Origin of the sequence: Streptomyces sp. NPDC000348, from assembly GCF_042898795.1 — a bacterium.
Classification (GTDB): Bacteria; Actinomycetota; Actinomycetes; order Streptomycetales; family Streptomycetaceae; genus Streptomyces.
Map to the genome: position 1 here is coordinate 228968 of NZ_JBIAZD010000006.1, position 115343 is coordinate 344310.

Here is a 115343-nt window from a genome sequence, read left to right on the forward strand (position 1 = left end):
CGGGAGGGTGGCGGCGAGAGTGGCGTTGGCGCGGTAACCGGCCCAGGTCCACCAGCGCACGTCGCTGCCGACGCGCGTGATCAGGGTGCCGCCCGGGTGCACGGTGTCGGGGGCGTCGGTCTCGCGCTGTTCGGCCAGGCACGCCTCGGCGCGTCGGGTGAGGGAGACGGGCGGGGTCGCGCCCAGCAGTACTTCACGCATGGCGCGGGTGAGGGCGTATGACAGCCCGGCAATGCCTCCGTTCATCCACTTGGCGACGCCTCCGCCGTCGGCGGGTTCGACGAAGACGCGTTTGCGCAGCCAGTCGATGTAGGTGACTTGCCAACTGCGTCCGCCGAGCAGCAGGCGCCGTGGGCCGGGTCGTTCCTCGGTGAGCACGCTCGGGTCGGTGCGGCCGATCTCGGTGCGCCCGGACAGCACGGTGAACTGCGGCGGCGCGGTGAAGGACGCGGTGAGCTCGATGAAGTGCCTCTTGCCGAAACGGCGTTCCGCCTCGGGGCCGACGAACAGCATGCCGCCGTCGCTGTCGAGGAAGCCCTCCTCGGTGAGGAAGCGCAGGATTGGGGTGGCGGACCGGTCGAAGGGGACGAGACCGTTCCACTGCCGGTCCCACAACTGGTCGCCCAGCTTGTGCTGCTGCAAGGTGGCAGCGAGCAGTTGCTGGGCCACGAGGTGACGCGGCTCGGATGGCGGGAGGACCGGTTCGACCCAGCCGCGCGACCACAGCAGCAGCAGCCCTGCCGCTTGGAGCAGCGTGTCCTTGTGGGTGGTGAGGAAGAGGCAGTTGCGTACGGTGCCGGGGCGCCTGCCGGTGCGGCCGATGCGCTGCAGGAAGGAGGCGACGGAGGCCGGGGAGTCGATCTGGATGACGCGGTCCAGGTCGCCGACGTCGATGCCGAGTTCGAGGGTGGAGGTGGAGACGATGACGCAGTCGCGCGCCTCGGCGAATGCCTGCTCGGAGCGGGTGCGTTCGTCGACGGAGAGGGAGGCGTGGGACAGGAAGACGGTCACCTCGCGGACCCGGAGCGCGGCGCCCAGTTCCTCGACCTGGCGGCGCGAGTCGCAGAAGACGAGGCGTTTCTCCCCCCGGTGCAGGGTGGCGATGAGCTTGGCGGCGTTGTCGAGGGAGCCCACGTAGTCGAGTTCCACCTCACCGGCGGGCCTGGGGGAGGGAACTTCGGCGGCTTGTTCCCCGTTTCCGGCCGCACCGGTGGCGGGCAGGTGGACGCCCGGCGCGACGACCTGTCCGGGGCGGTTTCCGGCACCGGCCCCCTGTAGCCAGCGCAGCAGGTGCTCGGGGTTGCCGACGGTCGCCGAGAGCCCGACGCGCTGGATGGGCCGGCCGGTTACCCGCTCCAGCCGTTCGAGCACGGCGAGCAGGTGCCAGCCCCGGTCGTCACCCGCGAAGGCGTGCACCTCGTCGACGACGACGGCCCGTACGCTCCCCAGCAGTCGCGCGTGGTCGGTCTTGACGCCGATCAGCATCGCCTCGAGCGACTCGGGCGTGGTCAGCAGGATGTCCGGGGCCTCGGTGCGGATGCGCTGCCGCTGCGACTCCTTGGTGTCGCCGTGCCAGAGGGCGGCGCGCCGTCCCAGCCACTGGGCGTAGGTGTCGACGCGGCCGACCAGGTTGTTGAGGAGCGCCTTGAGGGGGCACAGGTACAGCACCGAAGCGCCGGTCCACCGCTGTTCGGCCATCGCCGACAGCAGCGGGAAGCAGGCGGCCTCGGTCTTGCCGCCGGCCGTGGGGGCCAGCAGGACGGCGTCCTCGCCGTCCATGAGCGGGGTGATCGCCGCCCGCTGCAGGGGGCGCAGGTCGGGCCAGCCGAGGGTGTTGACGATGTGGTGCAGGACGACGGGGTCGAGCCGGTCGAGTACGTCGGCCTCTCCCCCGGCCGGGCTGTCGGCGTCCCCCATCACAGCTCCAGGTCGATGTCGTCGGCGGACGCGGAACCGCCGGTGACCGTGGCGGCCAGGTTGCGTTCCACATCGGTGAGCTCACTGCTCGCGACCGTCAGCTTGTAATGCTGTCGCGGGTCGAAGTCGTCGAACTGGTCCACGCGGTCGAGCACGTCCCCGACGAGCTTCTTCAGGAAAAGCCTGGGCGCCACCCCGACCTTCCCACCCAGTGCCCCGCCGACGGCCCGCGCGAGGTCCGCGACATAGGCGTCGTCGACGACCGTCCGCACGCGCTCGGGGGACGTGGCGGCGTCCGCGTACAGGTCCCGGATGGTGACGCCGAGGCCGACCAGGGACTCCTGGGTGAAGCCGGGCAGCCGGATCTGCACCGCGCGGGGGTTGTCGAAGCGCGGGTCGGTGGTGAAGTCGGTGGCGAGCCGCTGGGCGAGCGGGGCCAGGCGCTGGACGCCCTGCTGCCCGTCGTAGAAGGCCGGCGTGCCGGTGATCACGAGGTACAGGCCGGGAAAGCGGCCGGAGTGGACCTCGTCGATGAGCTGTCGCAGCGCGTTGAGCGCCTTGTCACGGGCGTCGGAGCGGACGCGCTGAAGCGTCTCCACCTCGTCGAGGACGACGAAGAGTCCGGTGTGCCCGGAGTCGCGCAGCACGGTGAGCAACCCCTGCAGGAAGCCGAGCGCCCCGAAGTGGTCGAGGTCCCCGCGTACGCCTGCGGACCGGCGAGCGGAGGCGGCGACGTGCGGCTGGCCGCCGAGCCACGCCAGCACGGCCGCGGCGGTCGCCTCGTCGCCGTCGGCAAGGGCGGCCCGGTAGCCGCGCAGGGCAGTGGCGAAGGACGGGGCGTGCCGGGACACCTCGGCGAGCCGCGCGACAAGTAGCTTCTCCACCTCGCCGGGCAGCTCGTCCTCGGTGGCACCGGCCGCGAGGGCGTCCTCCTCCAAGGCGTAGAACCAGGCGTCGACGACCGGGCGCAGGGCGCTGGGCGGGAAACTGGAGGTGGTGAGTCGCTCGGTGAGCCGCCGGTAGACCGTCTCCAGCTTGTGCAGTGGCGTCTCGTTCTCGGAGACCTGGATCTCGGCCACGGCGAAGTTGCGACGCTTGGCCCGCTCCCCCAGCCAGCGGGTGAAGAAGGTCTTGCCGGACCCGTACTCACCGCGCACGGCCTTGAACACGGACCCGCCGGAGGCGACGGCGTCCAGTTCCGCGTCGAGGGCCGCCTCGAACCGGTCGAGCCCGGTGGCGAGCAGGTCGAGCCCGCTCTCGGGTACGGCTCCGCGGCGCAGGGCATCGACGACGATGCGACGGCGGGCGGCGCTGACCTGCGCGGGGCGCTGGGATCCGGTGGTGCTCACAGGGACCAGTGTTTCATCTGCCTGTGCACCAATGCCTCGGCGAAGGGTCGTGATGCCCGGTTCGTGACCATGTGAGTCCGAGAGGCCGCCGTACAGCCGTTATCGCGCTGCTAGGCGGTGGGAGGCACACCGTGGTTCGGTGTGCCATCAGACGACCTGGCTGTGAGTTCGATTCGCAGGGAAGCTACGATCCGGCTCAACGCAGTCGGCGGGTCTCAGGAACCCATCCCTTGCGATGGGCCCCCAGGTCCGAGGCTTCTCGGTGCTGATCACACCGGGTGCCGAAGACCGGTCCCTGTGCTTGCACAGGGTGGCGGAGGGATACAGCGGACCGCCCCTGGCTTGCCTGACGGCGCTCAAGGTGAGGCCCACCGACTGCATCTCACACTCAGGGACGGGGCGGTTCGGTGACGGCGGCAGACGACTTCACGGACCTCACCTCGGATCAGTTCCTCGAAGCGGTGGCCAGCGGCTCGATCTACCCGTACACCGAGCACCGGATCCGCAAGCACCGTGGCGGGTTGCGGACCTTGCACGCCCCGGTTCCTCGGTTGTCCCAGATGCAGCAGGAAATCCTGGCCCGCTTGGAAGCTCTTCCAGCCGGGTTCCAGCCGCACCCGGCAGCGTTCGCCTACCGGCGTGGTCGCTCTGTCGTGGACTGCGCCGCCGTCCATCTACGAGCCCACACCGTGATCCGTCTGGACATCGCCGACTTCTTCGGAAGTATCAGGGAACGGCACGTCTACGCCGCTCTGAAAGATGCTTGGCCGTGCCCAACGGAGCACGAGTGCCGAATCGGTATTGTGGCGGACGACGACCGGCGGAAGATCACCCCGCATTATGCCGCCCGCACCCTGGCCACGTACATCACGGCTCGGCTGGTCACCGTATCGCCGCCTGGACCGACCCAGACCTGGGCGAACCGTGGCACCGGGCGTCGCAGCGCGTATCTGACGGCCCAAGGACAGAAGTCCTCCGTTCGCCGACCCGGCCCGGTCTACCGGCTCACCCGCGAGGGGTTCCTGCCGCAGGGCGCTCCTACGAGCGGGTACCTGTCGAACATCGTCATGCGCGACGTCGATGAGATCGTCACCTACCAGGCCGAGTCCTTGGGCCTGCGCTATACCCGCTACAGCGACGACATGTACTTCTCGAGCCGTCGACTCGTCCGTCACGACGACGTCGACCGTCTCGTGGCCGACGTGAAGAGGGCCTTGGAACCGCTGGGCATGAAACTCAACGCGAAGAAGACCTATGTGGCCCGCCCCGGTGCACGCCGCAGCGTGCTGGGCATTCTCGTCGACGGTCCCGCTCCTCGTCTGACGCGCGAGTACAAACGCCGCATCACCAAGCATGTGCGAGGGGCCGCGTCGTTCGGCATCGAGCAGCATCGCCGTCACCAGGACTTCAAGGATCTGGCCGAGCTGGACGCCCACGTGACCGGGTTGCTGTCGTTCGCGCACATGGTCGAGCCCGGCTGGGCCGGGAAACAACTCACGGACTGGAAGCGGCTGCGCGAGATCCCTCTTGAGCACGAGGAGCCGGTGAGCGTGCAGCACGGGCTCGATCTGCCCTGGGACGAGGAGGTTGAGCTCTCCCAGGCAGACCTGGCCAAGGATTCGATCGACGACCTCATCCGCGGTGCCCAGCGCTATCGCTCGTCCTCGGACTACCTGCAGATGCTCGAGTTCGTCGGCCGGTTCAAGCGGTACGCGCCGTTCAACGCGATGGTGGTCCATATCCAGAAGCCGGGGGCACGCTACGTCCTGTCCTCCTTGGAGTGGGAGTCGGCGTACCGGCGGGTACTCAAACCCGGTGCCAAACCGCTGTTGATCTTCCAGCCCCGTGGGCCCTACATGCTCGTGTACGACGTCGGGGACACCGAGGCCCTGCCCGGAGCCCTGCCTCTGCCCAAGGAGATCACCGCCCCGATGTCGGTGTCCTCTCGTGCCGGAGAGAAGGAGGTCTTCGAGGTCTGGCATCACACCGAAGCGAACCTCGCGCCCCTGGGTATCCGGCTCACCTTGGTCGACCACGGGGCATCCTCCGGCGGACGCACGTACCGCAGCAGGTCCGGCGGTTCCGTCAAGCGTCCCGGCAGCAGACGTGGAGACCCCCCGGAGACGTACCCGACGTTGTTCGAGATCGAGGTCAACCGGAACCTGTCGCTGCTGGACCGGTACGCCACGCTCGCCCACGAGCTCGGCCACCTGTTCTGCGGACACCTCGGCGCGGACCCCGGGGAGACTTGGCCTGACCGGTACTCGCGGCCCTTCTCAAACGAGGAGGCCAAGGAGATCCACGCGCGCAACGAGGTCGAGGCCGAGTCCATCGCTTACATGGTCCTCAAGCGCCTGGACCCAGATGTCCGGATGGGCGACTACATCACTGGACACCTCGGCCCCGACCAGCAGGTTCCCGAGACCGTCGCCCTCAACCTCACGTTCAGGGCCGCCGGCCTGATCATCGAGATGGGCAAGAAGCGTATCCCCACCACCAAGCTCCAGAAGCCCAAGAAGTGATCCTCTCGCTCTCCTCGGCCTCACATGCTCAAAAAGAGCAGGGCCGGACTGCGGCTAGGGCATCGCTCAGACTGAGGTCGCAGTCGGGACAATGCACCGATGACATTCAGCCATCCCTCTCAAGGGAGTTATACGACAATGGTGTTGGGAGGCAAGATGGGATCGGCAGGTCGACATCCGCCTTCTCGGAGGACTCTTTGACTCGTTTATCGCGCGCAGTTCAATCAGCAACCGGCTGGTTGCGGGCTCCGTAGAGCTCGTCTGCGCGTCGCGGGGAGGGGCTCTCACTTCGGTGACCCGTGCCCTTTTCCCGCAAGCGAGTCAACAAGTCAATGGAGGATCGGTGTCGACCAACTCGACCCGTCAGGCGTGCCACCACCCGGCGCGTGATATCACCATCGTCACCCTCGTCTCCGGCGTGGTCTCTCTCGGCACTGCCGTCACGACGATGGCGTTCGATGTCAGCCCGTTGGCGACCCTCACGAGCAGCGGCGGTGCGTTCATCGCCGTCCTCAGCGCGGGGATGAACGTGCTCAACCACGTGAAGCGCGACGTGTAGCGCCTTCAGGGGCGGCCTGCTTTCCGCAGACCGCCCCTGCGCGTTCATCGGCAGGCGAACTCGCTTGGTTCAAGAGCAGTTACAGACGGAGCGAACGGCAGCGACTGCGTAGAGGTCGTCGTCGCGCCCGGCGCCGTCCGGGTCCGGGACTCGAAGGCACAGGCGGAAGCGGTGCCGGCCTTTCCCCGGGAGCAGTGGGCCGCGTTCACCGCCTACGCGGGTGAGATCGCCGTCTGACGACGGACCAGTCGGGGGGGGGGGGGGGCGCCCCCCCCCCCCCCCCCCCCCCCCCCCCCCCCCCCCCCCCCCCCCCCCCCCCCCCCCCCCCCCCCCCCCCCCCCCCCCCCCCCGGCGCCCGGGGGGGCGGCGGGCCCGCCGGCGCGGGGGCCCGGCCCCCCCCCCCCGGGGGGGGGGCCCCCCCCCGCCCCCCGCCCCGGGGGGGGGCCCCGGCCCCCCGCCCCCGCCCCACCCCGAGTCGTGTCGTCAGCCCGCTCCGAGGGCGAACTGCTCGCGCAGCAGCGCCTCGTGGAGCCGTAGGGTGCGGCCGTCCGGCAGGGTCTCCAGGACCTGTACGCCGTCGTAGTTGAGGAGTTGCCGCAGGACGGCGGCGAAGCCGTCGCCCCGGGTGACGGGCATGCCGGCGCGCTGGGCGAGCGCGGTCACGGGCAGGGTGCCGCCCGCGTCCAGCAGGGCGGCGAGCGCCTTGTGGACCTGCTCCTGCTGCGGCTTGCGGGCCAGTCCGCCGAGCTGCGCCTGGTACGTCTCCGAGTCGAGCAGCGCCGTCACCAGCGTCTCGGTGCGGGAGACGACGGTCGGGGTGAGCAGGGCGTCGTCTCCCCCGGCCGTCAGCGCCACGTCGAAGAGCGTCTCGTGCGTCCGGGCGACTTCTGCCTGGTCCTTCTTGGCCTTCGCCGTCGGTTTCCTGGGAGCGGGAGCCGTTGCGGTCACCGGCCGGGCCGCGTGCTCGTCCGGCAGTGGTGCCTTCCCGGTCTCCTCCGGAGCCCACCAGGCCGGCCGTTGGTCACCCAGTTCCCGCCATCCCTTGGGGGGTTCCGCGCCGAACGGCAGGAAAGCGAGCACCGGGATGGTGACCTCGGCGAGGGAGGCACCTCCGTGGTAGCCGGCCTTGAGGGCGGTGTAGCGGGAGTCGGCGTCCCACAGGGCGACGACGGACGCGCCGGGCTCGGGCCAGACCACGCGCGGTCCGGAGAGGGCGATCTCCCGTTCGGCGAGCGGGCCCTCGCCGGGCAGGCGGTGGCGGGCGGAGGAGGGGTCGGCGGCGGGGTCGACCTTCGTGCCGTGCCGGTCGACGACGTGGCCGTGGTCGCTGGTGAGGACGACCGCCATGCCCTCGGTGGCCGCCGCCCGCAGCAGGTCGCGCAGGCCGGGCACGTCGTCGATCCGCCAGGCGCCGTCGCCGAGCTTCTGTTCCTTGGCGAGCCGGTCGTCGATGGCGTTGAGGACGACGGCGACATGGGTCCTGCCGTCGCCGAGCGCCTCCGTGAGCGCCGGGCCGAAGGTGTCGCCCGCGGTCTCCGTGCGCAGGTCGTCCTTGTGGAACACGACGGCCGGGGCCCCGCCCCACAGCTTCAGGGCGGGGAAGAGCCGCTTCTCGTCGGTCTGGGTGCCCTTCGTCAGGGTGCCCGCGAAGAGGGAGGTGCGGGACACCGCCGTCACGGTGGGCAGCGCGGCGGCCATCGCCCGCCGGTGCGGGGTGTCGCCCTCGGGCAGCGGGTCGAACTCGGCCCAGGAGCGGCGCAGTTCTTCGCCGAGTTCGTTGGCGATGGCCGCGCTCATGCCGTCGAGCACGAGCAGCAGCACCCGCCGTTCCGCCGTGCGCCGCACGACCGGGCCGACCACGCGGTCGAGGAAGGTCTCGACGGTGAGCATGGAGCCGGGCTGGGTGCCGGCCTGCGTCCAGGCGGCCAGGGTGCGGGCGAAGGACGCGTCGATCTGCCGACGTCGGTCCCGCACACGCGTGCCGAGGGTGTCGTAGGCGGCCTTGAGGACCGGGTCCGGGTCACCGCCCGCCTCGATGTGCTCCAGGGCGAGGTCCGCCCAGCCGGTCTCGGCGACGTGCCGCTGTACGGCGTCGGCGACGGTGAGGGCGTCGACGGGCGGGTCGGTGGCCAGCCAGCGGGCGAGGCGCTGGCCCATGCGGGCGCGTTCGATGCGGGCGGACTCCTCCGGCTCGGCGGCGAGCCGGTGGTCCTCCAGGCGGCGGACTGCGTCCGCCACCGCGGCCGTGTCACCCGCCGCGAGGGCCCGGCCGACGGCGGTGAACCGGGCCTCGAGTCCGCCGCGCAGGACGGGGCTCGCCGCCACGGCCTCCCCCGCACCGAACTGGCGGGCCAGGGTGGATGCCCTGTCGAGCACGATGCCGGTGGTACGGCGTGCCTCGCGGGCGTGGTCGGCGTCGGTGCCGCCGGTGCGGTGTCCGGCCGCCAGCAGGGTGGTCACGCACTCCTCGGCGGCCCGTCCGAAGACGGTCACCAGGGTGTCGAGCTGGTCGCCGGTCGCCGGGGGCTGGTCACCGAAGTAGCGTTCGGCGCGGCCCCGGGCCCGGTACGTCTCTGGGGCGGGTTCGGCGTGCTGCCACAACGCCGCGCACACCAGGCCGAAGGCAGCGGCGTCGGCGCCACGTTCGGCCTCGACGAGGGCGAGCAGGGCGCGGCCGGCGAGGCCCGCCTGGTCCTCCTCTCCGAGGAAGGCGGTCAGCCCGGCGCGTTCGGGGCCGCGCAGGGCCAGGAGCCGTTCGGGGGCGCCGGGCCGGGTCGACCAGTGCAGCAGGGCCTGGGCGTCGAGCCGGTCGTCGCCGGGGCGACGCGTGCCGCCCTCGGTGTCGTAGCGGCCCAGACGCAGGCGGCGCTGGGCGAGCGCGGTGAGGGCGTACTGGCGGGACAGCCAGCCGCCGGGCACGGCCGACCAGCCGCCGGGCGGGGTGGCGTCCAGCAGGGCTTCGGCGGCCCAGTTGACGTCCTTGAGCCGGGGGTCTATCTGCCGGGCGCCGAACGCCTCGCGGACGACGTCCCAGCTGTCGACCGTGTCGATGCGCAGCTTGTGGACGCGGGCGAGGATCGCCGGATCGAGTTCGTGCTGCTCGCGGTCGGTGAGGACGACCAGGACGGCGGGGCCGGGACGGCGGCCCGCCAGGTGGTCGAGGACGAGTTCGTGGACGGCGAGCGGGGACGGCGCCACCGCGACACCGGCCGTACGGCCGTCGCCCCAGACGGGTTCGGCGGGGCCGTCCCACTGGGGGGCGGACCGCAGCAGCACGGCCCGGCGCCTGCCCTCGCCGGCCCCCGTCAGGGAGGCGGCGAGGGAGGACTGCGAGGACAGGTACTGGGTGACGGTCGCGGTGTTCAGCCGGACCGCGCCCGGTGCGACGGTGACGGTGTCCGTCATTCGATGACCTGCCAGGTGATCTCGATGGTCGCGTTCGGGTGGCGGGCGGCCAGTTCGGACAGCTCCGCCTGGAGGTCGGCGGCGGCCCGGGACACGGTCGTGCTGCGACGTCCGGACTTCCGCGCGGCGCCGCCGCTCGCCGGGGAGGGCGTCTCCTGCGGCGGGGTGTAAGGGATGCGCGGGTCGCTGGTCGGCGTGTCCAGGGATTGGCCGTCTGCCGTGGAGGGCTGGGGTGCGGCGGGCGCGGGCGGCGGGGTGGCGGCGGCCTGGGCGCGCTTGATCAGGGCGACGACCTCGCGCTGGGTACGGGCGAGCGCGTCGCGCAGGTCGGCGGTGCGCTGGTCGTCGCGGGCGACGTTGCGCAGCGAGTCGAGCAGCGCCTCGCCCTCGGGGCCGAGCCCGGCGGCGAGTTCCAGGGTGCTCCAGGGGGCGGAGGCGACGGCCTCCGCGACCGCGCGGGCCTTCTTGATGGAGGTGCCGTACCGGTCGGCGCTGGTCTCGCCCAGGTCGAAGGAGGCGAGGGCCTCCACGGTCTTCTTCGCCCCGGCCGCGCCCTTGCCGGCCTCCGCCGTGAGGGCGTCCAGCAGTTCCAGGGAGCGGCGGGCGAGGGCGAGCCGTCCGGTGTCGGCGGTCTGGTCGAGGCCGAGGAAGGTGGCGTGGGCCTCCAGCTGGTGCACCAGGTCGGCCGCGTGGTCCCGGTGGTCGCGGGCGGCCTCGATGATCTGGCGGGCGAACTGGTTGACCATCCGGCCGCGCCGCAGCGCGGGCGGCTTCGCCCCGAAGACCGTCTCGAAGCGCTGCCGTGCGGTGTCCCAGTCGGACTCGGCGGGCAGCGGCTGGCTGCGCAGCGCGTCGTGGTCCTTGATCGCGGTCAGTTCGGGTGCGGGGTCGAGGACGGTGCCGCCGCGCACCCACACCCGGTCGTCCATCTCGGCGAAGGAGGCGACGACGAGCCGGGCGAGGAAGTCGGGCAGGCCGCGCGGGTCGGGCCGGTCGGTCCAGTCGGTGAGGGTGATCAGGGACAGATCTCCGGTGACGCCCTGGGAGCTGGCCTGCTGCCGGAAGTGGTCGGCCCAGTAGCGGGACAGCTCGAAGTACGCCTCCTTCTGCTGTCCGAGGCGCAGCGGCCCGGCGATGCGCTGCATGAGCCTGCGGTCGGCGGCCGGGACCTCGATCCGTCCGTCGCGTGCCTCGGCGGCGGCGCGGACGTGGGTGAACACCTTCTTGGTGTCGGCGGGCTTGACGGCGGTGCCGGTGGCGTCGGGGTCGAGGTCGGGGTGGGCCGGGTACTGGTGGGCGAGCAGCTTGCCCGCGACGTGCCGGATGCCGTCGTGGAGGCTCTGTCCGAAGGACAGGGTGAGGCCGTCGACGTCGGGGAGTGCGACGAGGTGGTCGTCGAAGTCGGGTACGACGTCGGCGGCCTGCTTCTGGGCGAGTCCGTACGCCTGCTTGAAGGCGCCCTTGACCTGCTTGAGCAGGGCCTCGCGCTGGGTTTCGAGGAGGCCCTTGGCGCGGCTGCGGTTGTCGGCGTTGAGGTGGCCGGCGTACTGGGTGTCGAAGCGGTGCTCGTCGGCGAGGGCCTTGTCGATGACGACGAGGCGCCGGAAGTCGGCGAAGCGCGTCGCGGACAGGTGGGCGGGCAGCCAGGCGACGGTGCGGGACCGTTCGCCCTGCTGGCGTTCGCGCAGCCGCCGGATGCGGTTGACGTCCTCGACCGGGCCCCATTCGCCCTCGTCGAAGGGGAGGTCTATGGCGATGCGCCAGCGGCCCTCCTCCTGCGGCATCAGGTCGTGGTCGGGCAGCTCGTCCTCGTCGGCGACGTTGCCGAAGACGATCTCGGCGGTGCGGGCGGTGCCGCGCCAGGTGAAGCCGAGCTGGTCGCTCAACTGGCCGTGTTCGACGCCCAGTTCCTCGGAGAGCAGGCGGCGGGCGAGGGCGACGCGGTTGCCGGGGTTGTCGTTGACCTGGGCGTTGGCGATGACGGAGTCCACGTCGACGCCGGAGAGTTCGAGGCGGACGCCGGGGTTGGCGTCGGTGCCGGTCTCCTTGATCTCGGGGAACCGGGCCGCCCATTCGGCGACCTTGTTCTTGATGATGCCGACCTCGGCGCCCGGGATGGGCGCGAGGACCGACCCGTGGTTGAGCGCGCCGAGCCGCCGGATGGTCAGCTCGGACAGCGCGGGCACGCTGGGCGCGAGCGCGGACAGCAGCAGCGTGCACACGAGCCGGTTGTCGCCGGTGAACATCCGGCAGCCGCCCAGCTTCTTCGGGTCGGTGAGGGACTCGGGCCGGTTGCGGTACTGCTCGACGTCGTCCTCGGTGATGTCGTACGAGCTGAGCAGGTAGGGCCGCAGCTTGGTCTTGTAGAGCTTGTCGGCGGCCTCGAAGACGACCTTCAGGCTGTCGGTGAACGGCTTGTCGCCGCCCTGCGCGATCACCGGGTAGAGGTCGCCGACGGGGACGAGCTGGCCGAGGCGGATCTCGTCGCGGTGGTCGGCGAGGAGCTGGCCCATCAGCTTCAGACCGGTGCGGGAGCGCTGCAGCGCGGACGAGATGTGGACGAGGGTGTCCATGAACGCCGGCGAGAAGGGGTACGTCAGCCGGAACGACTCCGCGTCCGCGCCGGTGGTGCCCTTCTCCGAGCCGAGCAGGGTGTCCCAGACCTGGGGGCCGACCCGCTTGGTCTGCTCGAAGGCCGCGTCGACCTGCTGGGCCGCCTCGGCGTCCTTGGGCTTGAGGAGGCGGGCGTGGGCGATCTGCGGGAGGTTTCGGTCCTCCAGGGTGATCTTGTCGAACCGGCCGGAGGCCAGGTTCAGGGTGTCCTGGATGGACGACTCGGCCGCGCCGGACACCTCCTCGCCGACCAGTTCGCGCAGGTCGCGCTGGCGGGCGATGAACGACACGACGGGGATGGCGCGGCGGGCGTCGCCGCCCTCCACGAAGTTCGTGATCTTGCTGGCCTCGCGTGCCACGAACTTCTGGTCGTGGATGAGGGTGGCCAGCCACAGGATCAGCTCGTCCATGAACAGGATCAGGCCGTCGTAGCCGAGCGACTTGGCGTGCTCGGCGATGACGGACAGGCCCGCGTCCAGGGAGATGAAGCCGTGCTCGTCCTCGGCGGCGTTCTTGGTGAAGCCGGGGAGGAGGTTGGTGCCGGCGTCGTTGACGAGCTTGGCACGCAGCTCGGCCGGGGTGGAGGGGTTGGTGAGGTTGAGGTGGACACCCGCCTCGTGGTTCTCCTCGGCGGCGAGCGCGGTGTCGAGGAGCTGCGGGGTCCAGGCGAAGCCCTCGCCCCACTCGTCCTCCTCGCCGTCGTCCGCGTCGCTGGTGCCCAGGCCGCGGATGACGGCCTCGTCGCCCATGTTGGCGCGCATGGCGCGGATGTCGGCGAAGAGGGAGTCGGTCCGGTACACCTGCGGGGTCGGGGCCTCCGGGTGCAGCTTCTTGACGTGGTGCACGTACCCGCCGAGCACCCGCTGTTCGAGGGCCTTCGCGCCGAGCATGTGGTACGGCACGAGCAGGAACTTCTTGCCGTCCGTGCTCAGCCAATCGTGCCTGGTCAGCACCGGGTCGAACTCGGTGCGGGAGCGGGCGGCCGGGTTGCCGCTGAGCAGCGCGTACAGCACGGCCATGAAGTGCGACTTACCGGAACCGAACGAGCCGTGCAGGTACGCCGCCTTGGAGCGGTGTCCGTCCAGCGCGGACTTGATGAGGGCCAGCGCCTCGTCGAAGTTCTCCAGCAGCCGCTCGGTGACGACGTAGTCCTTGAGCGCGTGCCGGGCGCCCTCGGAGGTCGTCGCCTCGGCGAGGGACAGCACGAAGTCCGAGGTGGAGATGGACTCCTTGATGTCGATGACATCGCGGAGGAGGGGCGGCTGGGCCATTGCGGGTTCTCGCTCTCCCTGACGGTGATCGGTGCTGCTGCTCGTACACGGTGTGTCGTACGGTGTCCGCCGCTGAGGCCCCGGTCCGTTCCGAGGGGGGCCGGGGCACTCAGGGGTACGGGGTGGCCGGTGCGGCGGACCGGCCGTCCTAGCCGGCGACACGGAGGGATCCGGTCGTGCGGTGAGCGGACGGACACCACGCTCACGGCGCTCGACGAATCAAATCGGCTGGATTCGCGTCGTCTGCACTTTTTGTCCCCCTCGCACTGAACCTCACCCATACAGCCTGCGCATAGCACCCTACATCGGTACTCCCTTCCACCGGTGCCGTATACACCCACGCACCGCCCGTGCCCATCTCCCGGGCCGTGCGGTGGGTTGCTACGACTGTCGCCGCCCCGACCAACAGGCGTCCAACAGAATCCGGCTCGCGACCGCGAAGGGACGCTCGGGGCCCAGCCCGCGGTCCCACCGCTCGGCGACGTCGGTCATCAGCGCGGCCCCCTCCTCCATGCGCCCATGCGCGGCTCGAGTCCGGGAGAGGATCTGCCGGGCGGCCGGCACGACGGAGTACTCGGGCCCGGAGCGCCGCTCATACGCCTCGGAGACCATCCGGATCTCCTGGTCCGCCTCGTCGAAGCGGGCCAGGAGGTACAGCGCCCACGCGCGGTTGTGACGGGCGCGAAGACATCCGAACAGATCTCGATCATGCGGGAGATCCTCGGTGAGTGCGGGTGAGAGGCATGCGCCGCAGAGCGGAAAGCCCCGGGGCACTCGCCCCGGGGCTTCACATCAACTCATCGGTCAGCGCGCGTCACGACAGATTCCGGCCGGGCGAAGCCCACGACCACACCCCACCTCACGATCCGTCGATCAGCTCTTGCACCTCGGAGGGGATCTTCTTGTCGGAGCGGAGGACCCTGAAGGCTTCCGCCTGTTCAGGAGACGGCCCGATCGCTATGGCCAGGTCCGGAGAGATGCCGCTCACCGCATAGGCGTTCTCCGAGGTCTCCGGCACTTCGGCGCCTTCGTCATTGGTGTCACGGCACGGCGGACTCGTGGCGGTACCGAGCTTCTGTCCGGCCTCGAACTCGACATTCGAGAGCCTTATGTACGTGCGACCTTCGTAGATGACGTCGCTCGCGCACACACTCTCACTGTTCGCGCCGGCACCTTCGGACCCCTTTGATCCACACCCGACCGCGGTGAACGCCACGGCTGCCAGTCCCACCGCAATCACACGTGATCCGACCCAGCTCACGGAGTCCTCCTAATAGATGCTGCGAAGCCCCATGACGTCGCCCTTACCGAGTGTCCTCTTCTTCACCTCGCAGCGGTCCGCCTTGGTGTACATGGTGAGATTCGAGTGCCCGGAACCCACGTGGCCCAGCCCGAAGACGTGACCGGCCTCGTGCGTGCCGGTGTTGAGTACATCGTGGTACCTGCCGTTGCAGGTGCTCGTCGGATTCCTCGTGAAGTCGAAGTCCGCGGTGTTGAACCTCACGTCCGCTTCCCGGAGGTCGTTCTTGCCGACCGGGTTGGGCCATGTCCACGCGCATGTCGAGGCGACGGCCCCGGCGGCCAGGTCACCGGCGTCCCACGTGCTCTTGCCGTCCCGGGCGGTGCACGTCCCCTTGGCGCTCACATCCGCTTCATACGTGGTCGTACCCGCGTAGTGACTCTTGGCGGGTACCTGGTCGGTCAGGCCACAGTTGTTGGTGCTGGCCGTGATCCGTCCGATCGAGCCTTCGAAGTACTCCAGCGCTTGGGAGCGTGTCATGCCTGCGGGGTAGGCCCCGTCCCCCAGGTACCAGTTGTAGATGCCGTACTCTTTCCGGTCCAGTGTCGAGTAGGCGCCGTCCTGACACTCGCCGGGGGAGCTCGCGGCGTCCACCTCGGCCACTTCGAGGCCGTCGGGTGCGGGCGGCTCGGACACCGGTGAGTCCGATTCCTCCGTCAGATCACCCGCCGTCAGCCGCGGGCTCACGACATCGGCACGGTCCTCGCCTGCGGTGGGCGACTCCGTGTTGGCCTCGGACAGGTCATAGGAGACCTTGCCGTCCGAGGTGACGATCAGCGTGAATCCGTGCTCCGTACCGTCTTCGGCCAGCATGTCGATGCTTACCGCGGTGTCGGCCTCCGGCATCTCTATTCCGGTGCCGTCATAGGTGACGACGAGACCCTCCACATCGCAGGTGTGCACGTTCAGACCAGTCGGCAATTCGTATACCGATAACTCATCCGTGGTCGGACATATCGGTATTGCGCTTGTGCCGGCCTGTGCGTTGCCCCCGGCGACAGCGAGCGATGCGGCCAACGCGAACGCCACGCCGGTTCTACCTACGAGTCCTGGACGGCGTCCAGCCACTCTCCCACCCCCTGTGATTCAGCCCCATTGCGCGGGACGGTAATCGAACAGACATTCTTACATCTGTGATCGGATCGTGAGAGGGTGTTTTCCGGCCAGTGATCCGGATTCACACAGGCATGCTTTCCTGCGTGACGAGCCGTCATTGTGCAGGAAGCCGGACAGGGCGACCGCCTCAACGGCGTGATCGGTATGGACACGGTCGAGCTGGGAGTCATCCCCTTCACGGCGTCCGTCAAGATCGTGCCCGCCAACGGCTTCTGGGCCCTCGACGACCGACTGGTCGTCGCCGAGGACTGGCACGTCGAGCTGTGGCTGGACGACGCCGACAACATCGCCTTGTACAAGAAGGTCTGGAAGACACTCAGCGAGTCGGCCGTGTACGGGGCCGATGCCCACAACCTCATCAACTCGGCCCGCCGGTCTCTGAAACCGCGGTGGTGGTGCTACGCCTGCCCGCGACGAGACACATCACGGGCAGGCATAGCACCGGCCAACCCGGACCCGCACCCTCAGCCGAAGACGGAAGGCCGCCCTCACGGGCAGCCAGGAGGGCACTCGCGGCGTCAGGGCCTGGGGTCCTCCAGCTTGACGGCAGTGGTGTCCGGGGCGTGCAGTTCAGCGTCTGCCGGGGCGAACGTCTCGTGGTCCTCCAGGACTTCGCCGTCCACGACATCCCCGTCCTCCGTCACCCGGTGCGACGGGTCGGCCAGGGGCAGGCCGGCGAGGTGCTTCTTGAGCCTCTTGGCCATCGGAAGGTAGGTCGAAAGAGTGAGTCCGCCGGAGACGACGGCCCCGACGACGGGGATGGCCTTGGAGACGCCCTTCGCGAAGGACTGCTTGGTCAGCTGAACGCCGAGGTAAGCCGCGGACTTCTTCACGATCGGGTAGATGACACCCTTGGTGAGCGCCTTCTGAGGCAGCTTCTTCGCGACCTGCTTCGACATCATCCCGGCGACCTTCCCCACGGCGGCGTTCGCCGACTGGGTGCCGAACATCACGCCGAAGAACAGCGTGAGCACCCCCTTGGTCGCGTCATCGACGTCATCGCCCTCACCGTCGAAGAGATCGGGCCAGCTGTAGAGATAGGCGAGCTTCTGCGCGATGCGCAGCATGTGGCCGACGTACTGGGCCAGGTCGGCGGGCACCGTGGCGGGAAGGGCGAGGATGCCGGGTAGCCCGGCAGCGGCCGAGAGGGCGCTGACCTTGGCGGTCTCGTAGCGGATGGAGTCGTTGGCGACCTTGTCGAGGACCTCGACGGTGATGCCCGCGGCAGCGGGAGTCTCTTCTATCGCGCGCCGGATCTCGTCCTCGGAGCAGTGCCGAGCCAGCGCACTGCGGAGGTACTCCTCCCTGTGGATCCGCACACCCGGAAACTTCGCCGCCGCCAGCAGCACCGTGAAGAAACGCGACTCGGGGTTCTCGACCTCTTTACCCTGCTTCATGGCAGGAACTTACAGTACCTCCGAGCTGCAAGGACCCGCTTGAATCAGCTCCGTTGAGACCTCGTTACGTGAGTGACGGTGGCGTGAGGGCCGGCTCGCTTCACGAGGTCGATCGCCACTCGGGAAGGGTCACTACGTCCGCTTGGCATGTTGGACGAAGATCGTCCAGGTGCCCCGCAGGACGGTCACGGTTCCCCGACTGCGTGCTTTCGTGTCCCGGACCATCACCTTGTTCGGATCGCTGTCGGCCAGTTCAACGCAGTTCTGTGTCTCGGTGTAGGAACTGGTTCGCCAGTTCGGGGTCACGGGCTGCATGGGGCCGCTCTCCTAGTCCGTAGGCATCTGGTCGAAGTGCTGAATCGCTGTGGAGATGAGGCCGCGGACGGCGGTGCCGTAGACCGCTGACTGTTTCAGGAGGGCGAACGCCTTGGTGTACAGCTCGATTTCTCGGGGCTGGGTGACGGAGAGCTCGGCCGAGTAGGTCTCGACGAGGACGAGTCGGCTGTCGAACATCGAGAACGCGTTGCCCGGCCAGATGAAGGTGGGGGCGGACTTGGGGACGATGCCCAGGCTGAGGCGGGGAAGTCTCATCACGGCCAGGAGACGGTCGAGTTGCCCCTTCATCACTTCCGAACCACCGACGTTGGTGTACAGGGCCTGTTCGCCGAGGAGGACGTTGAAGATGCGGTCGCCCCTGTACAGGTACTGCTGGCGCTCAAGTCGCTTGGCCACGGCCGCTTCGGCGTCATCGGGAATCTCGTAGTAGCTGATGCCCTGTCGGAGGACTTCGGCAGCGTACTCAGAAGTCTGGAGGGTTCCCCAGACGAGCGTGGGGTGCCAGATGCGGAAGACCTTGGTCCTGGCGTACACCGGGATCGCCTGGCGCTGTCGTTTCTCGACGCCGTCTGGAGTTGCCTTCGCCATTCGAGCCACAGCTCGTCGACATGGCGGACGATCGCGACCAGGTCACCCAACTGCTCGCCCCGGCCGGTCGTCTCGCACCAGACGCGCATGTCGTCCTCGCTGGGGCGCTGCTTGCCGTTCTCGATGCGGGAGACCTTCGACTCCTGCCACGAGGTGGCACGGGCGAATGCCCGGCCGCTGGTGAACCCGGCGTCCTTACGGAAGCCACGCAGCCGGGCACCGAGCGCCTGCAGCGCCTCTTCCACCTGCTTGCTCACGGGTCGGTCAGGGCTTGTACTCGGGATGGGGAATGGCGTCTGCCCACAGCAGGTCCCGCAGGCGCACGCACTCGGCCACGGTGTCGGGGTCCTCGACGATCTCCGACCCGAGCACTCTGCCGTCCGAGTCGAAGTGTCCGACTGCGAGGAGGCGGTTGTCGTACAGCCACCAGTCGTTTCCCTCCACGGGAAATGTGACGCCCTCGGGCAGGTGGTGTCGGGGCAGCCAGCGGATCTTCTCGCCGGCCTCCTCGTTGAGGCCGGTGGTGGCGTGCTCCCACTGGATGTAGGGGGTGTGGGGCTCGGTGACCACGCGGACGCGTCGGACTGTCTTCCCTTCCCCGGTGACGCGCCTGATGAGTTGCGTCCACGGTTCCATGTAGGAGTAGTCGACGCGCTCGCCGCGGAGCCAGCTCGTGAAGGGGCTGTCCTCGTCGGGGACGGAGTAGTCGTCCCTCAGCTCCAGATGGAACGCGTCCTGTGCGAAGCCTTCAAAGAGCTGGTTGCGCTCGGCGCTGGAGATCAGCTCCATGCGGTTCCTCCAGTAGGGCGGTGATCGCGGGCTTGGGGACCTCGACCACGGTCTCGTAGTCCGGAATCTCCATCTGGGCCAGGGCCTCGATGTCGGTGACCTCCCGGCCCTGGACGACGAACGTACCGCCCGGCGTGAGGATCATGATCGGGTCTTCGATGCGCCTGACCTCCCCGGCCGACAGGCCGTCCTTCACGAGGTGCTCGAACAGCTCTGTGGGGACCTCCACCGCCGTCTCCCCCTCAGGGATCTCAAGCTGCGTCAACAGGTCGTTCGCGAAGATCTTCCAGCCCTGGACAAGGTAGGTGTCCCGGTCTGTGGCGTACAGGGTCGGGCAGTCACCGACCGTGGAGTTCTTACCAAGGAACCTTAGCTTCATGGTCGTTCTCCTGTCTGCTGCCTTGCTCAGGTTTGCGCGACATGACGATGCTCTGCGGGCCGTTCCGGGCCGTCAATCGAGTTGCCGCAAACTCGCGCAATCTCCTGGGGACTTGAGTGACGACTGCTCTACGTTCGTCTCCGTACCCGAACAACCGGCGCAGCCGCCGCGCGTTCCGGTACCGAGGGAGACGCGCTGTGACCATCGTGACCGACAGACGCAGGGCTCCAGCCGTCGACAACCTGCCCCTCGACCCGCATCCGATCGCGGACAGCATCGACGCCACCCTGAGGACGGAGCCGTACATCGTGTTCAAGCACCGAGCATTGAGAAGCGTCGGCAACCAGGCTCTGGTCCGGGTCACGAAGGACCGCACACTCCGGGTCAAGGTCATCGATGCCTGCGGAATGACCTGCACCTTCTGCCACAACGAAGGCACACCCGTCAGCGGCGACAACCACGCTCGGACCGCCGGCGAATTCGGCGCTGTCGGCCGGTCGGGACGGGTCTCCCTCTACCTGGCGACCAACGGAGCGCGCTTCGTGGCAGCTCCCATGTTCCCTGATGACGCCTTCCGCGCCGCCTTGGCGAGGCTGCGTGACGCCCTGGGCTTCGAGGAGGTTCACCTCACGGGAGGGGAACCGACCCTGCACCCCAAGCTCGCGGCGATCGTCGCCGTGGCCAGGGAGGAGGGATACGAGGTGGGCGTCACCTCCAACGGTGAGAACGGCGCCGGAGTCCTCGCCGCGTGCGCGAAGGCGGGCCTGGGCCGCGTCAACTTCTCGATCTTCGGCACCACACCCGAGGAGCTGGCGCAGGTGCAGAACGTCCGGTTCCGGACGGCTTCCCTGGCAGCGCGGAAGATCGAGGCGCTGGAGCGATCGATCCAGGTGGCGACCGACGAGGGAGTCGGCGTGAGCGCGAACGTGGTCATCCCGGACCACAGCCACATCGAGCGCGTCCACCGGCTCCTGGACCGGTACTCTCCGCAGGTGTCGTTGAGGATCCTGTCGTCGCTGGCCGACGGGGACAAGTCACTGGACGCCATCGACGAGCTTCTCGGCGGCCTCGGCGCGGTGCCTCGGGAAGTCCACGTCATCGCTGGAAGCTCCGGATTCCGCATCTCCTACACCCTGCCCGGCGGACGCGTGATCAAGGTCAAGCACATTCGGCCCCTGCGCCTGCCCGAGACCTGCGCGAGCTGCCGCTTCAACAACACGACCGACTGCCATGAGGGTTACTACGGGGTCCGTCTCTACCGCGACCCCAGGGGAACCTTCCACGTAGGCGTCTGCATTCAGCGCATGGACCTCTGTCTGCCCATCGACGAGTTCCTGGACAGCGCCGTGTGCAGCGAGATCAGCACGATGCGCGAGCAGGAGTTCCACGCCCTGACCGCTCAGACCGTCACATGACAAGGAGAACCATGGCGCAGAACGAATACGAAGCGAAGTTCCTGGAGATCGACGTGGAGGCCACCCTCGACGCTCTGCGCACTGCCGGGGCGCAACAGGTCTTCCCCAGGACCATGTTCACGCGCCTGATCTTCGAGAACGACGCCGTGCAGGGCGAGCAGTGGCTGCGGTTGCGCGACGAGGGCGGCAGGACGACGCTCACTCTGAAGCAGGTCACCGACGCGACGCACATCCACGGGACCACCGAGATCGAGATCGAGGTCGACGACCTGGCCAAAACCGCGGAACTCCTCGCGGCGCTCGGCCTGCGGCAGGTCCGCTACCAGCAGAACTACCGCGAGGAATGGCACCTGGACGGTGTCACCTACGACTTCGACACCTGGCCGGACCTCCCCACCTTCCTGGAGATCGAAGGCTCTTCCGAGGCTGCCGTGAAGAAGGCGGTGGCAGGACTCGGCCTGGACTACGACCAGGCCCGCTTCGGCAGCATCGACCTGATCTACAAGAGCGAAGCTGGGCGTGACATCCTCGCGGAGCCCACGCTCCTCTTCGCCTGATCCGGCCGGCACCTCGGCGGTGTGCCCGCGGCAGTGGCCTGACTTCCGACATCACCGCTCAGAGCGGGTGGAGACTTTCACCTGCACACAGGGCCCTCGGCGGGCGAGTGCTCGCCGAGGGCCCTGTCCCGTCAGAGTGCCGCGAACTCGACGAACGCGGCCCACGCCGTGGGTTCTACGGCGAGTGCGGCGCGGGTGGTGTCCTTGGAGTCGCGGATGTGGACTCTGGCGGGGGCAGCGGCGACTTCAACGCACTGGCCGCCCTCGGCGCCGCTGTAGCTGCTCTTGACCCAGACAAGCGCAGGCTCGGGACCGCGCTTTGCTTCAGCGTTCATCTCTCTCCCAACAGCTTCTCGATGAAGGCCAGGGACTCACTCGGGGTGAGAGCCTGCGCTCGGATAATCCCATAGCGTGCGGACAGCGCCTGGACCGCATCTCGCTCCGTAACCAGTGTGCTCCGGCCTTGCGCCTCCATGTAACCGACCTGTTGCCCCTGCCTTGGAGTCAGCAAGGTGAACGCGCCATCCACACCAGCATTGTCCTGGCGGTCGAGCGGCATCATCTGAAGCTCGACGTTCCGCTTCTGTCCGAGCAAGAGCAGCTGCTCAAGCTGTCCACGCCATACCTGCTCACCACCGAGCGGTCGCCGTACAACCGGCTCCTCCATGACGAAGCTCAGCAACGGGGCGGGCCACCTGTCGAAGACCTTCTGTCGTGCGAGCCTCGCTGCAACGCGCTGCTCGATAGTCGCCTCATCCAGCAGTGGACGCCGCATCCCCAGCAGAGCCCGCGTGTACTCCTCTGTCTGCAACAGGCCGTTCACCACATGGGTGTCGTACACGAATAGCTCGACCGCCTCGGCCTCCAACTTGGCCGCATCCCGGAAGAACGCCGGATACTGAGCCCGAGCCACCTCCTCCTTGCTCGCGCTCAACACTCCACCCGCGCCCAACACTTCATCCGCCTGGTCGATGAACTTGGGCTGCGGAATACGTCTCGCCTGCTCGAACGACGCGATTGTCGAGGCCGAATACCCGGTCAGGGACCCGAGCCCCGCGCGGTCCAGGCCCGCCCGCTCCCGGAACAGCTTCAACTGCCGTCCGAACACGCACAGCATGCCCGTCCCGACCTCGTACTCCTCTGGCTGCTGAACCTCGTCGTCCACGCCGCAGCTCCTCTCGTACAACCGCCCAGTCGGCCAACTCGGGGCCTGGGAACCGGTCACGCCCAACACCAGGTACAAGCGCGCCGACCGCATGTACAGCCCGTACCCGTCAGTGCATCGCTCCTGGTCAACGCTACGCAGAGTCCGTGATCGTTGACCCTATGAAGTCGGAAACTCCCCCGAATGGGCATACGCCGCAGCAGCCCGCACCCGAACGCGAGTTCACCATGCGCTTCACCTCGACGTCGCGCGGTGCCCGCCTCGCCCGCCGACTCGTCTCGCATCGCCTGGACGACTGGGGGCACCCCTACACGACCCCGGTCAACGAGACGCTCACCCTCATCACGTCGGAACTCACTGCCAACGCCGTACGCCACGCCCACGTCCCCGGCCGGGACTTCCACGTCCAACTCACCCTGGCCGAGGACACCTTCCGCATCGAGGTGACCGACACCCACGACGAGAAGCGACCCCCGGCCAGTCCCCCGGCGACCGACTCGCTTTCCGAGTCCGGCCGGGGTCTGCTCCTCGTCGCCACCCTCGCGGACGACTGGGGCGTCAGCCCTCGCCGGGCCGCCCCGGGCAAGACCGTGTGGGCGGAGCTGCGCGTACGAACAAAGGGCCACCCGCTCACGCACCGGGTGGCCCCTGGACCGACGGATGTCGATCTACTCCTGGCTACTTCTTCGCTGCTGCGCGACGACCTCGGGTCGCGGCCGGAGGACGCCAGCCACGGAGGTCGTCGTCCGTGAGGCCGTGCTCGCCCTGCTTCTGCTGGCGGTAACCGGCGAAGAAGTCCGCCGGGGAGCCGCTGTAGAGCATATCGAACTCGTTGTGCCACTGGGACAGCCACGGCTGGAGTTCCAGCAGGCCGGCGAGGAACGGCGTGATCTCCTCGGTGGACAGCACGGTGTTGGTGAAGTACGTCGCCAGCGCCTGCGCCTGCTCCTTGTGGTCCCAGCCAGCCCAGCCGTACAGCTCGGGGGTGGCTGCGTTGGTCTGCCCGTAGGAGATGAACCGCTCCTTGGGCACGTCCAGCTTGCCGCGCGCCTTCCAGTAGGAGGGGCGCAGGAAGTCGGCCGAGGTGTACTTCGGCGGCACGGGGATGGAGTCGCGGATCTTCCGCTTGGCCAGCTCGTCGGGCGCGGCGTCCTCCTTGCGCTGAAGGTCCCACACCTCTTCCCAATCTGAGCGCTTCTTCATTCCGGAGGGCTTGTAACGCAGGGAGGAGAGGAACGGCACGTGCTCCTCGACGACCAGCTCGAAGACGGCCTTCGCAAGTTCCTTGCGAGGCGCGTAGAGCTTGGCGACAGATACGAAGTCCTCGTCACGGGAGAGGGCGTCGATGAGGCGGGCCAGGGTAAGGATGGTTGGCTGACCGTTCTCGTCGAACCAGTGGTCGCGATTCTCCATCCGGTCGAGCAGCCAGGACCGCAGCGCCTTCTCCTGAAGGACGTCCCAGCCCTCGGTGGCCCAGCGCCGCTTGTACTCGGGGCGCTCAACCATGCCGATGGCCCGGTTCGACTCGATGGCGTCGATCCGTTTCTGAACGACCTTGCGGTAGGGAGCGGGCCAGTGGGCGGGGATCTCCGTGATGCGCGTGGAGTTGTGCCGCTTGAACCACTCATCACTGGCCTCGCCCGCAGCCACACGGCGGGCGAGCACGATCTCGAAGGCGCGTTCACCAAGGGCGAGTTCGGGGATATTGGGATCCTCGGGGTCCTCGGAGACGCGAAGATCTTCGGAGTGGAGGTCGTAGAGGGAGTAGACCTGCCAGTCTAGCTCCTCTTGGAGGGCGATCATTCGGGCGCGGGTGGACTCCCAGACCCTACGAGCCTCGCGAAGAGTGACGGCACTGGGCGTAGATTCTGCGGCCACCGCAAAGGGCGTGGTAGCGCTCAGTTGCTGGGCACCCATATCGAGTACAGCAGCAAGGCTCGTGGGGCGGGCGGCAGGAAGCGGGAAACCCTTCAGCGGAGTGCTGTTGAACTGGTAGAAGTCGTCAAAGGGAACTGTACTTTGGCGAGCACCTTTTGAGTCGACCGTGCTGCCCATATTGTGACTCACCTGCTTCATCCAGAAACAGGACGATGAACTATTCAATAGCCCCAAAAGGGCGTGGTGATCGGCTTCTGAGGATCCAGGGGGAAGCTTGATCACGGGGGCTGAACGACTGAACACTTTCCCTCCACGATCAAGAACGAAATGATTATGGGTAGCGACGAAGGCGTAGCCGATAGACAGTGGAACCCTGTAACGCTCCCTGAAAAACATGGAGTATTCGAACCATTTCAGGTCACGCTCCAGCTGAGACTTCCCGAAAGCGACACGACTTTGAAGGAGAACCCGATAAGGCCACAGGAACTTAACATCGCAGTCCGACGCGTCTGCAGATAGATCCAATTCGCTATACGGCCATACGGCCATACCGGGATCTTGCAGGGAATAGTCTCGAACCTCAGTGCCCTCCACCAAAAGTCGCTGGTGGGATTTCTCGATACGGTGACGACGCAAAGCTCCGGCACCCACCATGTACGCATGATCCTCACGAGTCACCGCGCCCGCGCCGATGTCATCCATATAAGCGTCGAGGGTGGATTTTGCCGCTTTCTCGAGCGATTCCACCATCTCCACGCCCCCCGCAGCCATCATCCATGGATGCCTTGCAAAGTAGCGATCACGCTCCAAATCATCAACCATGACCCAGGAACTCACAGTACCCGGTTGATCAATTTGCTTAATGATCGCTTCCCACACCAGGCCAAGGCGCCCGGCCTTAGGTGCACCTGGCTCACCCTGGACACCTCGAACGGTACGAATTGTTCGCGACCGCAGCGCGCCAGAGACCGGCCTGCCAACCAAGATCACGGTAGGCGTCCCATGGCCAGGGATATATGCACCCGAAGTGTCAATGATTTCCGTCAATTCGACCCTGTGAGCGAAATACTCCTCAATCAGTTTGGCACCGAACTCTCGCTTCATGAAGGAACTTGCAGTGATCTGACCGACCAGACCGCATCCGTGCCCCTGCTCATCGCCTCGCCGCGCCAGCTCAAAAAAACGCTGAGCAAACGGGACCGACAGGGCATAGGCGCCCGCACAAGCGTCATACAGCTCTCGATAAAGAGAATTGAGCCCTTTATCCTTTACCGTAATATATGGCGGGTTACCGACCACCACGTGGTATCGCCCTTGCTGAAGGATCTCCGGGTAAGCCTGCACATCCTCCGTAGCATAAACGAACTCAGCTAGCTCATCCTCGCTATCAAAGAGACCCAATTGCCGCGCCTTGATAAGCGAGTCCCCTACCGCAAGATTGATTGGCCACTCGTATTTCGACGCTTGAGTCAAGGACCGGACGTCGCTCGCCGCCATAGCCGCAACCAACAACCGGAACCGCGCAATAGCCACCGCGAACGGATTGACGTCCACCCCGTGCACCGAGTTCAGCGCCGCCCGCACCCGCTCGTGCACATCGTGCCCGGGCTGCCCTTCAGCCCAAAGCCGCACCAACCGCCGAAACGCCCCCAACACAAAGTGCCCCGACCCGCACGTAGGGTCGATCATCTTCAGTTCCTCGTACCCGAACTCCCGCACCGCAGGATTCATCGTCCGGTCAAGGATGAACTCCTCCACGAACTCCGGTGTCTGGAGCAGCGCGTACGTCTTCCGTGCGGCCTCGCTCAGGTCCTGGTACAGATCACCCAGGAAGCGCGTGTCCCAGCCCTCGGTCCCGTCTCCGTTCAGCGGGTCGGTGAAGTCGTGGACGAGGACGCCCGCCTCGTCGCGCCCCCGCCAGAACTCGACCAGCTCGCGCGCACCGTCATGCGACAGCGGGATCTGGTACAGCGGGTTGTGCCGCTTGTCGAAGAGGAGGCGGCCCGCCTGCCCCTGCCCCAGCTCGTCGAACGCCTTCTCCAGCCACCCCCGGTACGTCGGATCCTCGTCCGACTCCACGTACGCGTCGTAGCGCGCCTCCGCCAGCTCGCGCCGATCCCCGTCCGGCCCCGTCAGGTACGGCTCCGGGATCAGCCGGTTGTCCTCACAGAACCGCACGAACACAGTCCCCAGTACCCACGCCACCGCGACCTGCGTGACCCGCTCGTCCAGCCACGAGTTCCACGTCGCCGCCGTACGCCCCAGCTTGCGCGCCTGGTCGTACTCGGCCCGCAGCCGCGCACCGACCTCACCGAGCGCCCTCACCTGCTTGCCGAGGTCGGCCTCGACCGCCTTGACCTGCTGCTTCAGGTCGTCCAACAGAGCCTTGCGGTCGATCACTTCGCGTCTCCCTCGACACCACTTGCCACAACCTCGCCGGACCCGCGATGGCGGTTGCCCACCCACGTGTCCGGAAGCTGGATCCACTCCCCCAGGCCGGCCTGGTACGGCACGGCCACCTGCCCGAGCCGGGGCTCGCGCGAGGGGTCGTTCTGCGGGGCCAGGAGCCACAGCCCCCGCCCGCCCCGCCGGGCCGCCGACGCCAGCCGGTCCAGGACGCCCATCGCGTCGTACCGGGCGAACACCCCGGCTTCCGTCAGCAGGACGGGACCCGCACCGCCGCCGCCGTCGCCCAGCAGCTCGGCGATCCGGGGCTCGACCGAGCCCCACGCCGTGCGCGCGTACTCCGCGAACCGCACCGCGCCCTTCGAGCCCGGCTCGGCGGCGTCCGCCTTGAGCAGGGTCTCCCAGGTCGGCTTGGTGCCCGGAGTGACCTGCCCGTGCAGGGCCTCCAGGAACAGCTCGGTCACCGACACCGCCTGCGCGCCCAGCCGTTCGGCGCCCAGTTCCCGTACCGCGTCCCGTACGAGCTGCTGCCGTACGGTCAGCACCCGGTACCCGTCCCGGCGGGCCGAGGCCAGCAGCCGTTCCTCCGCGCGGACCGCGCCCGCGAGCTGCGGGTCGTCCGCGTACCGCGTCACCGTGCCCGTGCGCGTCGACTGCCGCCACGCGCCCGTCGTGAGGTAGCTGGAGGCGTCCTCCACCCGCGTCGGCAGGTAGCGCAGCGTGCCCGTGTCCTCGCGCATGCTCAGCGACAGCTCGAAGCCCGCGTCGCGCAGTGCCTTGGTGAGCGGGCCGCCGGTCGGCAGTTCGTGGGTCGTGCCGCCGCGCCCGTCCGGGACGCCCAGCTCGGGGAAGCGGGCACGCACCCGCTCGTGCACGTCCTCGCCGGTCAGGCCGGGCTGCCGCCCCTCCGGGACGCCCGGGATCCAGCGGACGAGCCCGGCCTGCGTGAGGCGCAGCGCCCGGACGAGCGACAGGTCGCGCGGGTAGATCTCCAGGCGCGGGGTGGCGGCGGCGTTCACGGACGCGGCGGCGGCCAGTTCCACCATGCGCCGCTCGTCCCAGTCGACGGCGCCGGGTGGGACCGTCAGTGCGCCCAGTTCGGCCAGGACGGTCGCGGCCGTCGGCAGGGTGTCCAGCTCGGCCAGCCGGCCGGCCGTCCTGCCGAGGCGCATCGCGTAGTCGAGCAGGCCGGGCGCGGTCGGGGTGTCCGGGGCGTCGTTCTCGCGCACGTCGAGGGCGAGCAGGCCGGCGCCCAGGGACTCGTCGGTCGCCTTTCGGTTCGGCTGGTGCTGGAACTCGGCCTCCTGCGGCACCAGTTGCTCGACCTCGACGACGGCCCGTACCGCCGCCAGGGCCATCGCGCGCCGCTGCTCGCGCCCGGCGAGGTGCGTGCCGCGGCGGACCGCGAGGGCGTCGGCGATCTCCACGGCGGAGGCGACGCGCCCCATGCTCTCCAGCAGGTCGATGATCTCGTCCCGCAGTGCCTGGACGGCGGGCTCCGCCTTCCAGCGCTTGCGCTCCTCCTTGAGCATCTGCGGGATGCGGCCGTGACTGAGGCCGAGCGCGTCGGCGACGTCCTTCTGCTTCGGCCAGACGCCGATGTCGGGCAGGACGCCGCGCTCGTCGGGCAGGCGCAGCAGCAGCCGCACCATCTCCGCCTTGTTGCGGTTGGATCCGTTGTTGTTGACGGCCGGCACGAGGACGGTGGCGAGGGTGTCGAGGCTGACCGAACGCAGGGTGCGGGCGGACAGCGTGCCCGCCGACTCGCCCGTCGCGAGCTGTCCGACGAGCGCGGACTCGGCGGCGGTGAGCTGCTCCAGCTCCTCCTTCGCCTCCGCCCGCCCCTTCGGCGTGAGCGGGGAGACGGGCGCCTCGCGCAGCCGCTCGCCCCATTCCCGCTGCCGCTGCTGGACCTCGTTGCGGGTCTTGGCGCCGAGGCCGGGGGCGTTGACGAGCTTGCGGCGGCTGTAGTCGAGGAGTTCGCCGACCGTCGTCAGGCCCAGGCCGTAGAGGAAGGACTGGGCGGCGGGCGTGAGACCGGAGACGGTCAGCGGGGTGTCGAGGACGGCCTCGGCGGCGAGGCGGTCGCGCTGCTGCTCGGCGGTCTCCGGCTCGGCGTCCGCGATCGCCGCCGCGGCGGCGCCCTCGGCGGGTGCGGTCCCGTCGGCGGGGGCCGCGGGGCGGGTGCGGTGGCTGGAGGGGACGGTCTGCGAGGCGTCGAGGAAGACCTTGCGCCAGGCGTCCCGCATCGGCTTCAGCTCGGGGAACCGCTTGCCCGCGTCGCGATGCAGGGCCTTCTGGAAGAAGGCGACGAGCCCGTCCCGCACGGCCGGGTCGAAGGCCTCGGCCGCGATGGTCGGGTGCGGCCACTCCTTCTGGTCGGTCATGCGGGGCAGGACGCTGCCGTCGCCCCACTTGGGCAGCTCGCCGGAGGCCATCTGGTGCAGGGTGACGGCGACGGCGTACCGCTCGGCGTGCGAGTCGTAGGAGCCGCGTGTGATGACGTCGACGAAGGGGTCGAGGTAGCCGTCGGTGCCCGCGTCGGTGCTCTTGGCCGGGTAGCCGGCCAGCGAGAAGTCGATGAGGACCAGTTCGCGGGTGCGGTTGGGTCGGACGCGGACGGCGATGTTGTCGGGCTTGATGTCGCGGTGCCAGACGCCCTCGCCCTCCAGGAAGTCGACGGCGCCGAAGAGGTAGTCGCCGTACGCCTCCAGCTGGTCGACCGGGAGGCGGCCGTGCTCGCGGAGCTGGCGGGCGACGGTCTCCTCGCGGCGGCGCGGGCGGTTCGCGCCCTCGGCGCCCTGGGCGTCGTCGTCGCGCTCGTCGCCGACGTACTCCAACGCCAGGACGGTGCGGCCTGCGATGAGCAGCGGCTCGGGCTCGACGAGGCGGATGATGCCGGAGTGGGGGCGCAGGCGGCCCATGGCCTCGGCCTCACGGACGAGGATCTCGCCGCGGCTGTCGGAGAGGGCGGCCTTCAGCACGGCCAGCGGGCGCGTCCTGCGGTTCTCCGCCTCCAGGTCGCGGACGAGGAAGGCGCGGCTGGTGGAGCCGGTGCCGAGACGGCGGCGGACCTCCCACCGGCCGGCGAGCACGTCGCCGGCGACGGCCTCCAGCGGGTCCTTGTCGGTGCCCGCCCCGGTCTCGTCCTCGGCGTGCCCGTCGAGGGCGGCGGCGGGGGCGGTGAGGGAGTCCTCGACGACCTCCAGCAACTCCAGGAACTCGTCGACGCTGGAGAGGCGCTGGCCGGGGCGGTAGGCGGTGGCGGCCTGCACCAGCTCGTCCACGTCCTCGGAGAGGCCGTCCACCAGGGAGCTGGGACGCAGGCCCTCGCCCGCCTCCAGGCGGGCCAGCAGTTCGGCCTGGCTGGCGGCGGGAGCCTTGCCGGTGACCAGCAGGTAGGTGAGGACGCCGAGCCCGTACACGTCGAGGTAGACCGGGTCGGGGTTGAGGGCGGTGAGTTCCGGCGCGAGGTAGGCGTCGGCGTCGTCGGACAGGTGCATGGCGGACAGGGCGGTCGGCGCGAACCTGGTCATGCCCTGGCCCTGGGAGGAGTCGCCGCTGCGCTGGGTGGCGATCTGCCAGTCGGAGATCTGCAGCTGCGGGGTGAGCCAGGCGGCCTCCTCCCCGACGGCCTGCCCCTTGCGGCCGCGTGGGCGGGGGACGACGTGGACGGAGCGGGCGGCGAGCGCGCGGTGGTGGATGCGGCTGGCGTGCGCGGAGCGCATCGTCTCGGCGAGCTGGCGCACCAGCGCCATCCGGCCGAGGATGTCCAGCTTCTCGCCGTACTGGACCAGGTACTCGTCCAGCTTCAGGGTGTCCGGGTGGTAGTCGAAGATCAGCGCGGGGCCGGCGGCGTGCCCGGAGGGGAAGTACTGCTTGAGCTGGACGACGCCCGGGTGCTTGAACCGGCCCAGCACCGCGGCCTCGCGCCGGGCGGCGTTCTCCACGGACTGGCGCAGGGAGGCGTCGGAGCCGCGCTCGCTGAGGTAGATCCGCACGCGGGCGGCCTCGGGCAGGTCGCTGTGGCGGGCGAGGTAGTCCGCCCAGGTCTGCCCGGACTCGAAGGACTTCCGCTCCAGCTCGTACGGGCCGACCTTGTACTGGGCGTCGCTCTTGCGGATGCCGATGTTCGCCAGGGCCGCCGCGACTTCGCGCGAGCCGATCGCGGTGATGCGGCGCCGCTCGTCGCGCGCGGGCTGCTTGAGCATGTCGACCAGTTCGTCGACGGTGTAGACGCCGTTCTGGTCGTGGGCGGGCAGCCGGACGCGCAGGCTGTTGTCGGTGAAGCAGACGGCCTCGGCGACCCAGACCCGCCTGGCGCCGGTCTGGGCGAGCAGGCCGGCCAGCTCCTTGGCCTTGCGGTTGACCAGGTGCAGCGGGTTGCCGTGCGTACGGCGGTAGCCGCCGGGCGTGGTCTGCACCCAGGTGCCGTTCTCGGAGGTGACCGAGCCGTGCCAGTCCTTCAGCTCGATCATGCACAGGCCGCCGGGGGCGACGACCAGCAGGTCGACCTCGCGGACGTGGCCGGTGTTCGCGGTGAAGGTGAAGTTCGACCAGGCACGCCAGGGGTCGGAGTCCGGCAGCTTCTCCCGGATCGCCTCCAGGCCGCGGCGTTCGTGCTCGAACTCGGACTCGGTGACCGTGACCCACCGGCCTTCCCGCATGCCTGTTCCCCACTCCTCGTGTCCCTCAAGGACCGCCGTTCCCCATGGTCAGACCCTCGCTGCGCATCCTAGTGGTTGCATGTGACATGAGAAGAGGCGGTGAAGGACGGGACTATAGGACATACGCCCGCACGCTCGGAATCAGGTGTGCGGAACCACGCGACCGACGATGAGGCAGGCCGGCCCTTTTCCTCCACCCTCACGAAAATCACCTCCACCCCGAAAAAGGTGACGCGTCCGACTCCTCCCCCTGCCTGGAGCCACACTGCGACAGGCTTCGCAGGCACGTGACTTCCCCACCGCCTTCGCCCGCGGGTCCACTCGGAAGCCGGGCCGCCCGACATCGGCCGAAAAGAAACCATGTGAACCCACCGCTGCACTAGCGTGGTGGTCCGCTGCGCACCTTCCCGGAGGGTACGTCGGCGGTGTTCAGGTGCCGGTCCCCGGCCGTGACTGACGAGTGGTTTCCGCTGCGTGTCGCACGCGGCGTGACTGCGGATGCCCGGAAGGGCGGTCCCGCCATTCCCAGCTCACGCCAAGGAGTGGACATCCATGAACCCCGTTGAGTACAAGCCTGCACGTCGTCACCGGCTTCGCGAGATCCTGGTCGACGTCGCCGCGGGGGTCGTCACCCAGCTCGTGGTGACGGCCCTGGTGGCGGCAGCGCGCCTGTTCCTCTGAGCAGGCCTGTGGCGGGCCCGGAGAGCCCGCCACTCCGCATGCAGGCGGTGCGCGTCAGAACAGGTACAGGTCGGACGGGTGCGGGCCCGTGCTCTGACGCTTCCGGCGGGAGCGCCGCCCTCGGCGCGGCCGGGGCAGGTGCGGCACGCGTGCCTCCTCCGGGAGGTTCTCCCACGTGGGCCGCAGCCCGTGGACCTGGACCTCGCCGACCATGTCCTTCAGGTAGTTCCGGGTCTCCTCGTCCGTGGAGTAGAGCACCGTCGCCCGGCTCGCCCGGGTCATCAGCACGTGGTAGGCGTGGCGGACCAGCCGGGAGAACTCCTCCTCGTCGACGCTGCCCGCCTTCACCTTGGGGTCGAACGAGCCCGGAACGGCGACGCGCTTGACGCCGGTCTCCGGATCCTTCCGCTCCTTGCCCCGGCGGAAGACCCACCGGCCGTCCCGGCGCACCATGTCCTCCCCCATGATCACGCCGCACCAGTCCCACTCGAGACCCTGGGCCGTGTACACGCAGCCGATCTGATCAAGCCCTTTCTCGTGCACGGCCCAGATCCTGCACGGCGGTGCCCCGTCCTCGCAGAAGGCGGCGCTGTCCGCGTTCCAGGGCCTGTGCCAGTCACCGATCCGCACGTCGGCCTCCAGCCGTCTCTCCTTGCCGATCGGCTTCGTCCACGGCCAGCAGTATCCCGCGACGAGGCGGGCGGACGCTCCGGCGAGCGCCTCGGTGCGGATGATCCGTTCGAGTTCCTCCGGGCTGTCCGCCACCTCGACGTGCATCAGGCCGTCCGGCGTCCACTGCTCCGGCTCCCCGTCCGTCACCCCGAGCACGGCCCGCACCCAGCGGATGTAGGCGTCGCTGCCGCCGCAGCGGAACTGTTCCCGAAGCCGATAACGGACGAGACTGGCGTCGTACCGTTGCGCCGCGTCCCTGATCAGTTCGACGGTGCCGACCTCGTGCGGTCGCACGGTCTGGCCCTCGTCGAGGAAGAACACCGTCAGACGGGACGCGTCGAGGAGTTCGTCGACCTGGGGCTTGGTGCCCTGGTGTTCGGGCTTCCAGAAGCGGTTGGTCGAGCGTTCCCGCAGGCGGTGCGCCTCGTCGCAGATCAGCACGTCCAGGGGCGGTTCCGGCGGGGTGACGAAGTTGCTGAAGTAGGTGAAGCTCTCCCTGAACTCCCGGTCCCCGTAGCCGACGTGCTCCTGGATCGCGCCGTTGAAGGCCCTGCTGCCGCTGGCGTACTTGACCGTGTGGCCGCCCGCCTCCAGCTCCGCCTTGATCTGGAGGCCGATGGCGCTCTTCCCCGTACCGGCACCGCCGGTGACCAGGAAGACCACGCGCCGCTCGTCCGGCAGGAGGGCGGGGCGCCGCGGGTCCGGGAGGACCTTGGCCGCGGTGTCCAGGATCTGGTCGGCGACCTTCTTCTGCCGGCCGCGCAGGGTGAAGACCGTGTCCTCACCGCGGGAGCGGATCATGGCGTCGAGCAGGGGTGTGTTGCGTAAGCCCATGTTCTGCAGCAGTATCTCGGCCGCGGAGGCGCCCCCTGCGTCGGCGAAGTGCCTGCGGAGGTCGGAGAGCAACTGCTCGCGCCGGTCGTTCGTGTAGACGACGGCGTAGGCGCCGGTCGGGGCGTCCACGTCGACCAGGGGCCGGACGGAGGCGGCGGTGGCGTTGTGCAGGTAGGCGAACCCGCCGCATTCGAAGTCCAGTCCGTGCAGCGGTCCCCTGCCGCCCGTGAACGCCTCGTAGTACTCGCGCAACTGCAGGGCGGGGTGCTTCTTCCTGCCCATCCCCGGTACGTGGACCAGTTCCGCCGTGGCTCGCTCCACCCTGGTCACCGTCGACCAGCGCTTCAGCTCGACCAGTTGGACGGACAGCCGCCTGTCGTCGGGATGATGGCCCACGAGGACGACATCGATGAGCCTGGGGTCGCCGGGGCGGTCGGCCTCGTCGAGGGTGGCGGCACACTCGACGATCATCTCCACGTTCCCACGGCCGGCGGCGACCAGGTCCTCCGCGAGGTGGACGAGGCTCTCGGCCCACGCGGACCGTTCCGACAGCGATGCGTCGGCGCCTCGGAAGTGCCGCCATCGGGCGGCCAGGTGCGGCACCATACGGCGCCTCGAGTTCAAGGTCAGCAGATCCTGTGCTGCCAGCCGCAGCAGGAGCATGGACACGAGGTGGGTCCCCCAGAGCACGAGTGATCGTGCGGGTGGGGGCATGTCCTCGTGAGGAAGCCCGTCGGGCCGCAATCAGTACTCGGGATCTTAGGGAGACCAGCCGTCCTACGGACGACGATGCGGCCGTGGCCGACGCGAAGCGTAGCCATCATGGCCGGATCGTGTGCTCCGTGGCGTAGACGGGCCTCGGGTCACACCGTGGAAACTCGCTGATCCAGTCGTCCGCCCGCCAACTCCCTGAGTTTTTCCCGCGTCTCCGGGTCCGTCGAGTACACGACCGTGCCGACCATGCCCCGCGTCAGCAGCACCTTGTAGGTGTTGCGGATCAGTCGGTCCACGTCGGCGTCCGGGGTGGACTTCTTGAAGACCGGGTCCTTCGAGGCGGTGCGGTCCGTGACCCAGCGGTCGCCGCGCCACAGCAGGTCGGGGCCGATGATGACGCCGGACCAGTCGTACTCGAAGCCCTGGGCGGTGTAGACACAGCCGACCTGACCGAAGCCGGCCGGGTCGGTGGCCCACAGGGCGGCCGGGGGCGCACCCGAGACCGAGCGTTCGCCCCGCAGGTTCCACGGGCGGGCCCAGTCGCCGATGACGACGTCCAGCGAAAGCGGATGGCCCGGCTTGGGCTCGGGGGACCAGCGCCAGCAGTAGCCGGCGGACATGCGGGCGCCGTAACCCTGTGCCCGGCGGGACTCGAGGAAGGCCTCCATCTCCTGCGGGCTGTCGGCTACCAGCAGGTGCATGCGGTCGTCGGGTTCCCAGACGACCGGGCCGCCGGGTTCGAGGCCGAGGAGCCGGACGACCCAGCGCAGGTAGGCGTCGCTGCCGCCGCAGCGGAACTGGCTCTCCAGCGGGACGACGTGACAGGGGATGTCCCGTCTGGCCGCCGCCGCCTTGATGTCGGCCACGGTGCCCATCTCACCCGGCCGCACCACCTGGTGCTCGTCGAGGAGGAAGACGGGCACGTGGGCGACGTCGATCAGTTCGTCGATCTGGGCCTTGCCGGTCCGGTGCTCGGCACGCGTGTAGCGGTTGGCCGATGTCTCCCGGATGCGGTGGGCCTCGTCACAGATCAGCACGTCCAGGCTGTTCGCCTCGGCGGTCATGAAGCTGTTGAAGTACTTGAACAGGTCCTGCACCTCCCGCTTGCGGGAGCCGGCGGCCTTCCGCATCGTCTTGGTGAACGACTGGGAACCGGTGGCGTGCAGGGCCGGCATCCCACGCCGGTACAGCTCACCGAGCAGTTGGAGGGCGATCACGCTCTTGCCGGTGCCGGGGCCGCCGGTGACGACGACGATCTCCTTCCGGTCCGCCCGCTTGGCCTTCTCCACCGCGTTGAGCACCATGCGGTAGGCGACCTGCTGCTCGTCGAGCAGCACGAACTGCTGGCGTTCGCGCACCTCCACGGCGGCCACGGACATGAGCTGCTTCGACGGCACCGTGACACCCGAGAGCAGTTCGTCCGCCGCCCGGACACCGGAATGCCTGTCGCTCAGCTTCGAACGGAGGTGGTCGAGGAATTCGCCGCGGCGCTGCCCCGTGAACAGCAGTCCGCGATCGTCGCGCTCGATCTCCCGCAGACCGGCCACGCCGAACTCCGTGGCGTTGTGCAGGAACGCCACCCCACTGACCCGGTGCCCGTGCTCGGCCACCGCTCCGTTGAAGTTCACCAGGTAGTCGCAGTAGCGGCGCACCTGCTCGATGGGGTTGAGGACGGGGTGGGTGTAGCGCTCGACGTGACACAGGGTGGGATCGTCCTCGTGGGGCAGGACCTCGCTCCACTGTTTCAGCTCCACCACGACGTACGACGGCTCCCCGGTGGAGGGGTGCACGCCCGCGAGGACGACGTCGGCACGCTTGCTGTTCAGCGGGAGGGCGTACTCCAGCATCATCTCCACATCGCCCAGACCGGCATCGTTGAGCGCGGCGGCCAGGACGGGAATGCTGCGCTCCCAGGAGCGCGCCTCCGAGGTACCGGGCCGGTAGCCGTGCATGTGGACGAACTGGTCGGTGAGGTGCAGGAACAGCGAACCGTCGAACGCCATGACGGCGACCGTTTTCGCGGACGCGCGGAACAGCAAGGACTTCCCCCAGGCAGCACGAAGTACTCGTGCGGGTGGGGGCGTGTCCTTCGAAACTCCACCGGGGTGGAGCGGAAGCCCGTCGGGCCGCGTTGACGTTGGCTCCGAGGTTACCTGGCGTCACCGAACTCCGTGCGGGTGACCTGCAGGAAGTGCGTCAGGTGTGGGCCTGCCGGAGTGGGGTGCCGGGTCAGTGGTCTGTCCCGGCACCCCACTCACGGGCGGATCACTCCCCGGCGTCCATGATGCTCAGAGCCGTGTGGAGAACCGGCTCGACGCGCAGCCGTGCGCCGTCCCGGTCGAAGACCTGGAGGGTCTCCAGGCAGGTGAGCGCCCATCGTGCGTCGTCGGGAGCGAGGCCGGCGAGCTCGATGGCCGTCTCACAGTCGGCGGCGGGGTTCCACCCGGTGCCGAGCTCCTCGACGACCGCGTCGTACCCGGTCCTGACCATGGTGTACGGGTCGGCCGGATCGTCGCCGGCACCGGAGTCGTCCCTCAACAGGCCGACCGCCCCGACGAAATCCCGCGCGCCTTCCCGGCGGCCGAGCCACTCCTTCAGTTCCCGGACCGCCCGGTCCTGGTCCCGGTGGGACTCACGAAGCTTCAGGACCTTGTCGAGCAGGACCGGCCAGCCGCCGGTGACGGCCGCCAACTGCTCCAGCCGCTCCTCCGTCTCGTAGGCGGTGTGGTACTGCGTCCAGTCCCTCAGGCCACGGTGGTCGTAGCGGCGCAGGACCACCACGGTGTCGTCACCGGCCTCGTGGTCTCCCTCGGCGCCGTCGAGCAGGTCGCGCCAGAAGCCGAGCTGATCACCGCTCGACACCAGGACCACGGACCGGGTGGCACCGGAAGCGGTGGGCAGGTCCGTCCTGGCCAGCGCCAGCGACTCACGGCAGGATTTCTCACTGCCCAGGCCGAGGTCGCTGACCAGCAGGCGTCGTTCGCCGGCCCGGCCCGCCACCAGTTCCCGGCGGTAGGTGTTGGCGTTCCCGATCGGCGGCAGGGTCCAGCCCGCGACACGGCCCACGTCCCACAACGTGCGCTGGACATCGCCGATGCCCGTCGCGCGGGTACCGAGCACGGCACGTACCTGGTTGCCGCCCTTACCGAGGAGGAAATCGATCTGGTTGATCGTCAAGGGCGCGGAACGCCGGCCGTCGTCGAGGCCGGGACGGCTCTCCAGGACGGCGGTCTCCTCCAGACGGTACTCCCGCTCGGCGCCCAGCAGGCGCATCTCGATCTCCTGAGCGGTACCGATCATGCGCAGGGCGTTGGGACCGCGCAGGTGCCAACCCTGTCCGTCGTGGTTCGGTGCCAGAACTCCCAGGCCCACCATTTCCTGCAGGTAGGCGCGGAACCCCTCGCTGTCCAGCTGGGCGAAGCCCTGCGGCCACCAGCCGGCGCACTCGTCGCGCAGTTCCCGGTCGCTGAGCCTGGTCTCCAGGCCGTTCTCGCGCGCGTGCTGGGCGAGGACGTTGGCGACGACGTTGTAGCGGTCGTCGAGGGCGAGCGTGTCCTTGAAGGCCGCGTTGATGTCGGAACGCAGCGACGGGTCCCGTTCCACCTCGTCCACGTCGGACGTCTGAATGGTGTACGGCGGAGGTGTCAGCGGCTGGCGTGCCCGCTTGTCCTGCATCACCTGCACCATCCGGCTGCCGAAGATCTGGAGCAGGAAGGGCTGGTAGGAGCAGAACCCCAGGACCCGGTTGACCAGGTCCACGTCGGCGAACTCGAAGCCGAGGGCCCGCATCGGGCGGACGATCAGGTCCGCGGCGAACTGCGGGGTGAGCGGCCCGACGACCGTGGGGGTCTGCGCGAGGTGACTGAACGGCCCGTTACGGGCCAGCCGGGTGAAGCGCTGTACGGAGTGCAGGCCGGCGAAGACGACCTTGGCCCGGCCCCGGGAGTCCTCCCCCAGACCACGCAGTCGGCGTGTCTCCGTGCAGTCGGGGACATCGGCCTCGAAGAAGCGGTCGCACTCGTCGAGGAGGATCAGCAGCCGCCGGTCGGCGTCCTGCTCCAGCCACTTGGCGATGCCGGCCGTCACCCGCTGCCAGGGTTCCACCTTCGGTCCCCTGCGGCGGGGCTCCTCCAGCACCCCCTCTCTGACCAGCTCCTGGTCCAGGGTGGCCCAGATCGCCGCCGCGCCGAGGGCGGTTCCCTTACGGATGCCGATCTTGTCCAGGTTGAGGTAGAGCCTGCGGTGCGATCCAGGCCGCTGCTCCACGAACCGGTCGCCCGCGTCGGCCAGCAGCGCGGACTTGCCCAGGCCGCGACCGCCGTAGATGATCTGCGTTCCGGCCGGGTCGAGGATGCTCCTGCGCTCCGGGTCCCGCCCGTAGAACATCTCGCGGCCGATCTGGCCCCGCTTCTCCTTGATGTAGGGGTTGACCCCGGAGAAGGGCAGCAGCGTCTCGGTCGCCGCGTCCACCCGCCGGTTGCCGTGGGCGGTGAGGTAGGCGAGGGCCGCGTCGTCGACGACCAGGAGGGGCTTGGTGCCCCGGGACGCGGCGGCAAGTTCGGCGCGCGTCCGGCTGTCGAGCGTGCCGAAGTGCACGACGAGCAGGCTGCTCTCGTCGGGGTCCAGCGCGACCCGGCTGAGCAGCAGCTTCGCCGCCGGCCGGCCCCAGATCAGCAGAACCCGCAGCTTGTTGCCGCGGTCCTTGATCTGCGAGCCGAAGGCGGGCGCCCAGGCACGTCCGGTGACCTGGGTGTCGGCCAGTTCGAAGAACCGGTAGTCCTGCCTGCGCGGCAGGTCGTCCAAGGGCCTGGCCCGCCGTGCCTCGAAGCCGAGGAGGGACAGGGCCGGGTTCAGGTCCTCCCGCGCGTTGATGTTGACCCGGTCCCTGGCCGAGGCGAGCTTGCGCCATCTCTCCAGGGCGCCGGCGGCCCGTTCCGCCTCGCTGTCCGACAGGACCGAGTAGTCGAGCACCGCCGCGTCACCGAACCGCCCGCGGGAGCGGACGGCCTTGACCAGTTCCGGGGTGATGCCGTCGGGCAGGGCGTCGGGCACGGCCGGGAAGAACGACTTCAGGTGGGGGTCCTCGGCACGGATCTCCGGCACGGATTCGCCCAGTTCAAGGAAGTAGACCAGTTCGGCGGCGGTCGCCAGGGAGTCGGTCTCCAGGTTGTGCAGGACGCGCCTGCGGTCGTCCTCCCGGACGTCGGGCAGGGCCTCGAGCCTCGCCCGCAGCCGGTCGGCCGCCTCCTTGCGGTAATGGGGCAGCAGCTCGGCCACACGGTCCAGGTTGCGCCGGATCGCGGACAGTTCACGCGTCTCGCCGCTCTCCGTGCGAGGTGTGGCGTCGGCGAGCAGTTCCTGGAGGCTCACGTCCTGCTCGTCGGTCAGCGCGCCGTCCGCCTGGGCACGGCGCAGTTCCGCGCCCAGCATCCGGGCCTGTTCGGCGAGTGCGGCGTGCCGCTCCTTCTCCGCCTGGGCGAGACGAGTGAGCCGGTCGCCGGAGACCTCCAGGTCCTGGGCGGCGGGCAGGACGCCGAGTTCGGCGAGGTGCAGGACGGCGCGCACGGCGGCGAACCCGTCCCGTGCGCTCTGGATGCCGATCGCGTCCTCCCAGGTACGGTCCACCGCCTTGAGCAGGGCGGGCACCGTGAGCGGTCCGAGAGGCCAGTCGGGCAGCTTGTACAGCTCGATGTCCAGCAGTGCCGACACGTCGGTCTCGGCTCCGGGCAGGGCCGACGCCGTGCCCGACTCCAGCTCGTCGAAGACCACTTCGAGCATCTCGGCCGCGGCGGCGGCAGCGGCCCTCACCACGGTTCGGGAGCCGCGTCCGGCGGTGGCCAGGTCGCTCATGACCCCCTTGCGCAGACCCAGGAGGGAGAGCCTGAGACCGGCTACCGATTCGGCGGCCCAGGCCGTCTCCTCCGAACGGGCGCTTCCCAGTTCGCGCTGGGCCGTGTGCCATTCCCAGACCGCGGAGCGTACGCGTTCCACGAACTGGCGCACGTTGTTGCGCCCGGATCCGTGGATGGCACGGCCACCGGTGCCGCGCAGTCCGGCGTCCATCCGGTCGATCTCGTCCTCGATGCGCGAAGGCCGGTCGAGACGCTCGAGGAGGGCGTCGGCGCGGTCCGCCGCATCGGCGGCGCCATGGACGACGGCTGTCAGCACACTGCCGAAGATGCCGTTCGGCGCCAGCCACTGCTTCACCATCTGCGAGGCTCGCTGGAACCGCATCCGCGGGGGCACGAGCAGGTGCCGGCATGCCTCGACCGCGTCCTGCAGACGGCTCTCGGTCTGTGACGCGTCGGCGACGACGGACTGGAGCGGGGCGAGCAGCAGTGCGCTGTTCAGCGTGCGTTCCGCCACCTCCGCCGCCACCTGCTGGAGGGTGTCCGGCAGGTGCTGGGACAGGGCCCTCAGCTGAGCGCCGACGACGGGTGCCCCGGTGACCAGCGCGGTCCGGACGAGGACCGGGAGCAGCAGCAGCTCCAGTCCGCCCGCCGCGGCCTCCTCCGGGGCGTCCCACTCGCGCAACGCGTCCTCGACGAACCGTGCGGCACGGTCGGAGCGCGGGTTGAGCAGGGCCGACGCGGCGGACAGGCGCAGTACCGCGAATTCGGCCTCCGGCCGGCCTGCGGTCCTCGACAGGTGCGCGGCGAGGCCGAACCGCTTCTCGGCGATGAGGCGGGCGAGGGTGGGCTCCACGTCCTGCGGGCGGGGACCGGGCGCGGAGTCGGGGGCGGTGGTGGTGGCGGGAGCCGGCTCCTCCTCCGCATCGGTGACCTGCGGTTCGGCGGGTGCGAGCGGGACTGCCGGGCCCGGCTCATCCACGGCGGGCTCGAGAGCCCGGTCGGCTCCGGGCTCGGGTCCGTCGACGTCGTCGCGGGTGTCCATCGCGGCGCCGTCGTCCTCGGGCTGTGCTTCGGCGGGCGGCTCCGCGGGCGACACGATGATCTGGTCGTGCAGGACGGCCGCCACCGCGTACGGGGGATGCGCCTGCGACAGTTGCTGCTGGACCTCGACCAGCGTCTGCCGGGAGCTGGGCTGATCCTTCAGCTCGACGAGGCGCACGAGCAGCGTGAGCACTTCCGCTCCGGCCTCGTCGTCCTCGTCCCACTGCGTCTTGGCGAGAAGCGTGGTGGCGCGCTGCCGGGCGTCGGAGATCACGGCAGCCACCGCGCTGTCCGGCGGGCAGTCGAAGGTCAGGACCGTCCTCACAACACGACGGGCCTGTTCGTTGCGCTCGCTGCGTTCCGTGGTGGCGCGGAACGCCTCCACGGCCGCGAGCAGGTCGTCGAGACGGTCACCGACACCGGTGATCTGAAGGTTGTCGAGGATCGCGCGTACGCGGGCGAAAGCAGGCGGGACGGCTTCCAACGACGCCAGGTCGGTCTCGCCGGGTGGGAGTCCGTCCTGGAGTGTGAGGCGTACCCGGTCCGCGGCGTCCTTGGCCCGGTCGACGACGTTCCTCAGCTCTTCCTCGGCCGAGTCCAGGTCGCCCGGCGTGCTGTGCTCCGTCTCGGAGGCCAGGGCCGGTCCGCTTGCCGGGGTGTGCAGAGGCGGACGGGGCGCCGGCACCACGGGCGACGGCGTCGTCCCCTCCGTCGGTTGGTCGTCTCCCTCGTCTTCTTGCGGTTCCGGGAGGAACTGGAAGTCCGGGGTTGCTTCGATGACCCGTCGGGCCACCTCGTGCACCGTCTCGCGGGCCTCTTCGGCCACTTGCAGGCCGTACCAGCCGTGCTCCGCCGCTCGTACCACGATGTGTGCGTCGAAGACCGAGGCGTGCAGGTGCGCAAAAAGCGCGAGGCGTACGAGACGTGCTCCCCATCGTTCGGCCGGGTTCACCGCCTCGTGGCCGGACGCGTGCGTCAGCGCCTCGACGGTGATGTCGTTCCAGATGCGGTCGGTCAGGTGCGAGGCGGCGTGTCGGCGCTCCCGGGCCGGGCCCAGCTGCCGAACGCGTCTCAGGACTTCCTGGCTCAGTGCCCTGCCGAAGCTGCGTGGCAGCACATTGCGGAACTTAAGATTCCGCATGGTGATCTGACGGCTCCTCGGGTCGAGGGCGTTGAGCGCGGAGCTCATCTCTTCGACGGTGAGCTGCTCAAGGGTCGTGTCCACCACCGGACCGAGCTCGTCCAACGCCGATGCCAGCTCCTTGAGCAGGTCGACGGAGACGTCTGGGGGTGAGAACGGTGGTTCCGTGACCACCGGATGGCTGAGGGTCATTTTGCACCCGACTTCTTGTGCCGATGTGTTGTGTGTGGGGCAGAGGGGCGGCCGCGGCCCGAACGGCGACGGCCGGAGGTGGTCAGCGTCTGCGGGAGTGCGCGCCGACGAAGGTGTAGCCGCCGGGCAGTTCCCAGCCGTCGGCCTTCCCTACGCGGCGACAGTGCTCCCGGTAGGCGGCCCGCTGTGCGTCGGTCGGCTCCCAGCCGGCCGGCAGCCGCCTCAGGAATCCGTGCACGAAGTGCTCGACGCCCGTCGGCTGCTGGGGTACGCCGCCCGAGCCGGGCCGTGGCATCACCACCGGGTTCGGTGCGTAACCGATCAGCGGGATCCGTGGCTCGCCGTCGCGGGCGGGATAGTGGGGCTCACCGTCCGCCCCACGGCTGCCGGTGGCCTCGTAGAGGTGGTGATCGGCGAGGCACTCGGCGACAGCCTCCTCCAGCGCCGTGATCTGGTGCGGCGCGGGCTGCACGTCGTAGATGGCCTTCGGCAGGGTGGTCCGGTCGAGGAGCGCGTGGCCGTCGGTGGTGAGCCGGCCGAAGCGCCGTACGGCACGCAGGACGAGGCGCCGCGTGTCGAGTCCTGCGGACGAGTCACCGTCCCGGGTGCTTCCGGGGGCGTTCTCGCGGGTCAGGACGGAGGGGTCGTAGCGGTGCATGACGAGCCGCCCGTCGACGTCGACGGGGTCCTCCAGCTCGACCGTGTAGAGCCGGAAGACGGTGCCGCCGCGCGGCCACTGGATGTGGAGCCGCAGCCCCGGGAAGAAGTCGATGGGCCACTGGACCTCCCGGAGCATGCCGGTCTCCACCGAGAGGTCCAGGACGACGTCCTGCACTTCCTCGGACTCGTCGGTCATACCCCCCGGATGGCTGAGTTCCAGACGCACCCGCACGGTCTCCGTGCCGAGGTGGCGCAGTGCCTCCCGGATCTGCTCCTTGAGCGGCAGCCGCCCTTCCAGAAGGTGGGCGAGACGCAGCGGAACCTGCCAGGACACTTCGCTGTCGTCCATCCGGAGGTAGCTCGGGGGGCCGAGAGTGTCGTCGTCGGCGAGCGGGGCGTCGGCAGGGCACGCCTCGGTCGGCGGCTCCTCTTCCTCCTCGGGGCCGCGCTGCCGGGAGGGCTCGCCGACCGGGAGGGGCGAGGGCTCGACCAGGTCCCGCCAGCCCCGTCCCGCCGCGTGCAGAGGGTCACTGCCGTCGGCTTCCTGCGCGCCCGGGTGGCGGGACCGCCAGATGCCGCCGCTCTCGAACCGGTCGTCGAGAGTGATCCGCACATCGCTGCCGGAGCGCAGACCGTTGTCGGTGTCCCGACGGATGAAGTCCGCGACCGCGAGGTTGGCCCGGCACACCGAGACGGCGTACTCCACACCGGTCAGCAGCGGTTCGGCGCCTTTCACACCGCGCAGCCACGGTCCGACCGCCGTGTACAGGGTGCGGGGGCCGGTCGGCCCGCGCCTACGGCGACCCGCGGGAGCGACTCCACGTTCCAGGGAGCCGGCGAGGGCGCCCATGTCCGAGGCGCCCAGAGGGCCGTCGTCGCTCAGTCCGGCCCCGATGCGCCGGCGGGTCAGTGCGTAGGGGCCCCAGCTCCTCAGCGAGTCGCCGGTGTGCAGGGCGTGTCCGACCGTGTCCAGCAATCCTTCGAGAGCCAGGCGCAGGTCGTCCTCCGAACTGCTGTCGGCCAGGTGGGCGACAGATGCGGGGACGAGAGGGCTCACAAGGGATTCGCGCTGGTGGGCGAGAAGGTGGTGCACGAAGGCCGACGTGTCGTCGAGCCGGGCCCGCTGCTCGTCGGGGTAGACGGCTTCCACGACGACGTGTCCGTCGCTGTTGAGCCACTTCCTGCGTGTGCGGAACCGTTCGAGCTTGGCTTCGTCGAGCTGGAGCGCCGGGCCGAAGGCCGTGAGGTCGGGGACGAGAAGTTCCCGGCGTACGGCGTCGGACGGCTCCGCCTGTCCTCCAAGGTGCGGTTCTCTCGCTCCGACAGGCGCCCCGGACACCCAGGCGGGGACGTCACCGTCTTCCTCGATACGCTGGTGCCGGCCCTCCTTGTAGACGATTTCCGCGTACAACGTGACGGAGCCCGCTTCGATCTGGACGAGGGCTCCGACGGGTATGGCCGGTGCCCGGTGGCCCGAGGTCAGGGCGGGGAACGCGTCCGGGTCGAAAGGCCCGTTGCCGTGGCCTATACCACCGAGTTCATAGCCGAAGTACGCGGCGTTGAAAGCCACCGTCGTGTGGACGGGTCCCCGGCGGTCGGCGACGACCGCCTCCAGGTAGCGGCGGAGTCGGTGCAGTTCCTCCGGGGGTGTGGCCCGGTGGCCGCGAATCATGGCCGGGGTGAGCACGGGCTCGTCCTCATACGGCCGCCAGATGTCCGTGCGGACTGTGGCCGTCGCGGTCACGCTCCGCCCTCCTTCCGTGCTGTTCCTTGCCTCACGCGCCCCGCAGGGTGTGTCGCTCGCCAACGACCGTCCTCCCCCTCTGCGGCGGCTCCGCCGGCGGCCAGCCGCTCGAGGCTCGTGCCGACCGCGGAGAAGGGGAGGTCCGCCCGACCTCCGAAGTGGCGGCTGTCCCGTACGGCTCTTGGCAGGGGGATCATCTTCCGGCTGTTCGGGTTGTAGGAAGCCTCGTCGCCCCGCAGGGCGTGCCAGAGCCTGCGGGGGTGCATGCCCTGTGGCTGGAGCTGTAGGAGCCGCTGCACCTGGAGGTCGACCCGCCGGTCGCGCAGCGCGGTGTCGGTGCGGCCGCCCTCGCGCGGGCTGGGGCTGTGGAAGGCCTGGGCCACGGCGGGACGTCGCTCGTCCACCGGCCAGTGGCGGGTGTCCCAGCATGCGGAGCACCGGCAACGGGCTGTCGTGCAACACCCGTCAGGGAGATCGGAGACGGTGAAGTAGTCGGCGAGGACACGCTGGGCGCAGACCGTCGTGGCATCGAAGAAGTGCTTCAGCCTGCCCAGTTCCTCCGCGGCACGACGGCTTCGGCGGCCGAGCAGGGGGAGGTAGCCGTCGGGCAGGGTGTGACGACGCACGGCGATGCCGGTGACCAGGCGTCGGCTGGGTGCCGCAGACACGTCCAGAAGCCCTCGGTCGTGCAGGTCCGCCAGCAGCTCCCAGGTGGCCGCGGGCCCGTCGGCGACGGTCCGGAAGCCGGGACAGTGGGAGGCGAGTTCCCGGTCGAGGGCTCGTACGTCGAGACGGTGCGGTGTGTCCCATGACAGGGCGGTGTCGACGACGGTCTGCTCGATCCGTACAAGGACGGCATCCTCGGCATCCTTTCCGGGGCGTGCCGTCCCGCCGGCTCCGCCGCAGCGCGACGGTTGCAGGTCGCCGGGTTTGACCGCGCAGTACGGCGGATGGTCCCCGAGGTCTTCGACGGCTCCGAGGTCGGCGAGCGTGCTGAAGGCCCGCATGATGCCGCTCCGGTAACGCTCCTGGACGTACCGGTCCTCCAGTTCGGACTCGCTCAGCTCGCCGGTCGCGGCGTCCTCGGCCATGAGCCTGTCGGCCAGCTGGGCAGGGTCGAGCGTCCCGTGTCGCTGGGAGAGGACGAGTCCGCCCATGCGTCGCAGCAGCGCGGTGGGGAGTTCCTGTCCCGTCATGAAGCGAACCAGGCGCAGCCCCCGGCTCGTGGCGAGGGCGAGACCACTGTTGACGGGGCCCTCGGCGGTCGCCTCCCGGCCTGCGCTGTCGCGTCCGACCCGTCCGATCTGCTGGTACAGCGCCGCCAGGTCGGTGGGGGGCGACACACACATGACGGTGCGCACGTCAGGCCGGTTGACTCCGAGGCCGAAGGCGGAGGTGGCGACGATGACGACGGGCGCGAAACCGTCCTCTCCTTCCCGAGGGGCTTCCCGGAACTCCGTCATCACCGCGGACTTCTCCGCCTCGGTGAGCCGCCCGTGGAAGCGCAGCACACGCACCCCACCGGCATCACCGACGTACTCGCGCAGGTGCGTGTAGAGGGTGTTGACCTCCTTGACGGTCAGGCAGTACAGGATGGCGTGACCTTCGAGCGCGTCGACGACCCGCTCCACCAGTCCGGCCACGCCGCCCTGCCCCAACCGGTCGAGGGAGCGGCGGAAGACGGCGATCTCGGGGCGGATCGGGTTCTCGCGCACCGTGACGAGCCCGGCGGTGACGCCGGCTCGTTCCGCCTCGGCGTTCGCCTCTGCCGACCCGGCTTCGGGAACGGCCGCGGGGAGCGCGAACAGTCCCTCGCGCAGGGCCTCGTGGACGGCCCGGTTGGCGGTGGCGGTCACGGCAGTGACCGCCACGCCGTGTTCCCTTCGCAGTTCGTCCAGGAACCGGCTGACGCGTCGCATGCTCGGCCGGAAGTCCTCCCACTGCGCCAGCGTGTGCGCCTCGTCGACGGCGATACGGGTCACCCGGCCCGCCGCCGCGGCCGCACGCACGGTCTCACGGAACCGCCGCTGACACAGCCGCTCCGGACTGACGTAGATCAAACGGATGCCGTGGTCCGCCCTGCCGAGGAGCTGGTCCGACACCTCCGTCTTTCCGGCTCGGCTGCTGGACTCCCTGAGCGGAGAGATCAGGGCACGCACCGCCCCGCCGATGGTCCGGTTGAGCTCGAGCGCCTGGTCGTGCATGAGCGCCACGAGGGGTGAGACGACCACGGTGACGCCGGGCAGAACGAGGGCGGGCAGCTGGAACGTGAAGCTCTTGCCGAATCCGGTGGGAAGCAGGCCCAGGACGTTGCGCCCCTCGACGGCGGCGGTGATGACGGCGGTCTGGGCCGGCTTGAGGGGCACAGAGGTGTCGCTGAGCCTCAGGAGACCACCGACGCGTGCACAGCGTGCCACGACCTCCTCGGCCAGGAGTCCCCGTTCACGCAGCTTCTCCGTCTCCTCGGGGCCGAGTGCCAGTTCACGGATGCGCCGGGTGTGCGGCAGCAGGGTGTGTCGTTCGAGAGCGTCGTCGGTGCACAGTTCGGCGGCACGCGTGGGGTCGAGGAGTCCCTGCTGGGCCATGAACCGCCAGATCCTGCGCCATCCGTCGGCCATCGTGGTGACGTTGCCGCCGCCGGTGTCGCCGGTGTCCGGGTCGGGCCGTTCGAGCCCGTCGTCGAGACTCCCGAGGAAGGCGCGCCGGTATGAGCGGCGCAGACTGCTCTGGCCTGCGAGCTTGCGGTCACTGATGACGACGACGCCGCGGTGGCGGTCGGAGCGGATGAGGCGGCCGACGGCCTGCCGGAGTTGGAGTGCGGCGAGCGGCAGGTAGTAGTGCTCGGTGGCCACGCCCTCCGGGTCGGGGTGACCGGCGTGCTCGGCGCGTCGGGCGACGGCGGCGCGCCGCGCCTCCACGACCGGGGCGGCGAACGGGGCGAAGGGCAGCTTGTTGATCCAGACGAGACGCATCCGCGCGGCGTCGGAGACGTCGACGCCCTGCCACAGCCCTTTCGTGCCGACGAGGAAGCCACCGCCGTCCCGCCGGTCGGTGAAGGTCTGGTAGGCGCGACCGTTGCCGAGGGTGAACGCCTCGACGACCGGGGTCTCCAAGGACCGGGCGCGCAGTTCCGCCACGAGGTGGGAGCCAATGCCCGCGGCGGTCGACTTGGCGGTGGTGAGGATCAGGCCGCCGCCGTCGAAGCCGGTGCCGTCGGGGCGCACCCGGGTCATCTCGGCGGCATAGCCGGCCACCTGATGAGCCACGGTACGCAGTGCTCCTTCCTCCTGTTCTGCCCAGGAGGGGAAGTCGGAGAAGCACACCACTTCGGCCTGGTTCCGCAGGTCGAACGGAGAGGGCAGGGCCAGAGCCGGCACCTCCGCCGACAGTCCCAGACGGTCTCGGACGAAGTCCCACCGGCCTGCGACGCGGAGGGTCGCGGAGACGTAGTGGACACGGTCGAACGACTCCAGGTACCGCCGCCACTCCGGATCGGCGGGCAGATCGATGGGACTGGTGACGACACGGAAGCGGTACGAGCGCAGTTCCGCCTTCGGTTCGGCCAGCTCCTCCAGGTGGACGACCCGTGAGGGGAGTTCCCCGTCCAGCATGACGACGGGGTCGAGGAAGGACCCGATGTCGGCTGTGACGCGGCCGAGGCCGGTGGTGAGGGAATCGGTGCGGGCCGCCAGCGCGACGAGGCGCTCCTGCACCAGCGGATCGATCTGTGCGGCCTGCTGAGCGACATACCGTTCCAGGGTGATACGGCAGGCGGTGAGCGCCTTGGCGGTGCGCTCCAGCAGAAGGGAAAGACGCCGGGTGTCCCGGGTCCCGGAGGTACCGGAGTAAGGACTGACCAGGGTGGTGGTCCGGCTTCCGATCCGTACGCCCACACCCTTGGCCTGTGCGTCGAAGGCCTGGGCGGCGAGTCGGGGGAGCCGCTCGTCGTCGAGCAGCCGCTCCAGTTCCGCGATCGCGGTGACCGCCTCGTCCCTCGTCGCGCTGTGGTGAGCCTCCGCGACCCACGTCTGGTGCTCCGACAGCACGGTTTCGAGGTCCTGGTAGTCGACCGTGACGGCCAGTGCGGAGGTGGCGGCGTTCTCCAGTTCGTGTGCCTCGTCGACGACGACGAGCACGTCGGGTCCGAGCTCGCGCAGATCGTCCAGGTGGGAGAGGACCAGTGCGTGGTTGGCGAGGACGAGTCGGTGTCCGCCGATGGCTTCCCGGACCGTGTCCGTGTGCACGCCGAGGGGGTTGCCCGCGCCCGGACCGTAGTCGCCGTCGCGCTGGGACAGGGACTCCAGCCAGTGGGACAGAGCGCGCCCCATGTACTCGGTGAAGAAGGCGGGGACATCCACCAGGTCGACCGACCGTGCCGTCCACGTCTGCGGGGGTTCCTTCACCGCGAGCAGCCGAAGTGCGAGGTAGAGGACGAGTTCGCGGAACCGCGGGTGTCGGGAAGGGCGGACGCGGCCATGACCCCCGCCCTGCCGCTTCGGCCGGTGCGTGGAGTCGGCGAGGGCCTTGACCAGCGCGGCGAGCGACAGACGGCTGGACCGGCCCTTGACCAGGTCTGCGATGCCGAGGACACCGGGGAGGGCGCGCTCCAGGTCGTGGAGGTCCTTCGCCATCTGACTCTGCAGTTGCTTGGTGTACGTGGCGATGACCGCCGTCCGGTCATCGCCTCCGGCGAGCCAGTCGAGCGCGGCGGCGAGCACCGCGTAGCTCTTGCCGGTTCCGGTGGGCGCCTCCAACAGACCTGTGGTTCCCTGGTCGGTCCATTCGTGGAGCGTGCTGGTCATCCGCTGCTGTGCGGGACGGGCTTCGACGTGCGACCCGTGGACCACACGTGCCAGGGCGGTCGGGTCGACTCGGCCGTCATCGCCGCGCAGTACGTCCGGAACGACGACGGGACCACGGCCCGGCAGCCGACCGTCGTCGGCGCGACGGGGCATGTGCTGCGAGAACTCGGTACCCAGCAGCCGGGCCACGTGCGTCTGCTCCCAGACGAGCGGCTTCCGCTCGACAGCCCTCTCTCCCTCGTGCAGCTCCCTCAGCAGTCGCCAGGCACCCGAGTCCGGGCAGACATCGGCGACGAGTTCCCGCACGTCGGGCGCCATGGAGGCGAGTACGGCGGCTGCTTGCTCCAGCAGTCGGACCAGCAGAGACGCATCGTCGTCAGCGGTGTGAGCTCTCAGGCCCGTCCGAGACAGACCTGTGTACCGGGCCAGCTCGTGAAGGCGGTGCGACGGTGCCGTGGGCCACAGCGCATGAGCGAGGTACAGGGCGTCGACGGGACGCGCATCGGCAAGCGGGTCCTCGATCCCGGCCGTTCCCGCGGCTTCGGTGACCGTGGGGAAGTCCAGACCGGTGCCGTTGTAGGCGACGACGATGTCGGCGTCCGCGACGAAGTCGCGCAGTTCCGTCCATGCCTGGCGAGCGGACACCCCTTGTTCCAGGACGGCGTCACGCGCCGCGCCTGGGCGCAACAGGTCGCCGTCCTCCGGGAATCTGAGGTAGCGCTGCCAACCGGTGGTGCTTCTCACCCAGTCCGTGTCCGCGCCGAATCTGACGGCTGCGGCTTGGTAGACGTGACGCTCCACGTAAGGGGCGGTCGCCGTAGTGCGTACGACGCTTTCGATGTCCAGGGCGACGGCCCGCAACACGCGGTCCTCGGGTAGTGAGACCTTGCGGGACGGCCCGTGAGAGACACCCGTCCCACGTTCCAGCCGCTGCTCGGACGCCGGTGACTCCGATGAGACGGCGATGCTGAGCCGCCCCTCGGAGAGAACGAGCAGTCCGCCTTCGACCGCCTCGGCAACCAGCTTGGCAAAGCGTTGCTCCGGCACCCTTCCGAACTGCCGGTTCACCTCGTCCGCAAGGTCCCGTTGCGCGATCCCGGCAGGGAAGGCGTGGACCAACTCCACGATCCTCCGTGCCGCCCCGGAAACGGTCAGTCCATTCCCCATGTTGCCCCCACCCCTCGCCGCCACGGTTCTGCGCACAGGACTGCACAGCTCTCGCCATCCACTCCTGTCGGCGACCCCTTCAGACTACTCACCTTTGGATTTTTTTGGAACACCTAGGAAGACAATGGATTCAAGTAGTTGATCGCGCCGCGCTGCCGACCCGGCGGACGGCTAGACGCACCGACAATCTTCGCCTTCCGTAACCCATCGGAGCAGGTTGAGTGTCCAAATCGCCTTGCAAATGAATCGATTGGCCATATAATTTGACATTTTCTTTCACGAACGGTGGTCACTCCGTCAGGCCAGAGCAGAGATGATCGGGGTATCGAGCCATGGTGATGGCGACTGCGGCCATCTGGGGCGTGCTGCAGTTGTTCGCTGTCGCATGACCGACACACTCGGTTCGGCTGTCGACCGTACTGATCGCCTTCGCGGTGGGCGTGTACGGGTGCGGTGTCGCGACGGGCTGCTGGAACTCGCTTACACGCCTCTACACGGACCGGTCCGGGCTATCGCTGGTGAAGGTGGAGATCATCACCAGCTACACGGTCGCGCCCTGGCTGGAGGAATTGGTCAAGGTCTCACCGCTCCTGCTGGTTTAACCGCTCCGGAACAGGCGACGGTCACCGATCCACCTGACAAGCCCTCAGCCGTAGCAAGCCGGCAGGGGCTCCAGTCCCTCCGGCACTCCGTACTCGATGACCGCCGTGTACGCCTCCGCGATGTCGCAGCCCTTGTCGAACCACGGGAAGGCGAACAGGCTCCGGGCCGGAAGGACGACGACAAGCGTCGAGCGCGTTCCCTTCGGCATGTCTGCGTCGTTCCGCCCCACGCAGCGGAACCTGCGGTGCCGGCTCCAGGGCCGGGTACCGCGGGCCTCCGTGGCGACGGCTCCGGAGCACCGCGCCGTCGGCGCCCGCGTGCGCGGTCCGGCGGTCCGCCCCGAAGCCGGACGGACGTCCCCGGCACAGCGCCGACCGATGCTAACCGACCCGCTGCATCGCCTTCCGGTGCCGTTGTGCCATCGTGGCCCCGGACTCCCGGCGGGCCATCCTGCGCAGGACGGACGGTGCGAGGAGCAGCCCGGCGGCCGCCCAGGCGCCCAGCACGCCCGCCGTCTCCAGGTGCCGCCAGGAGGCGCCGACCTCGGCGGCGACCGCACCGGCCGGCAGCAGTGCGGCCCGCAGGCCGAGGCCGAGCCAGTACACGGGGAAGACCTGCCCCACGATCTGCAGCCACTCGGGCAGCTTCGACAGCGGGAAGTAGATCCCGGAGATCACGATCAGCCCCATCACCGGAAGCATCAGCAGGCCGACGGTGCGCGGGCTGTCGACGAGCGAGCCGATGACGGCGCCCATCGGCAGGGTCGCCAGGAGGCCCAGCGGCACCACCCACACCAGCGTCAGCAGCGCTCCGCCGCCCTGCCGGGCCACCCCGTCCACCAGGAACACGCCGACGACGAAGGGGAGCGCCATGGAGACGAGGGCCGTGCCCGACACCATGACGACCTTGCCGACCAGGTGGCCGACCATTCCGTGCGGCACGGCCTTGGCCCGCAGCAGCGTGCCGTCCTCGCGCTCGGCCGCGAGGAGCTGCGCCGTGGTCATCACCCCGGTGAACGCGAGCGTCATGCCCACCATGCTCGGCAGCATGAACGCGCCGGCCGAGATGCCCGCGCCCTTCAGCCGCTCGTCCCCGGCCAGGACCAGCGGCACCATGAGCAGGACCGTCCAGAGCACGTACCCGAACACGTCCTGGCCCGAGGTGAAGGTCTGCCGGAGTTCCGTCCGGCCGCGCCGCACCCCCAGCCTCGCCGCGTGCCACACCGGACTCATCGCGGTCCCTCCCCGAAAGCGCGTGCGGCCCGCTCGTCGGGTGCGCTTCCCGTCTCCAGCTCCCGCACCATCATCAGGTAGGTGTCCTCCAGGCTCGCCCGGCGCACTTCGAGACCGCCGATCGCCTCACCGTGCTCCTCGAACAACTGGCGGACGAATCGGGTGGGTTCGGCCGTCGCCCGCTCGAAGGGCCGCCCGTCCCGGGTCCAGCGCACGGTGGCCTCCCCCGACACCTGCCGGGACAGCTCCGCGGCCGAGCCGTCGGCGACGATCCGGCCACCGGCCAGGATGAGGATCCGGTCGGCGAGCTTCTCCGCCTCGGCGAGGTCGTGCGTGGTCAGCAGAACGGTGGTCCGCTCGTCCGCGAGCCCGCGCACCAGGCCGTGGAACTCGTTCCTGGCCTCCGGGTCCAGACCGGCGGTCGGCTCGTCCAGGAACAGCGTCTCGGGCTTGCCCACGATGCCGACGGCCACGTCGAGACGCCTGCGCTGGCCACCCGACAGGGTGCCGACCCGCTTGTCCGCCTGTGCGGTCAGCCCCACCGCGGCGATGAGCTCGTCGGTGTCCCACGGCCGCCGGACGAGGGCGGTGGAGTACGGCGCGTAGTACGAGCCGAGGTGGGCCAGCAGCTCCCGCACCCGCCACTTGCCGTGGTCGCGCCAGGACTGCAGCACGATGCCCAGGCGTGCGCGCCACCGCTCGTCCCCGCGGGCCGGATCGGCGCCGAGGACGGTCACGTCACCGGCCGATCGCATCCGGAAGCCCTCCAGGACCTCGATCGTGGTCGTCTTGCCCGCGCCGTTCGGGCCGAGCAGCACGAGGACCTCGCCCCGCCGGGCCGTGAAGTCCACGCCCTTCAGCACCTCTTGGTCGCGGTAGCGCATCCGCAGGTCCCGTACGTCGATGACCGTGTCGCTCTCCGGCGGCGGACTGCCCCCCGCCCCGGACGAAGCGTGAGCGGTCGTCATCGGTGTTCCCCCGTCCCTCTCGTGATCCGTCCCCCGGGCCCGGGGACCGAGGGGCGTGCCGGCGTCCGTGGTCGTGGAACGCGTCACGGCTGTGGTCGCCGTTGCCCGTCGGCAGCGGCCGATCGCCCTTCCCCGGGCGAACACACTACCGAACGGCCCGGCCGTCCCGTGCCGCTCCACCGGCCCGGCGAATCCCCCGGTCACGGCGCCGGCTCGAGCCCTCGCCCCGGCAGGCGGTCCACCGGTCCTCCACGCACCGGGGAGAAGGGCGGGGCCGCGGGAGTCCCGGCGCATCCGCGTCGTACGGGCCTGCCGCCCGTGAACGGCCCCGCGTCGTGTCCCCGCCGGGCGGTGGCCTGACCTCTCGTCAGCGGCTGCGCGCCCCCTCGGCCCCGGTGCCACACCCCGGAGTCATCCGGTCGGCAGGGGGCAGAAGTCATGCCGGGCCCGCTGTCCGGTGGCTCTCCCATCGGACGGTGAAGGACACGGCAACGCGGAAACCGGTCCGACAAATGACGGCACGAGGTGTTTGGAAGTGGCCCGACGGTAAAGACGGTGCGCTAACAGAAACTTTATACGACGAGGTAGGAGACCATCATGGGCATCATCGCTTGGATTCTCATCGGCCTGCTCGCGGGCTTCATCGCCAAGGCCCTGATGCCGGGCAAGGACCCCGGCGGCGTCATCATCACCATGCTCATCGGCATCGCGGGCGGTCTCCTCGGCGGCTGGCTCGGCAAGGTGATCTTCGGCGTCGACTCCATCGACGGCTTCTTCGATCTGTCCACCTGGATCGCCGCCATCGTCGGCTCCGTCATCCTCCTCGCCCTCTACCGGGTGATCACCGGCAACCGCCACTCCCACCGTCACGCCTGATCCGGCAACCCGCACCGTACGAACGGCCCCTCGTCGCACGCGACGAGGGGCCGTTCCCTTGCCGGTCCCGGAGTCCGGCCGGCGTCCGCGTTCACGGCCGGTGCTTCGGCAGCCGTGCCGCCATCGGCAGCGTCAGTGCCATCAGGCACGCCCCGCACAGCAGCGTCGTACGGAATCCGTCCGTCGCCGTCAGCAGCGAAGCCGCCAGCGCCGTGCCGGTGGACGCGGCCGTCTGGGAGACGATGTTCAGCGCCGTGCTGCCGGCGGCTACCTCGGCGCCCGTCAGGCCGCGCGTGGCGGAGGCCATGACGGGCATGTTCGTCATGCCGACCCCGGTGCCCATGACCGCGAGGGAGACGACCAGGCGCCAGTGAGGGGCGTCGGAGCCGGCCTGGACGGCGAAGGCGAGGAAGCCCGCGACGGCGACCAGAACGCCGGGCACGACGATCGCACGCGGCGCCACACGGTCCGAGATCCGGCTGGAGATCTGCATCACCGTGCCGCTGCACAGGAACTGGGGGATCATCAGCAGTCCGGCCTGGGTGGCGGACAGGCCCCGCCCCTGCTGCCAGTACAGCGGTACGAGCATCATCGAGCCGAAGTACGCGGCCGAGAACGGCACCATGGTCGCCACCGCACGGCCGACCGACGCCCTCCGCAGCAGCCGCAGGTCGAGCAGGGGGTGGTCCGCCCGCAGCGCCCGCACGGCGAAGGCGGCCACCAGCGCCGTACCGGCGGCGACCGGGACGGCCACCCCCGGGGTGGCGAAGCCGCCGCGCTCGCCGCCCAGCGTCAGTCCGTACAGCAGCGCGGCCAGGCCCGGGGAGAGGGTCAGCAGTCCGGTCAGGTCCAGCGGGCGGCCGGTCCGCTCGTCGTCGTCGCGGATGACCCGGGCGCCGAGCAGCAGGGCGAGGGCGCCGACCGGAACGTTGACGAAGAAGATCCAGCGCCAGGACAGCGCGTCGGTGAGGACGCCGCCGAGGACCGGGCCCGCCATCGGGCCGACGAGGACCGGGATGCCGAGGACGCCCATCATCGTGCCCTTGCGTTCCGGCGGGGCGGCGCGCAGGACGACCGTCATCGCGACGGGCACGATCATGCCGCCGCCGAGCCCCTGCACCACGCGGAACGCGATCAGTGAGCCCGGGTTCCAGGCGAGGCCGGTGAGCCCCGAGCCGAGGGTGAAGAGCGCGACGGCGCCGAGGAAGACCCGCTTGGCCCCGTACCGGCCCACCGCCCACGCGGTGACCGGGATGACGGTCGCCAGCGCCAGCGAGTAGCCGGTCACCGTCCACTGGATGACGGACAGGGGCGCGTCGAAGGCACGCGACAGGCGGTCCAGGGCGACGTTGACGATGGTCATGTCGAGCACCGTCATGAACGAACCGAGCACCACGACGCCCGCGAGGGCCAGGACGTGCCGGGGAACGGCGGGCAGGGACGGCCCCCCGCTCCCCCCGGTCCGTGCCGGGAGGGCGGTGCTCACCGCTGCCCGTACGGGGCACGGTCGCGCCCGGCCCGCAGCGTCCGCCCCCACCAGCCCAGCTGGTCCAGCATCGCCTTGCCGGCCCCTTCGGGTATGTCGGGCCGCAGCAGCGAGCCGTCCTCGGCGAAGTTCTCCCACGCGTTGTGGAAGCTCACCGTGTCCCGCACGGTGACGGCGTGCAGTTCGGCGAAGACCAGCCGCAGGTGCTCGACCGCGCGCAGACCGCCGGCCAGGCCTCCGTAGGACACGAAGCCGACCGGCTTGGCCTGCCACTGGGTGGAGTGCAGGTCGATGGCGTTCTTCAGGGGCGCGGGGAAGCTGTGGTTGTACTCGGGGGTGATCACGACGAAGGCGTCGGCCGCCGCCAGCCGCTCCGTGACCTCGGCGGCCTCCGGGTGGGCCTGGGGGGAGACGACGTCGGGCAGGGGGTGCTCGGCCAGGTCGACGGGGTCCAGTTCGAGGTCGTCGTGCTGGGCGGCGAACCGCAGGAACCAGTCGGCGACGACGGGGGCGAAGCGGCCCTCGCGGGTCGAGCCGATCAGAACGGCGACGCGCAGCGGGGCATCGGTCAGGGGGGAGGGGTTCGAACTCGCAGAGTGAGCAGATGAGTTGGTCACACTGAGAAAGTACAACGCTCATAGCAATGAATGCAACGAGCGTTGTACTTTTCCCGGCCCGGATACCGTGACCGGTGACAGGAAGGGGCAGGACGCGTGAGACAAGGGCTGGCGGAGAAGCGGCAGGCGATCGTGCGGGGAGCGCGCCGCGTCTTCGGGCGCGACGGCTACACCCGCGCGGGCATGGACTCCATCGCCAAGGAGGCCGGGGTCTCCACCCGCACGATCTACAACCACTTCCCGGAGGGGAAGGCACAGCTCTTCCGCGTCGTCGTGGTGGAGGGTTCGGAGGAGGTCGTACGGTCCCATCTCGACGCCATCGACCGGCGGCTCCACAAGGTCACCGACCTGGAGGCCGACCTCATCGGCTTCGCGCACGCCTGGATGTCGCCGATGCACCGGCACCACGACCACTTCGCCGTCGTACGGCAACTGCGTGCCGAAGTCGGCCACATCCCGCGGGAGTTCCTGGACGCCTGGCGTGCCGCCGGCCCCGACCGCGCCCTCAAGGGGGTGGCGGACCGCTTCCGCGAGCTGGCCGAGGACGGACTGCTCGACGCCCCGGACCCGGAGCGGGCCGCGAGTCACTTCCTGCAGCTGACCGCCGGCGAGATCAGTGACCGCACCTATCAGGGGGGCCTGCCCATGCCGGACGAGGAGCGGGACGAACTGATCGCATCCGGGGTGCACGCCTTCCTGCGGGGATACGAACGGCGCTGAGGCCGCACGCGTACGGCCGTGCCGGGGCCGCGACACCGAACCGGCCGGGCCGGGGCGCGAGCGTGGACGCGGCCGCCGGGGAGGCCGGGTCCGGACCGTCCGGGCACCGGCCTCGCCGTCGGGGTCGCGGGCGTCGCGGGAGAGCCCCGGAGCAGTCCCCGCCGGCACCGTCGTGGACCGGCCCGCACCGGTCGCGACCCTCGGACCGGGCGGGGAGGAACGCCCGTCGGCAACACGCCCGCAACACGGGGACGCACTCCCGTCACGGGGCAACGTCCGCCCGGACCCGTCCTGTTGTCCAGTCCGTGGAACCGGAGTCTCACCCGTCACTCGCGGTGTGTATAGTCCCGGCCCATGGAATCCGGCGTCGAGCTCGTCAAGCGCGCGCACGTCGACCTGCTCAGGGTCGCCGCAGCGCTCTGTAGCTGATCCCGCACGCCCTTCAGGGGCCCCTCTCCCCCGTTCCCCCGGTTTCACGCGCTCCCGGTACGGCCGGTGTGGTTCAACGTTGCACCTGCGCCGCGGCCGCCGGCCGTACGTGACCGCCGGAGCCTTCTGCGCTCCCCCCTCCGCTCCGCCTCCCGGTATTCCGGAACTCCTCTGGAGACCCCATGACCGTGCGCCTGCACTGGTTCCTGCCCACCACCGGCGACGACCGCGACGTGGTGGGCGTGACCGCCCGCGACTCCCTCCAGTCCCGCGCCACCACCCGCCCGCCCACCCTCGACTACCTCGCCCAGGTCGCCCGCGCCGCCGAGTCCGCCGGGTTCGAGGCGGTGCTGACCCCGACCGGCAGCGACTGCGAGGACTCCTGGCTGACCACGGCCGCCCTGATCCCGCAGACCGGCCGGCTCAGATTCCTGGTCGCCCTCCGCCCCGGCGTCATCGCTCCCCCGCTCGCCGCCCAGATGACCGCCACCTACCAACGGCTGTCCGGCGGACGCCTGTTGCTCAACGTCGTCACCGGCTCCGACGCCGACGAGCAGCGCTCCTACGGAGACTTCCTCGCCCACGACGAGCGCTACGCCCGCACCGGCGAGTTCCTCCACCTGCTGCACACCGCCTGGAGCGGAGGGGAGTACGACTTCGAGGGCGCCCACTACCGGGTCGCGGGCGGGCGTCTGCGCCGGCCGCCGCTGGTCCGGCCCCCGGTCTTCTTCGGCGGCTCCTCCGAGGCCGCCCTGCCGGTCGCCGCCCGGTACGCCGACACCTACCTCACCTGGGGCGAGCCCCCGGCGGCCGTCGCGCGGAAGATCGCCCGGGTGCGGGACCTCGCCGCCGCGGAAGGCCGCGAACTGTCCTACGGCATCCGGCTGCACGTCATCAGCCGGGACACCGCGGCCGAGGCGTGGGCCGAGGCCGACCGCATCCTGGACGCCCTGGACCCGGCCGCGATCCGGGCCGCCCACGAGCGCTTCGGCCGCTCGGAGTCGGCGGGGCAGCGTGCGATGGCCGCGCTGAGCGGCGGACGCACCGACCGGCTGGAGATCCACCCCAACCTGTGGGCCGGCTTCGGCCTGGTCCGCCCCGGCGCGGGCACCGCGCTCGTCGGCAGCCACGAGCAGGTCGCCGAGCGGATCGAGGAGTACGCGGCCCTCGGCGTCGAGCACTTCGTCCTCTCCGGACAGCCGCACCTGGAGGAGGCGATCAGGTTCGGCGAGTGCGTCCGGCCCCTGCTGATCCCTGAACCCTCCCTCGTCTGACGCACGTCGACACCCCCTCCCCGAGACAAGGACTCCCCCATGACCGGTTCCCTAGACAGAAGGTCCGCCCTCCGCCTGTTCGGCGCCGCGGGCCTCGGCCTGGGCCTCGCCGCCTGCGCCGGACCCGGCGGCGGCTCCGCCTCCACCGCGAGCGGCGCCTCCCCCTCCGGCCTCGCCACCTCCGGGGCGGTGCGGGGCACCGTCTCCTTCGCCCACTGGCGCGCCGAGGACAAGGCGGTGCTCGCCGGCCTCGTCGAGGCGTTCGTGAGGAAGCACCCCGACGCGGGCGTCGAGCAGGACATCGCCCCGTCCGCCGACTACCAGTCCACCGCCCTGCGCCGCATCCGGGGCTCGAAGACCGGTGACGTGTTCACCGCCTTCCGGGGCGCGCAGTTCGAGCAGATCGTCAGGGCGGGGGTGTACGCGCCGCTGACCGGCACCGGCGTCGTGGGCAGGTACCGGAAGAGCCTGATAGGCCCCGGCGCCCAGGACGGCACCCAGTACGGCCTGCCCTACCAGCTCGTCTTCAACATGCCGCTCGCCAACACCGACGCCCTCGACAAGGCCGGTCACGGCAGCGCGCCCAAGGACTGGGACGGCTTCCTCCAGCTCCTGGACGATCTGAAGGGCAAGGGCTACACCCCGCTCGCCTGGCCGGGCGGCGACTCCGCCAACGCGGGCCAGCTGCTGAACGTGATGGTGATGAACAACGCGCCGGGCGACGACGCCTTCAGCCGGATCGAGTCCGGCGACGCCAAGGTCACCGACGACTGGTTCCTCACCACGCTGGAGCAGTACGCCGCCCTGCGGCCCTACCTCCAGGAGCGCGCCACCGGTTCCTCCACCGACGCCGTCACCCGGCTCTTCGCCGCGGGCCGGGCGGGCCTGCTGGCCACCGGCTCCTTCCAGATGGCGGGCGTGCGCGCGCTCGGCGCGACGTTCCCCTTCGACCTGCTCGCCCCCATCACCACCACCGCCGAGAAGGCGAAGTACGAGGGCGTCTTCAACACCACCTTCGTCCTCGGCGTGAACAGCGCCTCGAAGGTGCAGCCCGCCGCCTACGCCTTCCTGGAGTTCCTCAGCGACCCGGAGAACGCCGGCGCCTACGCCAACGGCACCGGGCAGCACGTCACCGTCAAGGGCGTGGAGTACACCAACGCCGACCTCAAGGCGGTCGCCCCCTGGCTGACCAGGAAGACGCTGCTCGCCCCGCGCTTCCAGTTCCTCGACCTCGACATCCGCACGGCCGTCGAGAACGCGACCGTGGCGGTCGTCGGGGGCAAGAAGCCGGAGCAGGCGGCCGAGGAGGCCCAGCGTGTCATCGACCAGAAGCGGTCGTAGGCGGCGCACGGCGCGGGCACTGTGGCTCTTCCCGGTGCCCGCCCTCGCCCTCTACCTGTTCCTCTTCGCCTATCCGGTCGTCCAGGCGGTGCAGTACGCGCTGACCGACTGGGACGGCTACAGCGCCGCCTACGACCACGTCGGTCTGCGCAACTTCACCGAACTCGCCACCGGGGACGACACGTTCGCGAACGCCGCCGGGAACAACCTGAAGCTGACCCTGACCGTCGTCCTCGCCCAGACCGCCCTGGCCCTGCTGCTGGCCCTCTGGCTGGTGCGCACCACGCGGGCGTCGACGCTGCTGCGGGCCGTCTTCTTCCTGCCGACCGTCCTGTCGTCGGTCTCGGTCGCCTTCGTGTGGCGGTTCGTCTACGACCCCGACGGCGGCCTGCTCAACTCCGCGCTGCGCGCGGTCGGGCTGGACTCCCTGCAGTCGGTCTACCTGGGCGACCCGGACACGGCGGTGTTCTGGCTGGCGCTGACCCAGGTGTGGTTCCACGCCGGGCAGATGATGGTGGTCTTCATCGCCGGACTCCAGGCGATACCGAGGGAGTTGTACGAGGCGGCCGAGCTGGACGGCGCCGGACGCCTCGCCCGGTTCCGGTACGTGACCTGGCCGCTCGTCGCCCCGGCCACCGGCATCGTCGTCGCGTACACCACCGTCCAGTCGTTCAAGGCGTTCGACCTCGTCCTCGGCCTGGCGGGCAATCCGCCGGGCCCCGCCCTCGACATCCTGTCCACCCGCGTCTACACGACGTTCTCCAACAACGAGTTCGGCTACGCCGCCGCCCAGTCGCTGGTGTTCATGGCGCTCATCGCGCTGCTCACCTGGGTGCAGCGGCGGGCGATCGGAAGGGCCACCCGATGACCAGGACCGCCAGGACCCTCCGTCCGGTCGCGCTGTCGGCGGGCGCCGCCGTCGTCGTCCTGCCGCTGCTGGTGGTGGTGTTCGGCACCTTCAAGACGCTGCCGCAGCTGTTCGACGCGCCGCTGGCCCCGCCGTCGTCGCCGACCCTCGACAACTACCGGCGGGCGGTGGCGGAGGGCGGTCTCGGCACCGCGTTCGCCAACAGCGCCGTCGTCACGGCGGGCGCGGTGACGCTGACCCTGGTGGTGGCGAGCCTGGCCGCGTTCTTCTGCGCCCGGGTGCCCGGCCGGGTGGGCTGGGCCGTCTTCGGCGTCCTGGTCGCCGGGCTCGCGGTCCCGGCGCAGGCGGCGATCGTCCCGCAGTACGTCCTCTTCGACCGCCTGGGCCTGACCGACAGCCTGCTCGGCCTGGTCCTCGTCGACACGGTGACGACCCTGCCGACGGCCGTGTTCGTCCTGGGGGGCTTCCTGCGCACCGTCCCCGAGGAGCTGTACGAGGCCGCAGAACTGGACGGCGCCTCGCCGTTGCGGGCCTTCCGCTCGATCGCCCTGCCGCTGACCCGCCCCGCCCTGGCCACCACCGGCATCTTCCTGTTCGTGATGGACTGGAACGACCTGCTCTACCCCCTGCTGTTCATCCGCTCCCAGGAGCACCGCACCCTGCCGCTGGCGCTGCTCGACTTCCAGGGGGAGTTCCTCACCCAGTACCCCCTGCTGTTCGCGGGCGTCGTCATCGCCTCGGCCCCCGTGGTCGTCGTCTACGTCCTGTCGCAGCGCCACTTCGTGGCGGGCCTGACGACGGGGGCGGTACGGGGATAGGCCGCGGCGGCCACCACGGGGCGGGGGGTGTCAGCCGCTCTCCCGCACCACCAGCCGGTGCGCCGCCCGCAGCACCCGCGGCCGGGTCGCCCGGGCTCCGTCGACGCCCTCCAGCAGGGCGGTCACCGCGAGCCGGGCCAGCTCCCGCTTGTCCGGGGCCACGGTGGTCAGCGGCGGTGCCGTGTAGCGGGCCGCCTCGATGTCGTCGAAGCCGACGACATCGAGGTCGCCGGGGACCGAGAGGCCGCGCTCGCGTGCCGCGTGCAGCACGCCCTCCGCGAGCGTGTCGGCGAAGCAGAACACCGCGTCGGGCGGCTCGGGCAGGTCGAGCAGCGCGTGCGCGGCGGCGGCGCCGTCGGCCCGGTGGTAGGCGGCGACGGGCGGGGCGAGCGTCTCGTCGTAGGCGAGGCCCATCGCCTCGAGGGCCCGGCGGTGGCCGGTCAGCCGGGTGGCGGAGGTCGCCGCGTGCGGCGCGGTCTGCCGCCCGACCACCGCGATCCGGCGCCGGCCCCGGGCCAGCAGGTGGGCGGTCGCCTCCCGGGCCGCGCCGGTGTTGTCGACGGTGACGTGGGGGCAGGGCAGGTCGTGGACGCGTTCGCCGAGCAGCACCAGCGGCGCGGGGTCCGGGGCGCGGGCGGCGGCCCGGTCGTCGAGCGCGAGCGGACTGAGGATGACCCCGTCGACGAGCGGGTCCGTGCGGCCGAGCGCGATCTCCAGCTCCGCCTCCGGGCGGCCGCCGGTCACCTCCACGAGCAACGTGCAGCCGTGGGCCGCCGCCTCCCGCAGCAGGTGCCCGGTCAGTTCGGCCCAGTACGGCATGGTCAGTTCGGGCACGGCCAGCAGCAGCACCCCGCTGCGGCCGGTGCGCAGGCGCCGGGCGGCCGTGTTGGGCCGGTAGCCCAGCTCCTCCACCGCGCGCAGCACCCGCTCCCGCGTCGTCTCCGAGAAGCGCCCGGTGCCCCGGACCACGTTGGAGACGGTCCGCATGGACACCCCGGCCCGCTCCGCCACCTCCTTGAGCCCCGTCACCGTGCGCATCGCGTCAGGTTAGAGCCGGGGAGGACGTGCGGGAACCCGGGGGCGGGCCGGCGGGGGCACTGTCACGGGCTGTTCACGCGCCGAGCGCGGTCCACGGGTGCCGTACTGCCGGAGCGGCCTCGCCCGAACGACAACCGAGCGCCCCTTCCGTTGACTTGTGATCGTTTCATTTCGTTCCTGTGGCAGAACGGCCCGAAGCGGCGGGGGTGAGGCAGGGTGAACACGGGCGGTCTTCACGGCGGGCCCGCGCCGCCCATCCCTCCCTCCCCTCCCCTCCCCTCCCCTCCGGAGCGGACCTCCGCCCTGACGAAGGAGCACCGACCGTGCACCCGACGCACCACCGAAGAACCGGCGCGACCGTCGCGGCCGCCCTGCTGGCGGGCCTGCTCGCCGCACCCACCGCCGACGCCGCCCCCGCGGCCCCCCGCCGGGTGGTGGAGAACCTCGACCGGGGCCTGGTCGCCGTCCCCTCCGGCAGGGGGACCTTCCTCAGCTGGCGCCTGCTCGGCACCGAGTACGCGCGTGAGGGCGACGACATCGCCTTCAACGTGTACAAGAACGGGCGCAGGCTGAACCACGCGCCGATCACCCGCTCGACGACCTACCAGGACGACACCCGGGGCGGGGGCGCCTACACCGTCCGGGCCGTCGTCGACGGCCGGGAGCGCCGGGCGGGCCGTGCCGCGCTCGAACTCGCCGCCGGCCACGCCGAGATCCCGCTCGCCGCCGCCGACGGCTACACCGTCCAGCACGCCTGGCCGGGCGACCTCGACGGCGACGGACGGTACGAACTGGTCGTCAGCCGGCTGTCCGCCGACCGCTCCGGCACCGACCTGCTGGAGGCGTACACGCTCACCGGGAAACGGCTGTGGCGTGTCGACCTCGGGCCGGGCTCGCTCGCCCAGGCGCCCGGCAACGGCGCCAACGACCCGGCGCCCGCCGCCATCAGCGGTTCGACGGCCATCGGCGGGTACCGCAACGACGACAACGTCACCGTGTACGACCTCGACGGCGACGGCCGCGCCGAGGTGCTGCTGCACACCGCCGACGGCACCACCTTCGCCGACGGCTCCCGGGTCGACGCGGCCTCGCCCGCCGACCAGTTCGTCTCCGTCGTCGACGGGGCGACCGGCGCCGAACGCACCCGGCAGCCGGTGCCCGACGACCTCACCGCCGACGGCCCCTCCGGCGGCCACTTCGGCATCGCGTACCTCGACGGCGAACACCCCAGCCTGGTCACCAAGCTGGTCACCCGGGTCGGTGCCAGGCGCGGCGCGTTCCGCGTCCTGTTCCAGACCTGGGACTTCGACGGCACCGACCTCACCCGCCGCTGGAAGTACGCGGTGCCCGCCGACAGCGGCGCGAGCAGCTTCCACCAGATCCGCACCGTCGACCTCGACGGGGACGGCCGGGACGAGATCGCCGACGGCAACTACGTCGTCGACGACGACGGCACCCTGCGCTACGTCGTCGACGGCGCCGGGCACGGCGACCGCTTCGACATCGCCGACCTCGACCCCGCCCGGCCCGGCCTGGAGGGCTTCGCCGTCCAGCAGTCCGAACTGGGCGTCGTGTCGAACTTCCCCTGGTACTACTACGACGCCGCCACCGGCGAGCGCCTGGCGACCGGCGCCCACCCGGCGAACCCGGTGAGCGACGCCGACCTGGACGTCGGCCGCGGCAACGCCGCCGACATCGATCCGGGGCACCCCGGCTACGAGTACTGGACCTCCGCCGCCGACGTCACCCGTCCCGGCGCGGGCGTCTTCAACGTCCGTGACGGCAAGGTCGCCACGACCACCCCGAGCGTCAACTTCCGCATCTGGTGGGACGGCGACAAGGCCGCCGAACTCCTCGACCTCACACACGTCGAGAAGTGGGACCCGGCGACCGGGACCGGCACCACGCTCTTCGCCCCCTCCGGCGTCGTCTCCGGCGCCCGCAACGCGACCCCGTTCTACGGGGACCTGATCGGCGACTGGCGCGAGGAGATCCTCGCCGAGACGGCCGACCACACGGCCCTGCGCCTGTACACCACCACCGAGCCGACCTCGACCCGCCTCTACACCCTCGCGCAGAACCCGGCCCACCGCCTCGGCTGGACCGTGCGCGGCTACCTCCAGTCCACCTACACCGACTACTACCTCGGCACGGAGACCCGCCGTGTCCCGAGGCCCGCCCTCACGACCCCCGAAGGGAGCCGTCTTCCGTGACCACCACGCGCAGGACCTTCGCCGCCCTCGCGGCCGGGGCCGCCCTGGCCGCCGTCGCCCCGGCCGGCGCCGCGCAGGCGTCCCCCGTCCACCGCGGCCGCGGACGCCTCCTCGCCCGTGACGACTTCCGCCACGGACTGCGCCGGTGGGCCGTCGAACTCGAGGACGGCGGCAGCGTCACCGCCTCCCGCGGCGTCCTGGAGATCGACGTGCCGAGCGGCGCGACCGTCTGGTTCCGGCAGCGTCTGGAGGGGCCGTACGTCCTGGAGTACACCGCCACGCCGGTCGCCGAGGGCGGTGCCAACGACCGCGTCTCGGACCTCAACAACTTCTGGAACGCCACCGACGTCCGCTCCCCGCACGACCTCTTCGCCACCCACCGCGGCGGCGCCCTGGCCGAGTACGACCACCTGCGGACGTACTACGTCGGCTACGGCGCCAACACCAACACCACGACCCGGCTGCGCCGGTACGTCGGCGAGGCGGGCGTGCGCCCGCTGGTCCACGACTACACCGAGCCGCTGCTCGTCCCCAACGAGCCGAACCACGTCCGGATCGTCTCCGAAGGCTCCACCGTCCGCTGGTGGAACAACGGCCGTCTCGTCTTCGACCACCGGGACCCTGAGCCGTACACGGCCGGGCACTTCGCCTTCCGGACCACCTGGAGCCACTTCCGGATCAGCGACTTCCGGGTGTGGCGTACGCGGCCCTCCTCACGCTGACCGGGAGAAGGCCGCCGGCAGGGACCGGGCGAGACGGCCGGCCGGCGGGTCGCTTCCGCGGGCGCCGGCCCCGGGCGGCGCCGCCGCGGCGTCCACGGTGGTGCCGGTGGTGTCGTACCCCTGGTCCCGGCGCCGGGGGCACGCCTCTGACCGACGCCGGCGGTCGGGGCGTGTCCGTACGGCGGCGGGGGCCCCTCCAGGCCCCGGTTGCCGGAGGGGCCGCCGTTCAGCACGTCACCGCACGGGCGCGGGGACCGGTGCGTGGCCGGTGGGCCGGGTGGTGAAGGTGCCGCGGCCCTGGGTGCGGCTGCGCAACCGCGTGGCGTAGCCGAACAGTTCGGCCAGCGGCACGGTGGCGGTGACGACCGTCGCGCCGGCCCGGGTGACCGATCCGGTCACCCGGCCGCGCCGCGCGGCCAGATCGCCCAGCACCCCGCCCACCGCGTCCTCGGGCACGGTGACCGTGACCTCGACGACCGGTTCCAGCAGGACCATCGCGCAGGCCCGCAGGGCGCCTTGCAGTCCGAACCGGCCGGCGGTGCGGAACGCGGTGTCCGAGGAGTCCTTCACATGGGTCGCCCCGTCGGTGAGCACGACCCGCAGCCCGGTCACCGGGTGACCGCCCAACGGCCCCTCGGCCAGGGCGTCCCGGCAGCCGGCCTCGACCGCACGGACGTACTCCTGCGGCACGCGCCCGCCGACGACCGCCGAACGGAACTCGAAGCCGGCGCCGGGCGCCTCCAGCGGCTCGACGTCCAGCACGACGTGGGCGAACTGGCCGGCCCCGCCGTCCTGTTTGACGTGCCGGAACACGAACCCGGACACCCCGCGGCCGACGGTCTCCCGGTAACCGACCCGGGGAGGGCCGACGTTGACGCCCAGTCCCTGCTCACGCCGGATCTTCTCCACCGCCACCTCCAGGTGCAGCTCGCCCATGCCGGAGAGCACCGTCTGACCGGTCTCCGGATCGGTGCGCACGACCAGCGAGGGGTCCTCCTCGGCGAGCCGCGCGAGTGCCGGCGCCAGACGCCCGGTGTCCGTGCCCTTCACCGCCTCGACCGCCACGGAGACGACCGGCTCGGCGACCCCCGGGGGTTCCAGGACCAGCGGGGCGTCCGGTGCGCACAGGGTGGAGCCGGCGCGGGCGGACCTGAGCCCGGCCACGGCGACGATGTCCCCGGCGACGGCCCTCTCCAGCCGGTCGTGCCGGTCGGCCCGTACGCGCAGGATGCGCCCGATGCGCTCGGAGCGGCGCGCGGTGGCGTCCCACACCGTGTCCCCCTTCTCGATCGTTCCCGAGTACACCCGCAGGTAGGTCAGCCGCCCGGTGGCGGTCGCGTTCACCTTGAACGCGAGGGCGGCCAGCGGTGCCGCCGGGTCGGCGGCCCGCCGCTGTTCGGTGCCGTCGCCCTCGTGCGTACCGCGTACCGGCGGCACGTCGAGGGGGGACGGCAGGTAGGCGAGTACGGCGTCCAGCAGTGGCTCGATGCCGCGGTTGCGGTAGGCGGAGCCGCACAGGACGACGACGGCGTCACCGTCGCGGCTCAGGTCCCGCAGGGCCGCGGCGAGCGTGCCGGTGCCGAGCGCGCCGGTGGCGCAGAACTCCTCCAGCGCGCCCGGATGCAGCTCGGCGACGGCCTCCTCCAGCAGTCGGCGCCGTCTGCGCGCCTCCTCGCGCAGTTCGTCCGGCACCGGTGCCGTGTCGTCCGCCTCGCCCTCGTCGGTCCAGGTCAGGGCCCGCATGTGCAGCAGGTCGACGACGCCGGTGAAGGTGTCCTCCGCGCCGATCGGCAGCTGCACCGCCAGGGGTACGGGGTGCAGCCGCTCCCGGATGGAGGCGACGGCGGTGTCCAGGTCGGCGCCGGCCCGGTCCATCTTGTTGACGAACGCGATCCGCGGCACACCGTGCCGGTCCGCCTGCCGCCACACCGACTCGCTCTGCGGCTCCACACCGGCGACCGCGTCGAACACGGCGACCGCGCCGTCGAGGACGCGCAGGGAGCGTTCCACCTCGTCGGCGAAGTCGACGTGGCCCGGGGTGTCGATGAGGTTGATCCGGTGACCGTCCCAGGCGCAGCTGACGGCGGCGGCGAAGATGGTGATGCCCCGGTCGCGTTCCTGCGGGTCGAAGTCGGTGACGGTGGTCCCGTCGTGCACCTCGCCGCGCTTGTGCGTGGTGCCGGTGGCGAACAGGATCCGCTCGGTGACGGTGGTCTTGCCGGCGTCGACATGGGCGAGGACGCCCAGGTTGCGGACGGTGGCGAGGGGGTGGGTGCGCATGGCCCGTGGCCTTTCGGGGGTTCCGGAAAAGGGCTGCGCGATTCCCGTGACGCACGACACCGCGGTGCGATGGCGCGCCGGCGGTCAGACGTGCGTCACGGGCATCCGGTGCCGGCTGCGCAGCGGGCACCGGACGGACCGGGACACCAGGATCACCACGGACCGACGGGACCGGGAACGGGGAGCGGCGGCAGCGGCGTGATCACGCACGGCCCGTCTCCCCTCACTGGTCGTGGATGCGCGGCCCGGTGGCGGGCGGCGTCCGTGCGGTGAGTGTAGGGAGGGAGGGGAGGACCGGGCCACGCAATATTGCCGTCTCACATATCGGTACGACGCTTCTGGTCAGTGAGATGTCTGAGATCGTTGTACGGCCCACACGGTTCGCGCGGCCTCCCGTGAGGTGGACGCGTGGCGCGGTGCGGGCCGCCGGCGTACGCCGCCGGTGACCGTTCCTCCCCGGAAAGACCGTGAAATGCCCGCACCAACCACCGGCCCGGCCCCCGTCAACTCTCGGTCCCGGGTCCTCATCGCGAGCCTCATCGGCACGACGATCGAGTTCTACGACTTCTACATCTACGCGACCGCCGCCGTCCTGGTCTTCCCCAAGCTCTTCTTCCCGACCAGCGACCCGACGACGGCACTGCTGTCGTCCTTCGCGGTGTTCGGCGCCGCGATGGTCGCCCGCCCGATCGGTGCCGTGGTCTTCGGGCACCTCGGCGACCGGCTCGGCCGCAAGGGCACGCTGGTGGCCTCGCTCCTCACCATGGGCATCGCCACCTTCCTCATCGGCGTGCTGCCCACCTACGCGCAGGCCGGCTGGGTCGCCACCGCGCTGCTGGTGCTGATGCGGCTCGCGCAGGGCTTCGCGCTCGGCGGCGAGTGGAGCGGCGCGGCCCTGGTCGCCACCGAGAACGCCCCGAAGGGCAAGCGCGCCCTCTACGGCACGTTCCCGCAGCTGGGCGCCCCGCTCGGCTTCATCATCGGCAACGGGCTCTTCCTGATCATCGGCGCGCTGCTGCCGTCCGCGGCGGGCGCCGACCCGTCCCAGCCCTCGGACGCCTTCCTGAGCTGGGGCTGGCGCATCCCGTTCCTGTTCTCCGCGGTGATGGTCGCGATCGGCCTGTGGGTGCGCATGCGCCTGGTGGAGGCGCCGGTCTTCTCCAGGACCCGCGAGGCCGGGCTGGTGCGCAAGCTGCCGCTGGCCACCGTCTTCCGCAGCCACTGGAAGCAGCTGGTCCTCGGCACCTTCTTCATGCTGGCGACGTACGTGCTCTTCTACCTGATGACCACGTTCTCGCTGAGCTACGGCCGTACGCCCGGGGACGCCGCCGTGCCCGGCCTGGGGTACGGCTACACCACCTTCGTCCTGATGATGATCTTCGGGGTGCTGTTCTTCGCCGTGTTCACCCTGGTCTCCGGCCCGCTCGCCGACAAGTACGGCCGGCGCGCCACGCTGATCGCGGTCACCGCCGGGATCCTGGTCTTCGGGCTGGTGTGGGTGCCGCTGATCGGCATGGGCACGCTGGGCGTGGTGCTGTGGCTGGTGCTCGGCTTCACGCTGATGGGCATGACGTTCGGCCCGATGGGCGCGCTGCTGCCGGAGCTCTTCCCGACGAGCGTGCGCTACACGGGCTCCGGGATCTCCTACAACGTCAGCTCGATCCTCGGCGCGGCCGTCGCCCCGTTCATCGCGGTCGCCCTGTGGGAGGCCGGCGACGGCTCGCCGTGGCTGGTCGGCGTCTACCTCTCCTCGATGGCACTGCTGACCCTGGTCGCGCTGCTGCTCGGCAAGGAGACGAAGGACGTGGGGCTGGACGAGGGCGAGGCCGCCGGCGACTCCGGCCGGGACGAGACGCCCGTGCCCACCACGGCTGCCTGAACCGTCCGCGGCCCCCTCTCCCCGTCCGGGAGAGGGGGCCGCGGTGTGTCCCAGGGGCAGCGGTATCGGCTGCGAACACACGAAGGAGACGGGTCAGAGTCCCCCCGTCACCACTCCCTGCGGCTCGCCGTTGACCGTCACCGCGGGGTCGGCCTCCACCACGCGCACGGACATGTCGATCGGTGCGGGGCGGGCGTTGGCCGTTTCGGCTGCCGAGAGGTGCCGGACGTGGGAGGAGCCGTCGGCGAACGGGCGGACGGTGTGGGCCAGGAGGCGGGTCAGCTCGTCGTCGAGGCCGTGCTGCAGTGGGGTGCCGTCGGGGCCGAAGGAGTCGATCTCGCGCTCGGCGAGCTGCTTGCCGGTCTCCGCGTGGGTTGCGGTGAAGCGCAGGATGCCGCTCTCGTTGTAGCGGAACTTGATCTCGATCTTGTTCCGGCGGATGTCCTGTTCCCGGGTCGGGAGATGTACCTCGATGTTGGCCAGGGGAAAGGCGCGGTCACTGTCGGCCGGGTAGCCGACCTCGCCCTCGATCACCGGCACGCGCACGGAGGAAGCACCCGGCGTGTCCGGGTAGAAGTTGGCCGAACCCTCCGCGGGGAGGGTGGCATTGCGTCGGATGATGGCGCGGAAACCCTTCTGCTCGCCCGCGCTCACGGCCGTTCCCAGGTCGTAGCTGGTCACCAGGGAGAAGTCGCTGTCGTCGCCGAGTTCGCCGTCGAGGGAGGCAGCGTAGATGGCCGCGCCCCGGGCGACGGCGGTCATGGGCCGGCACAGGCCGCTGTCGACGACGCGGTCGTGACCGAGGAGCTCGCCCAGGGCGTGACGCACCTGGGGGATCTGCGAGGTGCCGCCGATCATCAGGACGGAGTCGATGTGGTCCGGGGTGATGGCCAGGTCTTCCAGAGCCTGCTGGACCGCCTCCAGGGCGCGGGTGATGAGCGGGGTGATCGCCTCGGTGTACTCGGCCGCGGTGATCCTGACCTCACGCTTCGAGACCGAGGGGGCGAGGCCGACCGGGAGGTCGAAGTAGAGCGCGCCGTCCATCGGAACGGACGACAGGGCGATCTTCGTCAGCTCGACCGACCGGCGCCACCGGCGTCGTTCGGCCTTGGTGAGCCGGTCCGCGGTCAGGCCGATCTTCTGCTGGATCAGCTGGGCCAGCGCGTTGTCGAACTCCAGGCCTCCGAGGGCGGTGATGCCGCGGGAGGTCTGCTCCTCGAAGAGACCGTCGTCGTATTCGAGGACGGTGACGTCGATGGTGCCGCCGCCCCAGTCGAAGACGAGGAAACGGCCGGGGATCGGGACGTCACGGACGTACGAGATCGCAGCCGCGGTGGGCTCGTTGAGCAGGGCCCGGACCTTCACTCCGCCGAGTGCCGCCGCGGCACGGGTGCGGTAGCGGGCGCCGCCCGTGGCCTTGGCGGGGACGGTGACGACCGCGTCGGAGAGGTCGAGCAGCTGGGCGGAGACGCCTTCCTTCATCCGGCTGAAGAGGGAGGCGGCCGCGACCGTGCTGTGGAACTTCTCCGAGCCGACCCAGGCGTGGTGTTCCTCGAGCTGGGCGGCGACCTCGAGGCCGTCGGCGTCACCGTCCTTCTCGGCACCGGAGCGGGTGCCGAGCATGCGCTTCACGGCGTCGAGCGGCTCGCCGGTGCCGGTCTTCGCCTCCCAGCCGAAGCAGAGGGTGCGCTGCAGGTCGCGGACGGACAGCACGGAGGGGAAGAGCTGGTCGAACTCCGACATCCGCCACTGGGCGGGCACGTTGTCGCCGTCGATCGGCAGCACTTCGGTGGTGTGCCCGTTCCAACGAGCGACCACGGAGTTGCTGGTGCCGAAGTCGATACCGAAGGTCATCGCGTTCCCCTTTGCGTCATGCCAAGTCGCTTGCTCACCGCAGCACGCAGCGTCTGCCGGTAGGCCAGCGCCGGAGCCGGGTCCACCGCTCCTGTTGCAGCACTGGGATCGACGATCCCCGGTGCCGGAACTTCCTGCCCGGCAACGGCCCGCAGCCAGCCGCGTTCGACGAGCTTCCCGGATTCCTTGTCGACGTAGGCCGGTGCGACGAGTTCAAAGGTGACCGGCCCTTCCTGTATCACGCCGGGCTGGTCCTCCACGACGTTGAACAGCGACTGATCACCAGCGTCGCCGACGATCTGCAGGCCGGCCTTCGCCGCCTCGTGGTCGAGGCGGGTCAGCACCACCTTCAAGGTCTTCGCGTCCAGCGCCTGCCGGTGCAGGACGGCCAGCTGGGCCAGGTGCATCTGGCGGGTGCGGATGCTCTCCAGCACACCCTTGCGTACCGCTTCGGTGAACTGAGGAAGCACTCGTCGCATCAGCTCGGCCCGGAAGGCGGAGACCAGATCGGCCTCGGTCTCCCGGTCGGCCAGCGCTGCGCCCAGTTTTTCCGTCGCTTCCTCCAACTCCCTTTCCACCACGGGCAGGAGCGTCTCGTTGACCGAATTCAGGATCGCGGCGGCGTCCAGGCTCCCTGGGGCGAACTCGGGCAGGTGACTCTCGGCGAATCGCCAGGGCGCAGCCTCGGCCGCCCTGCGCTCACCACGATTCCGCACGCTTCCGCTGTTCGGTCCACGTCCCCGGTTCTGCCGGTCTCCGTCACGAGGGCCGGAACCACTGTCGCCTTTACCGGCTTTGTTGCTCACGATGTGCTGCTCTCTGGGTCTTCAAGGGCTGCGGTGTCTTCGGCAGCCGGGGAAAGGCGTTCTGTCGCCCTGGTGATTATTTCCCGGGCCGCCTCGGTGCGGGACCACGCGCGGTCGCTGTCCGTGGGCGGCTCGGTGAGCCTCTGCAGGGGCTCGGGCGGGAGTTCCAGCCGGTGGCTCGTGCCGACGGGATCGTTCCAACGGTGCGGGGCGAGCGGGACGGCGAACCGGGGTGTTTCCTGCTGCTCCCGTTCGCCCCTCTCGATCATGTCCTTGGCGCGGTTGATCTGGACTCGGCCGGCGTCGTCGAGCTCCTTCCGCAGGGCTCGCCATGCCTTCTTCCACTCGTCCGCCCCGTCGGTCACACCGAGCACCAGGTAGGGGTTGAGCGGCTGGTCACGTTCTCCGTGGGGCCGGCCCTCCAGGAAGCTCCGGTTCTTCCGCAGCGTGGCAACGGCGCCTCCGCCGAGCTGCTCCCGCACAGGGGGGCGGCCCTCGGCATCCTGCTCCAGGAGTTTGAGGGACTCCGCCACCTCCGGGCCTGCGCGCAGGTATGCCTGGACGTTCTGGGCCTCCCAGCGCACCGGCTGCGAGTGGTGCCGGAGCCTCGCGGCCATGGTGAGCGCCGCACTCCTCCGTCGCTCCGCCGTCTCGTCGTCCCCGTGGAGGAGGGCACGGTGCATCTGCCGTACGGCTCTGACCAGGGTCCGCACACCGATCCAGCCATTGAACCTCTTGTTGCTCGCGCTGCGCGCGCCGGGGTGAATCCGCTCCAGGAGGACCCACAGCCGCTCGTCGGCGACGAGGTCGTCCGGGACCTCTCCGGTCCGCCGCACCTCTCGCAGGGTGTCCAGGAACTTCTGCGTCGGCGGCAGGAGGTCGGTCCACTCCTCGACGGCAGCCTTGGCGTCGCCGGCCTGCAGCCTCACCAGCAGGCGCCAGTCCTGCGGCCAGTCACGGCCGGGTTCCGTGCCTGGTCCGGCCTCCCGGCGCTCCCGTTCCAGGGGCCAGGCCAGCAGGTCCATCTCCTCGTCGGTGAGGGACGCCGGGTCCAGGCGGGCGCGGAAGTAGGCGGCACGGGAGGTGCCGTCGCGCTCGGGGACCGCGCCGATCCACTCCTCGTCGATGTAGTCGTCGAGGAGCGGCCGGGGAAGCCTCGCCAGGAGTGCTCTCTGCCGAGGGGCCGGCAGGTTGGTCTCCGTCAGGCGACGGTCGTCCTGGTAGACCTGCCACATGCTGCCCGGCTCCCCCAGGAGCGGCAGCGGCTTGTCCTCCAGCAGGGCGCGGGCACGGTCGTGGAGCCGGCCGTTGAAGACGTCCAGCCCGTGGTCCTGTGCCATGACGAGCAGGGAGACGCCTTCGACCGGGTCGTCCTGCCGGGCCGCCGCGTCGGCCACGGCCTGCGCCAGCTTCCCTGCGGAGAGCGTTCCGGCCTCCGTCTTCAGCGTGTCTGGCAGCATGAGTTCGGCGAAGGAGCGGGCCCTCTCCCAGGCTTCCCGGTCGGCGAATCCTTCGGGAACCGGCTGGGGCACGACCGGTTCCGGAACCGGCTGCTTCTGCTGCGGAACGACCGGAGCGGGGCTGCCGGCGGCTTCCGCGACTCGTGGAGCCTCCGCGACGGTCCGGCCCTGGAGGCGGGCCTGGCGGAGGGCGAGGCGGCGGGCGATCTCGCGCTGCCGCAGCTCCTCCACATGGGCCTGCTCGTCCTGGCCCGCTCCCAGCGGGATTCCTGCTGTCATCAGAGCTCCTCCGCGAAGGTGTGCACCTGCTCGATCACCGCGGCAGGGGTCCGGTCCAGGCCGTAGGAGTCGACGAGGGCGATCCTGTCGGCGAGGCCTCCGGCACGGACCTCGTGGCGCAGGGCCCGGAGCCGTTCGTTCCCGCACTCCTCTGCGGCGGACTCCAGCGGATGCTTGACGGCGACCGCGACGGGCTCGCCGGTGAAGTCCGAGGTGAGGAACGCCACCGGGCCGGCAGCGGTCTCCTTCAGGCTGACGCCGGGCTCCTCGTCCGCCCAGCCCCTCAGCAGGACGGCGTGCTCGTCCGGGTCGATCCGCAGTGTCCGGCCGCGCAGGGCGTCGGTCAGGTCGCGGGCGAGCCGCCAGTCGTACAGCGGGTGGAGGCGCATGTTGGAGTAGTCGCGCAGGCAGGCGTAGCAGGAGCTGCGGCAGTTCCGCGCGTGCTGGTCGGCCTCCAGGTCGTGCACGTAGCGGTCGACCGCCCGGAGGAACTCCTCGATGTGTTCCTCCGAACCGAGGTGGGTGCTGAAGCCCGCGCCGTTGTCGAGGCTGTCCGCCAGGTAGGCCATGACGGGAGCGGCTACCGGGGCGTCCGAGCCGTGGATGCCGCTGAGGAGTTCCTCCGGCTGCACGTCCAGGTGCGGGGCGGCGGCACGGCGCAGCAGGGCCGCCAGCGAGTACCAGGCGGCGCGCCGGCCGTGGTACGCCTCGGGAAAACCGTCGGTCTGCCGGGACTTCGAGATGTCGAAGCGCAGGCCCCGGTCCGTGTCGAGGGCGTCCTTGGCTCCGATGAAGAGCATGTCGGTGTGCTGGGTGGCGCCGAGGGCGGTCTCCAGGTCGGCTTCCGCCTTGGGATTGTCCAGAGCGAGGTACCCGCGCCACGGGCCGGTGTTCTTGACGAACCGGAAGAGCTTTCCGGCGTTTGTGTTGACGATGTAGCGGTCGCCGCTGCCGGTGTGCACGACCATCCAGTCGTCGGCGGCGCGGTGGATGCGCGGGGCCGTCTTCTCCAGGTCGGTGGCGGTCCGTGCGCTGGTGGCGTTGGAGCCGAGTTCCCGGTAGCCGTCGTAGTCCCGTGCTTCGCGGGCGGCCCGGAAGCCCGCCGGCTCCCGGAAGGGAACGGCCCTGTAGTACTTGCTCTCCGCTCCGCAGGCGGGGCAGGTGCCGGCGTCCCCGGTCTCCGGGTCGACGACGGCCTGCGGGTCCACGTGGGAGCAGATCCGGCACATGGCGACCAGCTGTTCCGGGCCGAACGGCTCTTCGGCGGCCTGCACACCGCGACCGCTCGGGACGAGGGAGACCACTCCGCTGGAGCGGAGCAGACGGCCGTCCTGCGGGGTCTCGCTGCCCGGTGCGAACTTGCTGAGGGCGACGGCCAGGTCGCGGTTGACGGAGTCGGCCGGCGGCCAGGGGAAGGTCTTCTTCGGGATGCTCCGGTAGAGGAGGCGCGAACGGGTCGGGAAGCCGAACATGGGCAGGAGTCCCGCCTCCGCCAGGCGCTGGCTGAGCTCGGGGTGGCCGACCGTCCTCGCCGCCACCTCGTCGACCTGGCCGAGGAGTTCGTCGACGGCGGTCACCGGATCGAGGGCGGCGACGCTCTCCGGTGTTCCGGCCCGGAGGGCGGCGGCAGCGGCCCTGACGCGGTCCGGGTGCTCGGCGATCCAGCGGCGGACGGCGCCGCGGTGCGTCGGCCAGTCGGCGGCGAGGCCGAACTGTCCGTGGACGTTGCTCGTCATGTCCGGCCCCTTCCTGCGGTCCTTCGGCTGCAGGGGCTCGAAGGCCTGGCGCAGGACCTCTCCCAGCAGGACCCGCCGGAAGACGGAGACCATGCCGAGGACCAGGTAGGGCGGCGGGGTCGGGTCGTTGGTGATGGCTTCCGGGCGGGCGAAGTAGTGCTCGTCGTGGCTGCGGCCGCGGCAGACGGTGAGGGCCACGGCGACCGGGCTGTTGCGCCGGCCCGCGCGCCCCACCCGCTGCTGGTAGTTGAAGCGGGTGGGCGGCATGTTGGCCATGATCACGGTGTTGAGGGGGCCGATGTCGACACCGGCCTCCATGGTCGTGGTCACGGAGAGCAGTTCCAGGCCGTCCGCCTGCGGGACGTCGTCGTCGCCGAGGAAGACGTCCTGGAAGAGGCCCTGCCGGCGCTGGGCCTCCAACCGGTCCGTCTGGCCGGTGAGTTCCGCGGTGCGCAGGGGGAAGTCACCGGTGCGGTGGGCGGCCTTCCAGGCGTAGTAGTCGTCTTCGAGGACTCCGTCGTACTGCTGGGGCAAGGCGGGCAGCGGGGTCAGGCACTTGGTGCACAGTCCCGCGCCCGGGTGGAGGTGCGGCCGGTGGCAGGAGCGGCACGTCCAGGTCTTGTTCTCGCCGGAGCGGAGCGCCACCTTCTCCGGCTTGATGACGTAGTCGACCACGGCGTCCTTCCAGACGCCGAGCACCCGGTCCGTGACCGTCTCCAGATCGGTGCCCTGGCGTTCGGCGACCTGCTTCCAGAAACGCTTCAGGGGCGCGGGCGGCCTCTGCAGGGAGGCACGTATCCGGGTGAAGCGCCGCATCAGGCCGAGGATCCGCAGGCTGGCACGCGCCACGGCCTGGTCGCTGTCCAGGCCGATGTCCAGGGGCGAGCGGTCGTCGCGCAGGCAGAGCCAGCCGAGTCCGAGCGATTCGAAGTCACGGCCGCCCCCGGAGAAGAGGCTTCCGATGGTCTCGAGGCGGAGGCGGGAGCGGAGGCGGTCGAGGAGTTCCTCCTGTGCCTGGGTCTCCACCACCGCTTCCCGGTCCCGCTCCCAGTGGTAGAGCGCGGTCCAGGACTGCCCGGCCGAGGTCTGCTGGAGCGAGGCCGCGGGACCGGCGGGGTTGGTGCCGTACGTCAGCAGCATGCCTTCGAGATCGGAGGCCAGGTCGTCCAGGGAGGGCAGTTCGGAGAACTTCCGCTCCAGGTCGGGCAGGAGTTCCGGTTCCGCGTCGAGGTCGTCGGCGAGGATCGCCTTCAGGCGCCCCCAGTCCGCCGGGTTGCGGTCCCGCAGCCGTTCCATGGCGGAACGGGCACCGGCACGGTCGACGGCCTCCCCGGCGTAGTGGGCCTTCACCAGCTGGAGGTCGCCGAACGGGTCCCCCTGGCTCTCGACGGCCCGGGCACTGAGCAGGCGGAGGAGGTCCTGGTAGTGGCGCAGGGCGAGACCGCTGGCGAGTTCGGAGGCGTCGTCGCGGCTGTCGGAGAAGGCGATCGCCTTGCGCCGGCCGTCGGGGAAGTGGCCGAGGGCTTCGGTCACCAACACCTGGTTGATCTTGTAGAAACCGGTGCGCATCCGCCGGACCGGCGCGTTGCGCAGCCGGTCGGGGGATTCCAGCGGGATGAAGCGGCCGTCCCTGTCGTGCTTGATCTCCCAGTCGTCGCCGCAGGCGGGGCATCGGGTGGGGAAGGCCTGGAGCCGGGCCGGGTCGTAGGCGGGCTTCTTGTTCTCCTTGTCCAGGGGCACGGAGATGTGGAACGACCATCCGGTGTGCTGGACGTCCTGGTTCTCCAGGCGGCCGGTGGCGGGCTGGTAGGCGCTGCGGCGGAACTCGAACCCGACCTGCGGCCCGCCGTCGGACAGGCCCGCCTGCCAGCCGGGATCGTCGAGGCCGAGGCCCTTGGTGCGCGGCCAGTACACGACGTAGTTCGCCGCGGTGGGCACGCCGCTGGCCTCGTCGGGGAGCAGGTCCATGTCCGGGAAGTCGGTGTGGAGGGCACCGGTGAACTTGCGCCGCCGGGTGTCCTTGGGGCTGGCGTACCCGCCGAGCATGAGGTCGCCGCAGGCCTGGCAGGAGAGGAGTTCCAGGACGCGGGCGCCGCAGGTGCAGCGGGAGGTGGGTTCGGCGAAGAGCCGGCCGACCCGGCGTCCGGTGTCGTGCTCCACGGGGACGTGGGGGCAGTCCGGGTCGGAGCAGGCCCAGACGCCCTCGATGTTCCGGAAGAAGAAGTGGGCGCGGAGCTGGGGAAGACCGGGGTCCTGGGCGGCGCCGAGTACGCGCAGCACTCCGTGGAGGGCGTCCTGGCGCTGTTCCTCGGGGGTGTCCGGGAAGAGGTTCTCCGCCAGTTCGGGGGCGGGCAGGGCACGGGGCTTACCGCCGGGGGTGAGGGCGTGCTGGAGCGCCGGGCCGAGGCCGGTCTCCCGGGCCAGGGCGGCGGCTTCGTCCTGGGTGACGGGGGCCTTCGCGGCCTGAGCGAGGCGTTCGGTGTGGGCGGCCAGGTCTCCTCCGCCGCGGATCTCCTTCGTCCTTCCGGGGATGATCACGCGCCGGGAGCCGGGCAGGGCGAAGAACCCGTCGAGGAAGTCGTCGTCCCGGCCGGCCTCCAGGGAGGCGGAGGCGGCGAGCACCCGCAGTTTCTCGGGGCTCTTGTCGAGGCCGAGGCGGTGGCGGAGGTTGCGCAGCAGGTAGGCCACCTCGGTGCCGGCCGTGCCGCGGTACATGTGGAGCTCGTCGAGGATCAGGGTGAGGCGGGCGCCGGGGGTTTCCTCCAGCCACTTCCTCGTGGCGCCGAAGATGTGCTCCTCCTGCTTGCGGAGCAGCATGATGTTCAGCATCGAGTAGTTGGTGATCATGATGTCCGGCGGCGCGGCCTGCATGTCCCAGCGGGCGTGCATCTCCGCTCCGCCGAGGCGCGGGACGAAGGGCCGCAGCTCCTCGCCGAGCTTCTCGTCGGCCTTGCGCTGCCGTTCCTGGACCTCCCGCAGGTACTGCCTCAGGCGGAAGTGCGCCGGCTCGGAGTCGCGGCTGCCGGAGACGGGGGTGGCTCCGGTGTAGCGGCCGAAGTAGAAGCGGTGCCCGTTGCGCTTGCGGTCCAGCCAGGCGTGGGCCTCGCGGCTGTCCAGCGACTTCCGGAGCCGGACCAGCTGGTCGTCGGCGAGGGCGTTGGTGGGGTAGAGGATCAGCACGCGCACGGCGGCGGGGTGACCGTGCTCGCCCTGTCGGCTGGGCACGTGGTCGCTGTCTCCCTGCCACCATTCCCGCTGCACGGCGCGGGTGCCCTGCCAGTGGGCGGACTCGGCGACCAGGTCGGCGAGGACCGGCAGCAGGAAGGACTCCGTCTTGCCGGAACCGGTGCCCGCGGTGACCACGAAATCCTTGCCCGCGCAGGCGGCGACCAGGGCGTCGTGCTGGTGCTGGTAGAGGCTGGTCACGCCGTCGGGGAGGGTGAAGCGGGCGAATTCGGCCGCGTCGGGGTGCGCTCCCGCCTCGGCGAAGGACTCCTCGATGCCGGCGTCCCGGGAGGCGTACTGCGGGCGCAGCTCGATCAGCGGGTCGCGCCAGGCTCCGTTGTCCCGGTCCAGGAGGTTGCGCCGTTCCTCCATGACGGAACGGTCGTCGACGCTGAACGGGGTGTCGTAGTAGCGGAAGAGGGCGCTGCGCAGGTCGTCGAACGTACCCATGACGTCCTGGACGTCGGTGTCCGTCACCGCCGTCGTCTGCTGTTCCAGGCTCACTTGGCCCTCCCGCCGGTGGCTGCCACCGGTCGCGGCATGATCTCCAGGTTCTGTTGCAGCGAGGTCGCGATCGCCTCGGCGAGCGCCCTCGGCACGTTGTCGTACGCGCGGGTCTGCGCCTGCTTGCCCGTCGTGGGCGGGAAGCCGCTGCACAGGACGGCCGCACGCTCGTGCAGGGCGGGCAGGGGCGCGTACCGGTCGACGAAGAGCCGGCCGACGCCGGCCCGGCCCTCGCCGGACTCCGGCCGCCAGCGCATCGCTCCGGTGCGGTGACGGGCGAGCTCCAGGTAGACGCCCGTCTCACGGTCCACCGCGTGGAAGACGCCGTTGCGGCGGACGCGGGTCAGGCGCGCGTAGTCGGCTCCGCGCCACCGGTACAGGCCGTCCTCGTCGTCCCTCGTCACGGGGACGAACCGCTGGAGGCGCAGCTCGTACTTCTCCAGCGTGGCGACGGTGCTCCCGCCGGGCGGTGCGGACTCGGGGCCCGGCGCCGCCTGCGGAAGCAGCTCCGCCAACTGCAGGGCGGCGCAGGGCACGTGGCGGACCCTGAGGAACTTCGCGGCTTCCTCGAGGGCCCGCGGGTCCTCGTACTGGAACAGGAGGGTGTCGGGCAGCGGGGCCTCACCGGCCTCCGGCCGGTGGGGGACGGTGATCAGTTCCATCCACTCCTGTGCCGCCTCCTCGACCCGCGCGCTGATCCGCGCGGTACGCGCGCCGGTCAGCAGCGCGAGGCCGTCGGCGTGGGGCAGCCGGGTCAGCACCGGCGGGGCCACCGACCAGCGGTCGGCGCGCGGGTCCACGTCGATGAAGCCGAGGGCGGCGGCCTTGCGCGTCCAGTCCCAGTCGGCGTACTCCTTCAGCTCCAGGCCCCGTGCCCGGGCCTGGCCGCGGATCCCGTCGCGCAGTGCGAACGCCCTGCCGCTGCGGCTCTCGCTCAGCCAGCGCAGGAGGATCCCGCCGAACTCGGCGCTGCTCGTCGTTCCCGTCATCGGTCCAGCTCCTTCGCCGCCTGCACGTACGCGGCCCACGAGGGGTCGACGGACGCCTGCTGGGCGTTGAGGACGGCGCGGGCCCAGGCCCGCGGGTTGCCGGCGCTCTTCGGTTTCGGTGTTCCGGGGTTCACCGGGCGGCCCTTCCAGCGTCCGCTCCGCCGTTCCAGGAGCCAGCCGCCGATACCGTGGAAGCCTGCCTCGAAGCGGAGCGGGGCGGGGGTGTCGGGGAGACGTTCCGTCCACCAGTCCGGCTGCTCCGGGGCCTGAAGCGTCCACAGCCGTCCGTCGGCCGCCGCGAACAGCACCTCGTCCGCGTCCCGGCGGCACAGCTCCATGACGGCCGCCGCGTCCTGGGAGGCGGCGCCCGTGCAGTCGGCGCCGGTGACGCCGGTCGGCAGGGTCCGCTCGTCGAGGAGGGAGGGTGACGGGGAGGCCTTGCCGTCCACGACGGTGAAGCCGCAGGTCTTAGTCACCTTCGGTTCGACGACGGCCTGGTCCGCGGTGGCGAAGCCGATCTCCGCGCCCGCGTAACTCACCGTGTGGCGGCCCGGTTCCAGCCGGAGCACGGCCAGGGGGACGGAGCGGCCCGCGGCGATCGCCTTCCTGAGCCCGGGCCGCTCCTTGCCGTCGACCAGGAGGGTGCCCGTGCCCTCCGTGGCGTCCGGGAGGACCACCTGGGGCTCGCCTCCCCGCAGGTACAGGTGGGGGTCGAGCGAGGGCGCGAGCTTCAGTCCGCCTTCGAGGCGGAGCTTGAACTGGGCCGGGGGCTGCAGGAGGCCGACCGCGCCCTGGACCTCCTTCAGCGCCCGGCGCAGGGTGACCGCGTCGTCGAAGGTGACGGGCTTGTGCAGGGACCAGCCCTGCGGCACCCAGGCCAGCTTGCTCGTGTCGGCGCTCCGGCCGGTGGTCGCGGCCTTGTCCAGCAGCCGCTGCACGTCCCGCTGCGCGGTCGGGGCGGCGAGCACCACGTGTGCCTCTCCCGGACGGAAGCCGTCGGTGCCGGCCCACACGCCGAGCACGTCGTCCCGTGCGAGCACCAGGACGGAGGAGGCGGGGCGGCTGAGCACCAGGGCGTCCCCGTCGCGGCGGATGCCCCTGGTGAGGGTGTCCGCGCTCGGGGCGGGCAGGCCCGTCACCTCGTAGTAGGCGGTGTCGCCGAGCTGTTCGAGGACGACGCCGCCCCTGAGCTCGATGCGCTCCTCGTGCTCCGCGGACCGCAGGCGCGCCACCCAGCCGAGACGCCCCGCGTCCAGCCGCACCAGGAGTTCGGCGCGGGTGACACCGGTGGGCACCAGCTCGTCCGAACCGTCCCAGGAGGCGGCGTAGTTGCCGATCAGCTTGGCGAGGAAGGGGCGGAACTCCTCCTCCTGCAGGGCGTTGCGGAAGTTCTTGGAGAAGTGCTGCTCCATGCCCCGGATCTCGACCTGGGCCAGCAGCGTCTCCCCCGGCAGCGGCCAGGTCGTGCCGTGTTCCCGCAGTGACCGGAAGAGCTTCGGCAGGAAGGACCGGTCCGCGCCGCTGAGGAGCGCCTGGGACTGGGCGAACCCGATCATGCTGCGGTTGGAGGGCAGGTCGGCGGGGGCGGGAAGGGTGCACAGGCCGCGCGCGCCCTTCTGGCTGTGCTGCCAGGAGGCCAGTACCTGCCACATGCGGGATACGGGCTCGTAGTGGTGGCTGCCCAGTCGCTTCCCGTCGCCGGTCAGCAGCTCGGAGAAGCGGGCGTGGTAGGCGGTGGCCCGGTGGTTGCGGTCGTTCACCATCCGGGACGCGGCGATCACCGAGCAGGCCAGCAGCGGCAGGAAGGCGGGCACGCCGTCCTTGTCCTGCTGCCGCCTGCGCCAGCGGTAGTCCTCCAATGCGCCGTACGGTTCCGCGGTCTCCAGCCGCAGGAACCTGCCCACGCACCGGGCGAGGGGCTCCTCCAGGCCGTATCCGTGCCTGAGCTCCTGCTCCACGTCGTCGTCGACGTAGAACAGCGTCGGGTGGCCCGCGTGCTGCCGTCCGAAGAACTCCTCGGCCAGCACGTCCTGCCACACCTGGTAAGAATGATCCACCCTGTCCCCAAAAGAGAGGTTCCGATGCCCTGTTCGTGAAGTTCCCCGGCACGGAACGGTCTTCCGCATCACCCTGACCCGCCACTGAGGACGGGCCGCTACCGAACGCCCCCTCGGGCGCGGCCCTCTACGGACACCGCCCGGCGCAACCCGACGGCGCACAACTCACAGAGAAGTCCCACCCATCCCCCACCATTTCCACGAGCATCCCTTGTAGCAATCGCACGACCACCCGGAAGGCGTGGCCAGAACTTCACCAAGGGTGATGCATCCGCGGTGATCGCGACCCCCATCGCGATGACCCGGGTGCATCAATCAATGCAATCTACAGCCGAAGATTATCCGCGCTGATGTCACGAACGGGACGGGGGGCCGCCCATTGGACTGCCGTTCGGGCGGCACTCCCCGGATACACGCGCCACACCACCGCGACGACTGTCGCCCGCACCCCGCCGGCGCCCCTTCGGCGTGCACCGCCCCACCCGTCCGACCTGCTCGGACGCGTGCCCCCGCACTCCCCTTCGACGGGCGGACCCGTCTTCGTGCGCGGCTCCCCACAGAAGAACGCGCGGCACTTCTCGACCATCCCGATCTCCTCGCGAATCCTCTTTACCCATGCCCGATTGGAGCCACATCGACCGAAGGCTTCGCTGCACAAGCAGTATCCGGTGACGGCACAAAAGCCGTCCGGGACTTCTACCTGACGACGCCTCAGCGACTTCCCCATATTCAGGTTTTCCCGGAATTCACTTACCCGGCAGGGAAGTTGCTTGCCGGACCTTGTGCACTCGGGTAGGGAAGCAGCGGAAGTCGCACCATGGGGACGGGCCGTGAAAAACGTCGCCCGTTCTCTCCGCAGAGCGGGTGACCGGGCGTGACGGGGTCGCGGTCCGGGCTACCGCACCTGGCCGGTGAAGATGGCGGTGCGGTACCAGCCGGAGTCGGAGCTGTCGGTCGGCGTGATCTCGATCTGGGCGCTCCTGGCCGTCTTGGGGAACACGCAGGCCGCCTTCCAGGTCTGCGACTTGCCCGGCAGCAGGTGCGTGCCCGGTGCGCCGCCGAAGCCCGCGTCCGTGTCGAAGATCTCCTCGGCGCCGTCCGGGCAGGACAGGCTGACCAGGGCCAGGTCGATCGTGGACTCGGAGCCGTTCTGCAGGGTGACGGAGAAGGCCAGGTAGGGCTCGCCGGACGGGCTGGCGTACTCGCCGGAGGTGCCCCGGCCGAAGCCGCTCAGATGCGCCTTGACGCCGTTGTTCCACGTAGCGGTCTTGTCCAGCGCGACGACGAAGGCGTCGCCGCCGGAGTCGTCCTGGGCGTCCTGGGTCTCCTGCGCGTCCTCGGCGCTCCGGGTGTCCTGCGAGGCGCTGACGGTGGCCGCCGGCGGCGCGGTGTCGGTCCGGGTGCCGCCGGTGGTGGAGCAGGCGGTCAGGGAGCAGCCCACGACTGCCGCGGCCACGACGAGGACGGTCCTGCGCGGACGGGCCAGGGGCGCCGTGATCGGCGTGCGGGGCGTCGAGGCGCCACGGGTGAGCCGTGCCCCGTGCCACGACGGCTTCCGCCCGACCGATGGCTGCGCGGGAGCGGGGGGCGTCTGTGACGTCACCTCCGGCGTGTCCGTGGAGCCGGCGGAGACGGCACGCGGGGACGAAGGGAAGGGAGAGGAGGGCGTGCCGGAGATGTTCGGGTAGCTCATGGGGCCATTCCTTCTCGGTGGTGGGCGATCGGCCGCCGCCCGGCCCGGGGGCGCCGCACGCCCTCCGTCCGGCATCCCGCCGGGAGGTGGCGGGGCAGAACGAGGGGTCGGGCGCTCAAGGCCATGGCTGTGGCTGTGGCTGTGGCAAGAAAAGTGACGCTTCACGCCGGGGAGAGTCGCTCACCAGAGGAAGCGACTACATGTAAGCACGTACGTGAAAGCGTTGTCCAACAGCTTGCGGGAGTTGACGCGTGCTGTAGGGTGTGACCACGCCGACCATCGAAGCCAGGACTCATCCATGCCGCAGCCACCCCCACCGTCCGCCCAGGTGACAGCCGCCGAGATCTCCCGCATCGCGGGCGTCACGCGCGCCACCGTCAGCAACTGGCGACGCCGGCACGACGACTTCCCCACGCCCTCGGGCGGCACGGACAGCAGCCCGCTGTACGACCTGGAGGAGGTCCGCGCCTGGCTCGCCTCACGCGGACAGCACACGGCGGCCACGCCCAGCGGGGAGCTGCGCACTACCCTGCGCCTCCGTGAGCGGGCCGTAACCGGTGCGTCCGACCTGCTCCTGCTGGTCCTGGCGGCGGCCCGCCGCCCCGCCGACGACCTCACCGGTCTGCTCGGGCTGCCCGACGCCGACCTGGTGAAGCAGGCGAACGACGCGGCGGCCGGAGTCGCGGACGTGGTGCCGGACACGGAACCCGTGCGGTTCACCGACGCCGACACCACGGTCCTGCGCGCCTTGCTGCTCTGCGTCCGCGACGAGGGCGCGCAGACGGCGCTGGGCGTCCTGGCGGAGCGGGAGCTGGAGGACAGCGCCGCCAGCGGCGCCTACCGCACCCCGGCCCCGCTCGCCGACCTGCTGGCCCGCCTGCTCCCGGGCTCCCCGGTTCGGGTTCTCGACCCCGCCTGCGGCAGCGGCACCCTGCTGACGGCCGCGGCGGCGCGCGGCGCGCGTGAGCTGTACGGGCAGGACAGCGTCCCCATCCAGGCACGGCGCACCGCGGTCGGCCTGACCCTGACGGCCGGGGAGGGCGCGGGCGTCACCGTGCGCACGGGCGACAGCCTGCGCGCCGACGCCTTCCCCGACCTCACCGTCGACGCCGTGCTGTGCAACCCGCCCTACGGCGACCGGGACTGGGGCCACGACGAACTGGCCTACGACTCGCGCTGGGCGTACGGCTTCCCGCCCCGCGCCGAGTCCGAACTGGCCTGGGTCCAGCACGCGTTGTCCCACCTCGAACCGGGCGGCCACGCCGTGCTGCTCCTCCCGCCGGCCACGGCGTCCCGCTCCTCCGGCCGCCGCGTCCGCGCCGAGCTGATCCGCAGCGGCGCACTGCGGGCGGTGGCGGCCCTGCCGCCGGGGGCGGCGATCCCACTCCACATCGGCCTGCAGGTGTGGGTGCTGCAACGGCCGGAGCCGACCCGGCCGGCGTACCAGACGGTGCTCTTCGTCGACACCGTGGGCGAGCCCTCGACTCCGGGGCGCGGCGGAACCCGTTCGGGTTCGGTGGACTGGGCGCGGGTGACCGAGCAGATCGTCTCCGCGTGGACGGCGTACGCCGAGGACCCGGACGGGTTCGAGGCGCGGGCCGGTGTGGCGCGGGCGGTGAGCGTGGTCGACCTGCTCGACGAGGTCGTCGACGTGACCCCGGCCCGGCAGGTGCGCGCCTCCCAGGCGGACGTCGACCCGCAGGAACTGGCCCGTGAAGCCGCGGCGGCCCGCGAAGGGCTGGCGGCGGCGGTGCGGACGATGACCGAGCTGGCCGGCACGGCGTCATGGGACGCCGCGGGGGCTTCGGCCCGTGAGTGGCGCACGGCCACGGTGGCGGACCTGGCGCGGGGCGGGGCGCTGAAGGTGCTGCGTGCAGTTCCGGTTCCGCCGCGGGCGATGGCCGCCGAGGCGGAGGCCGCGGCGGAGGGCACCTACAACGGGGAACGCCGGCCCACTCTGACGGGCGGCGACATCGCCCGCGGGACCGGGCCGACGGGACAGCTCCTGGACGTGCAGGCCGAGCAGACGCCGGAGATCGCCGTGGGCGACATCCTGGTCCGCAACCTGGTCGGCGGCACCGGTCCCGTGGCCCGGGTCGCGGGCGAGGCGGAGGCCGGCGCTCTGCTGGGAGCCGGCGTGCATCTGTTCCGGCCGGACCCGGCGCGGCTGGACCCCTGGTTCCTCTTCGGTTTCCTCAGCTCCGAGGCCAACCTGGCCGGCGCCTCGACCGGCAGCTCCACGCTCCACCTCACCCCGGGACGGCTGCGGGTACCGCTGCTGCCGCTGGCGGAGCAGCGGCGGTACGGGGAGGCGTTCCGGCACGTGGAGGCGCTGCGCGAACAGGCGCGGAGCGCAAAGGACTTGGCCGAGGAGACGGCACGGCTCGTGAGCGGGGGGCTCACGGGCGGACAACTGGTGCCGGAGCCGACCTAGGCTCCGAAGCCACCCCCACTTTTGACGCGGACGGACGAGGAACCACCATCCCTCCCTCCGCACTCACATCCATCCGTACCGGCCCCGGAAGGGAAACGGAAGAAGTCTTGAACAGCAGCAAGCACACGGAGTTGGCGAACCACGCGTGGTCCGTCGCCGACCTCCTGCGGGGGGACTACAAGCAGTCCGACTACGGCAAGGTCATCCTGCCGTTCACGGTGCTGCGGCGACTGGAGTGCGTGCTGGAGCCGACCCGCGAGAAGGTCACGGAGACCGTGGCGAAGTTCGAGGGCCAGGACATCGTCGCGGACAAGTTCCTCCGCAAGGCCTCCGGACACGCCTTCTACAACACGTCCACGCTCACCCTGAAGAAGATCGCGGCGGACCCGCAGAACGCGGCGAAGAACCTCGCGGTGTACGTCGGGGCGTTCTCCGACAACGCCCGTGGCGTGCTGGACCGCTTCGAGTTCGCCCAGCAGATTAAACGGCTGGACAGCGCGGGGCTGCTCTACCAGGTCATCGGCAAGTTCACCGACCTGGACCTGCGTCCCGAGATCGTGCCCAACCACAACATGGGCTACATCTTCGAGGAGCTGATCCGCCGCTTCTCCGAGCAGTCCAACGAGACGGCCGGTGAGCACTTCACGCCGCGCGAGGTCATCCAGCTCATGGTGCGGCTGCTCGTCGCCCCGGACGGCGACGCGCTCCAGCTTCCGGGCGTGGTGCGCACGGTCCTCGACCCGGCCTGCGGCACGGGCGGCATGCTCTCCGCGATGGACGACCTCATCACCGAGTTCAACGAGGACGCCACGGTGGAGGTGTACGGGCAGGAACTCAACCCCGAGTCGTGGGCGATCTGCCGGTCCGACCTCATGATCAAGGGCCAGGACCCGGAGAACATCGCCTTCGGCAACTCCTTCTCCGACGACGGCCACAAGCGCAAGACCTTCGACTACATGCTGGCCAACCCGCCGTTCGGCGTGGAGTGGAAGAAGGTCAAGGACGAGGTCGAGCGCGAACACCGGGAACTCGGCGAGGCCGGCCGCTTCGGTGCGGGCCTGCCGCGCATCAACGACGGTTCGCTGCTATTCCTCCAGCACATGATCGACAAGATGAAGCCGATCGACGTGGACGGCGGGGGTGGCTCGCGCCTGGCGATCGTCTTCAACGGCTCACCGCTGTTCACGGGCGCGGCCGGCTCGGGTGAGTCGGAGATCCGCCGCTGGATCCTGGAAAACGACTGGCTGGAGGGCATCGTGGCCCTGCCGGACCAGCTCTTCTACAACACCGGCATCTCGACGTACTTCTGGATCCTGACCAACCGCAAGAGCCCGGACCACAAGGGCAAGGTCGTCCTGCTGGACGCTCGGGACCAGTGGCAGAAGATGCGCAAGTCGCTGGGCGACAAGCGCAAGCAGCTGGGCAAGGACCACATCGCCACGGTGGTCAAGCTGTACGGCGAGGCGCTGGCCGTGGCGGGGGACGCGGAGCACCCGCTGCACGGCAAGGTGAAGGTCTTCCGCAACGAGGACTTCGGCTACCAGCGGATCACCGTGGAACGCCCGCTGAAGCTGCGGTTCGAGATCACGGAGGAGACGCTGGCAGCATTGGAAGCGTCCAAGCCGATCCAGAAGCTTCCACAGGCCCCCGCCCTGGCGGACGCCTTCAAGTCCCTGATGGGCACGAGCTGGGCGACGAAGCAGGAGGCCTGGCTGGCCCTGAAGGACGCGGTGGTCCAGGCTGGCGGGACGTGGCCCACGGGGGCTCCGTTCAACAAGGCACTGCGCGAGGTGATCGGCGTTCGGGACCCGAAGGGCGAGGTACAGCGCGTCAAGGGCGAGCCCGAGCCGGACGCGGAGCTTCGGGACTACGAGAACGTTCCGCTGGGCGAGGACGTCGAGGAGTACCTGGCGCGGGAGGTCCACCCGCACGTACCGGACGCGTGGATCGACCACGGCAAGACGAAGATCGGGTACGAGATCCCGTTCACGCGGCACTTCTATGTGTACGAGCCGCCGCGGCCGTTGGCGGAGATCGACGCGGAGTTGAAGGCGCTGGAGGCGGAGATTCAGGGGCTGCTGGGGGAGGTTACGAAATGACCATCCCACTCAAGTATGTGGCTCACATCTCCGCCGGGCAGTCACCGCCCTCAGCGGAGGTTACCGACCTCGCCGACGGGCTCGCCTTCTTGCAGGGCAACGCCGAATTTCAGGCAGTACATCCCGCACCGCGCCTAGAATGCGACAGCGCACCGAAGCAAGCACGGAAGGGAGATGTGCTGGTTTCCGTACGCGCGCCCGTCGGCGCCCTCAACATTGCCGACCGTCGTTACGGAATCGGGCGTGGCCTGTGCGGGATCAGGGCTCACCAGTGCGACGAACGGTTCCTCTGGTGGTGGCTGCACTCCCAGCGGCCCCGGCTGGATGCCGTCTCCACAGGCACGACGTACAAGGCCGTGACGGCGGAAGACCTTGGGCACCTGCCCTTCCCCTCTTTGAGCGTGGATTGTCAGCGCCGCATCGCCGACTTCCTCGATGCCGAGACCGCCCGCATCGACAGGCTGATCCACCTCCAAGGGCTCGTCATGGAGAAGCTCGACGAGCGGGAAAGGGCGCAGCTTGACTCAGCACTCGACGAACTCTTCAACCGGTGGGGTGCCGTTCCCCTTCGACGGTTCCTTCGCGGTGTCGACCAGGGAACGAGTCCACAAGCCGACGCTTTCCCCGCAGGGCCGGACGAATGGGGCGTCCTCAAGGTCAGCTGTCTCCGTCCGGGCCGCTTTTTCCCCGACGCGAACAAGCGTCTACCCGAGGACCTGGAACCCGACACCAACCACGAGGTGCGGCCAGGGGATCTCCTCATCACCCGAGCTAACACCCCTCAGCTCGTCGGTTCAACGGCCGTCGTGCCCCAGGTCCGGAGCAAGCTCCTTCTCTCCGACAAGATCTTCAGGGTACGCATCGACCAACGCATTACGACGGGTTTCCTAGCGACGGTGGCGCGGGGAACGAGAATCCGCAACCTGTGCGCCGCCTCCTCAAACGGCGCCTCTCAGTCCATGGCGAACATCCGGTTCGAGGAGGTAAAGGCGTGGCCCATCCCCGCTGCACCCCTCGACGCTCAGCGCGATCTGGTCCAGCGCGTCGACCGCCAGCGTTCGATTATCGATGACCTACGCACCACCGTTCAACAGCAGGTTCGACTGCTCGCGGAACGTCGCCAAGCCCTAATCACCGCCGCCGTGACTGGTCAGTTCGACATCTCCACCGCCAGCGGTCGCAACGTAACCGAAGGAGTATCCGAATGAGCCCCGTGCACGACGAGTCCTCCTTCGGCTCTGCCATCGTCGCCGCCCTCTGCGAGCGCGGTTGGCGGGAAGCGAGCCCCGAGGACTACCAGGCCGACCTCGGCCTGGACACCAACGAGCTGTTCACCTTCATCGGCGCGACCCAGCCCGACGAGTGGAACGAACTCCTCACCGTCTACGGCGGCAACCCCAACGAAGCCCAGCGCGGGTTCGCGCAACGCCTTGACCGGGCCATCGCCGACGACGGGCTGCTCCACGTCCTCCGTAACGGCGTGAAGGACCGCGGAGTCCGGCTCCGCGTCGCCTACTTCAAGCCCAACCTCATCTCCGCGGACTCGGTCCTCGACGGCTACCGGGCCAACCGCCTCACCATCGTCCGTGAGCTCCGTTACGCCACCAAACAGGCTGACTGGGGCCACGAGCTCGATCTCGCCCTGTTCCTCAACGGCATCCCCGTCGCCACCGCCGAGTTGAAGAACCCGCTCACCGGCCAGGGCGTCGAGGACGCCAAAGAGCAGTATCGAATGAAGCGCGACCCAACCGAGCTGATCTTCACGCGTCGCGTCATCGCCAACTTCGCGGTCGACCCGGACCTGGTCTTCGTCACCACCCAACTGCGCGGCAAAGGCACCCGGTTCCTGCCGTTCAACACCGGCTCGAACGGTGCCGGCCAGCCCGGCGGGGCCGGCAACCCGGCGCCCACCGCCCACGGCACGTACGCCACGTCCTACCTCTGGGAACAGGTCTGGCAGCGGGACAACTGGCTCGATCTCCTCCAGCGCTTCGTGCACCAGCAGAAGCAGAAGACGCCCGGCGGCGGCACCACCAAGTCGACGATCTTCCCCCGCTTCCACCAGTGGGACGTGGTCCGCAAGCTCACCGCGCACGCCTCCGTCCACGGCGCCGGCCAGAACTACCTGATCATGGCTTCCGCCGGGTCCGGCAAGTCGAACACCATCGGCTGGCTGGCCCACCGCCTCAGCGACCTGCACGCCCGCCGGGACCCCGCCGTCCTGCGACCCGACGCGCTCGCCGACGGCCGCATCAAGCCCGGTGAGCCCGTCTTCGACAAGGTCATCGTCATCACCGACCGCCGCGCGCTGGACGCCCAGCTCTCGGCGACCGTCGGCAGCTTCTCGCAGACCGACGGCCTGGTCGTGAAGATCGACGAGAAGCACGGGGCGAAGAGCGAGCAGCTCGCCCGTGCCCTCTCCCGGGACACCGGCAAGATCGTCACGGTCACCCTGCACTCGTTCCCCGCGCTGCTGAACTACATCAAGGGAAACCCCACCGAGATCAAGGGCACCCGCTTCGCGATCATCGTCGACGAGGCGCACTCCTCCCAGTCCGGTGACGCGGCCACCGCCGTGAAGTCGGCCCTGCGCGACCTCGGCCTGGACGCCGACTCGGACGACGAGGGTGCGACCACGGTCACCGTGGAGGACAAGCTGAAGGCGAAGGCGGTCGAGCGCTCCCAGGCCGCCAACCTCTCCTACTTCGCCTTCACGGCCACCCCCAAGTCCAAGACCCTCGAACTCTTCGGCACGGAAGGCGTCGAGAACGGCAAGACCGTCTACCGCCCCTTCCACACCTACTCCATGCGCCAGGCCATCGAGGAGGGCTTCATCCTCGACCCCCTGCGCAACTACGTCACCTACAACACCTACTGGAAGCTCGCGAACCTCAACCACGACGAGAAGGAGGTCGACCCCTCCAAGGCGAACAGCCTGCTCGCCCGGTTCGCGCTCATGCACGAGCACACGGTGTCCCAGCACGCCCAGGTGATCGTCGAGCACTTCGTCGCCCACACCCGCGGCCGGCTCGGCGGACGGGCCAAGGCCATGGTGGTCACGGCGTCCCGCCACTCCGCCGTGCAGATGGCCCGCGCCATCCAGAGTTACATCAAGGACCGCGAGTACGACACCAAGTACCCGGACCTCGGTGTCCTGGTCGCCTTCTCCGGCTCCCTCACCATCGACGGCGAGGAGACCACCGAGAGCAAGGAGAACGGCGGCCTCTCGGAGAGCGCACTGCCCAAGGCGTTCGCATACACCCGCACCGACGACAAGGCCGCGAAGGCCGGCGGCAAGGGGCAGCAGGAGTACCGGATCCTGGTCGTCGCCGAGAAGTACCAGACCGGCTTCGACCAGCCGCTCCTCACGACGATGTACGTCAACAAGACGCTGACCGGCATCGCCGCCGTGCAGACGCTCTCGCGCCTCAACCGCACCGCCGACCGCAAGTCGCAGGCCGACCTGGCCGTCCTGGACTTCGTCAACGACGCCGAGGACATCCAGGACGCGTTCCGCCCGTACTTCGAGGAGGCGCACACCCTGCCCTCCGACCCGAACCTCCTCTACACGGCCCAGAGTCGGGTCATGTCCGCGCCGATCATCTCGGAGCAGGACATGGACGGGTTCGTCGCCGCGTACTTCGAGGCGCAGGAAAAGGCCGGCGGCTCCCAGGCCAAGTGGGAGAAACTGCACGCCGAGCTGTACCGGCTCCTCTCCCCCGCCGTCACCCGCTTCAGCACTCTCCTGGAGAGCGAGGAGGAGGACGACGTCGAGGCCGCCGAGGAGTTCCGGGCCAACCTCAACGACTACGTCCGCAAGTACGGCTTCCTCGCGCAGATCGTCCCCTACCAGGACGCCGACCTGGAACGGCTTTACCTGTACGGGCGTTACCTGCTCAACCGGCTCCCCCGCCTCGCGGACGGCGGCGTCGACATAGGCGAGGTCGACCTCAGCCACCTGCGCGTCGAGAAGACCGGCGAGCACGACAAGTCCCTCGTGCCCGACGGCCCCGCCGAACTCAAGGGATTCGGCGACGGGGTCGGCGGCGGCAAGGACGCCGAAAAGTCTCTGCTGTCCGACCTGATCGAGAAGTTCAACGCGAAGTTCGGCACGGAGTTCACCGAGGAGGACGTCCTCCCGGCCTTCAACGCGACGAAGAAGGACCCGAAGGTCCGGGCCGCCGCCCTCGTCAACGACGAGGAGAACTTCGGCGTCGTCTTCGACAAGAAGTTCGAGGAGAACATGATGGACCATGTCTCCACGATCGACACGCTCGGCAAGCGGTACTTCGGAACGGACCGGGACTTCAAGTCCAACCTCGACCGCAGCGCGCGCCGCGCGGCCTGGCGGATGATCCGCCGCGAGGAAGGACTGGACGACTTCTGACAAGGCAAGCGGGCCCGGTGCGCACGTCGCACCGGGCCCGCTCGTCTTACGTCCGCCCGTTCAGCGCTCGGCGGCCATCCGCACGAAGCCGTCCCATGCTTCGCGACCGAACGTGAGCCTGGCCGCTGCGGGCTGCTTCGAGTCCCTGACAAGAACGGCGCCAGGCGCAACAGCGACCTCGATGCATTCGCCACCGTTACCCGTGCTGTAGCTGCTCTTGGTCCATGCGGCCTCGGGCACAGCCGCCTTGCTGTGCTGCACGCTCATGTCTCTCCCATCAGTTGCTTGATGAACGCCGCTGACTCGCTCGGTGTCAGGGCTTGTGATCGGAGGATGCCATAGCGTGCTTCCAGCGTGCGTACGTATCCAGCGTCGGTGTAGATGCTGCTGTGATCCTGTACTTCCGCGTACGCGATCCGCTGTCCCTTGTCGGTGTCGATCAACGAGAAGGGACCGCCCAGCGCGCCGTTGTCTTCCCGTTCGATCGGCATGACCTGCACCTCCACGTTCCTAGACTGACCCGTAACGAGGATGTGTTCCAGTGTCTCGCGCATGACTTTCGCGCCGCCGAACGGCCTGCGCAGCACGGCTTCCTCGATCACGAAGCTCATCAAGGGTGCGGGGCGACGGAGGAAGATCTCCTGACGCGCCATGCGTGCCTCAAGCCGCTGCTCGATCACGTCATCTTCCAGCAACGGCCGCTGCATGTGGAAGACCGCACGTGCGTAGCCTTCGGTCTGCAACAGACCAGGCACGGCGTACATGGCGTACAGGTTCAAGGCCGTGGCTTTGGCCTCAATCCGAGCCATGTCTCGGAACATTGCCGGGTACTGGGCCTTCCCCACCTCTTCCTTCAACGCACGGAGCACACCCCCCGCCCCCAGCACTTCATCCGCCTTGTCGATGAACGACGCCTGCGGAATCCGCCTCCCCTGCTCAATCGAAGCCACCGTGTCCGCCGAGTACCCCAGCCGCTTCCCGAACTCCGCCCGCTCCAGCCCCGCCCGCGTCCGCAACAGCTTCAACTGCCGCCCGAACGCCGTCACCACGCCCGTCCCGGGCTCGTCCTCCGGCCGCCGCTGCTGCCGTACCGTCTCCTCGTCCCGCACCTCGGTCATCGCCCTGCCGCCTCTCCCCGCGTACCGTCCCGTACAGCGCCCGCGCCCACCCCGTACGAACCCCCGGAAGCAGCGCGTCACCACTGGTCACGCTAGGCCACACCACGCCACCGTGAGTCCATGACCGCAACACAATCACCCGTCACGGTGCACCGGTTCACGATGCGCTTCAGCTCCACCCCGCGCGGCGCCCGCCTCGCCCGGCGCATGTGCGAACACTGCCTCGACGCCTGGGGCGTCCCGTACGACAGCGACGCGCACGACGCCGTCACGCTCGTGGCCGCGGAGCTGTGCGCCAACGCCGTGCGGCACGGGCACGTGGCGGGCCGGGACTTCCGCCTGCGCCTGACCGCCACCCCGGCCACCCGCACCGTACGGATCGAGGTCACCGACACCCGGGGCGAGAGCCTCCCCCGCCTCCCCGCCACCGCGACGGACGACGGCGAGGGCGGACGCGGTCTGCTGCTCGTCGCGGCGCTGGCCGACCGCTGGGGCTGCGCACCGCGCCCGGACGGCCCCGGCAAGACGGTCTGGGCCGAACACACGGTGGACACGCTGGATGCGGTGACGCGATCCGGCCCGTCCACCGCGCCCTCGTAGGACCCGGCTGGACGCAGTGATCCCTTTCCGGGGAAACTGGCCGCGACCGACGGGGCTCGGGAGAACGAGCGAGCGCCGGTGAGGACGCGGGGCGGGGACAGGTGCCGGACAGACCGATCGCGGGCCGCTACGAGCTGCTGGAGCAGCTCGGCCACGGCGGCATGGGCGACGTGTGGCGGGGCTACGACGCGGTGCTGGACCGGCCCGTCGCCGTGAAGCGGATCCGGCCGCAGGCCGTCGCCGCCACGCCGCAGCTGGCCGAGGAGTTCGAGCGGCGCTTCCGCCGCGAAGCGCGGATCACCGCCCGCATCCAGCACCCGGGCGTGCCGCAGGTGTACGACGCCGTCCTCGACAGCGGCCACGCGCACCTGTTCCTCGTCATGGAGCTGGTGGAGGGCGTCCCCCTCACCCGGTACGTGCACCAGGAACGGCCCCTCCCGGTCAGCTGGGCGGTGGCGGTCGCCGCGCAGGTCGCCACCGTGCTGTCGTACGCGCACGACGTGCCCGTGGTGCACCGCGACCTCAAGCCGTCCAACATCCTGGTCGCGCGGGACGGCACGGTGAAGGTCCTCGACTTCGGCGTCGCGGCGATCCTGCAGACCGACGTCACCAGGCTGACGGCCTCCGGCCGGCCCATCGGCACGCACCAGTACATGGCGCCCGAGCAGGTGCGCGGGACCAGGGTCACCCCGCGCACCGACCTCTACGCCCTCGGCTGCGTGCTCCACGAACTTCTCTGCGGCACGCCGCTGTTCAGCGCGCGCAGCGACTTCGAACTGATGGACCGGCACGTCCGCGCCGCGCCCACCCCGCTGCGCCACCTGCGCGCCGACGTGCCGGAGGAGCTGGAGGCGCTGGTCCTGCACCTGCTCCGCAAGACCCCGGAGAGCCGGCCGGTGGACGTGCAGGAGGTGTACGAGCGGCTGATGCCCTTCCTGCCGGCGCCCGGGGAGTCCTCCGCCCTCGGGGAGGCCGGGCCGCCCGGGGCGCCGGACCCGACCGGGCTCTACCGCCGCCCCTACGCGCCCCGCGCACGGGTCGAGAGCCGTCCCGGTGCCGCCCCGGACGCGGCGTCGCCCGGCCGGGTCGCCGAGCACGTGGTCTCGCCGCCCGAGCGGGAGCTGCTGCGGGCCCAGTTGCGGGAGGTCGATGAGCACTACGTCGCCCTCATGGAGGAGGAGCGCTACACGCAGGCCGCCGAGGTCGCGGGCGAGATGATCGAGCCGCTGGCGCGGGCCCTGGGTGCCGAGAACAAGGCCGTCCTGCGGCTGCGTCGGCGCCGGGCGGTCAGCCGTCAGCTCGCGGGCGACCACCGGGCGGCCCTGCCCGAGTTCGAGGCGCTGGCCGAGGCGTACGGCCGCATCAACGGGCCGACCGACGAGGCCGCCCGTGACTGCCGCGCCCAGGCCGCCCGCTGCCGCGGCGAACTCGGCCGGGTGACCGAGGCACTGGCGGAGCTCCGAGCCGTCCTCGAGGTGGAACGGGCCGTCGAGAGCGACGTCAGCGACGCGGCCGTGGAGCTGCGCCGTGACATCGGCGTGCTGCTGATCGGCCAGGGCAACCCGCAGGAGGCCCGGTCCTGCCTGGAGGCCCTGTACGAGGACGTCGTGTTCGTCCACGGCCCGCACCACGACGTGGCCGTCGAGGCCGCGGAGGTCCTGGCCATGCTCCGCCGGGAACTCGACGGCCAGTGACCGGGCCCCGGCGCCGCACCGGGAAGGCCGGCCGGCGGAACCACTGCGGCGAACACCGCCGTCACGGCCCGCACTTCCCCGCTCCGGCCGAAGAACTGCTGACCCGGGGAAGCCGTGTGGTGCCGGCCGACGTGGATCGGTGCACCCGATGTCAGAGGCCGCTGGCAGTATCACCGTCGTGAACGCCACCTTCACCACCCCGCCGCGGCCGGTCGACGTGACCGCGCTCTTCCCTCGACTGGCTCCGCTGGCACGCACGGCGACCCGGCTGCACCCGCGCCCCGGGGCGCCGACCGTGCACGACAGTTCCGTCGGCGGACCGCTGCTGTGGCCCGCCGGCGAGCCGTGGCCGTACTGCGACGAGCCGCACGACAGGCACGCGACGCGGGTGGTCCACTCCCCCGACGACATCCGGCTCCTCCGCCGCGTCCGTGCCGCAGCGGCCGAGCGGCTGCGCCTCGACCCCGAGGCACCCCAGCGGACCCCCGAGGAACAGGCGACCTGGGAGCGGATCGGGGTGGGCCGTCCGTGGTTCGACGGCCCGATCCCCCTCCTGCCCGTCGCCCAGCTCCACGCCCGCGACGTCCCCTTCCCCCGCCCGGCCGACGCGGACCTCCTCCAGGTCCTGTGGTGCCCCTTCGACCACGCGGAACGCCCCCATCCCAGGACCGCGCTCTTCTGGCGATCCTCCGCCACCGTCACCGACATCCTCGGCGCACCGCCCGAGCCGCCGATCGTCCAGGACGGCTCCTACCTCCCGGAGCCGTGCCTGCTCTCCCCGGAGCAGGTCACCGACTTCCCCCACCCCGGGGAGCTGGACGAGGAGCTTCGGGCCCAGTTGGAGGACGAGAGTCGCTGGGGGACGATCGACCCCGCGCGGTACGGCATGGACGACCTGGGCGAGCTCTACCTGGGCGGCCTCTCCACCGCCCCCGGCTGGAAGACCGGCGGCTGGACCAGCTGGGGCGACATCGACCCCGTCGACCGTCCCTGCCCCGAGTGCGGCACCGAGGCGGTCCCGCTCCTCACCATCGCCTCCTCGGAGTGGGACGGCATCGGCGCGTCCTGGATCGCCGAGGAGGAACCGGCGAACCCGGCCCCGCCTCCCCTGGGCGCCCGGGACGGCAACTTCACCCTGATCGACATCGTCGGCGGCTACCACCTCCAGCTCCACGCCTGCCCGGCCGACCCCTCCCACCCCCACATCGAACTGGTCCAGTGAGCCCTCGGGGAAGCCCTCCGCTCCGCCGCGTGCGCCACGCCCGGCACCACGACCGACTCTTCCGCCGGCAGCCCCGGCCAACCATCAGACGGTTCAAAGACGCCTCCGGGCAGCCGGGAACTCGGCGGTGGGTGACCGGCGGAACCCGGCCGAAGAGCCGGTGGGTGAAGGCCCGGACGGCCCGAGGCCGCGCCGGGGCGGCCTAAAATCCCGGCATGCCGCACCTCGCCCTCGACAAGGCCTTCTGTCAGCAGTTGGAGAAGCTCGAGAAGCACGTCAGGAACGGCGTGTTCGACGCCTGGGAGAAGTTCGAGCGGCTCACCCTCGACCAGCTCTTCAGGGACCCTGGGCTGAAGCTGGAATCCCTCAAGGGCGCCAGGGACCGGCAGATCCGGACCATCCGGATCACCCAGGGGTACCGCGGCGTGGTCCTCGCGCCCGAGACGGGCGACACCTTCGTGCTGCTCCGGGTCGGCCCGCACGACGAGGCCACCGAGTGGGCGGTGCGGCAGAAGGCGACCATCAACGCCGTCACCGGCGCCGTGGAGCTCCGTGAGATCGCCACCCTGGAGGAGCTGACCCCCGCCTACGAGCGCGCCGCGCCCGCCGAGGAGCGGCGGCTCTTCGCGGAGGTCTCCGACGGGGAGATGGCCGCGCTCGGCATCGACGCCACCACCCTCGCGCAGGCACGCGTGCTGACCAGCCTGGAACAGCTCGACGTCTTCGGGCGGTTCTTCCCGCCGGACCAGTACAAGGTGCTGGAACACCTGGCCCTCGGCGCGAGCGTCGAGCAGACGTGGCAGGAGGTCGTCGTGCCGGCGCTGGCCGACGCGGCCTCGCAGGAGCCCGTCGACACCACCGACTACGCGACCGCCATCGCCCACACCCGCACCCGGATCGCCGTCGTCACGGACGCCGACGAACTGCGCGACATCCTCGACAAGCCGTTCACCGCCTGGCGGATCTTCCTGCACCCCGCCCAGTACAAGGTCGCCTACCGCCCGTCGTACTCCGGCCCCGCGCAGGTGACCGGCGGGCCCGGCACCGGGAAGTCCGTCGTCGCCCTCCACCGGGTGCGGCACCTGTTGCGGCACCTGCGCGACGGCGACCGCATCCTCCTCACCACCTTCACCAACGCCCTCGTGGACTCCCTCACCGAAGGGCTCTGCCTGCTCGTCGACGACCCGGACCTGCGCGGCCGGGTCGACGTCATGACCGTCGACGCCTTCGCCGGACGCGTGGTCAACACCTCGCGCCGGCCGCTCACCGGCTACGAGGAGACCGCCCGGTGGGAGCAGGCCGCGGAGGCCACCGGCTTCACCGGCACCCCGCAGTTCCTCGCCCAGGAGTACAAGCACGTCCTCCTCGCCCAGGACATCCGTGGCCGGGAGGAGTACGAGCGCTGCGAGCGCCGGGGCCGGGGCAGCGCGCTGCCGTCCTCCGCCCGGCCGCTGGTGTGGCGGACCGTGGAGGAGTTCACCGGGCGGCTGGCCGAGGACGGGCTGCGCACCTACCTCGGCACCTGCGTGGAGGCCACCGACCTGCTGACCGGGCAGGGGCCGTGCTACCGGCACGTCGTCGTCGACGAGGCCCAGGACCTCCACCCGGCCCAGTGGCGGATGCTCCGCGCGGCCGCCCCGCGGCGCCCCGACGACCTGTTCGTCGCGGGCGACCCGCACCAGCGGATCTACGACAACCGGGTGTCGCTGAAGTCCCTCGGCATCAACGTCGCCGGCCGTTCGACCAAGCTGCGCAAGAACTACCGCTCCACCCAGGAGATCCTCAGCTGGGCGACGGGGCTCCTGCTCGGCCGCCCCTACGCCGAACTGGCCGACAGCGGGCGGCACGACACCCTGATCGGGTACAGCTCCGCCCTGCACGGCTCCGGGCCTCGCGTCCACGAGGCGGAGACGGAGGAGGCCGAACTCGACGCCCTGGTCGAGCAGGTGCACGCGTGGGTGGAGGGTGGCGCCGCGTACGGGGAGATCGGGGTCTGCGCGCGGTTCAACAAGACCTGCGAGAGGGCCAAGGACCGTCTGATCGCGGCCGGCGTCCCCGCCAGCCGGGTCCGCGCGGGGGCCGCCCGCACCGACGACGCGGTCAACGTGGGCACCATGCACACCTTCAAGGGGCTCGAGTACCGCTACACCGCCGTCGTCGGCGTCAACGACCGCGCCCTGCCGAACCCTTCGGCCATCACCCCGGAGGAGGTCGACCGGCTTCAGCACGAGGCCGACCTCGCCGCGGAACGCTGCCTGCTGTTCGTCGCCTGCACCCGGGCCCGGGACGGCCTGTACGTCTCATGGACCGGGCAGCCGAGCCCGTTCCTGGTGGAAGCCGGCTGCGGGGCGGGGTAGCCGGACCGGTCCGCTCGCTATCCCTGAGTCGAGCGCACGCAAACAAGCAGGTGGGGTTTGACGGCGCTTTCACTTCCATGGGAAGGTGTGACCACTTCAGCTCGTGAAGGGCGCGCGACAAAGGACGTCGTGACGCAAAGGGGTGGGCGAGTGGTGGCGAGGGGGATGCGGCTTCAGCCGCCCGCAGCTTTGCCGGGGTGCCTGCGACCGGACTCCTCCTCCTGCTCGCAGCAGTGCGGGACGCCCCCGCTGGGGCGCTCGCGGAAGGGGTGTGTGATGGCCGACGAGAAGACTCCTGACGAGGGAGCGGTCGAGAAGGCCGGGCGGTGGATCGCCGATCTCGCGGAGAAGGTCATGGTGAACGGCGTGGGGCCGGTCACGGGGTCGGTGACCTGGGCCGAGGACCGTCTTTCGCGTCGGCAGGGTGACGCTTACCGGGCACCTGACGACGAGGAGCGCCGTTCTCCCGAGGACATGAAGGACGACATCGACGCGGTCGTCGCCCGCCTCATCAAGGAGTCCGTGGCCGCGGCCGGGACCCAGGGGTTCGTCACCGGGCTCGGAGGTCTGATCACCGCAGGCGTGACGATCCCCGCGAACGTGGCCGCGTCCCTCGCCATCAACATGCGGATGGCCGGTTCCATCGCACACCTCCGGGGATGGGACATCGGCGATCCGCACGTGCGCACCGTCGCGATGATGCTCGCGATCGGGATGAGCGCGCAGAACGTCCTGGCGTCCTTCGGCGTGAAGGTCGGCCAGAAGCTCGGTGAGCAGATGATCAAAAAGATCCCGATCACGGTGATCCGGGCGATCAACAAGAAGGCCGGAACCCACCTCGTCGCGAAGTACGGAACCAAGCGCGCCGCGATCACGCTCGCCAAGGGAATCCCGATCCTGGGAGGCATCGTCGGAGGCGCCGTGGACGCGGGAGCGACCGCTGTCATCGGACGGGCCACGGACAAGGCCCTGCGCGGCGACACCCTGCAGGCCGAGGAACCGAAGTGACGAAGAAGCGGACCGGGTGGACGAGGCGTGCCGCACGGGTTCCGGAATCCCCTGCACCGTCAGCGCGATCCTCGTCGTGCCGACGGTCGGCGAGGTGACGAAGAACGTCCCGCTCGGCGAAGGCGAAGCAGCCACCGCGCCCGGGCAATACAAGACCTCCGCCGCCACCGCGGTCGTCCCGGTAAGCTCGCCGATCCCCGTGAGATCGCCCGGCTCACCCACCTCGAGTACCTGGAACTCCCGCCCGCCGAGTGGCGCGTCCTCCTCGATGCGAGGGCCGTGCCCACCGGGCTCCTCGCCGCGGGCATCAAGGCCCACCGGCAACGGGACAACCCGTTGCGGAGCATCGCCCTCGTCAACGGGTTCCTCGCCCTGTACGGCCGGTCGCCGATTACCGGCATCACGGTGCTGGAGGGAGCGGCGTGTACCGGAAACCGAAGCCCGTCTCCGGACTGGGACGGTGAGGGGCCCGGGGCGACAGGGGCGACCCGGGGCCTACAGGATCTCGATGACGCCCGGCGGGACCGGGCCCTCGCCCGCGTAGGATTCGCCGCGTGGCTCGGACGGGGCGTCGTCCTCCGCGACGGTCAGTGTGGGCCAGGGGGCGGCCAGGGTCGTGTCGTCCAGGGGGAGGCCGAGGTGGTCGAGGACGAGGGCGACCACGGGGGCGATTCCGGAGCCCTCGTGCTCGGCCAGGGCTTTCCGGGTCCTCTCCCACCAAGGGCCGGAGTATTCGGACCGGGGTGGTTCCGGGCCGGGTTCGAAGTTCTCCAGGCACTGGCCGTCGCGCCAGTACTGGAAGACGGCAAGGCCCTCGGTGGACAGGACGCTGTAGGTCTCGGTGCCGCGGGACAGCGCGGCGAGGAGTTCGGGCCATGAGCCGATGACGCCGTCCTCCTCGACGCAGAACGTCCAGTCGCCGAGCCTTCCGGCCCGTAGGAGCGACACCGTTCCGGCGGCGAACCGACCTGTGGGCAGGTCGGACGCGGCGTCCGCATCGAGCAGGCGGGAACGGGCCGGGTCGGCGCCGTAGCGGGTGAACACCTCGGCGGGGTCCAGGCCCCGGGTGAAGGTGACGCACATCTGGTCGCCCGCCCAGTCGAGCGCGTCCATTGCCATGTTCCGTCCCGTCCCCTCCACCGGCTCCGCCTGCCGGATCGTGTCTGCCTGGCTCGAAGGCCAGCGGCCCTCTTGCAGGACCCCGAAAAAGATAACGGGGTGACGGGCCGCCGCCTGCGGACCGCTCCCTTCTACATTTACGCGACCGCCGCCGTCCTGGTCTTCCCCAAGCTCTTCTTCCCGACCCGCGACCCGTTCATCGCGGTCGCCCTGTGGGAGGCCGGCGACGGCTCGCCGTGGCTGGTCGGCGTCTACCTCTCCTCGATGGCACTGCTGACCCTGGTCGCGCTGCTGCTCGGCAAGGAGACGAAGGACGTGGGGCTGGACGAGGGCGAGGCCCCCGACGCCACCGGCCGGGACGAGGCCCCCGCCGCCACCACGGCCCCCTGAGCCGTCCGACGGCCCGCCGAGGCCCTCCGTGCCCGTGTACCGGGCGCCGGAGGGCCTCGGTGTCTTTGTCCCGGCCGGAGGCGGATGTCTCCGTTCCGCAACCCCCGCCCCTGTACCCGCCCCCTCCACCACCGTGCCCCCGGGCGCGCGTCGCGGCTGATCGGACGCTCGCCAGGACCGGATGTCGAGGACACACGTGCAGATCACGCCCCTGAACCCCGAGGACCCGCCCGCGCAGTGCGCCTCCCGCCGCGCCCGGCAGGATCGGCATCGGCACGTCCACGGCTTCCCCCCGGGGGGGGTACAGACTGCCTGCCGCCCGGGCATGGGGACACACGTGCCGGACCGAAGGAGGATCCAGCCCCACGGCCGGGCTCCCGGAGAAGCACGCCTCCGCCCCGGTTGAGGACCTGGCGACCGCTCCGGCGAGGTTCGGCGAGGTTCGGCGAGGCGGAGTTCACGGCAACGGACGGCGATGTAACCCGAAAGCCTTCATTCCGTGCGCTTCCAGGTCCCCTTCGCCACGCTCCCGCATACCGTGAACCCGCCGCCCCGGCACTCCCCGGCACAACGGAGAGCGGCGGCGACACACAGGACACGGGAGACGGAGGAAGAACGGGATGACACAGGCCGCCGCAGGGAGCGAGCTGGACGAACGGGTGCCGGGGCGCCGGTGGACCGTGCGTCTGGACCCCGTCGGCCGAGGCAGCGCGGAGGTGCGCGTCTCGTGCAGCCGGCCCGCCTGTGCCGAGCGGCGTCTGCCCTCCGCGGCGGCAGGCCGTACGGCCGCGGCCGACCACCTGAAGGCGCACCTGCGCGCCGCCCCCGCTCCCGGAGCCGATACCTACTGCGCCTGCCGGGCCGACGGCTGCCGCGCCCACCTCCCCGACACCGGCAGGCAGGCGCGTACCGAACAACCCTGGCGGTGCGGCGGACCGGTCGTCCTGGCCGTGCTCACCGACCGGGCAGGACGCTGGTGGCAGGCCATGGAGTGTTGTTCACGGTGTGCCGCCGCCACTCCCGGGGCCCGGACCGCGGCCACCTCCCTTCCGCCCGCACCCCGGACCGCCGGCCGCCCGGCCCCCGCAGCGGCAGGCACCGGCGCGGGCACGCCGCAGTTCTCCGACCAGCAGGTCACCACCCGGACGGGAGGTCCGGCGCCCCGCCCCGTACCCGCACCCCGCCCCGTACCCGCACGGCGCCGCCGTCCGCCGGAGGCGAGGATCGCCCAGCGGGTCATTCCGCGCGACCTGCGGCCCGTGTCCCTGCGGGACGAACTCACCGAGCTCGGTGACCTCTTCCGCGCCTACCAGAAGCGCCCCGAGCCCGACCTGGCGCTGCTGGCCGATCTCCAGGAGCGCAAGGCCCGCGCCTTCCTCACCTGGTCCGACGTCAGCTGCGACGTCACCCTGCGGCTGGAGGCCCGGCGCGCCGAGCAGGCCGCCGCCGTCATCCGGCGCCAGCACCGGCACCGCACCGGCTGCGTCCCGGAGGGCGAGGAACCGGGCGTGGCGCGCCTGCTGACCGTGCCGGCGCAGTGGGAGTACGCCCGCTCCGTCCTCGCGCACGTGGCCGGCCATACGCCGCTGCCCGGAGCGGAGGCACGGCTGCTGGTGCTGATGCTGACCCTGCGCACCGCGCACACCGGCACCGGCAACCTCGTCGGTCAGGACGTCAACGGGCTGGGCCTGACCGACCCGGAGGGCCTGGTCGAGCGGCTGACCGGCTGCGGCTGGCTGTCCCTTCCCGGCACCGTCGGCGACCTGCTCGCCTCCCGGCCGGAGAACCCCACCCCGGTCACCGTCCCCTCCCTGGTGCCCGACGAGGACGGGACGGGCCCGTTCACGTTCGGCAGGAAGACCCGGCCCAAGCTCTCCGGCTGGGCCCAGAGAGCCGTCTCGGACAAGAAGCTCCGCAAGGCCAAGGCTCCCGCCGGCGCCCGGCTGCTCGCCGTGACGCTGGCCACGTGGACGGACGAGGTGGGCCGCCTCGGCCCCGGCGGCCGGGGCGTCGCCCTGGACGCCCTCACCACCCGGGTCCCGGTCGGCTCCGGCGAACTGCGGGACCTGATCGACCGGCTGACCGCGGCGGACTGGCTCACCGACGCCGCCCTCACCGACACCCACCTCACCGGCCGGCTGACCGAACGCGTCCTCCCCCTCACCTGCCCCCTGCCGCATTGAGCTCCCGCCCGCCCTCGTCCGCTCCTCAGCCGGCCTCCCGCACGCGGGCGGCGGTCCGCCCGGCGAGTTCGCGGACGCCCTTGGCGGCGTTGTCCGAGAGCTCGCCGAGTACGGCGTCGGCGGCGGCGAGGAGGGCACGGGCCTCCTCGGGGCGGCCCGCGTCGGCCAGGGCGAGGGTGAGCCGGTAGTGCTCCTCGGCGATGAAGCGGCCGAGGTTGGCCCTCCACCAGTGGCGCAGTGAGTCGTCGCCCGGGGTGGCCAGGGCGTCGCGCACGGCGGCCAGGCTGTACACCGCCCGCGGCAGTCGGCCCGCCTCCCGTTCCAGGCGGGCGAGGGTGTGCCGGGCCGAGGCCCGGTCCCATGCCGTCTCCTGGAGGGCGGCGTACAGACGCTGGGCGCGCAGCGCCTGGGGAAGGTCGCCGAGTTCCTCGAAGTCCTGGGCGAGCGCGCTCAGCGGAGCCGTGGCCAGGATGCGGGGTACCTCGGAGCGGCGGAGTCCGCTCTGGTCCATGACGATGCCGTCGAGTTCGCGGATCAGCGTCACCCGCGCGAGGTCCGTCATCCCCTGGTCCCGCGCCAGGTCGGTCCAGGTGGAGACCGGCTCGTCCGACGGGTCCGTCCCGAACATCGACTCGTCGAGCTCCCGCGCCCACTGCCGCAACTCGTCCGCGTCCGCACCCGGTTCCGGCACGTCGCTCAGGCCGCACGCCGTGTCGAAGTCCGTCTCCCGGACCTCGAGCAGCAGCGGCAGGTCTCCGGTGTCCCCGTGCAGCCCCACCAGCACGGCCGCGAGCCGCAGTTCGTCCGTCATCGAGGACCGTGTCTCGTGCCGCAGCAGGTGCCGCAGCAGCTCCAGGTCGCCCTCGGCGCGGTCGAACTGCGCGGCCCGCAGGGTGATCCGGCGCCGGACCGGGTCCTCGGCGACTTCACGCCATGCCGTGCGGTCGCCCTCCCGCAGGCGGGCCAGATCGGCGCGGCCCGCCGCGAGCACGGGCTCCCACAGCGGGGGACCCTCCGGGCCCAACCGGTCGTACGCGCAGCCCTCGTCCGCGTTGAGCAGCACGAAGTCCGGCTCGGTGCGCAGCAGCGCGGCACGCAGTCCGCCCACCAGCTCGACCGGGGAGCGTTCCGGGAAGCCCAGCGCCGCACGGAGCTCGGCCCGCTCCTCGTCGATTCCGCAGTACTCACGGATCTCGTCCTCGGTCTCCGCGACGCAGGCCAGGATCTTCTCCTCGCCGTCGTCCGGCGACAGACGCGTGCAGCCGCGCCAGCCGGGCAGGCCGATCACGAGCTCCAGGGCCTCGTCGACACTGGAGCCGATGATCCCCGCGGCGCCCTCCGAGTCGGCGTAGAGCACCGAGCCGTCCGCGCACACGAAGTACGTGCCGCCGGTAGCGTCCCCGGCCACCGTCTCCAGCGGCCCGCCCGAAGCGAGGCGGACCTCCTCGACATGGCCGTGGGCGGCGCGGTCCAGGTCGAAGTCGAAGGGGAAGGCGGCCAGTTCGGCCAGGCGGCGGTCCTGCCGCAGCAGCCGTAGCGCGTGATCGGTCATGTCACGGAAAGTAACACCGTCCACCGGGCGCGGACTCGCGGCCTCTTCAGGAGGCCACGCGGACAGAGGGTCGGTCACGGTCGGCGGTTCGGGCGTTCGCCCCAGTGGTGGGCCGTCCCTGTCTGCCGGATCAGTGCCTGATCTCGACAGGCGTGCCGGCTCGGCCCACGGTGGTGCCGTCGGGATTCCGCCCGAAGGCGGCCTCCAGAACGGCGGGGAGGTCTTCCTCGGGGACCGCGGTGCGCACGTCCGCCAGAACCCGGGAGAAGTCGTCGTCGTCGATGACGCCCATGTGCTCCTGACGGAGTCGGTGGATGATCTCGACGAGCTCCGGCCTCAGCCGCATCCAGGCGCGGGAGATACGGATCTCCTCATCGACCTGGCGCATGAACCAGCGCATGACCTCGTACGGGACGTCGGCATGCCCCGCGTGCGGGTTGAAGCACACCGTCGGCTCCCGTGCCGGATCCTCGTCGGGGACGATCGCGGTCACGAGAGCCCGTGGCCCGGCCGCGGGATCCAGTTCCAGATACCAGGCGTCGTCGGGCACGGAGTACATCGCGGTGATCGCGTAGTCGCCGTCGGGGTGTCGAAGGACCATTGCCGCATGCTGCCACGCCGGGCCGCGGAGGTGCCTCTCCGAAACATGCGGCCCGACGCCCTCACGCCCGGGTCCGGAGGAGGACGACAGCGAGCGTGACCGGGCTTCGTACCCGGCTCGGCCGGCCTCGTGTACAGCCGCCTCCCGTGCAGGCGTCGCTGCCGGTGGCGCGCCGGTCGGGGCCTCCACGCCGGAGACATACGCAGGCACCGTCCTTTCCCCCGGTCGCCGGTGGCCCCGACGCGGCCCCCCGAGCGGACCTGACGCCTCGCCAACTCGGTGCGGAAACCGGCATCCCGGCCGGTGAGGGGAGTGGTTCACTTGCTACCGGTTCCCGTTCCGGGATCGTCCGCCCCCATACCGAAGGAAGCCGTTGCGATGACCGCGTCCGCTCCCCTGCCGCCCACTCCCTCCCACCCGCCGACTCCCCCCGCCGGCCGTCGCGCTCCCTCCCGCTGGATCGCGCCGGTGGTGGCGGCCGTCGTCGCCGCCGGTGCGGGCATGGGCATCGGCTGGCTCCTGTGGTCCGGCCCGGACGGCGCGGCCTCCGGGACCGGCGTCAACAACGCTGCGGCCGATGCGGCGGGTGCCTGCCAGGCGTGGAAGCGCGTTCCGCCGCTCGACTCGATATACAACAACGACGACAAGGACGGCAGACTGGCCCACTACGAGCGCGCCGTCGGTGCTGCCACTCTGGCCCAGTCCGCGGCCCAACTGGACAGCCGCTACGAGGCTCTCGGCAAGGCCTTCCAGGACGTCAGCGCGCGCCTGCAGACCTTCGACATCAGGGATGCCGAAGCGAAGGCGGCCCACGAGAAGGTGACCACCCTCTGCGCCGGGCTGGACGACTGAGAACCGAACATCGCCCGCCCGCCCCGCCGGTGGCGAACCGGCGCGCTTCCGGGTTCCCCGACGTCCACGGCGCCCTCGCCGCAGCCGACCGTACCGGCGGTCGGGGCGACCGTCCCCGCGCGGCCGCGGACCGGGACCGGCGCGCCCCCGGAATCCGTCCGCCCGGGATTCCGGAACGCCGGTGGGCGGGCGACGCCGCGGGAGAGGATGACCGACATGACGGCTGAAGGCTCCTCCATCGACTCCACCAGGCCCAGCATCGCCCGCGTCTACGACTACCTGCTCGGCGGCAAGGACAACTACGCCGTGGACCGGGAGGTCGGCGACGTGTTCCTGCGGGACCTCCCCGGTTCGGTGGCCATCGCCTTCGCCAACCGCGCGGCCCTGACGCGGGCGATCGCGCAGATCGTGACAACCACCGGCATACGGCAGTTCATCGACCTGGGCAGCGGTCTGCCGACCTCCGACAACGTCCACCAGGTCGCGCAGCGGCACGCCCCGGAGTCCCGGATCGTGTACGTCGACAACGACCCCCAGGTGCTGGTCCACGGCTGTGCGCTGCTGGAGCAGAACGACCGGACCCGGGTCGTCCGGGCCGACGTACGCGATCCCGAGGGCGTCCGCGCCCACCCGGACACCCTGGAACTGATCGACTTCGACCGCCCCGTCGCCGTCGTCTTCAGCGCCATCCTCCACCACGTCAACGACGCGGAGGACCCGGCCGGGATCGTCCGTCACTGGCGTGACCACGTGCCCTCCGGGAGCCACTTCTTCGTCAGTCACTTCCGTTCCGGCGACAACCCGGAGACCGCGGAGGCCGAGCGGGTCCTCCAGCAGACCTTCGGCCGCGGCCGGTGGCGCACCGACGAGGAGATCGCCTCCCTGCTGGACGGCCTGGAGATCCTGGACCCCGGGATCGTCCCCGCGCCCCTGTGGCGTCCCGACCCGGTCGGCGGCAACCCATGGAGCGCCGGCGGCGCGGAACGGGAGCTCACCGTCTGGGAACGCCTCATCGCCGCCGGGCTGGCCCGGAAGGCGTAGCGGCCCGGCGGGCGGTGGCGAGCACCCCATCGAAGGACCGCCTCACCGGCGCTCTTCCCCGAGCGCCCGCCGGGAGCCTCGTACGGTGCGCCCCGCTGCCACCCACCACCCTGTCAGGAGGGCAAGCCGGAGAAGCTCACTGCACGCTGCTGCGGCCCACGCCCTGCAGTCGCCCGGTGTCCACCGCTTCGCGCGTGCCGTCGTGCGTCAGCAGGACGCCGTCGCCGGTGCTGTCCGCGCGCCAGAGGTCGCCGTGCCGGTTCTCCCACTCGACGAAACTGCCGGAGGCGTCCTCGAGCAGCCCCAGTTCCCGTACGAGGGTGGCCAGGGGGGCGAAACCGCGGGCGTCGCCCTTGCTCGCGCTGCCGGTGCGGGTGTTGGCGTAGCGCATCTTGACGAACGGCACGGGGGCGCGGTCCAGCTTGTTCGGCTGGAGCATCTTGCGGAACCGACCCCAGGCCTCCTCCTCGTTCTCCCGGCCGGAGATCTCACTGGCGTAGGCGGGGAAGACGGCGTAGGTGACGGCCGAGAGTTCGGGGTTCTCCGTGGCGTGGTAGCCGTGCACCTCGGCCGTCGCCACGCCCGCGGTGTCGAACGCGGATCCGGGATGCTGGAAGCCCTCGATCCCCACCAGGGGCCGCCCCTGTCCGACGAACTCGCCGTCGTGCGCCCTCGCGTGGGCGAGCAGCGCCGTGACGAGTCCCTCGTCGTAGGGGCCCCGCACGTTGACCTGCAGGTTGTGTTCTCCGTCGGTGGAGAGCGCGGCGGTGAAGGTGAACATCGGGTTCGGCGACCAGCGCCACGCCGATTCCAGGCCGGGGACGGGCGTCGCGCCAGGCATGGCAGGCAGGACGGATGCAGGGTTCATGGGGTGGCTCCTGTGCCGGGGTGGGTCCCTAGCTGCATGAGTGATCGGTGGACGAGAGGCGCGACTCGGCCGAGGAGAGGTCGGCCTGCGCTTCGCGGCCCTTCGCCAGGGCCCTGTCCGCCAGGGCCTGGGCCCGCTCCAGTTCGGGCCAGTAGGCGGCGAGGGCATCCCCGGCCAGACCGTACGACTTCTCCAGCTTCTTGAGGTTCTTCGGCACCCCGGAGAACTCGTCCTGGAACACCTCGGCGGTCTTCCCCGCCCAGGTGAGGACGGCCTGCTCGGCCGCCATCCCCTTCACCAGACGCAGCGCGTCGGAGACGTCGTCGGCGAAGTCGTGCAACTGCTTCGCCAGCGACCGCACTCGGACCGGGTCACCCGGCGTCGGATCCTTCTCCAGGTCCAGGACGTGCCAGTCCGTCGGCCGATACCCCGTCACCCCACTGCCCCCGTCACATCCGCCTCACCGGCAACCACGCATGAGCGAAGGTACCGTGGCATGCGCATGAAAGAAAACGGACATCACCGGACGGGATCGCAAGTCGACGATCACCCTCGAACGGCCCGCCCACCGTCACGGCCGTGCCGTGCAGACAAGCGGGCCGTACACGTGCGGGGCCCGTCCCGCTCGGTCGACGGCGGGGGCAACGCCGGTCAGGACCTCACCGCTCGAGGCCGACTCCGCCGCGTCGGCGGGGCGGGGCAACGGGGCGTCACCCGTGACGTACAGCGGCCCGTCGTACGGGCGTCACCGACCGTCGTGGCGGCCCGGGCAAGACGGTCTGGGCATCGTTGAGTGTGCGCCGCCGCGCGACGGAGTGAACGCACCCACCGCACGGCCCGACGCAGCCGTTTCGAAGACGCCGGGCCACGACGCCCGAACCGTGCCCGCAGACGGTGCGGGTACGGGCCGGGCCGCCCGTCGGTTCTGCATCGAACGCATGCGAGCACATGAAGGGAGACGAACTCGCTGGACCCACCCCTGCGGGACATCACGCCTCACCCTCGGTGAGACGAGAACAACCGATGGCCCCGACCGTCTCGGTCGGGGCCATGGGTGGAGCGATGTGTCCGAGGGGGGACTTGAACCCCCACGCCCGATAAAGGGCACTAGCACCTCAAGCTAGCGCGTCTGCCATTCCGCCACCCGGACAAGGTGTCCGCCGCCTCGGCGGGGTGTTCCCCCCGCGGCGACATGGACAACCATACCAAGGTTTCGCAGTGCCTTTCACCTGCGTTTTCCGTGCCTCCGGACGGTGGCGGCCGGGGGTGCGCCGTGCGCGTCCGGGCGGTCACGCGGGTCAGGGCATGAGCCGGCACTCCGGGTGGTCGCCGGGCAGCCGCTCCCCCATCGGCCCCCGGGTCACGGCGCGGACCAGGAGGTCGCCGCCGACGAACGCGCCGCGCCGGGACGCGCCGAAGCCGCCGAACAGCTCGTCGCGGTCGCCGCGGGAGCGCGCGGGACGGCTCCTGCCCGCCAGGTCGCCGGAAGGTCCGGGGAGGGGCCCGGAAGACCTTGGGGCCGGCGACCGAAAAGTGCCGCGCCCCCTGGACACCACCCGTCGGATGCGGGATAACAAGCTCCATACAGTATTCGTCGACTGTATGCAATGTGCCGCGAGAGCGTTCCCCGCCCCCTAGGAAGGGACAAGGACTTCGCCATGCCCGACGACACCCAGGACGTCATCTCCGGCGGTCATCTCGTCGCCAAGGCACTCAAGGCCGAGGGCGTCGACCGCATCTACACCCTGTGCGGCGGCCACATCATCGACATCTACGACGGCTGCGTCGACGAGGGCATCGAGGTCGTCGACGTACGGCACGAGCAGGTGGCGGCCCACGCGGCCGACGGCTACGCGCGCGTCACCGGCAGGCCCGGCTGCGCGGTCGTCACCGCCGGCCCGGGGACGACCGACGCCGTCACCGGAGTCGCCAACGCCTTCCGCGCGGAGTCCCCGATGCTGCTGATCGGCGGTCAGGGAGCGCTCACCCAGCACAGGATGGGGTCCCTGCAGGACCTGCCGCACGTCGACATGATGAACCCCATCACCAAGTTCGCGGCGACCGTGCCGGACACGGCGCGTACGGCGGACATGGTGTCGATGGCCTTCCGCGAGTGCTACCACGGCGCTCCCGGGCCCTCCTTCCTGGAGATCCCGCGCGATGTGCTGGACGCCAAGGTGCCGGTGTCCAGGGCCCGTGTGCCGCAGCAGGGCGCGTACCGGGCCTCGACCCGCTCGCCCGGCGATCCCGAGGCGGTCGAGAGACTGGCCGATCTGCTGGTGCACGCCGAGAAGCCGGCGATCCTGCTCGGCAGCCAGGTGTGGACGACCCGGGGCACCGAAGCGGCCGTCGAGCTGGTGCGCACGCTCAACATCCCCGCGTACATGAACGGCGCGGGGCGCGGCACGCTCCCGCCCGGCGACCCGCACCACTTCCAGCTCTCCCGCCGGTACGCCTTCTCGAACGCCGACGTCATCGTGATCGTCGGTACGCCCTTCGACTTCCGCATGGGCTACGGCAAGCGGCTCTCCCCCGACGCGACGGTCGTGCAGATCGACCTCGACTACCGCACGGTCGGCAGGAACCGCGACATCGACCTCGGTGTCGTCGGCGACGCGGGGCTGGTGCTGAAGTCGGTGACCGGGGCGGCCTCAGGGCGGGTGAACGGGGGTGCGTCCCGGCGCAAGGAGTGGCTGGACGAGCTGCGGGCGGCCGAGCAGACCGCCTTGGAGAAGCGGCTGCCGCAGCTGAGGTCGGACGCCTCGCCCATCCATCCGTACCGCCTGGTGAGCGAGATCAACGACTTCCTCACCGAGGACTCGATCTACATCGGCGACGGCGGCGACATCGTCACCTTCTCCGGGCAGGTCGTGCAGCCCAAGTCGCCCGGGCACTGGATGGACCCGGGACCGCTGGGCACCCTCGGCGTCGGTGTCCCCTTCGTGCTCGCCGCCAAGCAGGCACGGCCCGACAAGGAGGTCGTCGCCCTCTTCGGCGACGGCGCCTTCTCGCTCACCGGCTGGGACTTCGAGACCCTGGTCCGCTACGACCTCCCCTTCGTCGGCATCGTCGGCAACAACTCCTCCATGAACCAGATCCGCTACGGCCAGGCCGCCAAGTACGGCAAGGAGCGCGAGCGGGTCGGCAACACCCTCGGCGACGTCCGGTACGACGAGTTCGCGCGGATGCTGGGCGGTCACGGCGAGGAGGTCCGCGACCCCGCCGACATCGGCCCCGCGCTGCTCCGGGCCCGCGAGTCCGGCAAGCCGTCGCTGGTCAACGTCTGGGTGGACCCCGACGCGTACGCCCCCGGAACCATGAACCAGACCATGTACAAGTGAGGTGCACGCCCATGACCCCCAAGGCACTTGAGGGCATCCGCGTCCTCGACATGACGCATGTCCAGTCCGGGCCCTCCGCGACCCAGCTGCTGGCCTGGCTCGGCGCGGACGTCGTGAAACTGGAGGCGCCGGCCGGCGACATCACGCGCAGGCAGCTGCGTGACCTGCCGGACGTCGACTCCCTCTACTTCACGATGCTCAACTGCAACAAGCGGAGCATCACCCTCAACACCAAGACCGAACGCGGCAAGGAGATCCTCACCGAGCTGATCCGGCGCTCGGACGTCATGGTCGAGAACTTCGGGCCGGGCGCCGTCGACCGGATGGGCTTCACCTGGGAGCGCGTCAGGGAGATCAATCCACGGATCGTCTACGCCTCCATCAAGGGGTTCGGGGACGGCCCGTACACCGGCCTCAAGGCGTACGAGGTCGTCGCCCAGGCCATGGGCGGGTCGATGTCGACCACCGGCTTCGAGGACGGGCCGCCGCTGGCGACGGGGGCCCAGATCGGGGACTCGGGCACGGGCGTGCACGCGGTGGCGGGCATCCTCGCCGCCCTGTTCCAGCGGGAGCGCACCGGGCGCGGGCAGCGGGTGAACGTGGCCATGCAGCACGCGGTGCTCAACCTCTGCCGGGTGAAGCTGCGCGACCAGCAGCGCCTGGCCCGTGGTCCACTCGCCGAATATCCCAACGAGGACTTCGGCGACGAGGTTCCCCGGTCCGGGAACGCGTCCGGCGGAGGCCAGCCGGGCTGGGCGGTGAAGTGCGCGCCGGGCGGCCCCAACGACTACGTGTACGTCATCGTGCAGCCCGTCGGCTGGAAGCCGCTCAGTGAGCTCGTCGGCCGGCCGGAGCTGGCCGACGACCCCGAGTGGGCGACGCCTCAGGCCCGGCTGCCGAAGCTGAACAAGATGTTCCAGCTGATCGAGGAGTGGTCCTCGACGCTGCCCAAGTGGGAGGTGCTGGAGCGGCTGAACGCGCACGACATCCCGTGCGGGCCGATCCTGTCCACCAGGGAGATCATCGAGGACCGCTCGCTGGCCGCCGATGGGATGGTCGTCACCGTCCCGCACCCCGAGCGCGGCGAGTTCGTCACCGTCGGCAGCCCGCTGAAGCTCTCCGACTCCCCCGTGGACGTGAGCAGTTCCCCGCTGCTGGGCGAGCACAACGAAGAGGTGTACGTCGGCGAACTCGGTCTCGGGGACGAGGAACTGCGCCTGCTCAAGTCGAACGGGGTGATCTGACGTGCTGGCCGAGGACCGGACGCCGAGGATCCGGGCGCTGCTGGACTCGGTGCGCGCCGAGGGGCGCACCGCGCTCACCGCGCCCGAGGGCAGGGTGATCGCCGACGCGTACGGGATCGCCGTACCCGGTGAGGAGC

General features: G+C 70.7%; 72 protein-coding genes, 1 tRNA gene and 5 pseudogenes (2 of these 78 running past the window's edge). 34 read left to right on the forward strand and 44 right to left on the reverse strand.

Annotation, left to right across the window (positions count from 1 at the left end; translation table 11 throughout):
* Window positions 1–1917: the 5' portion of a DEAD/DEAH box helicase gene (locus ACFY3N_RS14785; protein ID WP_390817052.1), read on the reverse strand. 267 nt of this gene lie to the left of the window's left edge; the window shows 1917 of its 2184 coding nt (coding positions 1–1917); the start codon lies at window positions 1915–1917; the stop codon falls past the left edge of the window.
* Window positions 1917–3266 (reverse strand): BREX system ATP-binding protein BrxD, encoded by a 1350-nt coding sequence (brxD, locus tag ACFY3N_RS14790; RefSeq protein WP_390817053.1) that lies wholly within the window; start codon window positions 3264–3266, stop codon window positions 1917–1919. Before brxD ends, ACFY3N_RS14785 begins: the two co-directional genes overlap by 1 nt.
* 407 nt (window positions 3267–3673) lie before the next feature.
* Between brxD and ACFY3N_RS14795 the strand changes: the two genes are divergently transcribed.
* From ACFY3N_RS14795 to ACFY3N_RS14805, 3 genes are all read left to right on the forward strand, one after another.
* Window positions 3674–5788: an RNA-directed DNA polymerase gene (locus tag ACFY3N_RS14795; RefSeq protein ID WP_390817054.1), complete on the forward strand. Its 2115-nt coding sequence runs from the start codon at window positions 3674–3676 to the stop codon at window positions 5786–5788.
* A 343-nt stretch (window positions 5789–6131) separates the two neighbouring features.
* Complete coding sequence (locus ACFY3N_RS14800; RefSeq protein ID WP_390817055.1) at window positions 6132–6347, forward strand: hypothetical protein; 216 nt, start codon at window positions 6132–6134, stop codon at window positions 6345–6347.
* Between the two features lie 36 nt (window positions 6348–6383).
* On the forward strand, window positions 6384–6584 hold the full coding sequence (locus ACFY3N_RS14805) for a DUF397 domain-containing protein (protein ID WP_390817196.1): 201 nt from the start codon (window positions 6384–6386) through the stop codon (window positions 6582–6584).
* Window positions 6585–6830: 246 nt separating this feature from the next.
* Here the strand turns inward: ACFY3N_RS14805 and pglZ are convergent, their stop codons facing one another.
* The 4 genes from pglZ to ACFY3N_RS14825 all read right to left on the reverse strand — a co-directional run bounded on the left by pglZ (window position 6831) and on the right by ACFY3N_RS14825 (window position 15965).
* Complete coding sequence (gene pglZ / locus ACFY3N_RS14810) at window positions 6831–9752, reverse strand: BREX-2 system phosphatase PglZ (RefSeq protein ID WP_390817056.1); 2922 nt, start codon at window positions 9750–9752, stop codon at window positions 6831–6833.
* Entirely contained in the window at window positions 9749–13636 is a 3888-nt protein-coding gene (locus tag ACFY3N_RS14815) for a phage resistance protein (protein ID WP_390817057.1), read from the reverse strand. Before ACFY3N_RS14815 ends, pglZ begins: the two co-directional genes overlap by 4 nt.
* An 859-nt stretch (window positions 13637–14495) precedes the next feature.
* A complete protein-coding gene (locus ACFY3N_RS14820) occupies window positions 14496–14897 on the reverse strand; it encodes a DUF6281 family protein (protein ID WP_390817058.1) in 402 nt (133 codons plus the stop codon).
* 9 nt (window positions 14898–14906) lie between these two features.
* Complete coding sequence (locus tag ACFY3N_RS14825; RefSeq protein WP_390817059.1) at window positions 14907–15965, reverse strand: peptidase M10; 1059 nt, start codon at window positions 15963–15965, stop codon at window positions 14907–14909.
* Window positions 15966–16160: 195 nt separating this feature from the next.
* Here ACFY3N_RS14825 and ACFY3N_RS14830 point away from each other — a divergent pair.
* Window positions 16161–16442: pseudogene (locus ACFY3N_RS14830) on the forward strand (Scr1 family TA system antitoxin-like transcriptional regulator); the annotation flags it as partial.
* A gap of 128 nt (window positions 16443–16570) precedes the next feature.
* Here ACFY3N_RS14830 and ACFY3N_RS14835 read toward each other — a convergent pair.
* The 6 genes and pseudogenes from ACFY3N_RS14835 to ACFY3N_RS14860 all read right to left on the reverse strand — a co-directional run bounded on the left by ACFY3N_RS14835 (window position 16571) and on the right by ACFY3N_RS14860 (window position 19541).
* Window positions 16571–17449: a hypothetical protein gene (locus ACFY3N_RS14835; RefSeq protein ID WP_390817060.1), complete on the reverse strand. Its 879-nt coding sequence runs from the start codon at window positions 17447–17449 to the stop codon at window positions 16571–16573.
* Window positions 17450–17581: 132 nt separating this feature from the next.
* Entirely contained in the window at window positions 17582–17764 is a 183-nt protein-coding gene (locus ACFY3N_RS14840) for a DUF397 domain-containing protein (protein ID WP_390817061.1), read from the reverse strand.
* 12 nt (window positions 17765–17776) lie between these two features.
* The gene (locus tag ACFY3N_RS14845) at window positions 17777–18373 is read right to left on the reverse strand and encodes a DUF5753 domain-containing protein (protein ID WP_390817062.1); all 597 of its coding nucleotides are present in this window, start codon (window positions 18371–18373) and stop codon (window positions 17777–17779) included.
* Window positions 18374–18486: 113 nt separating this feature from the next.
* Window positions 18487–18630, reverse strand: a pseudogene (locus ACFY3N_RS14850) (helix-turn-helix domain-containing protein); the annotation flags it as partial.
* Between the two features lie 7 nt (window positions 18631–18637).
* Window positions 18638–19162 carry a DUF6879 family protein gene (locus ACFY3N_RS14855; RefSeq protein WP_390817063.1) on the reverse strand — a complete coding sequence of 175 codons (525 nt, stop codon included), beginning with the start codon at window positions 19160–19162 and terminating at the stop codon, window positions 18638–18640.
* Entirely contained in the window at window positions 19122–19541 is a 420-nt protein-coding gene (locus ACFY3N_RS14860) for a hypothetical protein (RefSeq protein WP_390817064.1), read from the reverse strand. Before ACFY3N_RS14860 ends, ACFY3N_RS14855 begins: the two co-directional genes overlap by 41 nt.
* A 197-nt stretch (window positions 19542–19738) precedes the next feature.
* Between ACFY3N_RS14860 and ACFY3N_RS14865 the strand changes: the two genes are divergently transcribed.
* Both ACFY3N_RS14865 and ACFY3N_RS14870 read left to right on the forward strand, forming a co-directional pair.
* Window positions 19739–20956: a radical SAM protein gene (locus ACFY3N_RS14865; protein WP_390817065.1), complete on the forward strand. Its 1218-nt coding sequence runs from the start codon at window positions 19739–19741 to the stop codon at window positions 20954–20956.
* Between the two features lie 11 nt (window positions 20957–20967).
* On the forward strand, window positions 20968–21513 hold the full coding sequence (locus tag ACFY3N_RS14870) for a class IV adenylate cyclase (protein WP_390817066.1): 546 nt from the start codon (window positions 20968–20970) through the stop codon (window positions 21511–21513).
* Window positions 21514–21644: 131 nt separating this feature from the next.
* Here ACFY3N_RS14870 and ACFY3N_RS14875 read toward each other — a convergent pair whose 3' ends face one another.
* Together ACFY3N_RS14875 and ACFY3N_RS14880 are read right to left on the reverse strand one after the other, a co-directional pair.
* Entirely contained in the window at window positions 21645–21848 is a 204-nt protein-coding gene (locus tag ACFY3N_RS14875; protein ID WP_390817067.1) for a DUF397 domain-containing protein, read from the reverse strand.
* Window positions 21845–22678 (reverse strand): helix-turn-helix domain-containing protein, encoded by an 834-nt coding sequence (locus ACFY3N_RS14880; protein WP_390817068.1) that lies wholly within the window; start codon window positions 22676–22678, stop codon window positions 21845–21847. The genes ACFY3N_RS14875 and ACFY3N_RS14880 overlap by 4 nt, the downstream gene beginning before the upstream one ends.
* Before the next feature lie 161 nt (window positions 22679–22839).
* On the opposite strand from ACFY3N_RS14880, the gene ACFY3N_RS14885 reads away from it, so the two are divergent.
* Entirely contained in the window at window positions 22840–23430 is a 591-nt protein-coding gene (locus tag ACFY3N_RS14885; RefSeq protein WP_390817069.1) for an ATP-binding protein, read from the forward strand.
* On the opposite strand, the gene pglX is transcribed toward ACFY3N_RS14885, so the two are convergent.
* The gene (gene pglX, locus ACFY3N_RS14890; RefSeq protein ID WP_390817070.1) at window positions 23357–26956 is read right to left on the reverse strand and encodes a BREX-2 system adenine-specific DNA-methyltransferase PglX; all 3600 of its coding nucleotides are present in this window, start codon (window positions 26954–26956) and stop codon (window positions 23357–23359) included. The two genes, ACFY3N_RS14885 and pglX, sit on opposite strands and share 74 nt — an antisense overlap.
* A complete protein-coding gene (pglW, locus tag ACFY3N_RS14895) occupies window positions 26953–31629 on the reverse strand; it encodes a BREX system serine/threonine kinase PglW (RefSeq protein ID WP_390817071.1) in 4677 nt (1558 codons plus the stop codon). Before pglW ends, pglX begins: the two co-directional genes overlap by 4 nt.
* A 552-nt stretch (window positions 31630–32181) precedes the next feature.
* Between pglW and ACFY3N_RS14900 the strand changes: the two genes are divergently transcribed.
* The gene (locus ACFY3N_RS14900) at window positions 32182–32310 is read left to right on the forward strand and encodes a DUF6408 family protein (protein WP_222436418.1); all 129 of its coding nucleotides are present in this window, start codon (window positions 32182–32184) and stop codon (window positions 32308–32310) included.
* A 54-nt stretch (window positions 32311–32364) separates the two neighbouring features.
* Here ACFY3N_RS14900 and ACFY3N_RS14905 read toward each other — a convergent pair whose 3' ends face one another.
* From ACFY3N_RS14905 to ACFY3N_RS14940, 8 genes are all read right to left on the reverse strand, one after another.
* A complete protein-coding gene (locus tag ACFY3N_RS14905; RefSeq protein WP_390817197.1) occupies window positions 32365–34479 on the reverse strand; it encodes a DUF2075 domain-containing protein in 2115 nt (704 codons plus the stop codon).
* Window positions 34480–34679: 200 nt separating this feature from the next.
* Window positions 34680–36569, reverse strand: coding sequence for a DNA/RNA helicase domain-containing protein (locus ACFY3N_RS14910; protein WP_390817072.1), 1890 nt, complete (start codon window positions 36567–36569; stop codon window positions 34680–34682).
* Window positions 36570–36795: 226 nt separating this feature from the next.
* Window positions 36796–42756 carry a hypothetical protein gene (locus ACFY3N_RS14915; RefSeq protein WP_390817073.1) on the reverse strand — a complete coding sequence of 1987 codons (5961 nt, stop codon included), beginning with the start codon at window positions 42754–42756 and terminating at the stop codon, window positions 36796–36798.
* A gap of 82 nt (window positions 42757–42838) precedes the next feature.
* The gene (locus ACFY3N_RS14920; protein ID WP_390817074.1) at window positions 42839–45160 is read right to left on the reverse strand and encodes a hypothetical protein; all 2322 of its coding nucleotides are present in this window, start codon (window positions 45158–45160) and stop codon (window positions 42839–42841) included.
* The gene (locus ACFY3N_RS14925; protein WP_390817075.1) at window positions 45157–50706 is read right to left on the reverse strand and encodes a DEAD/DEAH box helicase; all 5550 of its coding nucleotides are present in this window, start codon (window positions 50704–50706) and stop codon (window positions 45157–45159) included. Before ACFY3N_RS14925 ends, ACFY3N_RS14920 begins: the two co-directional genes overlap by 4 nt.
* A 1069-nt stretch (window positions 50707–51775) precedes the next feature.
* Window positions 51776–51940, reverse strand: coding sequence for a hypothetical protein (locus tag ACFY3N_RS14930; protein WP_390817076.1), 165 nt, complete (start codon window positions 51938–51940; stop codon window positions 51776–51778).
* Between the two features lie 172 nt (window positions 51941–52112).
* Window positions 52113–52964 (reverse strand): ABC transporter permease, encoded by an 852-nt coding sequence (locus tag ACFY3N_RS14935; protein ID WP_390817077.1) that lies wholly within the window; start codon window positions 52962–52964, stop codon window positions 52113–52115.
* Complete coding sequence (locus ACFY3N_RS14940) at window positions 52961–53932, reverse strand: ABC transporter ATP-binding protein (protein ID WP_390817078.1); 972 nt, start codon at window positions 53930–53932, stop codon at window positions 52961–52963. The genes ACFY3N_RS14935 and ACFY3N_RS14940 overlap by 4 nt, the downstream gene beginning before the upstream one ends.
* 597 nt (window positions 53933–54529) lie before the next feature.
* Between ACFY3N_RS14940 and ACFY3N_RS14945 the strand changes: the two genes are divergently transcribed.
* Window positions 54530–54808: a GlsB/YeaQ/YmgE family stress response membrane protein gene (locus ACFY3N_RS14945; protein ID WP_390817079.1), complete on the forward strand. Its 279-nt coding sequence runs from the start codon at window positions 54530–54532 to the stop codon at window positions 54806–54808.
* Between the two features lie 91 nt (window positions 54809–54899).
* Here the strand turns inward: ACFY3N_RS14945 and ACFY3N_RS14950 are convergent, their stop codons facing one another.
* Window positions 54900–56294 (reverse strand): DHA2 family efflux MFS transporter permease subunit, encoded by a 1395-nt coding sequence (locus ACFY3N_RS14950; protein ID WP_390817080.1) that lies wholly within the window; start codon window positions 56292–56294, stop codon window positions 54900–54902.
* Entirely contained in the window at window positions 56291–56911 is a 621-nt protein-coding gene (locus ACFY3N_RS14955) for an NADPH-dependent FMN reductase (RefSeq protein ID WP_390817081.1), read from the reverse strand. The genes ACFY3N_RS14950 and ACFY3N_RS14955 overlap by 4 nt, the downstream gene beginning before the upstream one ends.
* A 96-nt stretch (window positions 56912–57007) precedes the next feature.
* On the opposite strand from ACFY3N_RS14955, the gene ACFY3N_RS14960 reads away from it, so the two are divergent.
* From ACFY3N_RS14960 to ACFY3N_RS14985, 6 genes are all read left to right on the forward strand, one after another.
* Window positions 57008–57631: a TetR/AcrR family transcriptional regulator gene (locus ACFY3N_RS14960; RefSeq protein WP_390817082.1), complete on the forward strand. Its 624-nt coding sequence runs from the start codon at window positions 57008–57010 to the stop codon at window positions 57629–57631.
* Window positions 57632–57985: 354 nt separating this feature from the next.
* Complete coding sequence (locus ACFY3N_RS14965) at window positions 57986–58060, forward strand: putative leader peptide (RefSeq protein ID WP_390817198.1); 75 nt, start codon at window positions 57986–57988, stop codon at window positions 58058–58060.
* A 182-nt stretch (window positions 58061–58242) separates the two neighbouring features.
* Complete coding sequence (locus ACFY3N_RS14970) at window positions 58243–59334, forward strand: LLM class flavin-dependent oxidoreductase (protein ID WP_390817083.1); 1092 nt, start codon at window positions 58243–58245, stop codon at window positions 59332–59334.
* 39 nt (window positions 59335–59373) lie between these two features.
* Complete coding sequence (locus ACFY3N_RS14975; RefSeq protein WP_390817084.1) at window positions 59374–60675, forward strand: ABC transporter substrate-binding protein; 1302 nt, start codon at window positions 59374–59376, stop codon at window positions 60673–60675.
* Window positions 60650–61543: a carbohydrate ABC transporter permease gene (locus ACFY3N_RS14980; protein WP_390817085.1), complete on the forward strand. Its 894-nt coding sequence runs from the start codon at window positions 60650–60652 to the stop codon at window positions 61541–61543. Before ACFY3N_RS14975 ends, ACFY3N_RS14980 begins: the two co-directional genes overlap by 26 nt.
* The gene (locus ACFY3N_RS14985) at window positions 61540–62361 is read left to right on the forward strand and encodes a carbohydrate ABC transporter permease (protein WP_390817086.1); all 822 of its coding nucleotides are present in this window, start codon (window positions 61540–61542) and stop codon (window positions 62359–62361) included. Before ACFY3N_RS14980 ends, ACFY3N_RS14985 begins: the two co-directional genes overlap by 4 nt.
* Window positions 62362–62391: 30 nt before the next feature.
* On the opposite strand, the gene ACFY3N_RS14990 is transcribed toward ACFY3N_RS14985, so the two are convergent.
* Window positions 62392–63399, reverse strand: a complete 1008-nt coding sequence (locus tag ACFY3N_RS14990) for a LacI family DNA-binding transcriptional regulator (protein ID WP_390817087.1) — start codon at window positions 63397–63399, stop codon at window positions 62392–62394.
* A gap of 323 nt (window positions 63400–63722) precedes the next feature.
* Between ACFY3N_RS14990 and ACFY3N_RS14995 the strand changes: the two genes are divergently transcribed.
* Window positions 63723–65612, forward strand: a complete 1890-nt coding sequence (locus ACFY3N_RS14995; protein WP_390817088.1) for a hypothetical protein — start codon at window positions 63723–63725, stop codon at window positions 65610–65612.
* A complete protein-coding gene (locus tag ACFY3N_RS15000; protein ID WP_390817089.1) occupies window positions 65609–66334 on the forward strand; it encodes a DUF6250 domain-containing protein in 726 nt (241 codons plus the stop codon). The genes ACFY3N_RS14995 and ACFY3N_RS15000 overlap by 4 nt, the downstream gene beginning before the upstream one ends.
* A gap of 234 nt (window positions 66335–66568) precedes the next feature.
* On the opposite strand, the gene fusA is transcribed toward ACFY3N_RS15000, so the two are convergent.
* Window positions 66569–68614 (reverse strand): elongation factor G, encoded by a 2046-nt coding sequence (gene fusA, locus ACFY3N_RS15005; RefSeq protein WP_390817090.1) that lies wholly within the window; start codon window positions 68612–68614, stop codon window positions 66569–66571.
* Between the two features lie 472 nt (window positions 68615–69086).
* Here fusA and ACFY3N_RS15010 point away from each other — a divergent pair, with 472 nt between their 5' ends.
* Entirely contained in the window at window positions 69087–70493 is a 1407-nt protein-coding gene (locus tag ACFY3N_RS15010; protein ID WP_390817091.1) for an MFS transporter, read from the forward strand.
* Window positions 70494–70586: 93 nt separating this feature from the next.
* On the opposite strand, the gene ACFY3N_RS15015 is transcribed toward ACFY3N_RS15010, so the two are convergent.
* From ACFY3N_RS15015 to ACFY3N_RS15045, 7 genes are all read right to left on the reverse strand, one after another.
* On the reverse strand, window positions 70587–72347 hold the full coding sequence (locus ACFY3N_RS15015) for an Hsp70 family protein (protein ID WP_390817092.1): 1761 nt from the start codon (window positions 72345–72347) through the stop codon (window positions 70587–70589).
* Window positions 72344–73153, reverse strand: coding sequence for a hypothetical protein (locus ACFY3N_RS15020; protein ID WP_390817093.1), 810 nt, complete (start codon window positions 73151–73153; stop codon window positions 72344–72346). Before ACFY3N_RS15020 ends, ACFY3N_RS15015 begins: the two co-directional genes overlap by 4 nt.
* Window positions 73150–74892, reverse strand: coding sequence for a hypothetical protein (locus ACFY3N_RS15025; RefSeq protein WP_390817094.1), 1743 nt, complete (start codon window positions 74890–74892; stop codon window positions 73150–73152). Before ACFY3N_RS15025 ends, ACFY3N_RS15020 begins: the two co-directional genes overlap by 4 nt.
* Window positions 74892–80357 (reverse strand): DEAD/DEAH box helicase, encoded by a 5466-nt coding sequence (locus ACFY3N_RS15030; protein ID WP_390817095.1) that lies wholly within the window; start codon window positions 80355–80357, stop codon window positions 74892–74894. The genes ACFY3N_RS15025 and ACFY3N_RS15030 overlap by 1 nt, the downstream gene beginning before the upstream one ends.
* Complete coding sequence (locus ACFY3N_RS15035) at window positions 80354–81346, reverse strand: hypothetical protein (RefSeq protein WP_390817096.1); 993 nt, start codon at window positions 81344–81346, stop codon at window positions 80354–80356. Before ACFY3N_RS15035 ends, ACFY3N_RS15030 begins: the two co-directional genes overlap by 4 nt.
* Window positions 81343–83403, reverse strand: coding sequence for a hypothetical protein (locus tag ACFY3N_RS15040; RefSeq protein WP_390817097.1), 2061 nt, complete (start codon window positions 83401–83403; stop codon window positions 81343–81345). Before ACFY3N_RS15040 ends, ACFY3N_RS15035 begins: the two co-directional genes overlap by 4 nt.
* A gap of 895 nt (window positions 83404–84298) precedes the next feature.
* On the reverse strand, window positions 84299–84859 hold the full coding sequence (locus ACFY3N_RS15045) for a hypothetical protein (protein WP_390817098.1): 561 nt from the start codon (window positions 84857–84859) through the stop codon (window positions 84299–84301).
* Between the two features lie 535 nt (window positions 84860–85394).
* On the opposite strand from ACFY3N_RS15045, the gene ACFY3N_RS15050 reads away from it, so the two are divergent.
* From ACFY3N_RS15050 to ACFY3N_RS15065, 4 genes are all read left to right on the forward strand, one after another.
* Entirely contained in the window at window positions 85395–87530 is a 2136-nt protein-coding gene (locus ACFY3N_RS15050) for an N-6 DNA methylase (protein ID WP_390817100.1), read from the forward strand.
* A 107-nt stretch (window positions 87531–87637) separates the two neighbouring features.
* On the forward strand, window positions 87638–89629 hold the full coding sequence (locus ACFY3N_RS15055; RefSeq protein WP_390817101.1) for an N-6 DNA methylase: 1992 nt from the start codon (window positions 87638–87640) through the stop codon (window positions 89627–89629).
* Window positions 89626–90837 (forward strand): restriction endonuclease subunit S, encoded by a 1212-nt coding sequence (locus ACFY3N_RS15060; RefSeq protein ID WP_390817102.1) that lies wholly within the window; start codon window positions 89626–89628, stop codon window positions 90835–90837. Before ACFY3N_RS15055 ends, ACFY3N_RS15060 begins: the two co-directional genes overlap by 4 nt.
* Window positions 90834–94016 carry a type I restriction endonuclease subunit R gene (locus ACFY3N_RS15065; RefSeq protein WP_390817103.1) on the forward strand — a complete coding sequence of 1061 codons (3183 nt, stop codon included), beginning with the start codon at window positions 90834–90836 and terminating at the stop codon, window positions 94014–94016. The genes ACFY3N_RS15060 and ACFY3N_RS15065 overlap by 4 nt, the downstream gene beginning before the upstream one ends.
* Before the next feature lie 60 nt (window positions 94017–94076).
* Here the strand turns inward: ACFY3N_RS15065 and ACFY3N_RS15070 are convergent, their stop codons facing one another.
* Together ACFY3N_RS15070 and ACFY3N_RS15075 are read right to left on the reverse strand one after the other, a co-directional pair.
* Window positions 94077–94283, reverse strand: coding sequence for a DUF397 domain-containing protein (locus ACFY3N_RS15070; RefSeq protein WP_390817104.1), 207 nt, complete (start codon window positions 94281–94283; stop codon window positions 94077–94079).
* Window positions 94280–95134: a helix-turn-helix domain-containing protein gene (locus ACFY3N_RS15075; protein WP_390817105.1), complete on the reverse strand. Its 855-nt coding sequence runs from the start codon at window positions 95132–95134 to the stop codon at window positions 94280–94282. The genes ACFY3N_RS15070 and ACFY3N_RS15075 overlap by 4 nt, the downstream gene beginning before the upstream one ends.
* A 120-nt stretch (window positions 95135–95254) precedes the next feature.
* Between ACFY3N_RS15075 and ACFY3N_RS15080 the strand changes: the two genes are divergently transcribed.
* The 5 genes from ACFY3N_RS15080 to ACFY3N_RS15100 all read left to right on the forward strand — a co-directional run bounded on the left by ACFY3N_RS15080 (window position 95255) and on the right by ACFY3N_RS15100 (window position 102015).
* Window positions 95255–95734, forward strand: coding sequence for an ATP-binding protein (locus ACFY3N_RS15080; protein ID WP_390817106.1), 480 nt, complete (start codon window positions 95255–95257; stop codon window positions 95732–95734).
* Between the two features lie 161 nt (window positions 95735–95895).
* Window positions 95896–97428 (forward strand): protein kinase, encoded by a 1533-nt coding sequence (locus ACFY3N_RS15085; protein WP_390817199.1) that lies wholly within the window; start codon window positions 95896–95898, stop codon window positions 97426–97428.
* A gap of 178 nt (window positions 97429–97606) precedes the next feature.
* Window positions 97607–98650, forward strand: a complete 1044-nt coding sequence (locus tag ACFY3N_RS15090) for a hypothetical protein (RefSeq protein WP_390817107.1) — start codon at window positions 97607–97609, stop codon at window positions 98648–98650.
* 215 nt (window positions 98651–98865) lie between these two features.
* The gene (locus ACFY3N_RS15095; RefSeq protein ID WP_390817108.1) at window positions 98866–101007 is read left to right on the forward strand and encodes a UvrD-helicase domain-containing protein; all 2142 of its coding nucleotides are present in this window, start codon (window positions 98866–98868) and stop codon (window positions 101005–101007) included.
* 276 nt (window positions 101008–101283) lie between these two features.
* Window positions 101284–102015 carry an EcsC family protein gene (locus ACFY3N_RS15100; protein ID WP_390817109.1) on the forward strand — a complete coding sequence of 244 codons (732 nt, stop codon included), beginning with the start codon at window positions 101284–101286 and terminating at the stop codon, window positions 102013–102015.
* Between the two features lie 495 nt (window positions 102016–102510).
* Here the strand turns inward: ACFY3N_RS15100 and ACFY3N_RS15105 are convergent, their stop codons facing one another.
* A complete protein-coding gene (locus ACFY3N_RS15105) occupies window positions 102511–103134 on the reverse strand; it encodes a DUF6461 domain-containing protein (RefSeq protein WP_390817110.1) in 624 nt (207 codons plus the stop codon).
* Window positions 103135–103326: 192 nt separating this feature from the next.
* On the opposite strand from ACFY3N_RS15105, the pseudogene ACFY3N_RS15110 reads away from it, so the two are divergent.
* Window positions 103327–103524: pseudogene (locus ACFY3N_RS15110) on the forward strand (MFS transporter); the annotation flags it as partial.
* Between the two features lie 620 nt (window positions 103525–104144).
* The gene (locus tag ACFY3N_RS15115; protein ID WP_390817111.1) at window positions 104145–105707 is read left to right on the forward strand and encodes a hypothetical protein; all 1563 of its coding nucleotides are present in this window, start codon (window positions 104145–104147) and stop codon (window positions 105705–105707) included.
* Window positions 105708–105732: 25 nt separating this feature from the next.
* Here the strand turns inward: ACFY3N_RS15115 and ACFY3N_RS15120 are convergent, their stop codons facing one another.
* Both ACFY3N_RS15120 and ACFY3N_RS15125 read right to left on the reverse strand, forming a co-directional pair.
* Window positions 105733–107259 (reverse strand): hypothetical protein, encoded by a 1527-nt coding sequence (locus ACFY3N_RS15120; protein WP_390817112.1) that lies wholly within the window; start codon window positions 107257–107259, stop codon window positions 105733–105735.
* 130 nt (window positions 107260–107389) lie between these two features.
* Window positions 107390–107860, reverse strand: coding sequence for a hypothetical protein (locus ACFY3N_RS15125; RefSeq protein ID WP_390817113.1), 471 nt, complete (start codon window positions 107858–107860; stop codon window positions 107390–107392).
* A gap of 378 nt (window positions 107861–108238) precedes the next feature.
* On the opposite strand from ACFY3N_RS15125, the gene ACFY3N_RS15130 reads away from it, so the two are divergent.
* Entirely contained in the window at window positions 108239–108712 is a 474-nt protein-coding gene (locus ACFY3N_RS15130) for a hypothetical protein (protein ID WP_390817114.1), read from the forward strand.
* Window positions 108713–108919: 207 nt separating this feature from the next.
* Window positions 108920–109753: an SAM-dependent methyltransferase gene (locus tag ACFY3N_RS15135; RefSeq protein WP_390817115.1), complete on the forward strand. Its 834-nt coding sequence runs from the start codon at window positions 108920–108922 to the stop codon at window positions 109751–109753.
* Between the two features lie 136 nt (window positions 109754–109889).
* Here ACFY3N_RS15135 and ACFY3N_RS15140 read toward each other — a convergent pair whose 3' ends face one another.
* From ACFY3N_RS15140 to ACFY3N_RS15155, 4 genes and pseudogenes are all read right to left on the reverse strand, one after another.
* A complete protein-coding gene (locus tag ACFY3N_RS15140) occupies window positions 109890–110621 on the reverse strand; it encodes a hypothetical protein (RefSeq protein WP_390817116.1) in 732 nt (243 codons plus the stop codon).
* A gap of 43 nt (window positions 110622–110664) precedes the next feature.
* Window positions 110665–111057: pseudogene (locus ACFY3N_RS15145) on the reverse strand (putative T7SS-secreted protein); the annotation flags it as partial.
* A 629-nt stretch (window positions 111058–111686) separates the two neighbouring features.
* Window positions 111687–111771, reverse strand: a tRNA-Leu gene (locus ACFY3N_RS15150).
* A 148-nt stretch (window positions 111772–111919) separates the two neighbouring features.
* Window positions 111920–112078, reverse strand: a pseudogene (locus tag ACFY3N_RS15155) (aldehyde dehydrogenase); the annotation flags it as partial.
* Between the two features lie 201 nt (window positions 112079–112279).
* Between ACFY3N_RS15155 and ACFY3N_RS15160 the strand changes: the two are divergent.
* The 3 genes in view from ACFY3N_RS15160 to ACFY3N_RS15170 are tightly spaced (at most 11 nt apart) and all read left to right on the forward strand, a layout consistent with a single transcriptional unit that may run on beyond the window.
* Entirely contained in the window at window positions 112280–113962 is a 1683-nt protein-coding gene (locus tag ACFY3N_RS15160) for a thiamine pyrophosphate-binding protein (protein WP_390817117.1), read from the forward strand.
* Window positions 113963–113973: 11 nt separating this feature from the next.
* A complete protein-coding gene (frc, locus tag ACFY3N_RS15165) occupies window positions 113974–115206 on the forward strand; it encodes a formyl-CoA transferase (protein WP_390817118.1) in 1233 nt (410 codons plus the stop codon).
* Between the two features lie 4 nt (window positions 115207–115210).
* Window positions 115211–115343, forward strand: the 5' portion of a protein-coding gene (locus ACFY3N_RS15170; RefSeq protein WP_390817200.1) for an acetate--CoA ligase family protein. Its footprint extends 2012 nt past the window's final position; only the first 133 of its 2145 coding nucleotides appear in the window; its start codon is at window positions 115211–115213; the stop codon falls past the right edge of the window.

Coding starts and splice junctions, on each gene's coding strand:
- pglZ (WP_390817056.1), bottom strand. CDS start 9,752: ATGACGGACACCGTCACCGTCGCACCGGGCGCGGTCCGGCTGAACACC.
- ACFY3N_RS14815 (WP_390817057.1), bottom strand. CDS start 13,636: ATGGCCCAGCCGCCCCTCCTCCGCGATGTCATCGACATCAAGGAGTCC.
- ACFY3N_RS14835 (WP_390817060.1), bottom strand. CDS start 17,449: ATGAAGCAGGGTAAAGAGGTCGAGAACCCCGAGTCGCGTTTCTTCACG.
- ACFY3N_RS14840 (WP_390817061.1), bottom strand. CDS start 17,764: ATGCAGCCCGTGACCCCGAACTGGCGAACCAGTTCCTACACCGAGACA.
- ACFY3N_RS14845 (WP_390817062.1), bottom strand. CDS start 18,373: ATGGCGAAGGCAACTCCAGACGGCGTCGAGAAACGACAGCGCCAGGCG.
- ACFY3N_RS14855 (WP_390817063.1), bottom strand. CDS start 19,162: ATGGAGCTGATCTCCAGCGCCGAGCGCAACCAGCTCTTTGAAGGCTTC.
- ACFY3N_RS14860 (WP_390817064.1), bottom strand. CDS start 19,541: ATGAAGCTAAGGTTCCTTGGTAAGAACTCCACGGTCGGTGACTGCCCG.
- ACFY3N_RS14870 (WP_390817066.1), top strand. CDS start 20,968: ATGGCGCAGAACGAATACGAAGCGAAGTTCCTGGAGATCGACGTGGAG.
- ACFY3N_RS14875 (WP_390817067.1), bottom strand. CDS start 21,848: ATGAACGCTGAAGCAAAGCGCGGTCCCGAGCCTGCGCTTGTCTGGGTC.
- ACFY3N_RS14885 (WP_390817069.1), top strand. CDS start 22,840: ATGAAGTCGGAAACTCCCCCGAATGGGCATACGCCGCAGCAGCCCGCA.
- pglW (WP_390817071.1), bottom strand. CDS start 31,629: ATGCGGGAAGGCCGGTGGGTCACGGTCACCGAGTCCGAGTTCGAGCAC.
- ACFY3N_RS14900 (WP_222436418.1), top strand. CDS start 32,182: ATGAACCCCGTTGAGTACAAGCCTGCACGTCGTCACCGGCTTCGCGAG.
- ACFY3N_RS14905 (WP_390817197.1), bottom strand. CDS start 34,479: ATGCTCCTGCTGCGGCTGGCAGCACAGGATCTGCTGACCTTGAACTCG.
- ACFY3N_RS14915 (WP_390817073.1), bottom strand. CDS start 42,756: ATGACCCTCAGCCATCCGGTGGTCACGGAACCACCGTTCTCACCCCCA.
- ACFY3N_RS14930 (WP_390817076.1), bottom strand. CDS start 51,940: ATGCCGAAGGGAACGCGCTCGACGCTTGTCGTCGTCCTTCCGGCCCGG.
- ACFY3N_RS14935 (WP_390817077.1), bottom strand. CDS start 52,964: ATGAGTCCGGTGTGGCACGCGGCGAGGCTGGGGGTGCGGCGCGGCCGG.
- ACFY3N_RS14940 (WP_390817078.1), bottom strand. CDS start 53,932: ATGACGACCGCTCACGCTTCGTCCGGGGCGGGGGGCAGTCCGCCGCCG.
- ACFY3N_RS14945 (WP_390817079.1), top strand. CDS start 54,530: ATGGGCATCATCGCTTGGATTCTCATCGGCCTGCTCGCGGGCTTCATC.
- ACFY3N_RS14970 (WP_390817083.1), top strand. CDS start 58,243: ATGACCGTGCGCCTGCACTGGTTCCTGCCCACCACCGGCGACGACCGC.
- ACFY3N_RS14975 (WP_390817084.1), top strand. CDS start 59,374: ATGACCGGTTCCCTAGACAGAAGGTCCGCCCTCCGCCTGTTCGGCGCC.
- ACFY3N_RS14985 (WP_390817086.1), top strand. CDS start 61,540: ATGACCAGGACCGCCAGGACCCTCCGTCCGGTCGCGCTGTCGGCGGGC.
- ACFY3N_RS14990 (WP_390817087.1), bottom strand. CDS start 63,399: ATGCGCACGGTGACGGGGCTCAAGGAGGTGGCGGAGCGGGCCGGGGTG.
- fusA (WP_390817090.1), bottom strand. CDS start 68,614: ATGCGCACCCACCCCCTCGCCACCGTCCGCAACCTGGGCGTCCTCGCC.
- ACFY3N_RS15010 (WP_390817091.1), top strand. CDS start 69,087: ATGCCCGCACCAACCACCGGCCCGGCCCCCGTCAACTCTCGGTCCCGG.
- ACFY3N_RS15015 (WP_390817092.1), bottom strand. CDS start 72,347: ATGACCTTCGGTATCGACTTCGGCACCAGCAACTCCGTGGTCGCTCGT.
- ACFY3N_RS15025 (WP_390817094.1), bottom strand. CDS start 74,892: ATGACAGCAGGAATCCCGCTGGGAGCGGGCCAGGACGAGCAGGCCCAT.
- ACFY3N_RS15035 (WP_390817096.1), bottom strand. CDS start 81,346: ATGACGGGAACGACGAGCAGCGCCGAGTTCGGCGGGATCCTCCTGCGC.
- ACFY3N_RS15050 (WP_390817100.1), top strand. CDS start 85,395: ATGCCGCAGCCACCCCCACCGTCCGCCCAGGTGACAGCCGCCGAGATC.
- ACFY3N_RS15060 (WP_390817102.1), top strand. CDS start 89,626: ATGACCATCCCACTCAAGTATGTGGCTCACATCTCCGCCGGGCAGTCA.
- ACFY3N_RS15065 (WP_390817103.1), top strand. CDS start 90,834: ATGAGCCCCGTGCACGACGAGTCCTCCTTCGGCTCTGCCATCGTCGCC.
- ACFY3N_RS15070 (WP_390817104.1), bottom strand. CDS start 94,283: ATGAGCGTGCAGCACAGCAAGGCGGCTGTGCCCGAGGCCGCATGGACC.
- ACFY3N_RS15075 (WP_390817105.1), bottom strand. CDS start 95,134: ATGACCGAGGTGCGGGACGAGGAGACGGTACGGCAGCAGCGGCGGCCG.
- ACFY3N_RS15080 (WP_390817106.1), top strand. CDS start 95,255: ATGACCGCAACACAATCACCCGTCACGGTGCACCGGTTCACGATGCGC.
- ACFY3N_RS15085 (WP_390817199.1), top strand. CDS start 95,896: ATGGGCGACGTGTGGCGGGGCTACGACGCGGTGCTGGACCGGCCCGTC.
- ACFY3N_RS15095 (WP_390817108.1), top strand. CDS start 98,866: ATGCCGCACCTCGCCCTCGACAAGGCCTTCTGTCAGCAGTTGGAGAAG.
- ACFY3N_RS15100 (WP_390817109.1), top strand. CDS start 101,284: ATGGCCGACGAGAAGACTCCTGACGAGGGAGCGGTCGAGAAGGCCGGG.
- ACFY3N_RS15105 (WP_390817110.1), bottom strand. CDS start 103,134: ATGGCAATGGACGCGCTCGACTGGGCGGGCGACCAGATGTGCGTCACC.
- ACFY3N_RS15115 (WP_390817111.1), top strand. CDS start 104,145: ATGACACAGGCCGCCGCAGGGAGCGAGCTGGACGAACGGGTGCCGGGG.
- ACFY3N_RS15120 (WP_390817112.1), bottom strand. CDS start 107,259: ATGACCGATCACGCGCTACGGCTGCTGCGGCAGGACCGCCGCCTGGCC.
- ACFY3N_RS15125 (WP_390817113.1), bottom strand. CDS start 107,860: ATGGTCCTTCGACACCCCGACGGCGACTACGCGATCACCGCGATGTAC.
- ACFY3N_RS15130 (WP_390817114.1), top strand. CDS start 108,239: ATGACCGCGTCCGCTCCCCTGCCGCCCACTCCCTCCCACCCGCCGACT.
- ACFY3N_RS15135 (WP_390817115.1), top strand. CDS start 108,920: ATGACCGACATGACGGCTGAAGGCTCCTCCATCGACTCCACCAGGCCC.
- ACFY3N_RS15140 (WP_390817116.1), bottom strand. CDS start 110,621: ATGAACCCTGCATCCGTCCTGCCTGCCATGCCTGGCGCGACGCCCGTC.
- ACFY3N_RS15160 (WP_390817117.1), top strand. CDS start 112,280: ATGCCCGACGACACCCAGGACGTCATCTCCGGCGGTCATCTCGTCGCC.
- frc (WP_390817118.1), top strand. CDS start 113,974: ATGACCCCCAAGGCACTTGAGGGCATCCGCGTCCTCGACATGACGCAT.